Annotated in this window: 105 protein-coding genes and 1 pseudogene (2 of these 106 only partly in view); 65 read left to right on the forward strand and 41 right to left on the reverse strand. The window is 67.0% G+C overall.

What is annotated here, in order from left to right; all coding sequences use genetic code 11:
* The 3 genes from mgtE to ABZ827_RS10030 form a co-directional block, all read left to right on the forward strand.
* Window positions 1-93: the final stretch of a magnesium transporter gene (mgtE, locus tag ABZ827_RS10020; RefSeq protein WP_357235323.1), read on the forward strand. 1,272 nt of this gene lie to the left of the window's left edge; only the last 93 of its 1,365 coding nucleotides appear in the window; the start codon falls outside the window, past its left edge; it ends in the stop codon at window positions 91-93.
* A gap of 186 nt (window positions 94-279) precedes the next feature.
* On the forward strand, window positions 280-546 hold the full coding sequence (locus ABZ827_RS10025; RefSeq protein WP_357235325.1) for a hypothetical protein: 267 nt from the start codon (window positions 280-282) through the stop codon (window positions 544-546).
* Window positions 547-905: 359 nt separating this feature from the next.
* On the forward strand, window positions 906-1,877 hold the full coding sequence (locus tag ABZ827_RS10030) for an EamA family transporter (protein WP_357235328.1): 972 nt from the start codon (window positions 906-908) through the stop codon (window positions 1,875-1,877).
* Between the two features lie 199 nt (window positions 1,878-2,076).
* On the opposite strand, the gene ABZ827_RS10035 is transcribed toward ABZ827_RS10030, so the two are convergent.
* The gene (locus ABZ827_RS10035; protein ID WP_357235332.1) at window positions 2,077-2,607 is read right to left on the reverse strand and encodes an RDD family protein; all 531 of its coding nucleotides are present in this window, start codon (window positions 2,605-2,607) and stop codon (window positions 2,077-2,079) included.
* Window positions 2,597-2,794 carry a hypothetical protein gene (locus ABZ827_RS10040; RefSeq protein ID WP_357235335.1) on the reverse strand — a complete coding sequence of 66 codons (198 nt, stop codon included), beginning with the start codon at window positions 2,792-2,794 and terminating at the stop codon, window positions 2,597-2,599. The genes ABZ827_RS10035 and ABZ827_RS10040 overlap by 11 nt, the downstream gene beginning before the upstream one ends.
* A 348-nt stretch (window positions 2,795-3,142) precedes the next feature.
* Between ABZ827_RS10040 and ABZ827_RS10045 the strand changes: the two genes are divergently transcribed.
* The 4 genes from ABZ827_RS10045 (at window position 3,143) to ABZ827_RS10060 (ending at window position 6,253) form a co-directional block, all read left to right on the forward strand.
* On the forward strand, window positions 3,143-3,691 hold the full coding sequence (locus ABZ827_RS10045; RefSeq protein WP_357235338.1) for a DUF3558 domain-containing protein: 549 nt from the start codon (window positions 3,143-3,145) through the stop codon (window positions 3,689-3,691).
* A 64-nt stretch (window positions 3,692-3,755) separates the two neighbouring features.
* Window positions 3,756-4,199, forward strand: coding sequence for a hypothetical protein (locus tag ABZ827_RS10050; protein ID WP_357235341.1), 444 nt, complete (start codon window positions 3,756-3,758; stop codon window positions 4,197-4,199).
* Window positions 4,196-5,353, forward strand: a complete 1,158-nt coding sequence (locus ABZ827_RS10055; protein ID WP_357235343.1) for a hypothetical protein — start codon at window positions 4,196-4,198, stop codon at window positions 5,351-5,353. Before ABZ827_RS10050 ends, ABZ827_RS10055 begins: the two co-directional genes overlap by 4 nt.
* Before the next feature lie 126 nt (window positions 5,354-5,479).
* A complete protein-coding gene (locus tag ABZ827_RS10060; RefSeq protein WP_357235345.1) occupies window positions 5,480-6,253 on the forward strand; it encodes an ESX secretion-associated protein EspG in 774 nt (257 codons plus the stop codon).
* Between the two features lie 90 nt (window positions 6,254-6,343).
* Here ABZ827_RS10060 and ABZ827_RS10065 read toward each other — a convergent pair whose 3' ends face one another.
* The gene (locus tag ABZ827_RS10065; protein ID WP_357235348.1) at window positions 6,344-6,931 is read right to left on the reverse strand and encodes a hypothetical protein; all 588 of its coding nucleotides are present in this window, start codon (window positions 6,929-6,931) and stop codon (window positions 6,344-6,346) included.
* On the reverse strand, window positions 6,928-7,086 hold the full coding sequence (locus ABZ827_RS10070; protein WP_357235350.1) for a hypothetical protein: 159 nt from the start codon (window positions 7,084-7,086) through the stop codon (window positions 6,928-6,930). The genes ABZ827_RS10065 and ABZ827_RS10070 overlap by 4 nt, the downstream gene beginning before the upstream one ends.
* A gap of 480 nt (window positions 7,087-7,566) precedes the next feature.
* On the opposite strand from ABZ827_RS10070, the gene ABZ827_RS10075 reads away from it, so the two are divergent.
* The 6 genes from ABZ827_RS10075 to ABZ827_RS10100 all read left to right on the forward strand — a co-directional run bounded on the left by ABZ827_RS10075 (window position 7,567) and on the right by ABZ827_RS10100 (window position 13,671).
* Window positions 7,567-8,442, forward strand: coding sequence for a helix-turn-helix transcriptional regulator (locus tag ABZ827_RS10075; RefSeq protein ID WP_357235353.1), 876 nt, complete (start codon window positions 7,567-7,569; stop codon window positions 8,440-8,442).
* Window positions 8,443-8,444: 2 nt separating this feature from the next.
* Window positions 8,445-8,651, forward strand: a complete 207-nt coding sequence (locus tag ABZ827_RS10080) for a DUF397 domain-containing protein (RefSeq protein ID WP_357235912.1) — start codon at window positions 8,445-8,447, stop codon at window positions 8,649-8,651.
* 141 nt (window positions 8,652-8,792) lie between these two features.
* Entirely contained in the window at window positions 8,793-10,277 is a 1,485-nt protein-coding gene (locus ABZ827_RS10085; RefSeq protein WP_357235356.1) for a serine/threonine-protein kinase, read from the forward strand.
* Window positions 10,278-10,406: 129 nt separating this feature from the next.
* On the forward strand, window positions 10,407-12,044 hold the full coding sequence (locus ABZ827_RS10090; RefSeq protein ID WP_357235359.1) for a serine/threonine-protein kinase: 1,638 nt from the start codon (window positions 10,407-10,409) through the stop codon (window positions 12,042-12,044).
* A 19-nt stretch (window positions 12,045-12,063) separates the two neighbouring features.
* Window positions 12,064-12,582, forward strand: coding sequence for a hypothetical protein (locus ABZ827_RS10095; protein WP_357235361.1), 519 nt, complete (start codon window positions 12,064-12,066; stop codon window positions 12,580-12,582).
* Between the two features lie 333 nt (window positions 12,583-12,915).
* On the forward strand, window positions 12,916-13,671 hold the full coding sequence (locus tag ABZ827_RS10100; protein WP_357235363.1) for a hypothetical protein: 756 nt from the start codon (window positions 12,916-12,918) through the stop codon (window positions 13,669-13,671).
* 27 nt (window positions 13,672-13,698) lie between these two features.
* Here the strand turns inward: ABZ827_RS10100 and ABZ827_RS10105 are convergent, their stop codons facing one another.
* Entirely contained in the window at window positions 13,699-14,715 is a 1,017-nt protein-coding gene (locus tag ABZ827_RS10105) for an MsnO8 family LLM class oxidoreductase (RefSeq protein WP_357235367.1), read from the reverse strand.
* Between the two features lie 269 nt (window positions 14,716-14,984).
* Here ABZ827_RS10105 and ABZ827_RS10110 point away from each other — a divergent pair, with 269 nt between their 5' ends.
* Window positions 14,985-16,121, forward strand: coding sequence for a class I SAM-dependent methyltransferase (locus ABZ827_RS10110; protein WP_357235369.1), 1,137 nt, complete (start codon window positions 14,985-14,987; stop codon window positions 16,119-16,121).
* Window positions 16,122-16,353: 232 nt separating this feature from the next.
* Window positions 16,354-16,665 (forward strand): hypothetical protein, encoded by a 312-nt coding sequence (locus tag ABZ827_RS10115; protein WP_357235372.1) that lies wholly within the window; start codon window positions 16,354-16,356, stop codon window positions 16,663-16,665.
* 124 nt (window positions 16,666-16,789) lie between these two features.
* Here ABZ827_RS10115 and ABZ827_RS10120 read toward each other — a convergent pair whose 3' ends face one another.
* Window positions 16,790-18,148: a TerD family protein gene (locus ABZ827_RS10120; protein ID WP_357235374.1), complete on the reverse strand. Its 1,359-nt coding sequence runs from the start codon at window positions 18,146-18,148 to the stop codon at window positions 16,790-16,792.
* A 274-nt stretch (window positions 18,149-18,422) separates the two neighbouring features.
* On the opposite strand from ABZ827_RS10120, the gene ABZ827_RS10125 reads away from it, so the two are divergent.
* The gene (locus ABZ827_RS10125; protein ID WP_357235377.1) at window positions 18,423-18,830 is read left to right on the forward strand and encodes a YciI family protein; all 408 of its coding nucleotides are present in this window, start codon (window positions 18,423-18,425) and stop codon (window positions 18,828-18,830) included.
* 14 nt (window positions 18,831-18,844) lie between these two features.
* On the forward strand, window positions 18,845-19,999 hold the full coding sequence (locus tag ABZ827_RS10130) for a DUF6596 domain-containing protein (protein WP_357235914.1): 1,155 nt from the start codon (window positions 18,845-18,847) through the stop codon (window positions 19,997-19,999).
* Window positions 20,000-20,170: 171 nt separating this feature from the next.
* Here ABZ827_RS10130 and ABZ827_RS10135 read toward each other — a convergent pair whose 3' ends face one another.
* Entirely contained in the window at window positions 20,171-20,758 is a 588-nt protein-coding gene (locus ABZ827_RS10135) for a TIGR03086 family metal-binding protein (protein ID WP_357235380.1), read from the reverse strand.
* 62 nt (window positions 20,759-20,820) lie between these two features.
* Between ABZ827_RS10135 and ABZ827_RS10140 the strand changes: the two genes are divergently transcribed.
* On the forward strand, window positions 20,821-21,801 hold the full coding sequence (locus ABZ827_RS10140) for a YafY family protein (protein ID WP_357235382.1): 981 nt from the start codon (window positions 20,821-20,823) through the stop codon (window positions 21,799-21,801).
* 80 nt (window positions 21,802-21,881) lie between these two features.
* Here the strand turns inward: ABZ827_RS10140 and ABZ827_RS10145 are convergent, their stop codons facing one another.
* The 3 genes from ABZ827_RS10145 to ABZ827_RS10155 all read right to left on the reverse strand — a co-directional run bounded on the left by ABZ827_RS10145 (window position 21,882) and on the right by ABZ827_RS10155 (window position 25,403).
* Complete coding sequence (locus tag ABZ827_RS10145; protein ID WP_357235385.1) at window positions 21,882-23,225, reverse strand: family 1 glycosylhydrolase; 1,344 nt, start codon at window positions 23,223-23,225, stop codon at window positions 21,882-21,884.
* A gap of 157 nt (window positions 23,226-23,382) precedes the next feature.
* Window positions 23,383-24,651: a M24 family metallopeptidase gene (locus ABZ827_RS10150; protein WP_357235387.1), complete on the reverse strand. Its 1,269-nt coding sequence runs from the start codon at window positions 24,649-24,651 to the stop codon at window positions 23,383-23,385.
* Between the two features lie 14 nt (window positions 24,652-24,665).
* Window positions 24,666-25,403, reverse strand: a complete 738-nt coding sequence (locus tag ABZ827_RS10155; RefSeq protein WP_357235389.1) for an SDR family NAD(P)-dependent oxidoreductase — start codon at window positions 25,401-25,403, stop codon at window positions 24,666-24,668.
* A gap of 100 nt (window positions 25,404-25,503) precedes the next feature.
* On the opposite strand from ABZ827_RS10155, the gene ABZ827_RS10160 reads away from it, so the two are divergent.
* Both ABZ827_RS10160 and ABZ827_RS10165 read left to right on the forward strand, forming a co-directional pair.
* A complete protein-coding gene (locus tag ABZ827_RS10160) occupies window positions 25,504-26,442 on the forward strand; it encodes a helix-turn-helix transcriptional regulator (RefSeq protein WP_357235392.1) in 939 nt (312 codons plus the stop codon).
* Between the two features lie 111 nt (window positions 26,443-26,553).
* On the forward strand, window positions 26,554-27,060 hold the full coding sequence (locus tag ABZ827_RS10165; protein ID WP_357235395.1) for a nuclear transport factor 2 family protein: 507 nt from the start codon (window positions 26,554-26,556) through the stop codon (window positions 27,058-27,060).
* A 51-nt stretch (window positions 27,061-27,111) separates the two neighbouring features.
* Here the strand turns inward: ABZ827_RS10165 and ABZ827_RS10170 are convergent, their stop codons facing one another.
* The 4 genes from ABZ827_RS10170 to ABZ827_RS10185 form a co-directional block, all read right to left on the reverse strand.
* Complete coding sequence (locus ABZ827_RS10170; RefSeq protein WP_357235397.1) at window positions 27,112-27,558, reverse strand: nitroreductase family deazaflavin-dependent oxidoreductase; 447 nt, start codon at window positions 27,556-27,558, stop codon at window positions 27,112-27,114.
* 262 nt (window positions 27,559-27,820) lie between these two features.
* Complete coding sequence (nrdF, locus tag ABZ827_RS10175; protein WP_357235400.1) at window positions 27,821-28,783, reverse strand: class 1b ribonucleoside-diphosphate reductase subunit beta; 963 nt, start codon at window positions 28,781-28,783, stop codon at window positions 27,821-27,823.
* Window positions 28,784-28,969: 186 nt separating this feature from the next.
* Window positions 28,970-29,197, reverse strand: a complete 228-nt coding sequence (locus tag ABZ827_RS10180) for a hypothetical protein (protein ID WP_357235402.1) — start codon at window positions 29,195-29,197, stop codon at window positions 28,970-28,972.
* 102 nt (window positions 29,198-29,299) lie between these two features.
* Entirely contained in the window at window positions 29,300-30,283 is a 984-nt protein-coding gene (locus ABZ827_RS10185) for an ABC transporter substrate-binding protein (protein WP_357235916.1), read from the reverse strand.
* 436 nt (window positions 30,284-30,719) lie between these two features.
* Between ABZ827_RS10185 and ctaD the strand changes: the two genes are divergently transcribed.
* The 9 genes from ctaD to ABZ827_RS10230 all read left to right on the forward strand — a co-directional run bounded on the left by ctaD (window position 30,720) and on the right by ABZ827_RS10230 (window position 41,450).
* The gene (gene ctaD / locus ABZ827_RS10190) at window positions 30,720-32,459 is read left to right on the forward strand and encodes a cytochrome c oxidase subunit I (protein WP_357235404.1); all 1,740 of its coding nucleotides are present in this window, start codon (window positions 30,720-30,722) and stop codon (window positions 32,457-32,459) included.
* Between the two features lie 309 nt (window positions 32,460-32,768).
* Window positions 32,769-33,986 carry a phosphoserine phosphatase SerB gene (serB, locus tag ABZ827_RS10195; RefSeq protein ID WP_357235407.1) on the forward strand — a complete coding sequence of 406 codons (1,218 nt, stop codon included), beginning with the start codon at window positions 32,769-32,771 and terminating at the stop codon, window positions 33,984-33,986.
* A gap of 669 nt (window positions 33,987-34,655) precedes the next feature.
* Window positions 34,656-35,489 (forward strand): aminoacyl-tRNA hydrolase, encoded by an 834-nt coding sequence (locus ABZ827_RS10200; RefSeq protein WP_357235918.1) that lies wholly within the window; start codon window positions 34,656-34,658, stop codon window positions 35,487-35,489.
* Between the two features lie 38 nt (window positions 35,490-35,527).
* Complete coding sequence (locus ABZ827_RS10205) at window positions 35,528-36,361, forward strand: ABC transporter ATP-binding protein (RefSeq protein WP_357235409.1); 834 nt, start codon at window positions 35,528-35,530, stop codon at window positions 36,359-36,361.
* A gap of 53 nt (window positions 36,362-36,414) precedes the next feature.
* Window positions 36,415-36,618, forward strand: a complete 204-nt coding sequence (locus ABZ827_RS10210; protein ID WP_357235412.1) for a hypothetical protein — start codon at window positions 36,415-36,417, stop codon at window positions 36,616-36,618.
* Window positions 36,619-37,279: 661 nt separating this feature from the next.
* Complete coding sequence (locus tag ABZ827_RS10215) at window positions 37,280-38,113, forward strand: NUDIX hydrolase (protein ID WP_357235920.1); 834 nt, start codon at window positions 37,280-37,282, stop codon at window positions 38,111-38,113.
* A gap of 11 nt (window positions 38,114-38,124) precedes the next feature.
* Window positions 38,125-38,913: an enoyl-CoA hydratase-related protein gene (locus tag ABZ827_RS10220; RefSeq protein WP_357235415.1), complete on the forward strand. Its 789-nt coding sequence runs from the start codon at window positions 38,125-38,127 to the stop codon at window positions 38,911-38,913.
* A 138-nt stretch (window positions 38,914-39,051) separates the two neighbouring features.
* Entirely contained in the window at window positions 39,052-40,029 is a 978-nt protein-coding gene (locus tag ABZ827_RS10225) for a methyltransferase domain-containing protein (RefSeq protein WP_357235418.1), read from the forward strand.
* Window positions 40,029-41,450: a class I SAM-dependent methyltransferase gene (locus ABZ827_RS10230; RefSeq protein WP_357235419.1), complete on the forward strand. Its 1,422-nt coding sequence runs from the start codon at window positions 40,029-40,031 to the stop codon at window positions 41,448-41,450. Before ABZ827_RS10225 ends, ABZ827_RS10230 begins: the two co-directional genes overlap by 1 nt.
* A 123-nt stretch (window positions 41,451-41,573) precedes the next feature.
* Here ABZ827_RS10230 and ABZ827_RS10235 read toward each other — a convergent pair whose 3' ends face one another.
* The 4 genes from ABZ827_RS10235 to ABZ827_RS10250 form a co-directional block, all read right to left on the reverse strand.
* The gene (locus tag ABZ827_RS10235) at window positions 41,574-43,067 is read right to left on the reverse strand and encodes a hypothetical protein (RefSeq protein WP_357235421.1); all 1,494 of its coding nucleotides are present in this window, start codon (window positions 43,065-43,067) and stop codon (window positions 41,574-41,576) included.
* Window positions 43,064-45,118 (reverse strand): hypothetical protein, encoded by a 2,055-nt coding sequence (locus ABZ827_RS10240; RefSeq protein ID WP_357235424.1) that lies wholly within the window; start codon window positions 45,116-45,118, stop codon window positions 43,064-43,066. The genes ABZ827_RS10235 and ABZ827_RS10240 overlap by 4 nt, the downstream gene beginning before the upstream one ends.
* Window positions 45,119-45,464: 346 nt before the next feature.
* Entirely contained in the window at window positions 45,465-45,683 is a 219-nt protein-coding gene (locus ABZ827_RS10245) for a hypothetical protein (protein WP_357235427.1), read from the reverse strand.
* Between the two features lie 216 nt (window positions 45,684-45,899).
* Window positions 45,900-46,577 (reverse strand): hypothetical protein, encoded by a 678-nt coding sequence (locus tag ABZ827_RS10250; protein ID WP_357235430.1) that lies wholly within the window; start codon window positions 46,575-46,577, stop codon window positions 45,900-45,902.
* A 45-nt stretch (window positions 46,578-46,622) separates the two neighbouring features.
* Between ABZ827_RS10250 and ABZ827_RS10255 the strand changes: the two genes are divergently transcribed.
* Window positions 46,623-47,189, forward strand: a complete 567-nt coding sequence (locus ABZ827_RS10255) for a hypothetical protein (RefSeq protein WP_357235432.1) — start codon at window positions 46,623-46,625, stop codon at window positions 47,187-47,189.
* An 88-nt stretch (window positions 47,190-47,277) separates the two neighbouring features.
* A complete protein-coding gene (locus tag ABZ827_RS10260) occupies window positions 47,278-47,826 on the forward strand; it encodes a DUF1697 domain-containing protein (RefSeq protein ID WP_357235434.1) in 549 nt (182 codons plus the stop codon).
* 30 nt (window positions 47,827-47,856) lie between these two features.
* Here ABZ827_RS10260 and ABZ827_RS10265 read toward each other — a convergent pair whose 3' ends face one another.
* Window positions 47,857-48,606 (reverse strand): acyltransferase, encoded by a 750-nt coding sequence (locus ABZ827_RS10265; protein ID WP_357235437.1) that lies wholly within the window; start codon window positions 48,604-48,606, stop codon window positions 47,857-47,859.
* A 133-nt stretch (window positions 48,607-48,739) separates the two neighbouring features.
* Here ABZ827_RS10265 and ABZ827_RS10270 point away from each other — a divergent pair, with 133 nt between their 5' ends.
* On the forward strand, window positions 48,740-50,050 hold the full coding sequence (locus ABZ827_RS10270; RefSeq protein ID WP_357235439.1) for a PQQ-binding-like beta-propeller repeat protein: 1,311 nt from the start codon (window positions 48,740-48,742) through the stop codon (window positions 50,048-50,050).
* Between the two features lie 36 nt (window positions 50,051-50,086).
* On the opposite strand, the gene ABZ827_RS10275 is transcribed toward ABZ827_RS10270, so the two are convergent.
* The 3 genes from ABZ827_RS10275 to ABZ827_RS10285 are packed head-to-tail and all read right to left on the reverse strand — an operon-like array spanning window position 50,087 to window position 53,669.
* On the reverse strand, window positions 50,087-51,349 hold the full coding sequence (locus ABZ827_RS10275) for a glycosyltransferase family 4 protein (protein WP_357235442.1): 1,263 nt from the start codon (window positions 51,347-51,349) through the stop codon (window positions 50,087-50,089).
* Window positions 51,346-52,887 carry a glycoside hydrolase family 57 protein gene (locus tag ABZ827_RS10280; RefSeq protein ID WP_357235445.1) on the reverse strand — a complete coding sequence of 514 codons (1,542 nt, stop codon included), beginning with the start codon at window positions 52,885-52,887 and terminating at the stop codon, window positions 51,346-51,348. The genes ABZ827_RS10275 and ABZ827_RS10280 overlap by 4 nt, the downstream gene beginning before the upstream one ends.
* Window positions 52,884-53,669 (reverse strand): methyltransferase domain-containing protein, encoded by a 786-nt coding sequence (locus ABZ827_RS10285; RefSeq protein WP_357235448.1) that lies wholly within the window; start codon window positions 53,667-53,669, stop codon window positions 52,884-52,886. Before ABZ827_RS10285 ends, ABZ827_RS10280 begins: the two co-directional genes overlap by 4 nt.
* Before the next feature lie 194 nt (window positions 53,670-53,863).
* On the opposite strand from ABZ827_RS10285, the gene ABZ827_RS10290 reads away from it, so the two are divergent.
* From ABZ827_RS10290 to gdhA, 3 genes are all read left to right on the forward strand, one after another.
* Window positions 53,864-54,649 carry an electron transfer flavoprotein subunit beta/FixA family protein gene (locus ABZ827_RS10290; protein WP_195054856.1) on the forward strand — a complete coding sequence of 262 codons (786 nt, stop codon included), beginning with the start codon at window positions 53,864-53,866 and terminating at the stop codon, window positions 54,647-54,649.
* Between the two features lie 37 nt (window positions 54,650-54,686).
* A complete protein-coding gene (locus ABZ827_RS10295; RefSeq protein WP_357235452.1) occupies window positions 54,687-55,643 on the forward strand; it encodes an electron transfer flavoprotein subunit alpha/FixB family protein in 957 nt (318 codons plus the stop codon).
* Between the two features lie 320 nt (window positions 55,644-55,963).
* Window positions 55,964-57,313, forward strand: coding sequence for an NADP-specific glutamate dehydrogenase (gdhA, locus tag ABZ827_RS10300; RefSeq protein ID WP_357235922.1), 1,350 nt, complete (start codon window positions 55,964-55,966; stop codon window positions 57,311-57,313).
* A gap of 221 nt (window positions 57,314-57,534) precedes the next feature.
* Here gdhA and ABZ827_RS10305 read toward each other — a convergent pair whose 3' ends face one another.
* Window positions 57,535-58,125 carry a TetR/AcrR family transcriptional regulator gene (locus tag ABZ827_RS10305; RefSeq protein WP_357235455.1) on the reverse strand — a complete coding sequence of 197 codons (591 nt, stop codon included), beginning with the start codon at window positions 58,123-58,125 and terminating at the stop codon, window positions 57,535-57,537.
* 92 nt (window positions 58,126-58,217) lie between these two features.
* Here ABZ827_RS10305 and ABZ827_RS10310 point away from each other — a divergent pair, with 92 nt between their 5' ends.
* The gene (locus ABZ827_RS10310) at window positions 58,218-59,366 is read left to right on the forward strand and encodes a Gfo/Idh/MocA family oxidoreductase (RefSeq protein ID WP_357235458.1); all 1,149 of its coding nucleotides are present in this window, start codon (window positions 58,218-58,220) and stop codon (window positions 59,364-59,366) included.
* Between the two features lie 297 nt (window positions 59,367-59,663).
* Window positions 59,664-60,857 carry a Fic family protein gene (locus tag ABZ827_RS10315; protein WP_357235924.1) on the forward strand — a complete coding sequence of 398 codons (1,194 nt, stop codon included), beginning with the start codon at window positions 59,664-59,666 and terminating at the stop codon, window positions 60,855-60,857.
* 43 nt (window positions 60,858-60,900) lie between these two features.
* Here ABZ827_RS10315 and ABZ827_RS10320 read toward each other — a convergent pair whose 3' ends face one another.
* On the reverse strand, window positions 60,901-61,743 hold the full coding sequence (locus ABZ827_RS10320) for a mycofactocin-coupled SDR family oxidoreductase (protein ID WP_357235460.1): 843 nt from the start codon (window positions 61,741-61,743) through the stop codon (window positions 60,901-60,903).
* A gap of 226 nt (window positions 61,744-61,969) precedes the next feature.
* On the opposite strand from ABZ827_RS10320, the gene ABZ827_RS10325 reads away from it, so the two are divergent.
* Entirely contained in the window at window positions 61,970-62,596 is a 627-nt protein-coding gene (locus tag ABZ827_RS10325) for a TetR family transcriptional regulator (protein WP_357235463.1), read from the forward strand.
* Between the two features lie 34 nt (window positions 62,597-62,630).
* On the opposite strand, the gene ABZ827_RS10330 is transcribed toward ABZ827_RS10325, so the two are convergent.
* Window positions 62,631-64,295 (reverse strand): class I adenylate-forming enzyme family protein, encoded by a 1,665-nt coding sequence (locus ABZ827_RS10330; RefSeq protein ID WP_357235465.1) that lies wholly within the window; start codon window positions 64,293-64,295, stop codon window positions 62,631-62,633.
* Window positions 64,296-64,653: 358 nt separating this feature from the next.
* Between ABZ827_RS10330 and ABZ827_RS10335 the strand changes: the two genes are divergently transcribed.
* Together ABZ827_RS10335 and ABZ827_RS10340 are read left to right on the forward strand one after the other, a co-directional pair.
* Window positions 64,654-65,466: an IclR family transcriptional regulator gene (locus ABZ827_RS10335; protein ID WP_357235926.1), complete on the forward strand. Its 813-nt coding sequence runs from the start codon at window positions 64,654-64,656 to the stop codon at window positions 65,464-65,466.
* A 69-nt stretch (window positions 65,467-65,535) separates the two neighbouring features.
* Window positions 65,536-66,738, forward strand: a complete 1,203-nt coding sequence (locus ABZ827_RS10340; protein ID WP_357235468.1) for a lipase family protein — start codon at window positions 65,536-65,538, stop codon at window positions 66,736-66,738.
* Between the two features lie 2 nt (window positions 66,739-66,740).
* Here ABZ827_RS10340 and ABZ827_RS10345 read toward each other — a convergent pair whose 3' ends face one another.
* Both ABZ827_RS10345 and ABZ827_RS10350 read right to left on the reverse strand, forming a co-directional pair.
* Window positions 66,741-67,202 carry a DUF6640 family protein gene (locus ABZ827_RS10345; protein WP_357235470.1) on the reverse strand — a complete coding sequence of 154 codons (462 nt, stop codon included), beginning with the start codon at window positions 67,200-67,202 and terminating at the stop codon, window positions 66,741-66,743.
* A gap of 1 nt (window position 67,203) precedes the next feature.
* Window positions 67,204-67,797, reverse strand: coding sequence for a TetR/AcrR family transcriptional regulator (locus tag ABZ827_RS10350; protein WP_357235472.1), 594 nt, complete (start codon window positions 67,795-67,797; stop codon window positions 67,204-67,206).
* A 663-nt stretch (window positions 67,798-68,460) separates the two neighbouring features.
* On the opposite strand from ABZ827_RS10350, the gene ABZ827_RS10355 reads away from it, so the two are divergent.
* Window positions 68,461-68,784 (forward strand): hypothetical protein, encoded by a 324-nt coding sequence (locus tag ABZ827_RS10355; protein ID WP_357235474.1) that lies wholly within the window; start codon window positions 68,461-68,463, stop codon window positions 68,782-68,784.
* Between the two features lie 259 nt (window positions 68,785-69,043).
* Here the strand turns inward: ABZ827_RS10355 and ABZ827_RS10360 are convergent, their stop codons facing one another.
* Window positions 69,044-69,901: a LysR family transcriptional regulator gene (locus tag ABZ827_RS10360; protein ID WP_357235476.1), complete on the reverse strand. Its 858-nt coding sequence runs from the start codon at window positions 69,899-69,901 to the stop codon at window positions 69,044-69,046.
* Between the two features lie 110 nt (window positions 69,902-70,011).
* Here ABZ827_RS10360 and ABZ827_RS10365 point away from each other — a divergent pair, with 110 nt between their 5' ends.
* From ABZ827_RS10365 to ABZ827_RS10375, 3 genes are all read left to right on the forward strand, one after another.
* Window positions 70,012-71,316 carry an NAD(P)/FAD-dependent oxidoreductase gene (locus tag ABZ827_RS10365; RefSeq protein ID WP_357235479.1) on the forward strand — a complete coding sequence of 435 codons (1,305 nt, stop codon included), beginning with the start codon at window positions 70,012-70,014 and terminating at the stop codon, window positions 71,314-71,316.
* A 281-nt stretch (window positions 71,317-71,597) separates the two neighbouring features.
* Window positions 71,598-72,425 (forward strand): GNAT family N-acyltransferase, encoded by an 828-nt coding sequence (locus ABZ827_RS10370; RefSeq protein WP_357235482.1) that lies wholly within the window; start codon window positions 71,598-71,600, stop codon window positions 72,423-72,425.
* Between the two features lie 5 nt (window positions 72,426-72,430).
* Window positions 72,431-73,351 (forward strand): lysophospholipid acyltransferase family protein, encoded by a 921-nt coding sequence (locus ABZ827_RS10375; RefSeq protein ID WP_357235485.1) that lies wholly within the window; start codon window positions 72,431-72,433, stop codon window positions 73,349-73,351.
* A 107-nt stretch (window positions 73,352-73,458) separates the two neighbouring features.
* Here the strand turns inward: ABZ827_RS10375 and ABZ827_RS10380 are convergent, their stop codons facing one another.
* Window positions 73,459-74,040 carry a hypothetical protein gene (locus ABZ827_RS10380; protein WP_357235488.1) on the reverse strand — a complete coding sequence of 194 codons (582 nt, stop codon included), beginning with the start codon at window positions 74,038-74,040 and terminating at the stop codon, window positions 73,459-73,461.
* A 406-nt stretch (window positions 74,041-74,446) separates the two neighbouring features.
* On the opposite strand from ABZ827_RS10380, the gene ABZ827_RS10385 reads away from it, so the two are divergent.
* The 7 genes from ABZ827_RS10385 to ABZ827_RS10415 all read left to right on the forward strand — a co-directional run bounded on the left by ABZ827_RS10385 (window position 74,447) and on the right by ABZ827_RS10415 (window position 83,525).
* On the forward strand, window positions 74,447-75,658 hold the full coding sequence (locus tag ABZ827_RS10385; protein ID WP_357235491.1) for an acyl-CoA desaturase: 1,212 nt from the start codon (window positions 74,447-74,449) through the stop codon (window positions 75,656-75,658).
* 334 nt (window positions 75,659-75,992) lie between these two features.
* Window positions 75,993-76,151, forward strand: a complete 159-nt coding sequence (locus tag ABZ827_RS10390; RefSeq protein WP_357235492.1) for a hypothetical protein — start codon at window positions 75,993-75,995, stop codon at window positions 76,149-76,151.
* Between the two features lie 131 nt (window positions 76,152-76,282).
* Complete coding sequence (locus tag ABZ827_RS10395; RefSeq protein WP_357235495.1) at window positions 76,283-77,509, forward strand: cysteine desulfurase family protein; 1,227 nt, start codon at window positions 76,283-76,285, stop codon at window positions 77,507-77,509.
* Window positions 77,510-77,512: 3 nt separating this feature from the next.
* On the forward strand, window positions 77,513-78,613 hold the full coding sequence (gene mnmA, locus ABZ827_RS10400; RefSeq protein WP_357235497.1) for a tRNA 2-thiouridine(34) synthase MnmA: 1,101 nt from the start codon (window positions 77,513-77,515) through the stop codon (window positions 78,611-78,613).
* Window positions 78,610-79,644: a methionine synthase gene (locus ABZ827_RS10405; RefSeq protein WP_357235500.1), complete on the forward strand. Its 1,035-nt coding sequence runs from the start codon at window positions 78,610-78,612 to the stop codon at window positions 79,642-79,644. The genes mnmA and ABZ827_RS10405 overlap by 4 nt, the downstream gene beginning before the upstream one ends.
* A 162-nt stretch (window positions 79,645-79,806) precedes the next feature.
* Window positions 79,807-81,963, forward strand: a complete 2,157-nt coding sequence (ligA, locus tag ABZ827_RS10410; protein WP_357235502.1) for an NAD-dependent DNA ligase LigA — start codon at window positions 79,807-79,809, stop codon at window positions 81,961-81,963.
* 317 nt (window positions 81,964-82,280) lie between these two features.
* The gene (locus tag ABZ827_RS10415) at window positions 82,281-83,525 is read left to right on the forward strand and encodes an AAA family ATPase (protein ID WP_357235505.1); all 1,245 of its coding nucleotides are present in this window, start codon (window positions 82,281-82,283) and stop codon (window positions 83,523-83,525) included.
* Between the two features lie 24 nt (window positions 83,526-83,549).
* Here the strand turns inward: ABZ827_RS10415 and ABZ827_RS10420 are convergent, their stop codons facing one another.
* Window positions 83,550-83,783 (reverse strand): hypothetical protein, encoded by a 234-nt coding sequence (locus tag ABZ827_RS10420; RefSeq protein ID WP_357235508.1) that lies wholly within the window; start codon window positions 83,781-83,783, stop codon window positions 83,550-83,552.
* 291 nt (window positions 83,784-84,074) lie between these two features.
* Between ABZ827_RS10420 and ABZ827_RS10425 the strand changes: the two genes are divergently transcribed.
* The gene (locus tag ABZ827_RS10425) at window positions 84,075-84,410 is read left to right on the forward strand and encodes a hypothetical protein (RefSeq protein ID WP_357235511.1); all 336 of its coding nucleotides are present in this window, start codon (window positions 84,075-84,077) and stop codon (window positions 84,408-84,410) included.
* Between the two features lie 54 nt (window positions 84,411-84,464).
* Here the strand turns inward: ABZ827_RS10425 and ABZ827_RS10430 are convergent, their stop codons facing one another.
* Complete coding sequence (locus tag ABZ827_RS10430; protein WP_357235512.1) at window positions 84,465-85,115, reverse strand: amino acid-binding protein; 651 nt, start codon at window positions 85,113-85,115, stop codon at window positions 84,465-84,467.
* Window positions 85,116-85,329: 214 nt separating this feature from the next.
* On the opposite strand from ABZ827_RS10430, the gene gatC reads away from it, so the two are divergent.
* Window positions 85,330-85,629 carry an Asp-tRNA(Asn)/Glu-tRNA(Gln) amidotransferase subunit GatC gene (gatC, locus tag ABZ827_RS10435; RefSeq protein WP_357235515.1) on the forward strand — a complete coding sequence of 100 codons (300 nt, stop codon included), beginning with the start codon at window positions 85,330-85,332 and terminating at the stop codon, window positions 85,627-85,629.
* Window positions 85,630-85,699: 70 nt separating this feature from the next.
* The gene (gatA, locus tag ABZ827_RS10440) at window positions 85,700-87,175 is read left to right on the forward strand and encodes an Asp-tRNA(Asn)/Glu-tRNA(Gln) amidotransferase subunit GatA (RefSeq protein WP_357235928.1); all 1,476 of its coding nucleotides are present in this window, start codon (window positions 85,700-85,702) and stop codon (window positions 87,173-87,175) included.
* A 117-nt stretch (window positions 87,176-87,292) separates the two neighbouring features.
* Here gatA and ABZ827_RS10445 read toward each other — a convergent pair whose 3' ends face one another.
* The 4 genes from ABZ827_RS10445 to ABZ827_RS10460 all read right to left on the reverse strand — a co-directional run bounded on the left by ABZ827_RS10445 (window position 87,293) and on the right by ABZ827_RS10460 (window position 91,075).
* Window positions 87,293-87,736, reverse strand: a complete 444-nt coding sequence (locus ABZ827_RS10445; protein ID WP_357235518.1) for an SRPBCC domain-containing protein — start codon at window positions 87,734-87,736, stop codon at window positions 87,293-87,295.
* Window positions 87,737-87,767: 31 nt separating this feature from the next.
* Window positions 87,768-88,679 (reverse strand): hypothetical protein, encoded by a 912-nt coding sequence (locus ABZ827_RS10450; RefSeq protein ID WP_357235521.1) that lies wholly within the window; start codon window positions 88,677-88,679, stop codon window positions 87,768-87,770.
* 120 nt (window positions 88,680-88,799) lie between these two features.
* A complete protein-coding gene (locus tag ABZ827_RS10455) occupies window positions 88,800-90,197 on the reverse strand; it encodes an alpha/beta-hydrolase family protein (RefSeq protein ID WP_357235524.1) in 1,398 nt (465 codons plus the stop codon).
* Window positions 90,198-90,343: 146 nt separating this feature from the next.
* Window positions 90,344-91,075 (reverse strand): hypothetical protein, encoded by a 732-nt coding sequence (locus tag ABZ827_RS10460; RefSeq protein ID WP_357235527.1) that lies wholly within the window; start codon window positions 91,073-91,075, stop codon window positions 90,344-90,346.
* Between the two features lie 167 nt (window positions 91,076-91,242).
* Between ABZ827_RS10460 and ABZ827_RS10465 the strand changes: the two genes are divergently transcribed.
* From ABZ827_RS10465 to ABZ827_RS10475, 3 genes are all read left to right on the forward strand, one after another.
* The gene (locus tag ABZ827_RS10465; RefSeq protein ID WP_357235530.1) at window positions 91,243-92,487 is read left to right on the forward strand and encodes a sensor histidine kinase; all 1,245 of its coding nucleotides are present in this window, start codon (window positions 91,243-91,245) and stop codon (window positions 92,485-92,487) included.
* A 212-nt stretch (window positions 92,488-92,699) separates the two neighbouring features.
* Window positions 92,700-93,362: a response regulator transcription factor gene (locus tag ABZ827_RS10470; RefSeq protein ID WP_357235532.1), complete on the forward strand. Its 663-nt coding sequence runs from the start codon at window positions 92,700-92,702 to the stop codon at window positions 93,360-93,362.
* Between the two features lie 106 nt (window positions 93,363-93,468).
* Window positions 93,469-95,625 (forward strand): protein kinase, encoded by a 2,157-nt coding sequence (locus ABZ827_RS10475; protein WP_357235535.1) that lies wholly within the window; start codon window positions 93,469-93,471, stop codon window positions 95,623-95,625.
* Window positions 95,626-95,659: 34 nt separating this feature from the next.
* Here the strand turns inward: ABZ827_RS10475 and ABZ827_RS10480 are convergent, their stop codons facing one another.
* Window positions 95,660-96,034 (reverse strand): hypothetical protein, encoded by a 375-nt coding sequence (locus tag ABZ827_RS10480; RefSeq protein ID WP_357235537.1) that lies wholly within the window; start codon window positions 96,032-96,034, stop codon window positions 95,660-95,662.
* 124 nt (window positions 96,035-96,158) lie between these two features.
* Here ABZ827_RS10480 and ABZ827_RS10485 point away from each other — a divergent pair, with 124 nt between their 5' ends.
* From ABZ827_RS10485 to gatB, 7 genes and pseudogenes are all read left to right on the forward strand, one after another.
* On the forward strand, window positions 96,159-97,643 hold the full coding sequence (locus ABZ827_RS10485; RefSeq protein WP_357235540.1) for a histidine kinase: 1,485 nt from the start codon (window positions 96,159-96,161) through the stop codon (window positions 97,641-97,643).
* Window positions 97,644-97,678: 35 nt separating this feature from the next.
* On the forward strand, window positions 97,679-98,368 hold the full coding sequence (locus ABZ827_RS10490) for a response regulator transcription factor (RefSeq protein WP_357235543.1): 690 nt from the start codon (window positions 97,679-97,681) through the stop codon (window positions 98,366-98,368).
* Between the two features lie 67 nt (window positions 98,369-98,435).
* Window positions 98,436-99,263 (forward strand): annotated as a pseudogene (locus tag ABZ827_RS10495) (serine/threonine-protein kinase); the annotation flags it as partial.
* Between the two features lie 1,636 nt (window positions 99,264-100,899).
* Window positions 100,900-101,814, forward strand: coding sequence for a hypothetical protein (locus ABZ827_RS10500; RefSeq protein WP_357235546.1), 915 nt, complete (start codon window positions 100,900-100,902; stop codon window positions 101,812-101,814).
* A gap of 91 nt (window positions 101,815-101,905) precedes the next feature.
* Window positions 101,906-102,940 carry an ATP-dependent 6-phosphofructokinase gene (locus ABZ827_RS10505; protein ID WP_357235548.1) on the forward strand — a complete coding sequence of 345 codons (1,035 nt, stop codon included), beginning with the start codon at window positions 101,906-101,908 and terminating at the stop codon, window positions 102,938-102,940.
* Window positions 102,941-103,385: 445 nt separating this feature from the next.
* Window positions 103,386-104,768, forward strand: a complete 1,383-nt coding sequence (locus ABZ827_RS10510; protein ID WP_357235551.1) for an alpha/beta fold hydrolase — start codon at window positions 103,386-103,388, stop codon at window positions 104,766-104,768.
* 44 nt (window positions 104,769-104,812) lie between these two features.
* Window positions 104,813-106,321, forward strand: coding sequence for an Asp-tRNA(Asn)/Glu-tRNA(Gln) amidotransferase subunit GatB (gatB, locus tag ABZ827_RS10515; protein WP_357235554.1), 1,509 nt, complete (start codon window positions 104,813-104,815; stop codon window positions 106,319-106,321).
* A 58-nt stretch (window positions 106,322-106,379) separates the two neighbouring features.
* Here the strand turns inward: gatB and ABZ827_RS10520 are convergent, their stop codons facing one another.
* Both ABZ827_RS10520 and ABZ827_RS10525 read right to left on the reverse strand, forming a co-directional pair.
* The gene (locus ABZ827_RS10520) at window positions 106,380-108,002 is read right to left on the reverse strand and encodes a Na+/H+ antiporter NhaC family protein (protein WP_357235557.1); all 1,623 of its coding nucleotides are present in this window, start codon (window positions 108,000-108,002) and stop codon (window positions 106,380-106,382) included.
* 1,181 nt (window positions 108,003-109,183) lie between these two features.
* Window positions 109,184-110,296, reverse strand: a complete 1,113-nt coding sequence (locus ABZ827_RS10525) for a PQQ-dependent sugar dehydrogenase (protein ID WP_357235560.1) — start codon at window positions 110,294-110,296, stop codon at window positions 109,184-109,186.
* Between the two features lie 175 nt (window positions 110,297-110,471).
* Here ABZ827_RS10525 and ABZ827_RS10530 point away from each other — a divergent pair, with 175 nt between their 5' ends.
* Window positions 110,472-111,329, forward strand: coding sequence for a DoxX family protein (locus ABZ827_RS10530; RefSeq protein ID WP_357235563.1), 858 nt, complete (start codon window positions 110,472-110,474; stop codon window positions 111,327-111,329).
* A gap of 193 nt (window positions 111,330-111,522) precedes the next feature.
* Here the strand turns inward: ABZ827_RS10530 and ABZ827_RS10535 are convergent, their stop codons facing one another.
* The 3 genes from ABZ827_RS10535 to ilvD form a co-directional block, all read right to left on the reverse strand.
* Window positions 111,523-112,077: a dihydrofolate reductase family protein gene (locus tag ABZ827_RS10535; protein WP_357235566.1), complete on the reverse strand. Its 555-nt coding sequence runs from the start codon at window positions 112,075-112,077 to the stop codon at window positions 111,523-111,525.
* Between the two features lie 95 nt (window positions 112,078-112,172).
* Window positions 112,173-113,111, reverse strand: coding sequence for an RNA polymerase subunit sigma-70 (locus tag ABZ827_RS10540; RefSeq protein WP_357235569.1), 939 nt, complete (start codon window positions 113,109-113,111; stop codon window positions 112,173-112,175).
* Between the two features lie 95 nt (window positions 113,112-113,206).
* Window positions 113,207-114,426, reverse strand: partial view of a dihydroxy-acid dehydratase gene (gene ilvD / locus ABZ827_RS10545; RefSeq protein ID WP_357235572.1) — the 3' portion only. Its footprint extends 622 nt past the window's final position; the window shows 1,220 of its 1,842 coding nt (coding positions 623-1,842); its start codon lies off the right edge, out of view; its stop codon occupies window positions 113,207-113,209.

The raw sequence follows: 114,426 nt of genomic DNA on the forward strand, positions 1-114,426 counted from the left end.
GCCGTGGTATCGGCGCCGATGGTCACCACCCTGGTGGACGCCACTGGTCTGATCATCTACTTCACCACCGCGAAACTGGTCCTGGGGATCTGAGCAATGTCGACCTCACGGTGAGTACTCCATTCGCAGGTCGGCGACCGGCGAAATGCGAAGTGATCGTTCGGGCGAGTTGGCCGAATCCACATCGCACTCCTATTCGCCGCAGAATTTGCGGTGAATAGGGGGGGGAGTATCACCGCACGGTGTGACGTCCAGATCTGTCTCTTGCTACCTGTTCATGTGGCGCAGCGCCTGTTGATCGAGACCAATCCGGACCTGCTGGGGTTCGTTGTCGTCGACTACCCCCGGCGTTTCCGCGAGATGGTCACGGATGCCGTCGCCGCGGAAACAGCTTCAGAGCGTGCGGGTCTCGCGGACAATATGGCCCGGACTTTGCTGAGCACTGCCCGCGGCATCAAACATGAGGCAGCGACGCGGGAAGAGTTCGTCACGCGACTGGAGATCGGCATCGACCTTCTCATGCGGGCCCTCGAATCTGGCACCTGACCCGGACCCGGAAACCGAGAAGCTCCGGGCGAGTTGACAACTCGGTTAGCATCGCAGCTGCTGGAAGAGGAAGAATGTGGTCGTCGGTTGAGTGGTCTGCTCTTCGCCGGGTGAGGCCCCGGCTCTCGCTCGGCCCGCACCACATTCCGCCCGGTGCACCGCAGACACGAACACGATGAGGAGGCCGCAACCGGACCGCCGGGCCGCATACCCGGGTCATGGGTCGGCTCGACGGGTCGAATAGCGCCGATTCGGCGTTCGGGTCAGGACCTCGGGCGACCCTTTCCATTGCAACACCTGATGCCAAAACGATACCTGGCGGTCTGTTGTTAGTTGACGTAGCTACATAACATCGCGTCGTGATAGTTGCTTCGCCTCCCACGGTCAGTTCGCGCTTCACCGCCCAGGGCCGGAGCAGACAACCGCTGCCCGAGAATGTTTCCGCGCTGATGTTCGTCCTCCTGGCCATGGTCAGCGTGCAGTTCGGTTCGGCGGTAGCGAAACACCTGATCGAATCCGTCGGCTCTTTCACCGCGGCATGGCTGCGGATTCTGCTGGCCGGAACCATTGCGCTGTTCCTCTGGCGGGCATCGCTGCGCGTCGACCGGAAGGCATTGCCCTATGTAGTCGGTCTCGGAATCGCCGTCGCCGGAATGAATCTCAGCTTCTACGCGGCCATCGAACGAATCCCACTGGGCATGGCGGTCACCATCGAATTCCTCGGCCCGCTCACGGTCGGACTCCTTGCCGGACGGCGGCCGATCAATGCCGTGTGGGTGGCACTGGCCGGTGTCGGCGTGCTACTGCTCATGGATTCCGGCGGCTCCCACTCGTGGATCGGAGTCGGCCTGGCCGTGCTCTCCGGTGTCGGCTGGGGCAGCTATATCGCGTTCAGTGATCTCGTGGCCCGGCACACCACAGGTCACAGCGGGCTGGCGCTGGCAATGGGACTGGGTGCGGTGGCGGCCGTTCCGATGCTGCTGACCGGGGCCGGCAACATCACCTTCACGTGGTGGCTCCTGGTCGGAGTACTGGCGGTGGCGGCGCTCTCCTCGCTCATCCCGCATGCGGTCGAACTCAGCGCTCTGCGGCGTATGGACGCTTCGGCATTCGGGGTCCTGATGAGCCTGGAACCGGCGCTCGCGGCCGTCGTCGGCCTGGTCCTGCTCGACCAGGACCTGCAGGCGGTCCAATGGGCGGGTATCGGTCTCGTGGTGCTCGCCAGCGCGGGTGCGACACACCTGTCCAGCCGCGTTGATCCGGCACGTCGGGACAGTGAACCAACCCCGCTGTCCGTCCCCGCCACGAACGCCCTGCCCCGCAACAGATAGTCGCCGCCGACGATTGACCGCTACACAACGCGTTCGTGACGACCGCTACTCGACCAGTTGATCGAGTACGCCGAGCGCCTCGATGGCCGTGTCGTTGATGAACCCGCACGGATCGAGCGATCCGACCTCGTCCCGCCAGATCAGGTTGTCCAGGCCCCGCCTCAGGTTAAGGCGACTCCGTGGTGTGGTGAATTGCCGGTCAGCTCAGGCTGGTAACTATCTCCAGCGCGGCAAGAATTCCGATGAACCACTGTTTGATCAGCCTCCGAAGCGGCGGATACGTGCCGTCTTCCTGCCTCAGCCTGAGGCCGAAGAAGGCTTTACCGAGAGTGGTCCGGATCAGTCGCTGGATGAGTGTGCGGTGGATGAACGAAGCGGCGATACCGGCGAACACACCCGACATGACCGGATTCCACGGTGGTTCCGGGGAATGATCGAAGGTGTACCAGACTGCTGCGCCTACCGCGATATGCAACAGCATGTCCAGGAGGAAGCCAATCGTGACCAGCGTGTACCTGAGGGCCTTCGAGGAGTGGGTTGTCGCCCAACCACCCGCCATGAGGTCGTCTGTGATGTTCTCGGTGCCGGCACCGGTACTGCCGTCTGCGCGTATTTTATGTCTCCTGGGGTTCGCTGGGCGCTTGTCCAGGTTTACTGCTGAGTTCTCGGTGCCGGCTCCGGCCCCGTGAACTGCGGCGATGTTTCGGTGCTGTGTGCCGTCAGAGCGCAAGACTGAAACTCCCGTTATTCGGTAGTGGTTGCGGGAAGGTCACCGGCGCCGCCATATCGAGTACCACCCCGCGGGCATTGTCGAGTGCCCGGGTGCCGATGCTCGCCGGTCCCACATCGGCCATCGCCGTCAGCGCATCTTCGAGTATCTTCTGCGAATTACTCAGTCCGGTAAGAGTTTGCGCCAATGCGCAAATATCGCTCTGGAGCGGATTGGCCACCCCCGGCCCCCCTTCTGTTCCTGCCGAGTCGTTCGGCCGGACGATACCAGCGCTCCAGGGGCAGCCGATCTCGCCGTGCACGGCCGACCGCGCAGAGCCGCCTGATGTCCGGCCCGTCCTGGGCGTGCGAGTCCGGGTGCCGCGGCCGGTAGCTGATTGGCGTATAGGTGTGCCCGGCCCGGCCCGGGGCGGTGCGGCTGTTGCGGTGGTTTCTGAGCGCCGGTAACGTCTGAGCGAGCCGGCAGCAGGGGGCGGAGACGCCGGTCCTCCCCGGGGTCGGACGAGTGATGTCATCGGCGGTGGAGGTCGGCATTGGTGATCGCGGGGAAGCGGCGGCTGCTGATTGCGCTGGTCAGCGGGGTGGTGTTGGCGCTGACGGGGTGTGAATCGTCCACCGAGGGGGAAGCGGCCGAGTCGACTCCCGTTATGGCGCCGGATGCGCCTACCAGCTATGACCCGTGCACAGAAATCCCGCAAGCCGTGCTGGACTCGGAGAATCTCCGGAATAAGAACGACGATGACTTCAGCGGAGGCGGGGTCAAGTGGGAGGGATGTGGATGGGTGCAGCCAGATGGCTACGCAGTCGGCATCCAGACAACCAACCTCACATTGCCGATGGTGCGGGACAAGGGCTACCCCGGAACCGTTGAGTTCATCATCGGTAACCGTAAAGCGATTACTTCGCAACGGCAGAAAACTAACACCGATGCGTCATGCAACGTGAATGTTGAGATCAACGGTGGAAGCTTGGAATTCGGACTGAGTAACCCCCCATCCAATCGTAAGACCGGTCATCTCGATACGTGCGTTCTGGCTCGTGGCCTAGCCGAAAAGGTAGTCCCTGTAATTCCGGCTGGCGTGTGAATCGTGTAGGTCTGTTGTCTTGGGGAGGTAAGAAATTGTGAGTGAAGAACCTGCGCCTCGGCCGATGGCCAACTTGTTGAACGCGGCGAACGAAGGGCAGGTCTCTGTCCAGATGACGCCCGAGGAATTCATCTACCTGGACCGTGACTGTGAGACGTTCAAGTTGGCGATTCGTGATATCCAGCGTAGTGCGGAGCAGATATCGCAACAGGAAACCTGGGGCCTGGGCGAGGCCAACGACTCCTTGGTATCCGCTCGCGCGATGGTCGGGCGCTACAAGGTGAAAGCCAAAGGCGCACCGGATGGTAACGGTGTCTGGGAGATCATGGAGCAGCACTACCTGATCGTCGAGGACATCCAGAACGTCTACCGAACGATCCGCGATCGAATCATGCAAGCTGATGATGAATGGGCGGCCGCGTACAACTCGCTCAGCGCCGGCCTGCCCGAACGACCGCCTGTCGTGGTGGCCACCGGTCGTCCGCTACCTGATGGATCCACAGGATGAGCAACGTACCGGAATACGAGAACCCGATCATCGGGCTCGGCGGGGAACACCCGCTCGGTTGGGACCACGAGAAAATCAAGAATGCCTTCGACCCTTTGGTCGTCGACGATGCGAAAGCCCAGTCCGATAAGTACTGGGAGATGCGCGTGTCGTGGGAAGAGGGTGTGGAGACCTTCATCCGGTCCGTTCAAACCTCGCTCGCCCAGGCTTGGTCCGGCCCTGCCGCGGAGCAGTCCCGGCAGGCGATCAGCGATTACATCGAGAAGTATGCACGCCCGGTGACCCCCGCTCTGGAGGGGCTGTCCAACGGGGTTGCCGATGCTGTCAATGCCATTGTCGAAACGAAGAAGGGCATCGGCGACCCTTTGGATGTCACCGGCATTGACGGATTCTTCAATCGGATGATCAGCGACGACGAAGCCGAACGGCGAACGGCGACCGCTCGTACCGCGATGACTATCCACTATGTCGATCGGTTCGGTGTTCTCGACCACTCGGTTCCCGTCATTGCGATTCCGGTCGGGCCGACGACGACCACCGATATTCCCGCACCCCCGCCGGGCGGCTACAACACCGATACGGGTAACCCATCGACCACCACGTCGGGGAACCCGAACAGCACCACACCCGGCGGCGCCCCCAATGGTGAAACACCAGGGACCCCCGAGGATCCGCAAGGCGAGACTCCTGGTGACGACCAGACCGGTCAGCCCACGACCACGTCGCCCGGTGAGACCGCCACCACGCCTGCCGGCACCGAAACTCCGAGCACCACTCCCACGGTCCCGGCGAGTACTGCACCTGCCGGGGTAACCACCGGTCCCGGTTCGCCGGGCGGTACACCAGCGGGCACACCGGGAAGCCCTGGCTCTCCGGAAGCACCGGGCCCGGGCCGCACGGTTCCGGGCACTCCCGCCACCGGTCCGGGGGCCCCGACCGGTGCCGCGGCGGCCGCTGGTACAACGGCGGCGGGAACACGCGGTATGGGCGGTATGCCGATGGGCGCGGCGGGGGCCGGTCGCGGCGGTGGGCAGGACGACGAATCGAACCGTTCCGTGCCGGACTACTTGATCAATCAGGAGAACACCGACGAGCTGCTGGGTGAGATCCCGCCGACCATCGAGGGTGGTGTGATCGGCTCCAACCCCGAATAGGCTCAGTTCTTTCGGGTTCGGCCGACTACCGGCCGGTTCCCGGGTGTGTCTGTTCCGGCGCGGATACACACAGCAATTGCGCATCTGCCGGAATCGTTGTATCACATCTGATAGAGGGAACGAGAGATGTCCGAGTGGACTTGGGAACCGGATGATTTCGCGTCGCTGTGGTACAGCGACGCCTACGATCGGTTCCCCAGCCCGCTCCGCTACACCAGCCGGTTCGCGTTCAACGACGAATTCCGGGCACATCGTCTCGCGGTGCGGGAGCGCTATTCGCGGGAGGAGCGTGCGGCGATCCAGGTGGCGCTGGATACGCTGGGAAACTCGGGAATGCAGGTTGCGATATTCGGCGGCACCGTCGCGCACAAGCGCAGCACCGGGCGTGGTGATATGCGTAATTACCGGGTCGTCGGGGCCCGCACCGACGCCCATGCCGTGACATTCAGTCAGGCCGGGAACGCGGATGATTTCGGTTCGATCCAGGTGCGTTTGTTCCGTCCGGAGCATTTGGCGGCCCGCCTGGTCTCCGCGCTGCCCGGTTGCGCGCCGGGTTCCGCGGAGTCGGCGACCTTTCATCCCGATGATCTCGGGAAGCGTACGGAGCAGTTCGAAGATCGTCGCCGGACTCGTGCGCGCGACGCATACCGCCGCCTGCTCGGCCGCGAAGCCGATGGTGGAGGGTGCGCGGTCCTTCGGATCGGGCGGTACGACGCGGCCATGGATCCGGTTCGCAAATTGGAGTGGTACGACATCACCGGCGACGGCCGCTACACCGAACACCGTGGCACGCACGTGACGGTTAGACCCGCTACACCCGCCGAGTTCACCAGGCATTTCAGTACCTGGCTGGATTTCGCCTGGAACCGGTTGGAAGAGGAACGCGCCGACGCCTGGTGAGCTGCCCGGTAGCACTGGTTTCCGCTGCCCGGAATCCGACGTCGGCGCGGGAGCGTCGGCTGTTGGCCCCGTCTCGTTCAGCGACTGCGCTCACCGGGCCGAACTCGAATCCGGGCACGTAGTCCGCAGGCGCAGCAGTGCGGCATGGTTGTCGTCGTCGAGTGCGAGCGCCGCGGTCCACAGGGAAGCATCGAGGCTTTCGGGAATCCGCCAGTTCTCTGATGGGGTTGCGGGCAGCCGCAGGAGGATCGGGTCCAGGCCGGGCATTTGGCGGGGGACCACCGCCCACCACTGTCGGCCCGTCGCATCGATGGTGACCGCGGCGATGAGATCGTAGGCGGTGGGAAGCTGCTCGGCGGCGGCGCGGACCGGTGCCGGGATATGGCGGTTGCGGGGGAGGTCATCGAGTTGATCGGAGAAAACCGGGAACGTGAACCCGAAACCGAACATTCCGGGTCCGAGGATTTTGCGCAGGTACGCGGCCTTCAGATGTATCGGGTTGGGATCATCCGTGCCACGATCGCGGCCGAGATCCACCCCGACACAATCGGAGTGAACGATTTTACCGTCGAAAAGGAACCCGTACAGCATGGGCAGGAGCCCGGCGGGCATGGCGAGTAGATAGCGCGCGGTGATCTCCGCGACGGATTCGTCATCGGGATAGCGGATGGTGCTCATCCGGTGTGGCTCTCCGGTACGAGAGCCGCCCAGAACTCGTGCCGGATCGCATCCCACAGGCCGGCGTGCTCCGGGAAGCGTTCGCGCATATCCGCCAGATCCGGAATGCAGGCGCCGGTGGACAACTCCAGCGGCGAACCGGACACCAAGCGCACCTGGAGTATTCGAATGTGTTCGCGATCGTGACTCCAAGCCGCGAGCCAACCGCCGGCCTCGGTGTATCGGGTCGCCGGGGTCGCAACAGAGGGCGAGAGCCACCGGCCGCGCTCCTGATCCTCCCGTCGCTGGAATCGTCGGGGATCCCGAATCGGTGTACTGCCGGATGGAAAATGACCCGTTGCGAGCCTCGCGTGACCCTCGTGTTCATAGGTGACTGAGTGAACAGGCGCGGCATCAACGGGGGAGGGATCGGTTTGGCCGATACCGCAGATGCGGAGTAATACTCCTTTGCGCCAACGGCTTCCGTGTATCTCGGGCATGTGGTTATGTTGCTGCACGTCAGAGGCTTGGAATATCTCGACGAGGGGCCTTCGCAGGTTTGGTGTATCTGCCCAGCACGACTCTCAGGGCACGCCTACGATGATTCTCGACCTGAGAAACGCCGAGCGATTCCATTGAGAAACAGGGGAGGCGCTATGCCGAGCAAGGCGGATCTCAGCGGCACCACACTGCCGCGGCGGCAACTCGGGCGGGCGTTACGCGATGCCCGCCACGCGCTCGGGTCCACGCTGGACCAGGTAGCACGGGAGACCGAGTTCAGCCGGGCGACACTCAGCCGGATCGAGTTGGGTCAGTACGAGAAGATCAAGGTCCGGGAGGTCGAGTACCTCTGCCGTTATTACTGCTTGCCGCAGGAACGGACCGCATATCTGATGGCGATAGCGGCCGAATCGAATACCAAGGTTTGGTGGCAGAATTACCGGCACTTCGTTCACGAAGGTTTCAGTTCGTACCTCGAGCTCGAGTCGTACGCCACGGATCTCCGGTTCTTTCAACCGCTTGTCATACCAGGAGTGCTGCAAACAGCGGACTATGCCCGGGCCGTGTACCGCGCTTACGCTCCTGACGATCCGGACTCTGCGATCGACTTGCGCGTGGAAATGCGCATACAGCGGCGTACGCGACTGATGCAGCGGCGTTGGAAGGCGAGGCTCGAGTTCTTGTTGCATGAGAACGTCCTGCATACGGTGGTCGGCTCGCCGCGGATCATGGCCGCGCAGTGTCGGCACATCGCTGATATGAGCACTCAGGAAAATCTGGGCGTACGGGTGGTTCCCTTCACTGCTGGACTGCCGACGGGGGATGTAGTTCCACCATTCATCGTTCTCGACTTTCCGGACAGTGAGCCGTCCGTAGTGCACTCCGAAGGCGCAATCGGTTCGATGACCTTCGAAGATACGGCTGATGTGGAGCGATTCCGGTCGCTCTACGACTCGCTTCGGGTCGCAACCCTCGATGAGGTGTGTTCGCGTGACCGAATCAGGAAAATAGCAAGGAGATACGAGCAGTGACCATGAGTCTATCGGGTGCCCAGTGGTTCAAGTCGTCGTACAGCGGGGGAGGGGGAGATTGCGTCGAGGTTGCTTGGCTGGAACAGGGCCACGTCGGTATCCGTGACTCCAAGAACCCCACTGGACCTTCACTGATGTTCAGCCCGGCAGAATGGGCGGCTTTCACCGGCAGGATGAAGGGACGCGGGGGCCTGCGGTTTCCGCGCTGATCAGCGTATTTCGAGCCATTTCAACGAACGTGTCTTCGCGGGTCGGCTCCAGCCTCGGTGCTGTCGTGCGGATCGATGTGCCTTTGGCCTTACTGCCGTGGCCGGAGGGGCGTCCATGCGGTACCGTCGGCACGTTTACAGGTGACAGAGGGAGTTGTGATGCTGGGGGCGGGTACCACCTTTGCCGGATACCAGGTGGAAGGGGTTCTGGGCCAGGGCGGGATGGGGACCGTATATCTTGCCCGGCATCCACGCCTGCCGCGCAGTGTGGCGCTGAAACTGCTGAACCGGGAGGTATCCACCGATCCCGAATTGGTCCGGCGGTTCGAGCGAGAGGCCGATGTCGTCGCCCAGCTGGAGCATCCCGGGATCGTGGGAGTGTACGACCGTGGTGCCGATGACGGACATCTGTGGATTGCTATGCAATATATCCGCGGTACCGATGCGGCGTCGTGGAAATCCGCGGGGCAGTCGCCCGCGTCCGTGGTGCGCCTGCTCACCGAAACAGCCTCGGCGCTGGACTACGCGCACAGCCGTGGGGTTCTGCACCGCGATATCAAACCGGCCAACATTCTGATCGCCGAGGCCGACGAGTTCCGCGAAACGCACGCGATTCTCACCGATTTCGGTATTGCGCGGCTCACCGACGCAAACAATACGAAGATCACAGCCACCGGAACCTTCACCGCGACCCTCGCCTATGGGTCACCGGAACAGTTGTCCGGGGATGATGTCGACCATCGCACCGACCAGTACTCGCTGGCGTGCACGTTGTTCGCGATGCTCGCCGGACAGCCGCCGTATGCGTCGACGAACCCGGGACAGGTCGTCATGGGGCATATTGCTCAGCCGGTGCCGGAGCTGACCGGATTCCGCACCGATCTACCCATCGCCATGAACACGGTGCTGGAACGGGCAATGGCCAAGAACCGTGACGAGCGGTTCGCCACCTGCGCCGAATTCACCGCCGCAGCCCTGGCCGCGCTCGAGGGCCGGCATATCGGGGCCGATCTCGCACGTTCGGCACCGACCGCACTGAATATGCAACCCAACAGCTACGGTGCCCCCAGCTCGCGACAGCCGTATGTGGGAGCCGCACCTCAGGCCTGGGATACGCCTATCGCGCAGTCTGCCCCATATGTGGACGACATCGATGATCCTGAAGTGCTCTTCGGTCCGGCGCCGCCGAAAGGCACGGCCCTCGCCGCAGGGATCGCAACACTCGTTATCGGGCTGGTATTCACAGGGTTTTTCCTTGTTCTCCTTGCTGTGACGATCAACGACTGGGAATCGATTCATACGGACAATGACTTCGCCCTTTTTGTGCTACTGGTAATTGTTTTCATGATGCTGATGTTCCTGTGGAGCACTGCGGGTTTCATGCTGTTGGCGGGCAGAAGAGCCGGGCGAGTACTGACCATCATCTGCTCCCTCATCGGCGCAATGTTCGGTTTCGGCGCGCTCACCTTCGGTGTGGTCTCCGGCCTCACCGTTCTGCCCTGCATCGTGATGTTCGGAATTCCCGGGGTCGTGTCGGCTATCGGCCTGATCTGTGCCTCGATGCGCACGACAGGGCAGTGGGTCGCATTTCGCACTGCCGTACGCATAGATAAGTACGGGTACTGACAGCCGGGGGTTTCGACGCTGGATCGGCAGCGATTGCCCAGCCGCGCCGGATACACCGGTGCCTCGGGCATTCCTCCTCGCCGACCAGAGGTGCCGAATGGGGAGGTGCGGTAGCGTCGATGCGTTCGTATGGTGATGGAGGGAGCGGCGGTGCTGGGGGTGGGTTCGGCCTTCGCCGGATATCGGATTCAAGGGGTCCTCGGCCAGGGCGGGATGGGGACCGTGTACCTCGCCCAGCATCCGCGGTTGCCGCGCAGTGTCGCGTTGAAGCTGTTGAACCGGGAGGTGTCCACCGATCCCGAACTGACCCGTCGTTTCGAGCGGGAAGCCGATGTCATTGCCCGGTTGGAGCACCCGGGGATTGTGGGGGTGATCGATCGGGGTGCCGACGACGGGCATTTGTGGATCGCGATGGAGTACGTTCGCGGGACCGACGCCGCGTCCTGGGATGCTTCCGCGCAGCCGCCCGCGACCGTGCTCGGGCTACTGGCCGGAGTTGCCTCGGCGTTGGACTACGCGCACAGCCGTGGGGTCCTGCATCGTGATGTGAAGCCGGCCAATATCCTGATCGCCCAGGGAGATGATTTCCGGGAAGCCCGGGCGGTGATCACCGATTTCGGTATCGCCGGGGTCGTCGACTCCACCGATACCAAAATTACCGCGACGGGTACGTTCACGGCGACGCTGGCCTATGGCTCGCCCGAACAGTTGTCCGGTGCTGTGGTAGATCACCGCAGCGACCAATACTCGCTGGCTTGTACGCTTTTCGCGCTGCTGGCCGGGCAGCCGCCGTATGCGGCGACGAATCCGGGGGAGGTCGTGGTCGGCCACCTCACCAAACCCGTGCCCCGGATCACCACAGTTCGCCCCGACCTACCCACGGCCCTGGACGCCCTCCTGGAACGGGCAATGGCCAAACAACGCGAGCAGCGTTTCCCCACCTGCACCGAATTCATCGCCGCGGCCCGCGACGCGCTCGAGGGCCGGCGTATCGCCGACACAGTCGATTACGCGCGTATCGCGCCTACCGCGCACAATTCCGCACCGGTCGGATACCGGCAGGCGGCCGAGGTGAATCCTCCTCATTCGGCGTGGCCGCCGCCCAACTCCGGGCCCGGTCCGATGCAATACGGGTCGGCGGCACCGGGCCCGGGCCGAGGAAGTCCGAACGGGCCCTACGCCCGGGCTCCCCGCAGGAGATCCCCGGTTGTGCCGGCAGTGATCATCGGCTTGGTTGTGGTCCTGATCTGTGTCGCTACAGCTGTTTCCATCGTCCTGTCCGCTGCCGCGGAAGACCCCTGGGCGGAAGCGCAAACCACACAGAACGCATTTCCCGATCTCGTTCCCGAAGCAGGCCCATCCGAGCCGGGCTGGCGTGAAGTGTCCTGTCGCTCCAGCGGTATCGATTCCGGCGAAATCACATGTCACCACGCGGGCAACGAAGTGATTGTCTTCGTCATCAAGGATTTCGGGGATCAAGCGGCTGTGGAGGCCGAGCTGGGATCCGATAAATTGCACAGCAGCGGCCTGGAACCGGAAATCGAGGACGTGAACAGGCCGGCGCCCAACCCGACGCTCGATATACCGGCGAAAATGACTGTGCCGTACGAATACTCATCGGTCAGAGGCGTCGACGGCTATAACGCCTTCTTCTCTTTCCCAGCCGACCGGGATCGGTCACGTTACCTGATCATGGTCAAGGCGCCCGGCCATACTGCTGACGAGCTACTCCGGGACTGGTGGTCCCAGGCCCCACTGGGCAAGTGATATTCCAAGAGGTGGATGTATGACGGGAGAACTTCGATACCTGGATGGCACGCTGCTCAACTTCCGAGATTTCGAATTCGGGCCGGGCGGCAGCTCCAACTATCAGTGGGTCGATATCAAAGTCTTCCGGATCGTCGCCGCGCCGGACGACCCGGCACTGCTTCGGTCGCTCATCGACACCGAGCAGTTCAGGGACGGCTATATCGGGGCCGGGGTGGAGCCCGCGGGCGTCGTCCACGGTCCGTACTTTCGTGAGTACATCTCCCCGGACTCGTACACTCGGGTCTCCGCCGGGTCCGTCATGGATCTGGTGACGACGTGGGTGAACAACTGCGGCGACGTCCCGGAGTCATTGTGGGGGGCGATGAATCGGTCGGTGTTCGAACCGGTACGCAGAGCGGACAGCCTTTTCCGTCTTCGGAAGCTCGACCCTTCCGCGGTTGTCGACTACGGACCGATCCACACCGAATTCCATGAGGTTGTGACGATCGACCGAACCGAACGCATCGTCCGACTGATAGTCGCCGCCGACGATTGACCGCTACACAACTCGTTCGTGAGGACTCCTACTCGACCAGCTGATCGAGTACGCCACGCAGGGACCGGGTGTCGTCGAGTACTGATGATCGCGACGCGGTGCTGTTATCCGCCGGGTCCAGGAGCGACCAATTGAATCTCTGCCTTCGCCCGTGCAGTCGTCCATGACCCTAAGGTCACGACGCGCCGACTATGCTGGTTGCGATCGGTGTTGAACTGGGCGGAGGGGCGATGGCCATCGACTCACAAAACGCGACGCCGCCGATAGTTGATGGTTAAACCATTGCTGAGCGGGTGCGAAGGCGGTATACCCCGTGATCGTCGAGGCGACCAGGTGCTCTTTGCGTCGCCGGTGGCGTCGGACAGCGCGAACTTCCGCCCCGTCGGTGAGGTACTCGACGGGCTGGACGGGGTATTCGCGCGGGCGAAGCGACCGGGGCGTATCGATGCCTGCCCCTGCTGCCTACGCCCCGACAAGATCGAGGTGCTGCTGCGTCGGCCGCGAAAGATGTTGAGTGCCGACGATATTCGGCAGTATGCGACTGTTGCGATGCTGGGGGCGGGGTCGGCCGCGGACCTGCGGTATTTCACGCCGCGCATCCTGGAGCTGTGCCATACCGGGGAAATGGACTTTCCCGATATCGAAATCGTGTACGACCATATGCGCCGCGCGGACTGGGAATCGTGGCCCGAGGCGCCGGCCATCGTCGAGTTGATGAACGCGTTGTGGGCCGAAGTCCTCGCCCGCTACCCGGATTCCGACGATCCCGGTGTGCTCTTGTGTGCATTCGGGACAGCAACGGGCAGTGTCGTGCCGAACCTCGCGAGTTGGTCGTGTCTCGAGACCGCGGCTGCCGTGCACAGCCTCCGGGATTTCCTGTCCGATCATGTGGTGCTGCGGCACGGCACGCTTGTCCCGGACAATCCCTTCTGGGATACCGCCGGAAACGCGCACCACGAGGTGGTGCGGTGGCTCAACGGTGGCGAAGCCGGGCGCGCAGTGGACCGGATACTGGCACGCGGAACGGATGATCACGATCTGTCGCGTTCGCTTGTCGAGTCACGTGCCGTGCTTTCGGGGTGCGCCTGAGGTCTGCCTCGGTTCGGTGTGCCGGCGTCACGGCCGGGCACCGATACTTGCGTTGCTGACGAAGGTGTTCGTGGACTCGTTCCGGAGGGAGGAGAGGAACTCGTCGATACTGCTGACGTCGTCGCGATCGTAGGTGCTGACGCTCGCGAGGATTTCGGAGGCGCCTGTCCGGTCGAGCAGATCCGTGAGTGAGTTCGCTACCTGATCAGGGGTGCCTGCCACGGCCGTGTCCATCCAGGCGTGCACGGCATCGATCTTCTTCGTGCTGCCTGTGCTGTTGACCAGCCGGCGCACTTCCTCGATGGGCCGCAGCGCGCGGAACTCGCCGACATCCCGGGAATCGGCATATGCCCACGCCTCCGGTAGCAGGAGGTCGCGGGCATGTTCGGTGGTCGCCGCGACGGAGATATCGACACTCACCATGAGGTACGGATCCGGTGTGAACGGGCTGGGACGGAAGTTCCGGAAATAGGCGTCGATCCTCTCGGCGTCCCGAATGAGTGGACCCCCGATCACCGCGGGCAGCCCCAGTTCGGCGGCGAGAGACAGACCATTCCGGCCGGCGAGCAGGAAAACCGGGGGAGGTTCGACGCGGGGCCTGACCGTGATATCGGCGCGTCCGTCCAGATAGGACCGGATCTCCTCGATATCGGCCGCGTACTCGCCCGCACGCAGGACCGTCCGGCCCAATGCCCGCCGGACCGGGGCGGTGAATCCGAGCGAGCCGCCGAGGCCGATATCGACTCTGCCGGGATACAGCGCCTCCAGGAGGAGTGCCTGCTCGGCGATCACCAGTGGGCTGTGGTTGGGGACCATGATCCCGCCGGTGCCGAGGCGGATACCGCGAGTGCGCGCGCCGATCGCCGCGAGCAGCAGGGTGGGGGCCGCCCCGGCGATACCGGGGACCGCGTGATGCTCGGCAGTCCAGAACCGGTGGAAGCCGAGGTTCTCCGCGTGCACTGCTCGTTCGACGGTTGCCATCACCGCGTCGGAATCGGTTTCACCGCTGCGCGTCCGTGCACGGTCGAGCAGAGAGATACGCATGCGGTTTCCAACCTCCAGGCCGGCCGGACGATTCCCGGAACCTCACCTACCAGCGCAATTCCCCGGCCGGGTGAGTGTGTGGGATCATGGCGGTTCACGACGGAGGGAATCGACCGTGGTCATGGGCATGGTGCTGGGCGATCGGCGCCCGCGCTTCGACGCGGGAGCGCTGCGCCCTGTCCTCGTGCTGATCGACGGGTAATTCCTGCCGTACTCCTGCATCGAAGCGATGCCGACCCCAGGCACCTTCGTCTCCACAGGAGTACACCATGAGCACGATCAACTGGACCGAGAACGGATCGGCGTTCTCGGCGCGCTGGCATTCCGAGAACGCGTCGCCGGCGCCCACCCGCGTTGTGGTCGTCGACGACCGCACCACCGCGAACGCCGCTCACCGCCTGGCCCGGGCCGAGACCGGTCTGCTGTGGCGGGGTGATTTCCACAATGCCCGCCAGCTCAGCCGGGCTCTGGAACGTCGTCAGCAACGGAGTTCTCGCGCCGGGGCGGCCGGTGGGGATCCGGCGTCGCTGTTCGGCAGCCAGCGCGCGGCGCGGGCCGCGAGGGCCGAAATGCTCGGACGGCTGATGGTCGTACTGGAGCCCGGGTATTCCCTCGGGTTGCGGCGCGCGCCGGATGTGCGGCAGGCCTGCGATCACGCGTACGGTGCCGCCACCGAGGAGACGGCCGGGCGGATGTGCGTATCCCTACCCGAACTGCTCGGTGTGCTCAGCGCTTACCAGTGGCACTTGAAGGGCGTGGATATTCCCGCGCTCGACGCACGTATCCATCCGGACTACGGAGTGTTCTCGCCGGTCCGCGGTGAATACGTCGATCTCGTCGCCCGGGCGCCGATGCCGCCGGGTGTCGAGCAGCCGCTGGCATTCGATCTCGGTACGGGCACCGGGGTGCTGGCCGCGGTCCTCGCACGGCGCGGCGCTCAGGTGGTGGCCACCGATATCAATCGTCGTGCGGTAGCGTGCGCGGGCGCGAATCTGCGCCGCCTCGGCGCTGCCGCCCGGGCGCGGGTCATCGAGGCCGATCTGTGGCCGGACGGCCGAGCCGACCTGGTCGTATGCAACCCGCCCTGGCTCCCCGCCCAGCCGACCTCTGCCCTCGAACTCGGCATCTATGACCCCGGCTCCGATATGCTCCGCCGCTTCCTGAACGGTCTCCCGGACCACCTCACTCCCGGCGGAGAGGGATGGCTCGTGCTCTCCGACCTCGCCGAGCGCCTCGGCTTGCGGACCCGCGATGAACTCCTCACACACATCGCGGACGCAGGTCTCCGCGTAGCCGCCCGCTACGACACCTCGCCGCGGCATCCCCGAGCCACCGACGCTGCCGACCCGCTGCACGAAGCCCGGCGGCACGAAGTCACCTCTCTGTGGCGGTTGGTGCCGAGCTGATCAACTATGACTTCTGGCGAAGCGCAGACCACAGCAGTTGGCCGAGACCGGCACAGTTGTCCCAGTAGTGGGAAACCGATAGGGGTTATTCGTCGGCATGTAATACACACTGCGGCAATGTTTCTGGATTCGCGAACGATTCTTGTCAACTTCGATCACGTGGCGACCCCGGATACCCGCTGCTATGTTCCGCGTGGCAATCGAACGGATCAGCAGAAGGAAATAGGTAACAATGATCAAACTTGCACGAGCCGCGACACTCGCGGTGTTGGTCGGTAGTGTTCTGGCCGGGCTCGCCCCGACGGCCTCAGCTGATATGTCGAAGACCAAGGTGCTGGAAACGATCACGCTGCGGGCGAAGGCGAGTGGCGACTCCACTGCTGTGGGCACCATTCCCAAGGGCTCGATCATCATGACCGACAGTACGGGCGTGGTGAAAGGTAAGGAGTACACCGCGTGCGGTGCGACGCAGCTCGCCTGGTACGCGACCGAGTGGCAGGGCATCAAGGGCTACGTCGTCGCCTCTTGTATCCAGCTCGTGTAATCCTGCCGCGGTGATCCGGTAGGTGGGTCCACCTACCCAGGGATGCCGGTAAGAAGCGTTCGCCCGCCGGGTGGCAGGGTGCCGGCCCGGCGGGCGCAGAATTTCCCGGACTACTCGCAGCGGATCAGGACTTACCTTTGACGCTGACCCATTTGATGCCCCAGTTGTAGGCCCGGTCTACCTGCTCGTTCTGAAAACCGTTCGGCGTGAACGGGATGAAAATGCCCTCCCGGCGCACCACGAGCTCGCCGTTGATGTTCTCGATCAGGGCGAGCGCCACTCTGGTGGAGTTGATCGTGCAGCCGCCGACACTCATCTCGATAGGCGGCGAACCGACGGGATACAACGTCGCGGCGGCTTCTACGCCACGGAAATCGGAAGCACCCGAATACAGTGAGGCGAATACCAGCAGTCTGCGGAAATCGCGGGTGTGGTCGAGATTGATACTGAGGTTTTCGCCGTTCACATTCTTGCCGGACCGGTCGTCGGTATCGAGTTCCACGTAAGGCGAGCCGGTGAGCGATCCGAAGTTGCCCAGGGCGTGGACGATTCCTTTGGTCCCATCCGTCAGTTCCCACAGACAGCACAGGTCGAGGTCGAGCGCGTCGCCGCCCTTGCGTCTTCCGAAGAATCCCTTGGCGGAGGGAACGTGCCAGTTCAGATTGACCCTCATCAGGCCCGAGGTCGCACCTTGTTTTGTGAGCGAGACGGCGGGTGCCTCCTTGGTCAGCGAGATCTTGCCGAGGTGCACCGGAGCGGGCGGCGGGGGTGAGCCGGGCGAGGCAGGCTGCTGTGGATTCGGCGGCGTGTATTGCTGCGGCGGCGGTGCGTAGTGCGGGGTCGGTACCGGCGGTGTGTACTGCTGGGGCTGCGGGGTCGGTGCCAGTGGTGTGTATGGCTGGGGCGGCGGTGCGGGTGCGGGCTGCGGGGCGATATTCGGCTGCGGAGTGGGTGCCGAGGCTGGTTCGTCCACCGAGATCCCGAAATCGGTGGCCAGGCCGGCCAGACCGGAATCGTAGCCCTGGCCGACCGCGCGGAACTTCCACAGGCCTTGGCGGCGATACAGTTCACCGAGTACGAAGGCGGTTTCGGTGGTGGCACCCGTGGAGTCGAACCGAGCCACCTCGCTACCGGTGGCCGGGTCGATCAGCCGGACGTACAGGTCATGGAACTGGCCGAAGGTACCGCCGTCCGTGGAAGCGGCGATCACGATGGTGTCGATCTGCGCCTCTACCCGGTCCAGGTCCGCGGCGAGGGTGTCCAGGACGAACGGCCCCTGCTGTTTTCCTTCGTGACGCACCGCGCCGGCCGGATGGACCGGTTGATTGTAGAAGACGAAATCGTCGTCCGAACGCACCTTTCCCGAGGTCAGCAGGAGTGCGGAAGCATCCGCGTCCATCGCGCCGGAGCCTGTCCGCCAGCCCAGTTCGACCCGAACGCTGGACAACGGAACCGCGGTGTTCGCGCCTTTCACCATCGACATGTCCTCAACGTATCGAAGAGCCGGGTTTCCGCGCGCCTCGGTTGTCCGGATGTGGGCACCGCGCGGTGGCGAGCCGGAAGCCACCTGGGCTTCCGATAGTGCGTTGACCGCGAACCGGTCGTCGCGTGGGACGAACAGGAAATCGCCGGACGTCAGTTCTTCCGGCTGGGAATCGGCCTCCGAAAAAATTTCGCGTGCGGATGTCGAGAACGTCGTGACAGCTCCGTCCCAGGGGTGATCGACCGACTAGGGTCGCATCCGAAGGGAGAATGTCATGGCCAAGTACCTGCTCCTCAAGCACTATCGTGGCGCCCCGGCGGCAGTCAACGACGTGCCGATGGATCGCTGGACGCCCGCCGAGATCGAAGCGCATATGCAGTACATGCAGGACTTCGCCGACCGCCTGGAACGCAGCGGTGAATTCGTCGAGGGCCAGGCATTGGCGCCGGAGGGCGCCTGGGTCCGCTCCGGCGGCGAGGGCAAACCGCCCGTGACCGACGGTCCGTTCGCCGAGACCAAAGACCTGATCGCGGGCTGGATGATCATCGACGTCGACTCCTACGATCGTGCCGTCGAGCTGGCCGGTGAATTGTCCGCGGCGCCCGGAGCGGGCGGTGAACCGATCCACGAGTGGCTCGAGGTCCGGCCGTTCCTGACCGCCCCGCCGACCGTCACCGAGTGACGACCGCCGGCACGGTGGACGAGGCGCAGCTGCGGGACCTGATCCCCGGTGTCCTGGCGGCCCTCGTCCACCGCGGGGCGGATTTCGCGACCGCCGAGGACGCCGTCCAGGAGGCACTGATCCGGGCAGTCGAGACGTGGCCGCGGCGGCGTCCCGATGATCCCAAGGGCTGGCTGATCACCACGGCGTGGCGTTGTTTCGTAGATCTCGCCCGATCCGAGAGCGCGCGGCGCCGCCGCGAGTTACGGGTGCCCGACCAGCCACCGCCCGAACCGGTCACCTCCGAAGACGAGACGCTGCAGTTGTACTTCCTGTGCGCGCACCCGAGCCTCACACCCTCCTCGGCGGTCGCGCTGACGCTGCGGGCCGTCGGCGGCCTCACCACCCGGCAGATCGCGCAGGCCTATCTCGTACCCGAAGCGACGATGGCCCAGCGGATCAGCCGGGCCAAACGCACCGTGAGCGAGGTGCGGCTGGACCGTCCCGGCGATCTGCGTACCGTGCTGCGGGTCCTGTACCTGGTTTTCAACGAGGGGTACAGCGGCGATATCGACCTCGCCGCGGAGGCGATCCGGCTGGCCCGGCAATTGGCCGCCGGCACCCGGGAACCGGAGGTCGCGGGCCTGCTCGCCCTGTTCCTGCTGCACCACGCGCGACGCCCGGCCCGGACGCGCGCCGACGGCAGCCTCGTCCCGCTCGCCGAACAGGACCGCGGCCTCTGGCAGCGCGACCTCATCGCCGAGGGCGTTGTCGTTCTCCAGGCCGCACTGGCGCGCGACCGGCTCGGGGAATACCAGGCGCAGGCCGCGATCGCGGCGTTGCATGCCGACGCGCAGACTGCCGATGAGACCGACTGGGTGCAGATCGTCGAATGGTACGACGAGCTGGCTCGTCTCACCGACAGCCCGGTGGTGCGGCTCAACCGCGCCGTCGCCGTCGGCGCGGCGGACGGACCGCAGGCGGGCCTCGCCGCACTGGCCGAACTCGACCCGGAGCTCCCGCGCTACACCGCGTCCGCCGCCTATCTGCATGAGCAGGCGGGAGATATCGCCACGGCGGCCGATCTCTACGTGGAGGCCGCGGCGCGAGCACACAACCTCGCCGAGCGTGATCACCTCACGCTTCGGGCGGCCACTCTCCGCCAGCACCTTTCGGGCGAGGACAGCTGAGCGTCCGCGGGTCCGGGCGTGCTCCGGACGCGCGGTGACCGGCGGGCGCGGAAGGTGATTCGAAGCCAGGGGACAGGCCCGTTCGTCCCGGCGCCGACCGGATCGTGGACCCGGTCGGCGCCGATATCGAAACCTGGCCCAGCGCGGAATCCCGGTCGAGCGGCCGGCGGGTCAGCGACGCCCGTTCCACGAACGGCCGAGGAACGCGGCGAGTCGTTCGGTGGGGCCCGCATGCGCCGGTGGCTCGACCCGAATGCCGAACGGTGCGCCGGATCCACGGGACTCGTCGGTCAGCGCCCGGTCGGCGACGGCCTGGGCCTTGGCGACCAGTGCGGGGTCGGCCTCGGCATCCTGTCCGGTGGCCACGGCGAGGTCCCAGCCGTGCGCGACGGTTTCCATGAGGTAGGCGCCGACCGCGAGTCCGCCGGGAGCCGGACCCCAGGGGGCGGTGATCGTGCGGGTCAGGAGGGTGTCGTCGGCCCATCGGTCGAGTGCGGCCGTTGACCGTTTCAGATAGTCCTCGCCGGGTCGGTTCGCATCGATGGCGGTGTGGGCGGGCAGCTGCCGGGGGTCACCGCCGTCGGCGGTCGCCGCGATTTTGGCCGGGTGGCAGGAGAAGTGTTCCAGGAGCGCGCGTACGTCGAATTCCGCGCAGGGCGTCGGGTCGGCCCACTGATCGGGGCGGACCGCATCCATGAGTGTGGCCACCCACTGGTGGGCCGCGGCGAGATCTGGCCGGAAGTCCGGTATCTGTGTCATGGCATAAGTCTCGGACCGATCAGGTGACATCTGATGTCACCTTTTCGTGAGATTCTGAAGAGGTGCGTGCGGACCGGCTCCTCCAGATCGTTCAATTGCTGCGGCGGAACGGCCGGATGAGCGCCGCGGAGCTGGCCCGCCGCCTCGAAGTCACCAAACGGACCGTGCTGCGCGATATGGACGCGCTCTCGACCGCCGGTATCCCGGTGTACGCCGAACGGGGCCGCGGCGGTGGTTTCGCCCTCGTCCCGGGATTCGAACCCGATGTCGAACAGCTCACCAGCGCGGAGGCCAGGGCATTGTTCGTGGCCGGCGGCCGGGGAACCGCCGAGGCACTCGGACTCGGCGGATCGTTCCGCAGCGCATTGCACAAACTCGCTGCCGGGCTCCCCGACGACGCGCACCGGCTGGTCACGCATGTCCAGGACCGGATCCTCCTCGACGCCGGAGGCTGGCACCGCGACCCGGATACGCTCGACGCGCTGGGTGATATCCAGGCCGCGGTATTGGACGACGAACGGATCCGGATCCGCTACCAGTCGAAGGCGGCGGCCGCGCCGGGGGACCGGACCCTCGACCCGTGGGGGCTGCTCCAGGTCGGTACGACCTGGTATCTCATCGCCGCGCACCGCGGCCGTCCGCGCAGCTACCGGATCTCCAGGATCAGCGCGGTGCGCCGGTTGGGTGAGCCGAGCCGGCGGCCACCGGATACAGATCTGCAGAAAGTGTGGCAGCGAATGCGCGACGATTTCCGCCGGGCGCCGGCCACCGAGATCGTGCTGCGTATCCACCGGCCACGGTTGCCGATGGTGCTGGGATCGTTATCGGTCACCACCCTCGGTGATCCTCGGCCCGTCGCAGGTGATCCGGATGTGTTGAGCATTCCGGTCCGGAGTCTGCGTGCCGCGGCGGCCATGCTGGTGGGTTTCGGTGCCGAGGTCGATGTCATCGCCCCGGACATATTGCGCGAGAAGATCATCGAGATCGCGGAGGGCGCGCGCGAACATCACCGGGACGCCGCACGCGGTCCCGGGCCGCAATAGGTGGGGGCGCCTCACCACGCGCATCGAATGATGTTCGTGATCAGTGCTGTCTGTCCGCTGTCGACACCGGTGGGCCGGATCTAACCCGGGGCGGCGACGGGGCGTAGGCAGCTGTTCGGGGGATCGATGAGAAAACAGGGCGCCGGGGCGCGGGTGGGCCGATAGTCGCCGGGGACGCCGCCTGCCGCGATGGTTCGGGTGTACGTGGCGACAGCGTCGGTCGGCCGGCGGGTGAGGCCCGGGTCGGTGGTGGTGTCGACGGTATAGAGGCCGAACCGGGGACGGAAGCTGCCCCATTCGTAATTGTCGGTGAGACTCCAGTAGTTGTAGCCGATCACGTTGATGCCATCGGCTTTTGCGCGCTGGATCCAGTAGACAGTGTCCTGGAGATGGGCGCCACGGGTGTAGCCGTCGGCGCGTGGCCGCCCGTTGTCGGTGGCCATCCCGTTTTCGACGATGTAGAGGGGTTTGCCCGGAAAACGGTCGGCATAGTGCCGGAGGGCGAAGTAGATCCCTTCGGTGCGGATCGGGAGATCCCAGATCGCCGGTCCGGGCGGGACCGCGGATCCGATAGCGCGACCGAGGGATTCGATAACTGTTCGCGCCGGATCGTAGGCCCAGTAGTAGTCGATGCCGACATAGTCGAGGTGGGCGCCGATCCGGTCGAGGAGTTCGCCGTTGATCTGGGCCTCCGCGCCGGCGACGTAGCCGACATTGCTCGTTACCAGCGCGTTGGGCCGGACGTGGTGGATGTAGTCGTAGATACTGTTGTGCGCCTGAGCGATCCGGTCCAGCATCTGGGGCGCGTCGGCCTTGCCGCGGCCCGCTTCGTGGGAGATGTAGGTGACAGGTTCGTTCACGGCGACCCACAGCGGATCGAGGCCGGCGTACCGGTCGACGACCGAACGCATATTGGCCAGCCAGTCCTCGACGATAGTCGGGCTGCGCCAGCCGCCCCGGTCCGCGATCCAGCCCGGATACACCCAGTGGTCCAGGGTGATCATGGGCCGCATTCCCGCCCGGACAATGGCCGCGATCACCGAATCGTAGAAGCGGAAAGCCTGCTCGTCGCGAACGCCCGGAGCCGGTTGCAGGCGTGCCCATTCGATCCCGATCCGGAATACGCGCACACCCAGGTCCGCGGCCTGGCGGATATCGGATTCGTAGCGGCTGTAGAAATCGGCCGAGTTTCCCAGGCGGTCATGGCCGGGATTCGCCGCGATATAGCGAGTCCAATTGCTGTCGGGCGCATGGCCTTCGGACTGGAAACCGGAAGACGCCACACCCCACAGGAACCCGGCATCCAATCGTGGCAGACCTGCGGCGGCGGGGTGTGGTGCGGCGGCGGAGTTCGCACAGAACAAAACCGCCGAAACGAGAACGGCGAGTGAGGCTACCCAGTACCGACGGAGCCAGGGGCGCATCGCCTCAGGGTAACGCCGCGAGTACCGGCTCCACTGTGAAAACGACCGATCCTGTGGCGATGCCACGGGACGCGCCCCGCGCCGAGCTGCCGCGCGGCCGGCACGGCGCCCGGCCGGCCGCGCCGACGACCATCGTCTCGCCAGAACCGCCTGCGGTTCAGCGCCGGGTCCCCGCCGCCCGGAGGATCTGTGCCGTGTACGGGTTGAGCTCGATCGGCTCGTCCGCACCGACGATCACGGTGCCGCCGAGGTAGGCCAGGTTCCGTCCGAAGACGTAGTTGGGCTCCAGGGCAAAGGTCATCCCGGGTTCGAGTACCAGATCGCCGGAGAGGGTCGGATGGTCGGCTTCAGGTGGATAGGCCTGCGCGCCGGCCATCCGCCGACTGGCGTCCGCGGCGAAACCGCTGAGCGCGATCATCGGGTTGAGCGCGTGCAGACAAGGTCCGAACTCCCAGCCGCCCGCATCGTGAAGCGGCTCGCGGATGGCGTCGACGGCATCGCCGAAGGTCCGGCCGGGGCGCAGCGCCCGCAGGCACGCGTCGTAGGCCGCGCGGGCGACCTCGGCCGCCCGGCGCAGGTCCTCGTGCGGCTCGCCGATGGTGATCGTGGCCTGGTGCTGGGTATGGCGGCCGCCGAAATTGCCGAATACTTCGGCGGAGATGGTGTCACCGTCCCGCAGGACGCGGGGAGTTTGCGGGCGGTACCCCCACGGCGGTAGTCCCGAGGCGAGCGGGGCGGGACCTGACCAGAAATGCATGGCTGCCGGAATCGTCCCGCCCGCGTATCCCGCGGCCATACCCGCCGCGTACACCTCGTTCTCGGGAACACCCGCCGCGGCGGTATCGACCATGGCCCGCACCATGGCGTCGCCGATACTCGCCGAGTGCCGGACAACGGCGATTTCCTCGGTGCTGAGCGGCATGATGAGCCGCGACAGGGCCATGCCGACCGGTTCGAACTCCACACCGGGGAAGTCCCGCAGGATGTTGTTCCACAGCCGGTAGGGAACGATGCCCTCGGGATGCCATGGGGGATAGGCCTCCAGGCCGACCACGCCGATCGTGGCCCGCGCCAGATCCAGTTCGTCGAGCGCGGCGGCGACGGCGCGGGAATCGCGAGACGCGCGAATATTCTGCGGCGGGATCCAGATGATGTCGCCGCGCCGCGTGGATTCGAGGTGGTCCTTCGTGAACATCTCCATGGGGAACAGCACGACCGGGTCGGCGTCACGGTGGAACAGGACGGTCGTCCCGGCTCTGCCGTTGGTGAACCATGTGTCGTAAGCGAACGGGGCCGGACCGGCGTCCTCGTGCTCACCGAAGACGAGCAGCGCGTCGAGGCCCTCGCGTCGCATGAACGCGCGCGCCAGGTTCCAGCGGCGGTCACGTTCGGCCATCGAGAATTCCGGTACTGCTGTCTGTTTCATTTCGTTCACCTCGCTCACCACGGGAGGGCGCCGAGGCGGTCGCGGTACTGCCCCGTATGTCCGGGTGAGGTGGTGGCGAACTCGACGATGGCGTCGGTGCCCTCGGTGACCGTCTGGGTTCCCTGGTGGCCGTTGAGGTCGGTGGCGGTGAAACCGGGATCGGCCAGGTTGAACCGCACGTCCGGAATTCCCTTGGCGTACTGGACAGTGATCATGTTGAGGGCGGCCTTGGAGACCGGGTACATCAGATGCGGGAAGGTCGACTCCTTGCGCTCGGGGTCCGTTGTGATCGTCAGTGAACCGGCGCCGCTGGAGACCATCACCACCCGCGGGTCGTCGCCGGCGCGCAGCAGCGGCAGGAACACGCGGGTCACGCGGATCGGGCCGAGCACATTGACGCGGAACACGGGAATGAGATGCTCCGGCAAGGTCTCCTCGGGGCCGATGAGCTCTCCGGTGATTCCGGCGTTGTTGATCAGGACGTCGAGGCGATCGGTGCGATCACGGATGATCCGGGCGGCCTCGGCAACCGAATCGTCGGAGGTCACATCCAGTGGTACGAAGGTGACGTCCGCGCCGCCGCCGGTGAGCCGCTCGGCGGCTTCGCGTCCGCGGGTCTCGTCCCGTGCGCCGAGGAAGACGTGCCAGCCGAGTTCGCCGAGGCGGCGTGCCGTCTCGTAGCCCAGGCCCTTGTTGCCGCCGGTGATCAGGACGGTGGTCGTACCGGCCGGAATGCTGTGTAGTTCGCTCATGCCTTCACGATGTCCCGGTGGCGCACCGCTATCCAGGTACGTCCGAGAGGGGGAGCGGCCGTACCAGGATCCGCCGCCTCGAAAGGAGGAGGATGGACTCATGGATCGCGTCGAGCTCGCCCGCCTCCTCAAGGCCGCACGCGCACGCATCGCTCCGGAGGAGGCCGGCCTCCCGGCCGGTCCGCGCCGACGCCTAGCCGGTCTGCGCCGTGAGGAGGTGGCCCAGCTCGCCGGCCTGAGTGTCGAGTACGTGACCCGCCTGGAGCAGGGCCGCGGCCCGCAACCGTCCACCCAGGTGCTCACGGCACTGACCCGGGCCCTGCGGCTGGAACGTGACGAACGCGACCAGGTGTTCCACCTCGCCGGTAGTTCACCACCGCTGGCCGGCCGGGTCGAAATGTCGATCCGGCCGAGCGTCCTGCGACTGCTCCAACGGCTGACCGACCTGCCCGCGATAGTGCTGTCCGCCAAGGGAGACGTGCTGCTCCAGAACGAGACGGCCGTGGCGCTGCTCGGCGACCTCTGTCGTTGGCCGGTGGGACAGCGCAACCTGGTGTGGCAGCGATTCCTCGGTGTGGGTGTTACGCGCGTCGCGGTGCGCCCGGCGGAGGACGAGGTGTCGGCGCAGCAGGCGGTCGGGATGCTGCGTACCGCGCTCTCGCGATACCCGCACGACCCGGACGTACGCGCGCTGGTCGAGGAGCTGATCGCCGGCAGCGAACGATTCTGGAGCATGTGGGAGCAGGGGCGCTCCACGATGTCGCGGTCGATGCACAAGACGATCGACCACCCCGACCTCGGATGCCTCGAACTGGACTGTGACACCTTGCTGCTGCCCGATACCGATCAATCGATGATCGTCTACTCCGCCGCCGCGGGCACGCGCGAGGCGGCTGCCCTGGAAATACTGCGCGTCACCGGCACCGGACGGCGGTCCGATCCGGGATTCGAAGAGCCCGCGGCGGTCACCGGCGCGGCGCTCCCGGAAGATATTTCCGCGGCATCTCTGGCCCTGGGGCCCGTATTCGGCGGGAGATGAATTTCCGTCGCCCGATGCGGAAATCGCGCGCCGGATCGGATCGATACACTGCGCGTCGACCACCCCGCCGCCGGAATCCGGGCGGCACGAACCCTTCGACGAGGAGGCCGCATGTCGCGTGCACCGCTACCGCGAGCAGAGGAAGGCGACCTGGCGTGGCGGGTCGCGCGGCTCGAGGCGGCAGAGGCGATCAAGGCACTCAAGCACCGGTATCTGCGGGCGTGTGACGCCAAGGACCCGAAGGGGTTTCGGGAGTGCTTCGTCGCGGCGGGAGCCGTGGTCGACTACGGAGTGCTCGGGTCGTTCGATGCCGACGGTATGGCGGCGATGTTCGAGAAGATCGCGCTGCAGAAGGTGGACGGGAAGAACGTGATCCTCGATATGCATCACGGGACGCATCCCGATATCACCGTGCACGACGAGACGCACGCGTCCGGACGGTGGACGCTGAAATTCCGTCAGGTGAATCTGATCGAGAACACCGAGACGGTGATGACCGGGGAATACGACGACGAGTATGTCGTCGAGGACGGCCGGTGGAAGATCTCCGCCTGCCGGTTTCAGCAGTACTGGTCGATCACGCGGCCGGTCGACGATACTTGCAAGATCGCCCGGTAGCGTTCGGCGCGCACTGTCGGGGCCGGGGCGTGAATGGGCCTCGCCGAACCGTCAGGCGTCCTCGATCCGGAAGAGCACGCACCGGCCGGCCAATGCGGCGAACTCGTCCGGGTCGTCGCTGGTCACTACACCGGACTTGATCATGACCGGCACGCCGGTGGGAACCAGGCGCGGGTATTCCCGGAGCACCGGAACGCTGTCGGCCGCGGGGATCTCCACCAGGCGTACGGTCCGTTTGCGCCGACCGACCCTCAGTTCCGCGGTGTCGGCCGCTCGGACGTTCTTCGCCCAATCCGCACCGGGAATGCCGCACAGGACATATTCGATGCCGTTGTACTCGAACGGTGTCACCGGCGTGGTCCGGGGCTTCCCCGATTTCCGGCCCGGCACGGTGAGTAGCGACATAGGGAGAGAAACGCCGATTCGGCTGACGGCGACCATCGCCCGGTTCATCGGTTTGAGCCAGCGGGGAATTCTGACACCGTCGCTGTCCGTCATTGTGTGCTCCTCCCGATCGGGCGCCTCGCCCACGCCCTGCGACTGATGCCGAGCCGCCCGGTGCGGGCTCGCGCCATCGCAGCGTAGCGGTCCGCACCGACATCTCGGCGTTGTCCAGCCGCCCGGCTATCCGATGAACTTCAGGCGGCGCCGCGGACGGCCGGCCACGATTCGGCGATGCCGTTACGGTCGAACCGGAGCGCCGATAGCGAGCCGCTCGACGCGGGCTCGCTATCTCGCTGTCTCGGCGCCGCGGGCCGGGTCAGAAGTTCCAGTCCTCGTCCTCGGTGTTGACCGCTTTACCGATCACATAGCTCGAGCCCGACCCCGAGAAGAAGTCGTGGTTCTCGTCGGCGTTGGGGGACAGCGCCGAGAGGATGGCCGGGTTGACCTCGGTTTCGTCCTTGGGGAACAGGCCCTCGTAGCCGAGATTCATCAGCGCCTTGTTGGCGTTGTAGCGGAGGAACTTCTTCACATCCTCGGTGAGGCCGACCTCGTCGTAGAGGTCCTGGGTGTAATCGACCTCGTTGTCGTACAGCTCGAACAGCAGCTCGAAGGTGTAGTTCTTCAGCTCGTCGCGCTCGGCCTGGGTGACCTGCTCGAGTCCGCGCTGGTACTTGTAGCCGATGTAGTAACCGTGGACGGCTTCGTCGCGGATGATCAGGCGGATCATATCGGCGGTATTGGTGAGCTTGGCCCGCGACGACCAGTGCATCGGAAGGTAGAAGCCGGAATAGAACAGGAAGCTCTCCAGCAGCGTCGAGGCGACCTTGCGCTTGAGCGGATCCTCGCCGCGGTAGTACTCCAGCACGATCTCGGCCTTGCGCTGCAGATTGCGGTTCTCCTCCGACCAGCGGAAGGCGTCGTCGATCTCGCGGGTGGAGCAGAGGGTGGAGAAGATGGAGCTGTAGCTCTTGGCGTGCACCGACTCCATGAAGGCGATATTGGTGAGCACCGCTTCTTCGTGCGGGGTCAGGGCGTCGGGGATCAGGCTGACAGCACCGACCGTGCCCTGGATGGTGTCCAGCAGCGTGAGGCCGGTGAACACCCGCATGGTGAGTTGTTTCTCGTCGGGGGTGAGCGTCGCCCAGGACTGGATGTCGTTGGATACCGGGACCTTCTCCGGGAGCCAGAAGTTACCGGTGAGCCGATCCCAGACCTCGGCGTCTTTCTCGTCGGGCACCCGATTCCAGTTGATGGCCGAAACCCGATCGATGAGCTTCATGCTGCTTCCACACCCTTCCCAACGACTCCGACGACAACCTGTGAACACTGCGAACCCAGCGCGTGACGTAACACTACCCCTTGGGGGTGGAATCGCCGAGCGCTACTACAACTTGTGTTTTCCGCGTCGAATGCGCTAGGGGAGCGGGAACTTCGGCGCACTCCGATCGCAGGCGCCGAGCGTACTTCAATCGTCGGTGGGAGGTTTGTGGTGGCCGCCGGATCCGTCGTCGCCCGTTGCGGACGGCGACATCGCCAGGCCGAATGCGAGACCGAAACCGATCCCGAGACCGACCCCCACGGCGAGATTGTCCAGAACCGCCAGGCCCAGGCCGATCCCGATCGCCAGTCCGATGGCGATCCCGATACTCAGCCGGTATCCGAGTGAGCGTTCGCCGGCAGCGTTATCGCCCATACTTCGACGGTACCGGCGTAAAGGGCTCTCACCTGCGGTTATCGCATTCCGGGATGGTCTCGGATCGGTCGCGAGCGGGTATTGCCGGCCGACTCGGTGGTTCTACTCCATGACGTAGGAGTTCAAACTGTCCCGGATATCGGTGAGCAGCGCGCGCGCCGCCGTCAGTCCAGTGGTGTGCCAGAGCGCGTCGTCGACGACAAAGGTCCGGTTGTCCTCCACCGCACCCAGTGATTTCCACTCCGGCGACCGCATCACCGTTTCGCCGTGGTCCTGACCCTCCGGGCCGGCGAACATGACGTAGATCAGATCGCCCTCGGCGGCGACAGGGTCGGACTCGTCCACCGGAGCCGAGGTTTCGCGCTGTGCGGCGGGCCGCTGTGCGCCCGTATCGGCGAGGACCTGCGCCGCGAACGTTTCGCTACCCATGGTTTCGCTGCCGGTGGCGGTGAAACGGACGAGAGAAGCCTGGGTCATCGCGGCGTTGATCGATGTACCGGCATCGGCGGCCTCCGTGCGGTAGGAGTCCAGCGCCGCCTTGCCGGCACCGGCGCGTCCCATGGCCCCCGCGAACGCGTTGAACTGCTCTTCCCAGGTCTGATCGGTCCCGACCAGGACGGTGGGCGCGATATTGCTGAGCGCGGCATAGTCGGCGCGGCCGGCCGGCACCTCGCCCAGGATGAGATCCGGTTTCATCTCCGCGATGAGCGCCGGGTCGGGGTCGGTCGCGAAACCGACGCCCGGGATCTCCGTGACCCCGTAGCCCAGATAGCCGGGCTGCGCGGCGGGTCCGGGGGTCGTGGTCGCGCCCACGACCCGCTCCCACAGGCCGACCGCGCACGTCGCGTCGAGTGCGGAGGTGCTCAGTACGACGATGCGCTGGGGGTCGGAGGGGACACGGGACTCGCCGGATGCGTGCTGGACCGTCCGGGTGGGACCGGCGGCCGGATCGGGTGCCGTGGGCAGCGAACAGGCCTGCGTGGTGTCCCGTTCGACCCCCACCACGCCGGCGCCCGCGATCTTCGTGGTGGTGCGGATGATCGACGCCGAATTATCGGTCTGATTCGCGCAACCGGCGACCGTCATCGCGATAGCGGTGAGTACCACGCCCGCGAATCGGCGGGCGCGGCGCGCCCGTGCGGAAATCCGGGGATTACGCACGGCTGGGGTACGGACAGCGGAGCTCACCGGCATGCCGGGAAGGGTACATGCCCACCGTGATTCGCTGCGCGCCACCGTTGCACGCCGGCCCGCGGGCGCGGATCGCGCACCCGGCGACAGTCCGTGCCCGGAGCTCCGGCTCGCGCGTGCGCGCGGAAAAGCGGGAAAGCAGGTGGCGTGGTCGCGGCCGGTCCACGACAGGCCTGAGTACGACACAGAGTAGGACCCGTTCGCCCCGCGCTCGACGGACGGTTTACGATTCGAGAAGCGCAAGCTAACCGTTGGCTGTCCCCCGCGACGGGGCAGCGGGCAAACAGTGGAGCCTGCGGAGCGACCCTAAAGGCACCTTTCAGGAGGATCAGTGACTGCCGTAGAGCCCAAGCCAGTCCCACAGGGGGTGGAAGCGACTCGGCCATTCCCGGCGCGATTGGGGCCGAAGGGGTCGTTCATATACAAGATGGTGACCACCACGGACCCGAAGGTCCTGGGCGTCATGTATCTGACCACCTCGATGGCGTTCTTCCTCATCGGCGGCCTGATGGCCCTGATGATGCGCGGTGAGCTCGCTCGCCCCGGTCTGCAGTTCCTCTCGCCCGAGCAGTTCAACCAGCTGTTCACCATGCACGGCACCATCATGCTGCTGTTCTATGCGACCGCGATCGTGTTCGGCTTCGCCAACATCATCCTGCCGCTGCAGATCGGCGCACCCGACGTCGCCTTCCCGCGACTCAACGCCTTCAGCTACTGGCTGTACGCGTTCGGCGCCACCATGGCGACCGCCGGTTTCATCACCCCGGGCGGTGCCGCGGACTTCGGCTGGACGGCCTATGTGCCACTCACCGATATCCTGCACTCGCCGGGTGTCGGTACCGATCTGTGGATCCTGGGCCTGGCAGTTTCCGGTCTGGGCACCATCCTCGGCGGCGTGAACATGCTGACGACCGTGGTCTGCCTGCGCGCTCCGGGTATGACCATGTTCCGGATGCCGATCTTCACCTGGAATATCGCCGTCACCAGCGTCCTCGTCCTGCTGGCCTTCCCGCTGCTGACCGCCGCCCTGATGGGTCTGGCCTACGACCGCCACCTGGGCGGCCACATCTACGACCCGGGCACCGGCGGCATCCTGCTCTACCAGCACCTGTTCTGGTTCTTCGGCCATCCCGAGGTGTACATCATCGCGCTGCCGTTCTTCGGCATCGTCTCCGAAGTGTTCCCGGTGTTCAGCCGGAAACCGATCTTCGGCTACACCACCCTGGTCTACGCGACCCTGGGTATCGCGGCCCTGTCCATCGCGGTGTGGGCGCACCATATGTATGCCACCGGCGCGGTGCTGCTGCCCTACTTCTCGTTCATGACCTTCCTGATCGCGGTCCCGACCGGTGTGAAGTTCTTCAACTGGATCGGCACCATGTGGAAGGGGCAATTGACGTTCGAATCACCGATGTTGTTCTCGGTGGGCTTCCTCGTCACGTTCCTCTTCGGTGGTCTGTCGGGTGTCATCCTGGCCAGCCCGCCGCTGGACTTCCACGTCACCGACTCCTACTTCGTGGTCGCGCACTTCCACTACGTGCTCTTCGGCACGATCGTGTTCGCCACCTACGCCGGTATCTACTTCTGGTTCCCGAAGATGACCGGCCGAATGCTGGACGAACGCCTCGCGAAATGGCATTTCTGGACGACGTTCCTCGGCTTCCACCTCACCTTCCTGGTGCAGCACTGGCTGGGCGCCGAAGGTATGCCGCGCCGCTACGCGGACTACCAGGCCGGTGACGGTTTCACGACGCTGAACACGATCTCCACGATCGGTGCCTTCGTACTGGGCGCCTCGATGCTGCCGTTCCTGTGGAATGTCTTCAAGAGCTACCGCTACGGCGAGGTGGTCACGGTGGACGACCCCTGGGGTTACGGCAACTCGCTGGAATGGGCGACCACCTGCCCGCCGCCGCGGCACAATTTCTACGAACTGCCGCGGATCCGGTCGGAGCGCCCGGCGTTCGAACTGCACTATCCGCATATGGTCGAGCGGATGCGCAAGGAGGCGCACGTCGGATTCAGCGGTGGGGCGAAGCACCACCCCGAGGAGAAGCTGGTCAAGTCCTAACCGGCCTCGATCTACGCAAAACACCCGCCGGCTTGCCGGCGGGTGTTTTGCGTTGCTGCCCCGCTCGCCACCTTCGCGGTGCGGTGGGGCACGTTGGCTGGGGGTGGGCCGAAAGTACGGGGGATCCTTGCGCTTAGATTGTTGTAGGCGTGCTCTCGGATGCTCCACCTACGTGGTTCGGGGCCCGTCTCGTTCTGGAGCGACCAGAGGAAGGGAGCGCAGCGACCGCCCGGCGGGAGTGAAGAACGAGACCAAGGGGGCCCCGAACCCCGCGACGCCGGAGGCGGCGCCAAAAATACAGGAGAGGTTTTGGCCGAGACGACCGTTCTCGTCACCGTTACCGGGCCCGACCGTCCCGGTGTGACATCGGTGCTGCTGACCGCGATGTCGCGGCATCGGGTGAGCCTGCTCGATATCGAACAGGTGGTGATCCGTGGCCGGCTCACCCTGGGCGTGCTGATCAGCTGTCCGTCCGATCCCGAGGCGTTGCAGGACGAACTCGAAGAAGCGATGAACACCGTCGGTATGCAGGTCGATGTGGATGTCGACGCGGATTCCGCGCGGGCACCCGTTTCGACGCACGCCGTGGTGGTACTGGGAGCGCCGGTGACCGCGCGGGCGTTCAGCGCAGTCTCCCGGGAGCTGGCCGCACTCGGCGTCAATATCGACCTCATCCGCGGTATCGCCGACTACCCGGTGACAGGTATGGAGCTCATGGTGACAGCGCCGGCCCGCCCCGGTGACACCGACTCGCGGCTGCGGACCGCGTTGGCGGAGGTCGCGGTGACCGAGCGGATCGATATCGCCGTGGAACGGGCGGGGCTTTCCCGCCGGGCCAAACGGCTGATCGTGTTCGATGTGGACTCCACCCTGATCCAGGGCGAGGTGATCGAGATGCTGGCCGCCTACGCGGGCGTCGAGGAGCAGGTGCGGGCGGTCACCGAGGCCGCGATGCGCGGCGAGATCGACTTCGCGGAATCGCTGCGGCAGCGCGTTGCGACGCTGGCCGGGCTGGACGAATCGGTGATCGCGGAGGTCGCGGCGACGATCGAACTCACCCCCGGGGCACGCACGACGATCCGGACGTTGAAGCGGCTCGGATTCCGGTGCGGGGTCGTATCCGGCGGGTTCCGGCAGGTGATCGCCCCCCTCGCACACGAGCTCGAGCTCGACTTCGTACAGGCGAACCTGCTGGAAGTGGTCGACGGCAAACTCACGGGCCGAGTGGTCGGCCAGATAGTGGACCGCGCCTACAAGGCGACCGCGCTGCGGGAATTCGCCACGGAATCCGGGATCCCGATGGAGCAGACGGTAGCGGTCGGAGACGGCGCCAACGATATCGACATGTTGAACGCGGCAGGCCTGGGCGTCGCATTCAATGCGAAACCGGCGTTGCGTGAGGTCGCCGATACCGCGCTCTCGCACCCGTACCTGGACGCGGTCCTGTTCATCCTGGGGGTCACCCGGGACGAGGTCGAGGCCGCCGACGCCGAGGACGGCCTACTGCGCCGAGTACCGCTCGGCTGAGTTTTCGGCGCCCCCTCCGGCGTCGCGGGTTCGGGCCCCTTGGTCTCGAACCGCGGAGGCTGACACACCGGATGCCGGGAAAGGGCGCGGAGTCGCAGGTGACGATTCGCGAGCCCTGCCGACCTCGGCGCCGCCCCTGGGCGCGTTTGATCCCCTACCGCCCGTCTGCCGCATCCGACCCCCACCCCCGTTTCCCGCATGCGACCGGTCCGCCTTGGTGGTTCGGGGCCCGTCTCGTTCTGGAGCGACCAGAGCGAAGGAGCGCAGCGACTGAGCGCCGGGAGTGAAGAACGAGACCAAGGGGGCCCCGAACCCCGCGACGCCGCAGGCGGCGCCAAAAACACAGAACCTTGACGGTCCGGCTCACCTCACGCGTTGACCGCCCGGCTCACCTCACGCGTTGACCGCCCGGCTCACTTCACGCCTTGACCGTCCCGCTCACCCCACGTCCTCACGGTCCGGTTCATCCCCACGTCTTCCTCTCCAGCCCACCCACACTTTCACCATCCAGCCCACCCCACTGCTGCGTACGGGCGGTTGGGCGCGAGCCGAGTCGTTCGAGCCCCTCGCTCGACCACCCGCCCCCGCCGGGCACATTCGATCGGACCCGGGCCGCGTGAGTAGGCTGTCGTCCGGTGTTGGTCGGGTGCTGGAAGGGTTTGTGTGATGCTGCCGGATAGCGGCGCGGATGTGGCGGCCGAGGGTCGCGAACCGGATGCGGTCCCGGACCTGGCGACCGACCCCGAAATCGACTTCTTCAGCGACCCAGGGTTTTCCGAACGGCATACCGAACTCGCCGCGGGTTACGGCGGTTCGGGTGATCCCGACGATCCCGCTCAGGTCCAGGCGATGCAGATGGTGTTGCATCTGCCGAAAACCGATCCACCGGCGCGCAGCGATGTGCTCGCGGCCGCCGCCGGCGCCACGGTCGCGCTGTGCCTGGACCCGCGGGTGGGGCCCGCGGGCGAATGGGAGCAGCCGTATCTGGCGTGGAAGCGGTCGCGTATCAGGAAGGTCGCGCGCAGGGCCCGGGGCGCGCAGTGGGCGGCCGCCAATGAGGTGCCCGGGGTGACCGTCGAGAGCGGCGGGGCGCTGGTACGCGCGCTCGTTCCGGGACCGGTGGGTTCGGTCGACCCCCGCATCCGGCGGCTGCAGATCGGCGGCACCGACCTGGAATCCGACGATCCCGGGCCGGTTCCGCTGGACGTGCCGGTGTTCTGGGTGAACGCCGAACTCGGTATGACCGTCGGCAAAGCCGCGGCTCAGGTCGGGCATGCGAGCATGCTGTTCGCCGGCGCGCTGCCGGTGGAACAGGCGCGGACCTGGGCGCGGCACGGGTTCGCCTGCGCGGTCCGCGAAGCCGGACCCGAGGAGTGGGAGATGCTGCGTACGGCGGTGGCGCGCAGCACGGCGACAGCCGTTCGCGATGCCGGCTTCACCGAAGTTGCCCCCGGCTCGACGACCGTGATCGCCACCCGGCCCGCACGACTCGATCATTGGTAGCGTGCCCGGTGCCGCGATCCCGGACAGCTCGAGACAAGATGGAGGCCGTGGCGCACCCCGATCCAGATTTGCTCATCGACTTCACCAACGTTTCCATCCGCCGCAACGGGCACACTCTCGTCGGTCCCGTCACCTGGCAGGTCGAACTCGACGAACGCTGGGTGATATTGGGCCCCAACGGCGCCGGGAAAACATCGCTGCTGCAGATCGCGGCCGCCGAAACCCATCCCTCCTACGGCACCGCGCACGTATTGGGTGAACGCCTCGGGAAAACGAACGTCAGCGAACTGCGCCCGCGGATCGGTCTGTCGTCGGCGGCGCTGGCCGCCCGGATCCCGGCCGAGGAGCGGGTCGCTGATCTGGTGGTGTCGGCGGGCTACGCGGTACTCGGCCGGTGGCGCGAGCAATACGACGATATCGATACCGACCGGGCGATCGATATGCTGGAAAGCCTGGGCGCCGAACATCTTCTGGACCGCAGCTACGGCACGCTGTCGGAAGGTGAGCGCAAACGGGTGCTGATCGCGCGGGCGCTGATGACCGATCCGGAACTGCTGCTGCTCGACGAACCGGCGGCCGGTGTGGATCTGGGCGGCCGCGAGGAACTGGTGGAAAGCCTCGGAGACCTGGCAGCCGACCCCGACGCGCCCGCTCTGGTCCTGGTGACGCACCATGTCGAGGAGATCCCGCCGGGGTTCACCCACTGCATGCTGTTGAGCGAAGGCGAGATCGTCACCCAGGGTCTGCTCGGCGATGTGCTGACTGCGGAGAACCTCAGCGAGGCGTTCCGCCAGTCCATCGCTTTGGACCGCATCGACGACCGCTACTTCGCCCGCCGTAAGCGTCGCCTGGGTCGCCACCGCTCCCGCTGAGGGAATCGCCCCGGAACGGGAGACAGGAGCACCACACCGGTCACACTGAGTGCATGAGCACCATCGCATTCCGCGCCACCGCCGAGGATCGAGCTCTGGTCCGTGAACTCATGCGGGAGGGCGAGACCACCACCGACGTGTTGCGCCGGGCGCTACGAGCGCTCCATCAGGAACGCTGGGATGCACAGATGCAGGCCGATGCCGACCGGATCGAGGCCAGTGGTGAGGACCTCGGTGCCGAGCCGGATGCCTGGTGAACCGTGACCAGGAGCACCGAATCGACTCGGGGCGAGGTGGGCGAGCCGGATCGTGAAGGCCTGAGGTCAGCTGGTTTGTGAAGGTGCTGTGTTTTTTGGCGCCGCCTGCGGCGTCGCGGGTTCGGGGCCCCCTTGGTCTCGTTCTTCACTCCCGGCGCTCAGTCGCTGCGCTCCTTCGCTCTGGTCGCTCCAGAACGAGACGGGCCCCGAACCACCGAGGCGGACCGGTCGCATGCGGGGAAATGGGGTGGGGTCGGATGTGGACAGACCGCGGTAGATGGATTGAACGCGCCTGGCGGCGACGGCGAGTGCAGCGGGTCTCGGAAGGTTTCGGCCCGCGCCGAACAGCGGGCCCACCGGCGACAGCCAGATCAGCAGGCCGGGGAAGTCCCGGCCACGCGCGAAGCACGTGCCCACCGGCTGCGGCGAGTTCAGCGAGACCCCGAGAAGTTTGGCTCGTCGATACTGTCACTCCTCGAAGAATGTCCCGCACCCCCCGAAATCCCGAGATCTCCGGTCGAGGTGCACGAACCTCCAGGACCCCCGCACCCCTGGTGGCCGGTCGGTCGCGCCCGACCGCAAGAGCTAGTGTGCAGGGGTGAGTGAGACGACTGTGCCGGATTCCAGCGAGGTCCCCGAGGCCAGGGACGCATCGACGGTAATGCTGGTGCGCGACGGTGCGGAGGGCCCGGAGGTCTTCTTGCAGCGCCGGGCCGACGCCATGGACTTCGCCGCCGGTATGACCGCCTTCCCCGGTGGCCGGGTCGATCCCGTGGACGCCGAGGTCGAGATCGAATGGGCCGGCGCGTCACCGCAGTGGTGGGGGCAGCAGTTCGGGGTGTCCGAGGCACGGGCCAAGGCACTTGTCTGTGCGGCAGTGCGAGAGACATTCGAAGAGTGCGGCGTGCTGCTGGCCGGTCCCACCGCCGAGACCGTGGTCGCCGATACCGCCGGCTACCGGCAGCAGCGCGAGCGGATCGAAACACGCGATCTCACGCTGGCCGAATTCCTGGCTCAGGAGCGGCTCGTCCTGCGCGCCGACCTGTTGCGGCCGTGGGCGCGCTGGATAACCCCGACCGTGGAGCGCCGCCGCTACGACACCAATTTCTTCGTCGCGGTGCTGCCCGAGGGGCAGCTCGCCGACGGTGCGACCTCGGAAACCGATCTGGTCACGTGGTCCACCCCCGCCGCCGCGCTGGCGACCTGGAAAACCGGTGAGCATGTGCTGCTGCCCCCGACCTGGTCGCAGCTGACCTCGCTGAGCGCCTATTCGAGTACCGCGGAGATCCTGGCCGCCGAACCGGTTATCGAGCCGATCCAGCCCGTATTCGGTGAAGTGGACGGTAAGAAACTGCTGCAGTTCCCGGACAATATGCGCTACTTCGCCGAGCTACCGGATCCGTCCCGGCTGCGGGGTTCGAAGGGGATGCGCGATACGGACCCGTCGCTGCTGGGTGGATCCGGGCCCGGCGGCGGCGGTTCGGGCGCCCGGTAGCGTATCGGCCCATGGCCGAATTCGTATCCCTGTCCCGGCTCGAGCCCGACCACGCGGGCGGTTCCGGCCGCGGTGTGGCGGTGCTGCGGATCGCCCGGCCGCCGCTGAATCTGCTCAGCACCCAGCTGGTCCGGGAGATCGCCGAGGCCGCCGCCGGTTGCGGTGCCGATCCGGCGATCGCGGCACTGGTTGTCTACGGTGACGAGCGGGTTTTCTGCGCGGGTGACGATCTGGCCGAACTCGCCGAACTGCCGGCCGAGCAGGCCGCGGCGATGGCAGCCGATCTGCAGACCGCGCTCGGTTGTCTGGCGCGGATTCCGCAACCGACGGTCGCGGCGATCAGCGGGTACGCGCTCGGTGCCGGGCTGGAACTCGCGCTGGGCGCCGACCGGCGGATCATCGGTGACAATGTGAAGCTCGGTTTTCCGCAGATCGGGACCGGGCTCATCCCACTGGCCGGTATCCGGCGGCTTTCGCTGCTGATCGGTCCCGGCGCCGCCCGGGATCTCGTCTACACCGGGCGTTTCGTCGAACCGGACGAGGCGGCGCGGCTCGGTCTGGTCGATCAGGTGGTCGCACCCGACGATGTACTCGATTCCGCGATCGCCTGGGCCCGGCAGTTCGTCACCGGCCCGGCGCAGGCGCTGGCGGCGGCCAAGGCGGTGTTCGCGGCCGGACCGGACGGTGACGAACGGGCCCGCGCCGAATGGGCCCGGCTGTTCACCACCGCTGATCAGCGCATCGGAACCCGGTCCCAGCTGCGCGACGGCCCGGGGTTCGCCGAGTTCACGGGTGCCTGACGAGCCCTGGACAACGCCGGCCCCATCGGGGGTGTCAGGCGTGTGAAAAGTAAGGAGAGGCGTACCTCGGCCCGCGGTCCGGTCGCGCGCGGACGGCGGATGGGATCCGCCGGGTAGCACCCATTAGGCTTTCCGACCATGACGGTACGCCCCGACGACCCCGCACCACATCCGCACGCGACCGCCGCGGAGGTCGAAGCAGCATTCGAGGACACCAAGCTCGCCCAGGTGCTCTATCACGACTGGGAAGCCGAGACCTACGACGACAAATGGTCGATCTCCTATGACGAACGCTGTATCGATTACGCCCGCGGCCGGTTCGACGCCGCCGTCGGCGACGTGGAGCTGCCGTACGACCGGGCCCTGGAACTGGGCTGCGGAACCGGGTTCTTCCTGCTGAATCTGATGCAGTCCGGTATCGCGAAGAGCGGTTCGGTGACCGATCTGTCGCCCGGCATGGTGAAGGTCGCGCTGCGCAACGCCGAGAATCTGGGCCTCGATGTGGACGGCCGGGTCGCGGACGCGGAAACTATCCCCTACGACGACGACACCTTCGACCTGGTGGTCGGGCACGCGGTACTGCATCACATCCCGGATGTGGAGCAGTCGCTGCGGGAATGCCTGCGGGTGCTCAAGCCGGGCGGCCGGTTCGTCTTCGCCGGTGAGCCCACCACGATCGGCAACCTCTACGCCCGCAACCTGGGCAATATCACCTGGAAGGCCACCACCGCGATCACCAAGCTCCCGTTCCTGCGGGATTGGCGCCGCCCCCAGGAGGAACTGGACGAATCGTCGCGTGCCGCCGCCCTGGAGGCCGTGGTCGACCTGCACACCTTCGATCCCACCCAGCTCGAGGATATCGCCCGCGCCGCGGGTGCGATCGAGGTCGCCGCGAAGACCGAGGAGTTCGCCGCGGCCCTTTGGGGCTGGCCGGTGCGTACCTTCGAGGCCGCGGTGCCGGACGAGAAACTCACCTTCGGCTACCGGATGGCGATGTACCGGGCCTGGCTCCGGTTGAGCTGGCTGGACGAGAACGTGATGAGCCGCGTGGTCCCGCGCCAGTTCTTCTACAACGCCATGATCACCGGAGTGAAACCGGCCGCCGCCGGCACGTAGTGGGATACGGCTTCAGCGCGGCCGATATCGCCTACCTCGGTTCGGCGCCGGGTGCGGCCGCGCTGGCCGAGGTCGCCGAGCTGGACCTGACGCCGGCCTCGCAGTTGCGCGATGTCGCCGCGGTCCGGCGTGCCCACGGGGACCGGGCGCCCGCCCTGATCGAAACCGTGCGCCTGCGCCGCCGGGCAGCCGCCAAACTGTCCGGCGCCCACGACTGGCTGTTCACCGACGACGCGCTACAGCAGGCCACCCCGACCCTGGTGGCCCGGCACCGCGCCCACAGACTGGCGGGACGCGATGTACACGACGTGACCTGCTCGATCGGTGCTGAGCTTGTCGAGCTGGCCCGGTTCTGTCCTCACGTCATCGGCAGCGACCTGGACGCGATCAGACTCCTCATGGCGCAGCACAACCTGGCCCACCCACATCCGGAACCCACCGAACCCGCAGCAGCGCCCCCCGTGGCCGAGTTCGGATCCGTCACCCCGCCGCCAGAAAAGACCAGCGCGCCCCCGAGCTCCGAGTGGCATTCACTCCCCGGTGCCGAAGGACCGGCATCCGAGGTCGGGGCCCGCCCCGGCTCTGCAGCGACGGAGCGAGGGAGCGCAGCGACCGAGCGCAGGAGTGAAGAGCCGGGGTTAATAGGGCCCCGACCCCGCGACGCCGGAGGCGGCGCCAAAAACACAGCACAGCTCGTCCGGGCGGATGCGCTGGTGCCGATCACCGCAGGGACGGTGATCGTCGCGGACCCGGCCCGCCGCGCGGGCGGTAAACGCACATATGACCCGGCCGCGCTGCAACCGCCGCTACCCGACCTGCTCGCCGCCTACCCCGGTCGGGACCTGGTCGTGAAGTGTGCTCCCGGCCTGGATTTCGATCGGCTCGGCTGGACCGGTGAGGTCGAGGTCGTATCGCTGGACGGGGCGGTCCGCGAAGCATGCCTGTGGTCGGCGGGGCTGCGTGAACCGGGCGTTACCCGGCGGGCCACGGTTCTCACGGGCGCCGGTGCGGTCACCACCCTCACCGACGCCGAATCCGACGAGATCCCGGAGCGGGCACCGGGGGAGTGGATCGTCGACCCGGACGGTGCGGTCGTCCGCGCGGGGCTCGTCCGTCACTATGCGGCTCGCCACGGTCTGTGGCAGCTCGACCCCCGGATCGCCTACCTCACCGGCGACCGCCTGCCCGACGGTGTGCGTGGGTTCCGGATCATCGATCGGTTCGAATTCCGGGAGAAGATACTGCGGACCGAACTCCGGCGCCGGGATTGTGGTGCTCTGGAGATCCTGGTCCGCGGTGTGGACACCGATCCGGATGTACTGCGCCGCCGGCTGAAGCCCACCGGTTCTCAGCCCTACACGCTGGTGGTCACCCGAATCGGCCGTGCCGCAACCGCCTTCCTGTGCCGTGCTTCCCGGTGACCCGACTCCGATGCCCGGTCGACCGTGCCCATCGGTGTAGAACGACAGTCCGCGGCAGACCGGAGGAGCGTCTCGTGCGGAGCCAGTACCGACAGCGTCCACCACGGCTGCACGGGCGGCCGCTCAACACCTGCTGTCCTCGCCCCCTTTGACATATTCCAGCTCGGCGTTCGGGGCTTTGAGTACGAGGATGGGTTTATGGACCGGCAGTCCGTTCGCGGCCGGGTCGAAATCGAGTTTGCCGCTGGCTCCGCAGAACCCGTACACCCCGTGCAGTCGATTGAATTTCTGCCACACCATTTCCGAGGTGACGTCGGTGTCCGTGGCCGTATTGCCCAGCCGGATCGCCTTGACCGCTGTCACCACGGCGTCGTATTCCATGGCGGCGGCGAAATCGTTCGGAGGGTCGCTGGAGAAGTTTCTGTAGCAGACTTCTTCCGGCGCACAGTCGTCCGTGAACATGGCGAGGGATTCTCGGTGGAACCAGTCCGGGTGCTGTTGCCAGACATCCTGGTGTACCAGCCCGGTGTAATGAACCGACACCTTGCTGTCCTGCGCTCCCTGGATGAGGTCTTCGGTGAGAGGCCAGTACGGCATATCGTCACCGGTGAACACCCTGATCGGGGTCTCTCGGCATACGCTGTCGCGCTGGGTGAGCTGAGTCAGGAAAGGAAGGGCGTCGTCGGCTCGGCCCGCGAAATAGATGGTGTCCGGGGGGTTCTGGCAGATACCGTCCACGAGGAGGCCGAATGTGTTGGGCAAATCTTCGTACTCGGAATCGTAGTGCTCGGTGGGGAGGAAACGTTCCCGATCCTCGATCGCGGCCTCGAAGCCTTCGGCAAGGCTGCTACCGTAGCGGTCTCTCGGATTATCGTCACGGACGATCAGGATTCGATCTTCGCTTTTGTTCAGGAATTCGGCGGTGGCCTGCCCGTGCTCGGTGGCGGGTGGCGAAATCTGCAGGAATCCGCCCTCTTTCGGCCGATCGTCACCGGTCGTGAGGGTGGAGCCGATGACCGGCATCCCCAGCTCGTGAAGCCTGTCGATGGCCGCGAATGCCTCTTCGACGCTGAAGGATATCCCTGTGACCGCGACGATTTTATCGTCCTTGCGCTTCTCCTCGATCTTCTCGACCGCGGTCTTCCATTCGCCGAAGTCGCTTCCGGGATTCGCCAGCAGTAGCCTGACCTTGGGATTTCCTCCCCAATAGTCGTGTTTGTTGGCCGCGAGCTGTGCCAGGTGCGCGCCTTCGAGCCGATGCCGGATTCCCGAGATCGTCCCGATGCCTTCGCCGTTGTCGCCCACCGTCATCGGCGTCAGCAAGACCACGCTCACGTACGGGGCGTCGCCGGCTTCTACGGCGCGGTTCTCGGCGAGAATGCTCTGCTGGATCTTCTCGATCTCGTCGATTCCCGAGTTGAAAGAAGAGCTTCCGTCGGTGACACCGACGCATTCGTTCCCCTGTCCGCTCTGGTCGATGCCGTCCCCACGGCAGTCACGGAAGAGCGGGGGCACCCAGATCGCCGCGCCGACGGCCAATACGATCACCACGATCGCGGCGGGGATCCACCACCATTTCCGGTAGCCGGGTGGTGGGGGTTGGATCAGGGTGCTCATCGATATCTCTCCGCCCGTTCGTAGAGCAGCAGTGCCCCGCGACCGAGACCGCGGGCCAATTGCCGGAACTCGTTCTCGATAGTGCGATCCAGGGTTCGCTGGGGGTCGCCGAGGGGGTCGTTGGAAATCCAGAGTGCGGCGATCAACCAGGCCAGTTCGTGTTCGGGTTCGAGGCCGTTGTCCCGGACTATCGCCTCGACCTGTTCGTACGGGGTGCCTTCGCTGTCCGGACGGCGGGGTGCGGAGGTGATCAAGTCGAGATCGGACAGCCAGCTGGCGGCCGCGGCCCGGGTGAACTCGACGTGGCCGGGTTCGAACGGCCGGCCCAGGTATTCGATGGCGTCGCCGAGCCGGCCGAGTGCGAGATCGTGATATACGGCCTCGATCTCGTCGCCTGCGTCGCCCTCGTCGAAATTACGCCGGAAGAGATCGCGGCAGAGGGTATGGGTGGCGTCCCAGTCCCGCGGGTCGCCGGGTTCGCGCTCGGCGAGTTCGCACAGCAGGATGCGGCGCAGCCAGATATCGAGCGCCATCTCCGGGTCGTCACCCTCGAGGGTCCGGAGCCACAATCGGTTGCGTAGTTCCTGCAACAGCGCTTCGCCGTCGGGTACGGCGGAATCCAGGACTTCGGGGAAGTACAGGGTCTCCACAGTGCGGCCCGCGGCGGCGGTTGCCAGATCGCGCATACGCTCGGTTTCCAGGAAATCGCCCAGCAGCCGCTCGCGGGCTCGCTCCAGGACGGTTCCGGGATCCGCGAGCGGTTCGAGGAGCTGATCGTGCGCAGTGCCCACAGACGTGGTCAGCACCGTGCGCGCGCCGGCGAGCGGGTCGTCGTCACCGGCGTGGCACAGCGCGGCGATGACGTCGGTGGTCGCGGCGGCGTTCCCGCCGGTGAGAGCCCGGACGAATTCGGCGACCCGGGGGACGGAGCGCATCCGCTGTTCGGCCGCGATATCCCCCGTGCTCTGGACACTCAAACAGCTCAGATCCAGCAGATACCACGGATACCAGGAGGCGGCCGGGTTCTCGGTGAGTGCCCAGTCGGTGGCGATATCGTGCGGGGTGCGCGGTGCCGGCCATTCGATACCACCGGTCCGGTGTTCGGGTTCGCGCCGTTCGGTATCGTCGCTGAACCGGTGCAGACCCGGCCGGTGCCAGCATTCGCTCCACGCCGGGAGCCATTGTGCGGTGGCCGCCACGACCACCAGCGGATCGGGTTCGGAACCGTCGCGTCGTCGCGCCTCCCGCAGAGTGCGCAGGAACATCCGGCCCGACGGTGTATGCGCATTGTCCAGTAGCACGACGGAATTGAGGGTCCGCCCCGACCCGCGCATCCCGCTGTAGGCCTGGCGCAGATCGTGCAGGAACGCCAAACCGAAGATCGCGTCGGCCTCGGCGCGTGCCTCTTCGTCCCCGTGCGACCATTTGGCGAGGTCGATGAGCATATCCGCGCGCTGGATCTGGTCACCGGTGAGGCGGGGGCCACGACTTATCCGACGCCGGATGTTCAGCCGGTTGAGACTCTGCAGCACGGTTTCCACGGCCATACCCACCCAGGGCGACAGGCCCTCGGGTACCTGCCCCGCGGCGTCGAGGATATCGGTGACACCTTTGCTGCGGGCTTCCATCGGCTGGGCGCTGGACACCACGGTGCGCAGGTTCTGCAATGCCGCACGACGATTGGCATCCTGCATATGCAAGGTGCTGCCCACCGCTACCAGGCACAACCACAGCTGCGGAAAAGCCATCCGGCCGAATTGCGGCCGACGCCGGCCGAGTTCGAATGCGAGTTCACCGAAAACTTCCCGGGGGGCCCGCTCGCCCTGACCCAGATCGATATGGGCGAGCGGGAGTTTCGCACAGCGCTGCGCCAGCGCCTGCAGCAGAACGGTTTTCCCGCTGCCGGGTGGTCCCACGGCCACCACTGCCGGTAGCAGCCGGCTCCGGCCCTCCGGTCGCTGCACCAACTGCTCGATCAAGAACCCGGTAATCGGTTCCAGACCATGCAGTTTCGGGCCTTCCACAGGTATCGCCCCTCCCGGCTCTGTCATCGATCTCCGGCATATCGATTCCCGGCACCGCGGGCGTGCCCCGGACGGCCGCCGCGAGACGAATGAACCGGTCGAAGATGTCGATCAGTAGAACCATCGTAGGCTCTGGTGCGCGCGTGAACATGTGGATGGTCCGATCAGCGGTACCACTCGGACGAATCTCGGTAGATTCTGCTGCCGGTCTCGGTGGGAAAGCGAAATGTGAAACGGGGAAATACGTTTCATCGTGCGTGGTGGGCGTGCGCCGCGTCGGGTGCCGAGTATTAAGGCGATGATCCGGAAACAGGCCCGGGGAGGAGTTACCCGGGCCTGCTACCGATGGTGAATTTCTCGGGTCGGGTCGTGTTCAGCTTCCCGATACCGAGGCCGACAACGACGACAACAAGCAGAGCGGACTCGGCGGGTACTGCATGGTGCACACGACACCGATATCCGCGGGCACCTGCTGCTCGACGGCCGGCCGGGGCTGTGGTTCGAGCGGTAGCGCGGATGATGTGGCAGCGGTGGCGACCGGGGCCGTCAGCAGCGCCGCTACGACCAAACCGGCTCGGAGAACGTCACGCATGGGCAATTCCTTCCTGAACGGGGGATCCCGTTCGGGAAGGGTAAATCGTCGCGGGGGCCGGGCACAGCCCCGTTTAGTCCTGCCCATGGTTTCGTGGGCGCGGCCTATAGGGTGTTTGTCCGGTACGAGGGACAGGACAGGTTTCGAAAGGGTGGTCGCAGTCCGAAGGCACTTCCCCGGCCGGTTCCGTAGCGGACGAGATACCGCGGCGTGGACTCACCTGGCAGTGTGGGATCGCGAGCGTGCACCGTGACCGGCCGCTTGAACGAGGTATGGCGGCGCGCCGTGTCGGCTGTCGATGGCGTTGTTCCCCGGATGGCTCAGCTGCTCCATCGGGATATCGGCGGTGTCGCCGAGATCACCGGCGATGCTGCCCGGCTGTCGCGCGATGCCGAGAAAAGCGGGGTATCGAGGATCCGGGCAGTGGACAGAGGCGCTGCGGATATCACCACGAAAATGCAGCGATACACCGAGCGCGCGCCGATTTTCTCGGCCGGGCGGCCACGGTTCGAGGCGATCGACAACAAGGCCGAAGAGATATTCGGGCACACTGCGCGAATCGCACGCTACGATCCCCCCGGTGGGGGACAGATCTGGTATAGCGCTCAGCGGCATGTACGTGATCCCCGCGATGGTCAATACCCTCTGATCAGAAGAGCTGTCCATATCTTCGCGCACAACTCGGACCGGCGGGCCAAGACAGCCTTGAACGAAGCGATCGATATTCGCGACGCCGACGTACGGAATCTCAATCTGGAAGACGCGATTCGAAAAGGGGACCACTGGCATATCAAAGCTCTGGCGGTCCACCACAGGATCATCGGCAAGCGGGGTGATATATCCCCGGCTGAATTCGTGATGATCTGGGATCGGGAGCGGGAACCCCTGCACCATCTCTACTCGTGCCTGAACCAGGTGAGGCATTACCAGCGAGACGGTTTGTCCGAGCAGGAAATAGTCGCGAATCTGAAGAATTGGCTGCCCACGGAGGTGGCGCGCCTGCGTGAGGCCGGCGAGTGGCCGCAGCCCGGCGGCCCGCAGAGCCTGACCTTCGGCGATTTCCGGTCCTGGCATCGAGAGTATCTCGGTGAACCCTTCGATCCGGGCGCACCTGTCGAAAATATGCTGAATCCGAATCTGATGGATGCCGGCAACCCGGTGAACGCGATCGTGCGATACCGAGTGGACCTGCGCGAATCTTCGATACTGGACGATATAGACGCCGAATACGACCGCGGTTCGGATGTCATTGCCGGCTACGGCAGCAGCCACTACACGGCTCAGAAGGAACACCTGGACGAGAAGTACGGGGAGCCCGTGATTTATCGGCACGGCCAGTTGAGCGGAGATCTGCTCCTGGGCGGTGGACGGTTGACCGAGGCAGATATCCGGGCCGGCATAGAGAAGGTGGAAGGGCGGATCGCCGGGTCGGACGATCCGATCGTTCAACAGCTGTGGTCGGAGGAACTGGCCGCGTTGCGTTACGAGTCCGGACGACGGTATTGACCACAGCTCGCACCGTGTTCCGGGGATGCCCGTTGGTGCCGGGTGTTCCTCGGCCCCGGTGTCGGCCGTCCGCGCTACTGTCCCCTCCATGACGATGTATGCGGCGCTGCTACGTGGGATCATGCCCAGCAATCCGAACATGAGCAACGAGAAGCTGCGCGGCGTGTTCACCGGGCTCGGTTTCGGATCGGTGGCGTCGGTACTGGCGAGCGGCAATATCGTGTTCGCCGCGGAGTCCACTTCCAGCGCCGAACTCGAGGATCGTATCCAGGAGGCGCTGAACGCGGAACTCGGAATTCCGGGCGGAACGATTATCCGCGATCACGCGGAACTCCGTGCGCTGCTCGACCGCGACCCTTTCGCCGGTTACACACACGGCCGAGAAACCTACCTGACCGCGACTTTCTTCAAGGATGCGGCGCATCCCCGGGTCGAATTGCCCACCGAGTCCGATCCGCTCACGAAGGTTGTCGGTTACGACGCCGAAGCCCGGGCCTTCCTGTCCATCAGCGATAACTCCACGCCGAGAACCCCGAACTTCATGGCCTGGCTGGACCGGAACTACGGTAAGGACATCACCACGCGCACATGGCTCACCGTGCAGCGGATCGTGAAGAAGATGGAGTCGGTGAAGTAGGTCCGCTGGGCACCAGCGGCTCCGGCCGGTTCACGCGTCCTGCGCGACCCCGTTCTTCTTACGCTCGATATCGGCGAGCGCGGCCTCCCGAGCCGCGCGTTCGGCGGCGCCGGCCTCCCAGGTCGATTTCCGGTTCTTCACCACCCGGGCGGGCGCCCCGACCGCGATACTGAAATCCGGTATCTCGCCCTTCACCACGGCATGCGCGCCCAGTACGCAACCCCGTCCGACCCGGGTTTCGCGCAGTACGGTGACCTTGGCGGCGATCCAGGTATCCGGGCCGATCCGCACCGGGCTCTTCACAATGCCCTGATCCTTGATCGGCATGGTGATGTCGTCCATCCGGTGGTCGAAGTCGGTGATGTAGCACCAGTCCGCGACCAGCGTGGATTCCCCGATCTCGATATCGAGGTAGGTGTTGACCACGTTGTCCTTGCCGAACACCACCTTGTCGCCGATGCGCAGCGACCCCTCGTGGCAGCGGACGGCGTTACCGTCACCGATATGGACCCAGCGGCCGATCTCGAGCCGGCCGAGCCCGGGGGTCGCGTGGATTTCCACTCGTTTGCCGAGGAAGACCATGCCGCGCAGGATCACGTGCGGGTTGGCCAGCCGGAATTTGAGCAGGCGGTAGTAGCGCACCAGGTACCAGGGCGTATAGGCCCGGTTGGCCAGGACCCAGCGCAGTGAATCGCGGGTGAGGAAACGGGCCTGCCTGGGATCCCGTCGCCGGGAACCCTGCCATCGTGTGCGCAACGGTGCGCCCCACATGCTCGTCACGACATCTCTCCTCGTATCCCGTGGCCACTACGCTGGACAGCCTACTTTCGAGCTCCGCGGGCCCGGCCTATACCCTTCCGTTAATCTCACACACAGGTGCCCGGGGAGACTGGACGACGGAGGAGACCAGCAGGTGCGTATCGGCGGCGGCGTACGGACCGTGTCCTGGCTCGCGGTGGTTCTCGCGGCGGTGGGTGTGCTCACCGCGTGCGGTACCGATGTGGACGACATCACGGTCGGACGGGGGCTGGGCTGGCCCGCGGCGGGACACGAGGCCCGCAACAGTGGAAACACCCAGGTCACCGGGTCCCGGGACTTGAGTCTGCGGTGGTCCCGGCCGGTCGGTGGTCCGACCTCCCAGCCGTTGACGGTGGGGTCGGAGGGGCAGATCTTCCTCACCGCCCGCACCGATGTGGACTGCGAGATCTTCTCGTACCAGATGCGCACGGGTCGTAAGCGTTTCTGCAATCCGCTGGGCCCCCATTCGATCTACTCGCCCACGCTGCTCGACGGCGCGAGCAACGTCTATGTGGGCTTGGACAGTGCGGTGGAATCGGCGAATCAGCTCGGTCAGCCGCGCTGGCGGACCCCGGTCGCCGGGGTGCCGACCGGAATGCAGTTCACCGGCGACGGGCATGTCCTGGTGATCACGCAGTCGGGTCAGCTGGATGTGCTGGAACGGCAGACCGGTAAACGGATGGTCCCCACCCAGCAGCTGCTGCCGCGCCCCGATTTCCTGCAGAGCCCGAACCAGGACTGGCCGCCGGCCGGGGCCGGCCTCGAGGACTGCCGGACCGGTGGTCCGGACTGCGCGGTCGCCACGATCGCCGCGATGGACCTCGACTCGGGCCGGATCTACGCGACGGTGCGCAAACCCGGCGAATCCGATGCCTCGCTGGTCGCGCTGCGCTATGCCGACGGCAAGGTCGAGCAGGAGTGGAGCAGTAAAATCCTGGTCGACGGCAGCGCCACCGACCCCGCTCTCTCCGCGGACGGCGCGACGATCTATATCGGCGACAACAGCAAACGTCTGCTGGCGGTGAACACCGTCGACGGTAAGCCGAAATGGGAGGCGCACCTGGACTGGGAGCCGCGCCGGGGTATCTCGGTCTCCGATGACGGCCTGATCCTGCCCGCGGGTGACGACGGCTATCTGATGGCTCTCCGTGATACCGGAATCAGCTACGAAAGGGTCTGGGAGCGTAAGGATCTCGCCTTGCGTGGGGCTCCCGTGCAATCGGCCGGCGGCACCGGATATGTCACCGCCGCCATCGGCGAGGGCCTGAATCTGATCACGTTCGACACCGCGACCGGCGCGACCCTGGACTCCGATGTGCTCCCCGGCGCGGAGGGCACCACGACCGGGACCGCTGTGGGCTCCGAGGGCGAGGTCGTGGTCGCGACCCGGCTCGGCGAGATCTTCGCGTTCCGCGAGAAGGCCTGACCCCGTAGTCCCCGGGCCGGCTGGCCCCCGTCGTGCTCAGACCGGCTGGCCGGGATCGCGTTCGGGAAGCGGGCGGCGGTCGATCTCGGGCCGGCCGAGGGGGGTGCGAACGCGGCGTTTGGCCCCCGAGTAGACCCCCGCGGTTTCCGCGGCGACCACATCCCAGGCGAAATCTTCGGTGAGCCGTTCCCGGGCGGCGCGGGCGCGCTGCTGGGCGGCGGCCGGATCGTCGAGTACAGCGATCGCCGCTTCCACCAGTCCGTGCACATCCGCGGGTTCGAACGAGGCCCCGGTGATCCCGTCGATCACGGCCTCACCGAGCCCGCCCGCGGTCGAGGTGACCAGCGGTGTCCCGGCGGCGGCCGCTTCCAGCGCGACGATCCCGAACGGTTCGTAGCGGCTCGGCAGCACGATGGCGTCCGCGCCGTGCAGCCAGCCCAGGAGCTCGGCGTGATCCAGCTGACCCGCGAAATGCACCGCGCGGGCCACCCGGTGGGTACGGGCACGTTCGCGCAGCCATTCGAATTGGGTCCCGACCCCGGCGATGGTGAGTGTGGTCCCGGGGTGGGCGCGGCGGATCCGGGGGAGCGCGGCTATCGCGTCCTGGATCCCTTTCTCGTATTCGAGCCGCCCCACGTAGAGCAGTCGCGGCGGCCCGCTGCGTGGCGGCCGGGCGCGAAAGCTCCAGGCCCCCACGTCGATTCCGTTGCGGATCACATGCACCGGGACCCGGTCGGGGCGGTAGAGGCGCTCGACCTCGTCCTGCATGGACGCCGAGCAGGTGATGAGCGCGTCCGATTCGTTGGCCAGCCACCATTCGACCGAATGCACCTGCCGGTTGACCCGGCCCGCGACCCAGCCGCTGTGCCGCCCGGCCTCGGTGGCGTGAATGGTCGACACCAGCGGGACGTCGTAGTACTCGGCCAGGGTGATCGCCGGATGCGCTACCAGCCAATCGTGCGCGTGCACGACATCGGGAGTCCAGCCCTCGCCGATACCGGGCTTGTCCAGGGCGGTACCGGCGCGCACCATCGCATGCCCCATGGCCAGGGTCCAGGCGAGCATATCCTCGCCGAAATCGAACGCCGGCGGATCCTCGGCGACCGCGACCACCAGAACGCCCTCGGCGACGAACGAATGTGTGGGATGGGTGGCCGGGCTGGTACCGGTGGGGCGCCGCGACAGCACCACCACTTCGTGTCCGGCCGCAGCCAGTGAGGTGGCCAGGTGGTGGACATGTCTGCCCAGCCCGCCGACGACCACCGGTGGGTACTCCCACGACACCATCAAGATCTTCATCGCGGTCCTTCTGCTGGGGTGACGCGTAGCCTACGCGCGTCCAGGGCCGGGAACATCCCGTCGGCCACAGCCCATCCTGCCGCCAGATCCCGGGCCCGATCGAGTTGTCCGGCGCCCACGGCACCCGCGATCTCCCGGACGGCGTGGGCATGCTGGTGCGCGCGGTCCCGCGCGTAACCGGCGGCGGAGTCCTTGCTGACCATGAACGCCCAATCGCTGGACACTGTGAGGATCGCTTCGCGGAGGAGCTGATCGGCGACCGGATCGCGGCCGGTGGGCGCGGCGGCGCGCATCTTCGCGGTCGTATCGAGCGCGAGCCGGACGATATCGTCGTTCAGTTCCACCAGGTCACGCACCTGATCGCCGGCCCAGACCCGCCAGTCCTTGCCCGACCCCCACGACGAATCGGACAGCGGAACCGGATCGCCGACGAACCCGCGTTCTCGGGCATCGGCGAGCGTTCCGACGGAGACCCCCGCTTCCGGGAGCGCGCGCAGCACCTGGGCCAGCCATTGCGGACCCTCGTGCCACCAATGCCCGTACAGCTCGGTATCGAAGGCCGCGACCACCAGGGCGGGACGCCCGATCCGCTCGGATTCGGTGATGAGCCGCTCGCGTACGGTCGCGACGAAATCCGCCACATCCCGTTCGACCTGTGCCGCGGCCAGTTCGGGGTCGTAGGGCGCCTTGTCCGGGCCGGCCACCGTTTTCCCGGTGACCCGGGCGGGTTTGAGTCCGGTGGCGTGGTCGTAGTGGTGGAAGTCCCGGTACGCGCCGTTGCCGGGGTAGCCGGATTTCGGCGACCACACCCGATAGCTGACGTTGAGATCGCGCCCGAAGGCCACCACCGGGGAGTCCCGCACCGGCCGTCCGAGGCTGGTATCGCCGCGCAGGGCGGGGCCGTCGACCATGAAATGCGTCACACCGGCGGCGGCGTAGCCGTTTTCCATCCCGGGTGTGAACCCGCATTCCGGTGCCCAGAGCCCCGTCGGGGTATGCCCCCAGCGCAGGCGCGCGTCGGTGAGGCCCTCGCGCAGCTGGAAGTCCCGGAGTCGTTCGTCCAGCAGTGGCTGGAAGGGGTGTGCCAGGGGGCCGCCGAGTAGTTCGATGGCGTCCGCGTCGAGCAGTTGCCGCCAGACCGGCGCGGCTCCGTGCTGCCAGTTCTGCTCGAATTCGGCGAGAGCCGCGGCCGCGAGCCGATGTTCGTGACGGCCGAGCGCGGGGTTGCCGGCCATGGCGGCCTCGTCCGCGCGCAACTGCCAGTTGCCCAGCCAGTGGTGCATACCCGCCAGTGAGTGCGGACCGTCCAATTGTGCTGCGAGAACAGGAGTTATCCCGAGAGTCAGCAGATGTGAACGGCCCTCCGCCGCGAGGGTGCGCAGTACCTCGACCACGGGCAGATACGACGCCGCCCAGGACTGGTACAGCCATTCCTCACCGACCGGCCAGCGGCCGTGATGGGCCAGCCAGGGCAGGTGCGAGTGCAGGACGAGGGTGAACTGTCCCGGTACGGCGTCACCAGTGTTGTTGCCGCTCACGGTTTCACCGCTCGGGCGACCAGGTCGAGGCTGGCATCGATATCGCCGGGGGTCAGCGTGAAATCGTCGACGGTGATACCTGCGACATCGGCGGTGAGTTCGGCGGGCCACGGTTCACCGGCCAGGGCCCGCTCGATCTGCGCGTCGATAAAGGAGCCGCCGTGTTTTTCGTCCAGGGCTCGCAGGCTCGGGCCGTGATGGACGCCGGTCATCAGCTCCACCCGGAAACCGGCTTCTTCGAGCAGTGCGGTCAGTTCGGCGGCGTTGAGTTCGCGGGTGTGGAACGGGTTCAGCGGGGTGTCGCGGCCGGGGGAGAAGGTGATCCGGTTGGGGGTGCTGATGAGCAGTTCGCCGCCCGGGCGCAGCACCCGCAGGCATTCGCGCAGGAACTGCACCTGATCCCAAAGATGTTCGATCACTTGGAAATTCACCACGGTGTCCACCACGTCGCCGGGCAGCGGGAGGGCGGCCAGATTGCCGCGGATCATCCGCACGCGCGGGTACCGCGCGCGTACGTGTGCCGCGGCGCCGCGGTCGTAGTCCAGTCCGACCACCGCCGTCGCGACCCCGGCGATCATATTCGCGCCGTATCCTTCGCCCGATCCCGCTTCGAGGACCACTTTGCCCGCGCAGCGCGACAGCAGCCGGTCGTAGACGATCTCGTGCCGCCGGAACCAGTAGTTCTCTTCCGCGATACCCGGCACCGTCCGCTCACCGGTCAACGGCAGCGGCTCCAGTACGTCATGGGCAGCCGGTGCGGCGGGAATCACAGCCTCGCTCATTGCGACGAGGTTACTGGTACTGCCCGGTACACGGGTTGCCAGGGAGCCCCGGATGAGGCCTTGCACATAAGTTACCCACGAGTAACTTAACGTAGGGTAATGTCTCGGCCTGAGCTACTCACATGGACGTACGGCCGCTGGAGATCGTGCGACCGCCAATACAGGTAACCAGAACAGGAGGTCGACGAAGACCGATGCCGAATATCGTCGTACTCATCAAGCAGGTGCCCGATACCTGGTCCGAGCGCAAGCTGACCGACGGTGACTTCACCCTCGACCGTGAAGCCGCCGACGCGGTGCTCGACGAGATCAACGAGCGCGCCGTAGAGGAAGCCCTCCTGATCAAGGAGGCGCAGGGTGGTGAGGTCACCGTGCTGGCCGCCGGTCCCGACCGGGCCACCGAGGCCATCCGCAAGGCGCTGTCCATGGGCGCCGACAAGGCCATCCACATCAACGATCCGGCCATCCACGGCTCCGATACGGTGCAGACCGCATGGGTTCTGGCCGGTGCGCTGGGTCAGGTGGAGGGCGTCGAACTGGTGATCGCCGGTAACGAGGCCACCGACGGCCGCTCGGGCGCTGTCCCGGCCGTTATCGCCGAGTACCTGGGCATCCCGCAGCTCACGCATCTGCGCAAGCTGACCGTCGACGGCGAGAAGATCACCGGCGAGCGCGAAACCGACGAGGGCGTGTTCAAGCTGGAGGCGACGCTGCCGGCCATCGTCAGCGTCACCGAGAAGATCAACGAGCCGCGCTTCCCCTCCTTCAAGGGCATCATGGCCGCCAAGAAGAAGGAAGTTCAGACCTTCACTCTGGAAGACCTGGGCATCGACCCGTCGACCGTGGGTGTCGCCAACGCGGGCACCGCGGTCACCGCGTCCACCCCGAAGCCGCCGCGCACCGCGGGCGAGAAGATCACCGACGAGGGCGACGGCGGCACCAAGATCGCCCAGTACCTGGTCGGCCAGAAGATCATCTGAGACCCGCACCCGCAGCAACTTCTAGGAGAAGAGACAAATGGCAGAAGTACTTGTGCTCGTCGAGCACGCCGACGGTGCGGTCAAGAAGGTCAGCACCGAACTGCTGAGCGCCGCCGCCACCCTGGGCGAGCCGTCGGCCGTGGTGCTGGGTGCGCCCGGCACCGCCGACAAACTGGCCGACGCGCTGGCTGCCGCCGGCGCCGCCAAGATCTACATCGCCGAATCCGATGATGTGGAGAACTACCTGATCACCCCCAAGGTCGACGTGCTGGCCGGCCTGGTCGAATCCGCCTCCCCGGCGGCTGTCCTGGTCGCGGCGAGCGCCGAGGGTAAAGAGGTCTCCGGCCGGCTGGCCGCCCGGATCGGGTCCGGCCTGCTGGTCGACGTCATCGGCGTGAACGCCGACGGCTCGGCCCTGCACAGCATCTTCGGTGGCGCCTTCACCGTCGACGCCAAGGCCACCGGCGATGTCCCGGTGATCTCGGTGCGCCCGGGTTCGATCGAGGCCACTGCCTCGGCCGGCGCCGGCGAGAAGGTGACCGTCGAGGTCCCGGCGCAGGAAGAAGGCGTCGTCAAGGTCACCAGCCGCGAGCCCGTTGTGGCCGGTGACCGTCCGGAACTCACCGAGGCGAATATCGTCGTCTCCGGTGGCCGCGGTGTCGGCTCGTCCGATAACTTCTCCGTGGTCGAGGCGCTGGCGGATTCGCTCGGCGCGGCCGTCGGCGCCTCGCGTGCCGCGGTCGACTCCGGCTACTACCCGGGCCAGTTCCAGGTCGGCCAGACCGGTAAGACGGTCTCCCCGCAGCTGTATGTCGCCCTCGGTATCTCGGGCGCGATCCAGCACCGGGCCGGTATGCAGACCTCGAAGACCATCATCGCGGTCAACAAGGACGAAGAGGCGCCGATCTTCGAGATCGCCGATTACGGCATCGTCGGCGACCTGTTCAATGTCGCCCCGCAGCTGACCGATGAGGTCAAGAAGCACAAGGGCTGAGCGCCCGTCGCTCTGTCCCGTCACTGTCGTGACGACGCCCGGCCGGGTATATCCGGCCGGGCGTTTGCGTTTCGGGTGGGAGCACAACCCGCCGAGGCGACCGGATCGGAACCGGATGACCGGACACATGTGGCGCAAATTACCCGGCACAGATCCGAGCCGGCGCAGTGTGTGGGCAGGTGGCAGGAGCAATCGGGCCGATGGTTAGGCTCACAACGGTGACCTTGCGGCGGTGAGCTCGTGTCCGGATGCGAATGCTCGAACACGGCCCGGTGGTCGATCAGCGCTCGGTCATCGACGATGAGGAGGTACCGGATTCCATGCCCGTTCTGCACGAGGAGCTACAGGAGATCTACGACGAGGTGCTGCTCCGCAATGCGGGGGAGACCGAGTTCCATCAGGCCGTGCACGAAGTGCTGGACAGTCTCGCCCCGGTAGTGGCCAAACATCCCGCCTACACCGATGCGGCCGTGATCCGGCGCCTGTGTGAGCCGGAGCGGCAGATCATCTTCCGGGTGGCCTGGGTGGACGACTCCGGTCAGGTGCAGATCAACCGTGGATTCCGGGTGGAGTTCAATTCCGCGCTCGGACCTTACAAGGGCGGGCTGCGCTTCCACCCGACGGTGAACGTCGGGATCGTGAAATTCCTGGGATTCGAGCAGAGCTTCAAGAATTCGCTGACCGGTATGCCGATCGGCGGGGGCAAAGGCGGATCCGATTTCGACCCGAAGGGCCGGTCCGACGCGGAGGTGATGCGCTTCTGCCAGGCATTCATGACCGAGCTCTACCGGCATATCGGCGAACACACCGATGTCCCGGCCGGTGATATCGGGGTCGGCGGACGGGAAATCGGCTACCTGTTCGGACAGTACAAGCGCATCACCAACCGCTTCGAATCCGGTGTACTCACGGGCAAGGGAATCGCCTGGGGCGGATCGCAGGTCCGCACCGAGGCCACCGGTTACGGCGTCGTCTTCTTCGTGGACGAGCTGCTGCGAACCCGGGGCGAGGGCTTCGACGGTAAGAAAGTGGTTGTTTCCGGCTCCGGAAATGTTGCGCTCTACGCCATCGAGAAGGTGCAGCAACTCGGGGGTACCGTGGTCGCCTGTTCCGACTCCGGCGGCTATATCGCCGATTCGGCGGGTATCGACTTCGAGCTGCTCAAGGAGGTCAAGGAACAGCGCCGGGCCCGGATCTCGTGCTATGCCGACGAGCGCGGTCCTTCGGCCCGGTTCGTCGACAACGGTTCGGTCTGGGATGCGCCGTGCGATATCGCGCTGCCCTGCGCGACACAGAACGAACTCAACGGCCGGGATGCGGCCACGCTGGTGCGCAACGGTTGCACGGTGGTCGCCGAAGGGGCGAATATGCCCTGCACCCCGGAGGCGGTGCGGGTTTTCGGTGACGCCGGGGTCGCGTTCGCGCCGGGCAAGGCCGCCAATGCGGGCGGTGTCGCAACCAGTGCCCTGGAGATGCAGCAGAACGCGTCCCGCGATTCGTGGTCGTTCGAGTACACCGAGCAACGGCTGGCCGAGATCATGCGCGGTGTGCACGACCGCACCCTCGCCACCGCGGCCGAATACGGTTCGCCCGGAAACTATGTCGTCGGGGCGAATATCGCCGGATTCATCCAGGTCGCCGACGCGATGCTCGCGCTCGGTGTCATCTGAATCGCGCGTCACCTGCCGATAGCGTGGCGCCGGGGCCCGCGCTATCGCAGGGGGTGACGGCTGCGTCGCCCTGTTTCAGGCGCTGTTCGCCGCGCCTGCCCCGGCGTCGATCGGGAAGACCATTCCGGTCAGGTGGGCGCTCGCTTCGAACCCTGTGGGTCGCGGCAGAAGAGTGCGTCTTCGGCTGATCCGCCAGCTCCCGTCGCTCGGTAGGCGAGGGCTCAGCGTCGGGACTCGAGTCCGTCGAGCACGATGCGCAAATTTCGGATCCACTGGTCCGGTGCGGCTTGCAGGCCGATGGTATGCGGCTGCGTCGCGACTCCCGCGAGCGCGAAAGCGACGTCACACCAGGTGATGTCCTCGCGCATGGCCCCTGCCTGCTGTGTGCGGTCGATGAGGCGGCGCAGACTGTCCCCGAGCTCGGTGATGGTGTCGCCGAGATCGCAGGATCCCGCACCGCCCAGAGCGTCGTTGACGCCGCAGCTCTCGGCCCGCAGCCGGACGTAGACGGTGGCGAACTCGGTGAACCCGTGCCATGGGTCCGGATCGGCGAGGGCTCGGTCGGCGGCGGTCCTGGCCTCGCCGAGGACCTCCTCCAGCACGGCTTTCAGTAGCGCGTCGAGGGACGGGATCCGGCGGTAGAAGGTTCCCTTGCCGACACCGGCGCGCTGTGCGATCTCTCGAGCGGTGACGCTTACACCGATATCCGCGATCGCGGAGCGGGCGGCGGTGATGAGGCGTTCGAGATTGCGGCGGGCGTCCGCTCGCGGAGTGTCTGATGCCTCGGACAACAGCCGGTCGACAGCGCTCATGCGTGGCATATTAGCAAAGTGGACCTCTGTGGTCCGTTTTCCTATACTTCATAAACGGACCTTTCGGGTCCGCTTGATGATGGGAGTAGTGGATGTCGGACAGGACTCGCGTTGGGATCATCGGTGCGAGCCCGGAGCGGGGGTGGGCCTCTCGGGCGCATATCCCGGCGTTACGGGCATTGCCGGAATTCGAGCTCACCGCCGTGGGAACCAGCCGGCGCGAAAGCGCGGAGCAAGCCGCGCGGGTATTCGGGGCCGCATATGCGTTCAGCGATGCACGGGCTCTGGCCGAGCATCCGGAGGTCGATCTGGTGGTGATCACGGTGAAGGTGCCCGCGCATGCGGAGTTGATCGGAATAGCGATCGCGGCAGGGAAGCATGTCTACTCGGAATGGCCACTGACTCGGACAACCGCTGAGGCCGAGGAGTTGGTAGAGCTGACCGTGAATTCGGGCCGGCATCACGTTGTCGGGCTGCAGGCGCGGTTCTCGCGCGCGGTCGAGCATGCGCGCACGCTCCTCTCGGAAGGCTATGTGGGGAATGTGGTATCGGCCACGGTGTATTCGGCGCGGGGTAAGGGAGTGGGCGGGCGGATTCCGGAGTGGGCGGCCTACACCGTCGACATCGACAACGGCGCGGGCCTGTTGGAGGTCGTGGGTGGGCATACGCTCGACCCGGTCGAGTACCTGTTGGGCGATATCGCTGAACTGTCCGCTGATCTCGCAATACGCCACCCGCACACCATCATCGCGGAAACACAAGAGACGATTCGGGTCACCAGCCCTGATCACCTGCTGCTGAGCGGCGTAGCGGAAGGAGGCGTGGTGGTCTCTGTGCACATGCACGACGCGAAACTCACCGACGGCCGCACGCGCATCGAGATCTCCGGCACTGAAGGCGATCTCGCTCTCGTCTCCGACGGGCCATCGGGTGCGGGTGGGATTCAGATGAGCGATCTGCGGCTGCTCGGTTCGCGCGGTGCAGGGGGTACCTGGCAGGACCTCACCGGACCGGGCGCGAAATCCGCGGACGAGCTACCGACGGAATCCCGTCATGTCGCAGCGCTCTACTCGCAACTGGCGGTGGATCTGCGCACGGGTGAGCAGACAATCCCGAGTTTCGAGACCGGCCTGCACATGCACCGTCTGCTCGACGCCATCCGCAGATCCGCCGAAACCGGAACACGGGTCCAGACCGACAGCAACCCGTCAATCCGGTTGACGCCGGGCGCCGACGCGTGAATTTCTCCCGGACGCTCCTCAGCCGCCTGTCCTGAGCCCCAGTAGGCCACTGCCCAGAAGTAGGAGGTCAGGCGGGCGAGTTGGTCGGCCGGATGATCCGGCCGGGCGTACTCGTATCTTTCCTTTCGCGATACTGAATCGGTCCGTGGTGTCGTTTGAGCGGTATTTTTGACAGGGGCTGGCTATTTAGTGTTGTTTAGATGGTTTTCATGACACTGAACTGCTCTATAGTGTCATTTACCCTCCCCAAACGACACTATGGATGCTTCAGTGTCGTTTTTTCGCCGAAAGGACAGGATGGACTGGCCGACGCATCGCTCCGAGGACCGGCCGTGGGCTTCCCGAAGCCGACAGGGTTCCCGGGCGGACCGCACCCTGAACAGCATCACGGTGTCCATCCCGCCCAGGATCGCCGGAATCGAATACAACACGATCGGTGCGGTAGATCGTGCGCACGAGGCAGCGGTGATAGCGGTGGCCCGGCTCGAAGCGAGTTTCGGTGAGCATATGGCACCGCTGGCCGACTTCTTGTTGCGCAGTGAGTCGGTCGCCTCGTCGAAAATTGAGCATATCGACGCCGGATGGCGGGCATTCGGCAAGGCGGTGGCAGGCGGGAAAGCCAGCGACGAGGCGAAATCACAACTCGCAGCCGTCCGCGCGCTGATCGCCATGGTCGACGCCGCGGGTTCCGGGCCGATCACCCTGGAGACCTTGCTCACCGCGCACCAGCTGCTCATGGCCACCGACTACTACACGGCCCGCGATTCCGGGCAGCTACGGACCGTGCAGAACTGGATCGGTGGCAGCGACTTCACGCCCGCCGGCGCCGGACACGTGCCGCCCCCTCCGGAGATGGTGCCGGAATTGATGCGTGACCTCGTGGAATTCGTCAACCGGTCCGATCTACCGATCATTGCGCAAGCCGCATTGGCCCATGCGCAATTCGAATCCATCCACCCGTTCACGGACGGTAACGGTCGCATCGGACGCGCTCTGATCAGCGCGATTCTGCGTCGGCGTGGGCTGACCGCGCGTGTGACCGTCCCCCTGGCATCAGCGATGCTGGCCGATACCTCCCGCTATTTCGCGCATCTGGACGCATATCGAGAAGGCCGAGCCGGCCAATTTGTCGAGTACGTAGCACGTGCGGCCATCGATTCCAGCGAGGCAGCGCAGGAATCCGCGCGCGCTCTGGCGGAGCTACCCGCGCGCTGGCGTGCGCTCGCGCGGCCACGCGCGAATTCAGCCGACGAGGTACTGATCGGCACACTTCTCGACAAGCCGATCCTCAACTTCGACGGTGCCCAGAAAATTACCGGCACCGCCGAATCCAGCACGTACAAGGCCATGGCCAGGTTGACAGAGGCGGGCGTTCTCGAGGTCCTGTCTGCTTCGAATCGCAACCGGATCTGGGCGGCTCCGGACGTTCTTGCAGAACTGGATGCACTGAGCGCGTCGATCGGGAAGCGGACGACCGAACACCTTCGATAACGGTTGTGGGCGCTCCGTCTGAACCGAACCGACAGCTGGGGTCTCAGGCGCTGTTCGCCGCGCCTGCCCCGGCGTCGATCGGGAAAACCATTCCGGTGAGGTGGGCGCTCTCTTCGGCGGCGAGGAAGAGGACGATTCGTGAGACCTGTTCCGGTTCGATCGCGGCAATGGGCAGCAGATGGGTTTTCGCGGCGAGGACAGGGGCGACATCTTCCCAGGTGGGGTTCTCGAGGTCGGGCCGGAACTTGCGGTACATGGAGTCGTTCATGACCATCGGGGTCGCGATATTGCCGGGGGCTATCGAGTTGACCGTGATGCCGTGTGGGGCGAGTTCCACCGCGGCGGCCTTGGTCAGGCCGATTACGCCCCATTTCGACGCGACATAGGCGGACATCGCCGGGCTCGCGGTCCGGCCCATCATCGACGAGGTGGTGATGATCCGCCCGTAGCCCCGGGCGGTCATGCCCGGAGCGACCGCGGTCAGGGTGTTGAAAACTCCGGTGAGATTACTGGCGATCACTTCCTCCCAGAGTTCGGCGGTATGGCCACCGAGCATCGAGATACCCGTGACGCCCGCGTTCGCTACCGCGATATCGACGGACCCCAGCTCCTGCTCGGCGCGCTGGACGAGGGCGTGCACGGCGGCTTTGTCGGCGGTGTCGGCTTTGACGCTCAGGCACCGCCGTCCGAGGGCTTCGATCATTGCTGCGGTTTCTGCGAGATCGGTCTCGGAAGCAAGGGGGTAGTCGAGTGCGTCGCTGTCTTCGCAGCGATCGCATATCACGATATCCGCGCCGCGTTCGGCGAAAGCCAGGGCATGTGAGCGACCCTGGCCACGCGCCCCACCGGTCACCAATGCGACCCTGCCGTGGAATTCCTGCGACATCTTCTCCCTTTCGTAGGCACGACCGACCCGGACGGCCGACGCCGATCCGCGCGATCGGCGTCCACGCTAGGAGCCGGACGATCGCCATCGGGCCAGGTTCTCACTGGTCGAGAGTGCGGGCAGGGGTGCGGGCGCGGATCTCACTCAACGGAATGATGCTGTCTCCGGATGGGGAACCTGGCAGCATTGGGCGAACTGGGAGAGGCGGACGAGGGGAAGGAATGCGATGCCGAGAATCGCCGAAGCGCGCGATGCCGCGGCACCGAGTTCCACCGAGCAGCATGCCCGGGTCGGGCGGATACTCGAGGCCGCCGCGGAACTCGCGGCCGAGAACGAACTCGAACGAGTCCAGATGAACGAGGTGGCGAAATCGGCGGGTGTCGCGGTCGCGACACTGTACCGCTATTTTCCGTCGAAAACTCATCTGTTCGTGGCGGTCATGCTGGATCAGATCGATCGGATGCGGGAGAAGTTCGCGCGTAGAACACGTCCGGAGTCGAGCGCCAGGGACGCGGTCCACGATACGTTGCTGCAGGTGGTCCGGGCGCTGCTGCGCCGGCCTCTGCTCTCGGCCGCGATGATCCAGTCCAACAGCATGGCCAAGGCGGCTGCCGTCCCGGATACGGCCCGGGTCGACCGGAATTTCCGGCAACTGCTCTACGACGCGGCCGGGATCGAACGGGTGACGGAGCGCGATGCCGCGCTGCTGCGATTACTGGTCCATTCGGTGTTCGGCATCATCCAGTCCTGCCTCAACGGACGGATAACCGTTCCCGACGCGGAGTCGGACCTGCGTGAGCTGTGCGATCTGCTGCTCGCGGAATGGCCGGACTCCTTCACTCCGGCAGGCTGACGGACGTCCGGCCGGTGGCGCTGCGGGGTGAACGTCAGATGGTCAGTCCTCGCCGGATCACCTTGCCGGTCGCATTGCGGGGCAGGTCCGTCGTGGTGATCCGCCAGTGGGTCGGCACCTTGAAATAGGACAGTCGCTCGGCGGCGTATTCCCGCAGGTCCCGGTCGGTGACCGTCGCATCGGGTTTCCGGACGACCACCGCTCCCACCTCCTGGCCCAGATCCGGGTGCGCTACGCCGATCACGGCGCATTCGCGCACCGCGGGATGTTCGTCGAGGCACTGTTCGATCTCGGTGGGGTAGATGTTCTCGCCGCCGCGCAGGATCAGATCGGAACGGCGACCGGTCAGCCGCAGCGCGCCGTTCTCCAGGACGCCGAAATCGCCGGTGCGCAACCAGCGGTCGGGCGTGATGGCGGCGGCGGTCGCCGCCTCGTCCTCCCAGTACCCGAGCATGACGAACGGGCTGCGCACGCAGACTTCCCCCTCGACCCCGGCCGGTACGGATTCGCCGAACGGATCCCGTATCTCCAGGTTCACGGTGAGGATCGGCCGGCCGAGGGAGCCGGGGTCGCGTGCCAGATCGGCCGGTGTCGCGACCGCGATCGCCGTACTGCACTCGGTGAGGCCGTAGCTGTCGACCAGCGCGTCGCGGGCGAACGGGAACCTTTCCCGGAGCCGGTCTTTCAAGGCGATCGACGACGGGGCGGAGGCCAGCGCGAACCCGTTGAGCGACGACACATCGTATTTCTCGATATCGCCGTGCTCGAGCAGCCGTGACGCCATCGTCGGCACCGCACCCCAGTTGGTGACCCGCTCCCGTTCGATGAGGCTCAGTGCGGTGTTCGCCTCGAAGGCGCCCTGGTACATCACCACCGCGCTACCCGTGGCGAGTCGCGGTACGACCAGGTTGTGCAGGCTGGCGATATGGAACAGGGGTGAGGTCAGCAGATATCGCAGCGGGCTCGGATCGGTATCGGCGTAGGTATGGCCGGCGAGTTCGGTCGCGAAGGCATCCGAGAAGCGGTGGTAGTCGACGACGGCCAGGAGGTTGCGGTGCGAATGCAGTGCACCTTTGGGCCGGCCGCTGGTCCCGCTGGTGTAGAGGATGACCGAGGGATCGTCCTCTTCGATATCGGCGTGGGGTAGTTCGGCGCCGGAGTTCGCGGCGATGAGCCGGGGCAGATCCGTCTCGACGGTGAGCACGGTGATATCGGAGGTGTCGATATCGGTCAGCAGGGCGGCGCGTTTCGCGTCGACGATCAATACGGAAGGCCGGCAGTGCTGTAGCCCGTACTCGATCTCGCGCGGTACCCACCAGCTGTTGAGTCCGACGCTGATGGCGCCCAGACATTGGGTCGCCCAGAAGGCGATAACCCATTCGGGGCAGTTGGCCGCCAGGATCGCGACGCGATCGCCCTCGGCCACCCCGAAATTCTCGCGCAGCGCGGTCGACAGGGCGGCGACCGAGTCGAGGTGCCGCGCATACGAGATGCGGCGGTCGGCGGTCACGAGGTAGTCGCGCGCACCCCAGGCGCGCGAGGCGGCCACCAGTTCGCCGACCGTACGGGCCCGGTGGCGCATCACCGGTATCGGTGTGCCGAGGACGTCTTCGACGGCGATCTCGAATCGGCCACCGGGACCCGTCAGCCGCGTCGCGATCTCGGTCAGGCGCGGCTGGGCGTCGGCAGGTGTCGTCATGGTGGCCGGCCTCTCTTTCGGCGTGCGTATCGGCTGGCAACTTCTCACGGCCGGCCGAGCCGCTGACCGGTCATTATCACTCAGCGGGACCACACTTATCCCGTGTTCGGGCGGGCGGTGTGGATGCGCTTGCGGAGCGCGCACCGGAACCCGGGCGAGTCGAAGTGGTCCCGCCGGGTGAACCATCTCCTCATTTCCGCTCCGCGGTGGGCGCGCGGTGCTACGGTGATACGAGAATGAATTTCAGTTCTTGCCGTGTATAGGCGGTTGAGCAGCGTATATGGAGAAATCAGTGGATATCATTGATTCGGGAAACGTCCCCACTGCGCACAGCCGGACGCCGGACGCGCCGACGTCGATGATCGAGCGGATGACCCGGATCCTCGATGCGTTCGACGGTCAGCAGGCGCGCATATCGCTCGAAGAGATCGCTTACCGCGCGCAGTTGCCCCGCTCGACCGTCTACCGCATCCTGCATCAGCTGGTGCGGTCCGAATGGGTCGAGCACACAGCGTTCGGATATGCCCTGGGCCGCCGCGCGGCCGGCCTGGGCGGCGGCGAGCACGCCCGGATCCGGGCGGCGGCGGCCCCGCTGCTCCACGAACTGCATCTGCGGACGGACCTGGTGGTACACCTGACGGTGCTCGACGGTGGCGACAGCCTGTACCTCGACAAGATCGGCGGGTCCTTCGCCACGCGGCTGCCCTCCCGGGTGGGCGGTCGCGCCCCGGCGTACTCCACCGCCGGCGGGAAAGCCGTTCTGGCGTGGCTGGAGCCGGAGATGATCGACGGTCTCTACGGCCGGCCGTTGCGCCGGTGCACCGACCGCACGATCGCCGAACCGGCCGATCTGCACCGCGAACTCAACCGGATCCGGCTCCGCTGCGGGCTCGCTTTCGAGCGTGGTGAATCGGTGAACGGAGTCGCCTGCGCCGGTGCCGCGGTGCGCGGTCCCGAGGGGCCGGTCGCCGCTGTGTCCCTGTGCGGGGACGCGCGTACCACTCGACTCGATACGGTCGCGCCGCTGGTGGCCGGCGCGGTCCGGGAGATATCCCGCACGTTGTTTCCCGAACCCCGGATCAGTCTCGGCATCCGAAGAAAAACGAGCCGGCCGGAGCAGGGCTGGTTGTCCGGCTCCGCCGAACGGCTGATGTCCGCAGAGGCGGGGTAACGCCCCGAATCACCCGCCCCGGTGCCACTGCCCATATCGAATCAATGCCCGTGCTCGATCGGAGAATTCATGATGCCCGCTGTTCGCCGCCCAGGCGCCCGGAATTGGTACGCAGCGGTAGTACTCGCCACCTCCGTGCTGCTCACCGCCGGGTGTGGTGACACCGCCCCGGCCGAACACGCCGCGCCGGGCACGCTGGTCACCGCGACACCGATCCCGGCGGATCCGGGCTCGGACCTGCCGGAGCCCGGGTCGATCCGGCACGAGCGCATTACCTATCTGTCGGAATCCGCTGCCGGACAGCCGATACTGGTTTCCGGAACAGTATCCGTGCCGGCCGGCGACCCGCCCGAGGGAGGTTGGCCGGTCATCAGCTGGGCGCACGGCACCACCGGCGTGGGTGATGCCTGCGCACCCTCGGCGGACAGTGCGGGCGGACCCGCGCACGATTACCTCGCCGCCACCGACCCCGTGCTCGCCCGGTGGGTGGAGAACGGATACGCGGTGGTCGCCACAGACTACGAAGGGCTGGGCACCCCGGGCGGCCATCCGTACATGAACGGTGTCAGTGCCGCACACACCGTCACCGATATCGTCCGTGCCGCACGCGAATTCGACCCCCGGATCGGTGAGAAATGGGTGGTGGCGGGGCACAGTCAGGGTGGGCACGCGGCCCTTTTTACCGCAGCCGACGCCGCGCGGCGCGCGCCGGAACTCGACCTCCTCGGCGCCGTGGCCTACGCGCCGGGGAGCCGCACCAGCGATACCGCCGCCTATATGGCGACCGGTGGCCCCGGAGTACGTGCGGCGATGCCGTTCCTGCCGGTACTGCTGCTGGGCGCCGAGGCCGCCGCCCCGGCGCTGGTGGCCGACGCGATGATCAGCGACGCCGCACGACCGCTACTCGGCGCCGCCCGCACGGGATGTATGGATCAGATCAGAGCGGTAGCGGCCACGGTCCCGGCCGCCGATCTGTTCGCCCCCGGTGCGGATACCGCCGCCCTCGCCGGGTACTTCGCGGGCCAAGAGCCGGATAGCCTCACCCTGACCGTTCCGGCCATGATTGCCCAGGGCACCGCGGACGCTCTCGTCGCGGAGCCGATTACGAAGCGGATCGCCGAATCGCTGTGTGCCGGCGGTTCGCCGGTGGACTACCGGACGTACGAGGGCGCCGACCACCGCGCTGTCCTGCGGGTCGCGGGTGACGATGTCGACGCCTTCATCGGCGCCCTGTTCGCCGGACAGCGTCCCGGCACAGGGGGCGGGACCTGAGCTCAATTGTCTGGTCGGCCTGTGTGTTCGGGGCGGGCGGAAAACAGTGCGGCGACGAGCAGCAGTGCCAGCAGAACCGCGGCCAGCAGCATCTGGGGGTGTAGGCCGATGATCGACTCGTTGTCGAATCCGGGGTCCTGTATCGCGATGCCGGGGAACAGCATCGCACCGAACAAGCCCAGCCAGGGCGTGGCCAGGATCGCGCATGCTGTCCATATCCGGGTCCGTGTGCCGCCCTCACGTCGTATCAGAAGTACGAGCGCGAGCGCACCGAGCAGAATCGACATCACGATGTACTGGGCATCGTGAAATTTCGCGTGCGGCGGCCACGCGTCGTTGCGCAGGTGCTGGACCGCGCTCGCCGGGATGACGAAATCGGCCAGCAGCGCGCCGAATATCGTGATGAGTGCGACCGCTACGGCGATTACACGCGGGACGGAAAGTTCTCCGGTCGGCCGAGTCATATCACGAGATTCCTTGCCGGTGTGTGGGTTCCGTGGAGTGGCAGCGCAGGAAGGCGTCGACGATATCGTGCACGTAGTCGAGGTCGAAGGTCCGGTTGGCGACCAGTCGCCGGAAGAACAGCGGGCCGTGCAGCTGATCGAGGGCGAGGTCGATATCGAGCTCCGCCGGCAGTTCGGCGCGGGCGACGGCATCGGCCAGGATCGCGCGCGCCACCTGCGTGCCGGCGCGGTACAGCGCCTCCTTGACTTCCGCGAGCTTCGGGTCGACAGCGGCCCTTTCGATCATCACGCGCATCCCCTGTTCACTGGCCGGTTCGTGCAGCATCGCGCGGGTTCCGGCCAATGCGGTCCGCAGGTCGGCGCGCAGATCGCCGGTCGGCTCAGGCCGTGCCAGGGTGATGTGCCAGGTCAGCGTGGCACGGACCAGATCCGCCGGCTCCGGCCAGAGCCGGTAGAGCGTGGCCCGGCTGATCCCGCTGTGCGCGGCGACGGTGCCGTGAGTCAGGCCGGCCAATCCCCGCTCGATCAACAGCTCTCGGGCCGATGCCAGAGCGGTGTCGCGACTGCGCACCGTTCGCGGATCCGGCGGTCGCACCGCACCTCCTATGAGACAGTTTGTTTCAAAGTTACGAGACAAACTGTATCGAACTTTGGTCGATAGGGGAAGAGGCGCGGGCTCGGCGCCGGCGCCGCCGCGGATACCACCGAGGCTTGCTCTGCGCTGGGGCGGATCCGCGGTGGCGGGAGCTGTGCCGGGAGGTGGCGCGAACTCCGGTGTGCCGGAATCCGTGGACGGAACCTGCCGCTGCGCGCTTCCGGTCTCCGTCCTGCCCGGGACCGGCGTTGCGCTGTCCGGCGATACCGGCATCGGCTCCGGCCAACTCTGCCGGAGCTCGGGCGTGGGCGGCGCTTTCCGAGGGCCGGCCCCGAAGCTGCGCCAGACATCGCACAGATAGCCGGGCAGATCGCGATACATAGCGCCCATCGAGCCGGTGTGCTGTGCGGGCATCCGCAGATCAGCCAGTTGCGCGGGACAGCCGCCGTTGCCGATATCGGTGGTGGCCTCCGCACCGGCGGCCGCGCTTGCGCCGAGACCGCGTATCCCCCGAAGGCCCGGCCGAGCGCACCGCTGGCGAATGCTCCGCCCTCGGCCCAGGTGAAACCGAAAATACCCACGAGGCCGGTCGGCGCCGATGGTAACCGATACGAGCATTGAAGGGAGATCGGCGCAGGGTTTGAAGAAACCCATACTGGAGGAATGACGCGGGATGTAATGCAGGCACGGCCGTCGTGGCGGGGGACCGGGAACCCGAAATTCCCGCTGGTTGCCGAGGTGGCCGGGCAGTGGTGGGTATTGCGTCTGAACAGCTTCCCGGACCACAGCATGTGGACCCTGTTCGTCGCCGGTGCTGTCCGCGGCGACCTCACGACAGTGCCCGCCAACTGGGGAAAGCTCGATATCCGGGCGGCGCCGCCGCTGGAACCCGGCATCGTTGCCGCCGTGCTGACGCCGATCGAGAACTTTGTCGCGTACGGCAGTGAAGTCGGGCAGCCCTGCGACGATCCGTTCTGCTGCGGTTGAACCGTGGAAGGCCGCCGGTTCCCAGCTGACTCCCAGCTCGGTACGCAGCTGGGCCACAGGGAACGGAACTAACCTCACAAAAGACCACCGTCGGACGACGGTGCCCGAGACAACCCGGGATGTGGTCCCTCGCCACTCGGGTTCACGGTGGCACGCCGCGCCGAACCGGTGCTGCCACCCGCCCCGGCGGCCACTGCCCGGCCGCCGGGGCACATAACGTCCGGATGGCGGACAGATGTGTCCGGTAGCGAGGCTGCGCTCAGTGTTCGCGCAACCCGTCCAGCAGGGTGGTGAGGATGGGAGTGCGGCGGGTGTCGGCGCGGATGACCGCGGAGACCGGGATGCGAAGACGCTGGTCGGCCAGGGCGAGGGTGGCGATACCTTCGGTGGAACTGTTGGCGTAGAGCGCGGTCCACGCGTCGGGGTGGTTGATCAGTTCCATGGTGGCCGTGTGGTCGGGGGGAATGGGTGGTCCGTAGGTGGGGCCGACGGGGAGATCGGCGAAGGCGGCGCGGATGACATTGTGGATCAGTACCTGCTCGGATTCCGGGGGGAGGAGCAGGGGGTAGTCGCTGAGTTCGGCGAGGGTGACATCGGTGCGGCCGGCGAGGGGGTGTGCGGGGGCGGTGGCGAGAGTGAGGTCCTCTACCCAGAGCTGTTCCACGATCAGGCCCGCCTGTTGCACACTGCCGCGGATCAGTGCCAGATCGCAGTCTCCGTCGGATACGGCGGCGATGCGTTGCCGGAAGGGTTTGATGACGAATTCGATCTCCGCGCCGGGATGGGTTTCGCGGGCGCCGGCGATAGCCGATAGCGATCGTGTGGCGAAGGACATATTCGCGGTGAGGCGGACCCGGGGGCCGGTGGTGCGAATAGAAGCCCTGATCGCCGATTCCAGACCTAGCATCTGCTTCGCCAGCGGTAGTAGCCTTGTGCTCGCGTCGGTGGGGACGACCGATCGGGTCGAGCGTTCGAAGAGCTGGACGCCCAGGTCGTGCTCGAGCCGGGCGATCTGATGACTGATCGCCGACTGTGAGATGAAGCACCGGGCGGCGGCCCGGCTGAAGCTGAGCTCCTCGCACACCGCGACGAAGTACGTGAGCTGGCGAAGTTCCATCTCAACCCCATTCATGACGAGTCCAGATAAGAGTCATCTCAATTATGCGCCCTGAACCCTGAAATATCTGCGTTCTGGATGACGGTTAGTCATGAGTGAAGGAGGTCGTCATGCAGAACGTCACGGAAACCGGTGCAGGCGTCGAGTACGCGGACGTCGTGGTCATCGGATCGGGTTTCGGTGGGCTCGCCGCCGCCAAGCAGTTGGCGAAGGCGGGTGTCGATTATGTCCTGATCTCGAGCACGCCGGAACATCTCTTCCAGCCACTGCTGTACCAGGTCGCCACCGGGGTGTTGGCGTCCGACGAGATCGCGCCCCCGATAGCGAACATCCTGCGCCGGCACAAGGAGGCGGATGTGCGGCTGGGGCAGGTCACCGATATCGAGCCGGATGCCGCGATCCTCACCTATCAGACCCCCGACGGCGCCCGGCGGATCCGCTACGGGTCGCTGATCGCCGCGACCGGGGCCAGCCAGTCGTATTTCGGACGGGACGATTTCGCCGATAAGACCTATTCGCTGAAGACCATCGACGACGCGAGGCTGCTGCGTGCCCAGATCCAGCGGGTGTTCACCGAAGCCGCAGACGCGGACGAGGAAACCCGGCAGCGGATGCTGTCGTTCGTGGTGGTCGGCGCCGGGGCGACCGGTGTCGAGGTGGCCGGGCAGTTGAAGGAACTGGCCAAGCGGTACTACCACCAGGACGTATCGGTGACGCTGGTGGAAGGTGCGGGCGCGGTGCTACCGCCGTTCGGCGGCGGGCTGTCGGAGTACGCGAAGAAAACGCTGACCCGCAGCGGTATCGAGGTGCTGCTGGGCACCTTCGTCACCGATATCGAGGACGGCGAGGTCACGGTCAAGGACAAAGACGGTGAGCAGCGGCAGATCGCGGCCGAGACGATCGTATGGTCGGCCGGTGTGCAGGCCGGTGGCTTCGCGAAACTGCTGGCCGAGGCCACCGGTTGCGAAACCGACCGCGCCGGGCGGCTGCTGATCAACCCTGATCTGACCGTCGGCGGCTACGCCGATATCTACGCGATCGGGGATATGACCTCGCTCAACGGATATCCGGGACAGTCGCCGGTTGCGATGCAGGAAGGGCGGCACGCCGCCGATATCATCAGCCGCGATAAGCACCCCGGAACACCGTTCGTGTACTGGGACAAAGGCAGCATGGCGGTGATCAGCCGGTTCAGCGCGGTGACGAAGCTGAACGACAAGATCACCTTCCGTGGGGTGTTCGCCTGGTTCATCTGGCTGGCCGTGCACCTGTTCTACCTGGTGGGATTCCGGAACCGCTTCGCCGCGGTCCTGTCGTGGCTGGTGGCGTTCATCGGTACCGGGCGGCCCGGGTTCCAGGAGGTGGACCGCCGGCATCTGGAACGGGTGCGCGAACCCGAACGCTTCGTCGCCTGATGGGTGCGCCGGCGGCCCGCGCGCGGCCGCGGCGGAGATACGCGTAGCACCGTGGCCGGACCCGGTCGACCGGGTTCCGCCGCGGCGCCTACGCTTCCCGGACGCCGGCGAATGACAGGTTGCGGCTGTCCCAACTCCGGTGCCGTATCCGGTGTTCGCGCGAACGGGCGGATACTGCCCGGTGAACGCCCGGTGTGATCTACATCTCGTTAACCGAACCGGCATACCCGCGACACTTCGCGGACGCCCCGGCGCAGTGTCGAACTGGCCTCCTTGGCCTCATGGCTATTACGTCCGTGCTGACAGCGCCGGCTCGCCCGGCCGGTCACGAGGATCACCGGTCCCGCTACGCACTGATCGTCTCCTCCGATACCGACCATCGCATAGCGGCACAGCGCCTGCGGTACAACGTTTTCGCCGGCGAGCCCGGTTTCGATATCCCCGACGCCGGTACCGGGCTGGACGCGGACAGATTCGACGACCACTGCGATCACATGCTGGTGCGCGATGAGATCTCCGGCGAATTCGTGGGCTGCTACCGGATGCTGCCACCGGACAGGGTCGCGGCGGCCGGCGGTTACTACACGGCCACCGAATTCGATCTGACGCGACTGGACCCGGCGGGAATGCGGGTCGTGGAGATGGGGCGGGCCTGTGTGGTGCCCGAGCATCGCAACGGTTCGGTGCTCACCCTCATGTGGGCGGGAATCCTGCACTACATCCAGCTCACCGGATACGACTGGGTGATGGGCTGCGCGTCGGTGCCGATGCGCAACCGTCCGGACGAGCCGGCCGGCGTCAATGTGCGTGGGGTGCGTGACTTCCTGCTCGCCAAACACGCATGCTCACCGGAGAAGCGAGTCCGGCCGTACCGGCCCGTGGTGGTGGACGGTGTCGAGCTCGACGATCTGCCCGCTCCCGCCCGCCCGAAACTGCCGCCGCTGCTCAACGGCTACCTGCGGCTGGGCGCGGAGATCTGCGGGGAACCGGCGCACGACCCGGATTTCGCCGTCGCCGATTTCGTGGTCCTGCTGGGGCTGGACACGATCAACACGCGATACCTGGACCGGTTACGCGGCGCGGCCGCGAACTTCGACGGCGGGCGGTGAGGCGGATGCCGGGGAAAACGCGGGAACGGGAAGTCGCGGAGGCAGCCTTACCGCAGCACTCGTGGATGCCGGCCAGCCCGTGCGGGCCCGGGTGCGTACAGCGCAGCGCCGAAGTCGGGGTGCTGCGGGCGGGATTCCGGGCCGCGGGTGCGTTGTCGGTGCTTGCCGCCTATCCGTTCGCGCATGTGGTCACGCCGCCGTCGCGCCGTTCGGGTGTGCAGCGGCAATTCGCGGGAATGCTGTTGCGCAGCTGCGGTATTCGACTGCGGGTGGTGGATCGGCGGGAAGAGCCGGGCCGCCCGCGGTTCGCGGAACCAGGGGCCGGTGTTCTGGTCGCCTGCGGACATATCGGGTGGGCCGACATCATTGTCCTGGCCTCCGTGCAGCCGCTCGCTTTCGTGGCGCGAGCGGATCTCATCGAATGGCCGCTGCTGGGACGGCTGGCCCGGATCATGCGGGTCATCCCGATAGAACGGGAGCGATTGCGCCGCCTGCCGGACGTGGTGGATCAGGTGGGTCAGCGGCTGACCGCCGGTGAGCGGATCGGTTTCTTCCCGGAGGGCACCACCTGGTGCGGCCGGGCCTACGGGAAACTACGTCCGGCGATATTCCAGGCCGCGGTGGATACGGCGACTCCGGTGCAGCCGGTGCGGCTGCGTTATCTGGACAGGCACGGCCATCGGTCGACCGTGCCGGGTTTCGTGGGTGACGATACGTTGATCGGTTCGGTGATCCGGGTGCTGCGGGCGCGGGGCCTGACGGCGGAGGTCGTTCTCGCCCCGGTGGAGCCGGCGGGGGACGACCGGATGGATCTGGCCCGGCGTTGTGAACGGGCGGTCCGCGCGGAGGATCTTTCCGATGCCGCGCATGCGGTGCTCGCCGCGGCAGGCCGGCAATTGCGGGAGGCGGTTGCCGCATCCGCCTGAACGGATGTGGGTTTCGGCCGGGCCTGAGCCACGAGCCCGGCCGATTTGACTGTCTGATGTCTCGCTTTCGAATGCGCCGTTAATGAACGGCAACATGGTTAGCGGGCTCAGAACGCGCTGCCGGTGCCGGGAAGGCCGGCGAGGGAGGGGATACCGGGCAGCGGCAGCGGCGGCAGGAACGGCAGTTGCACCTGTGGCATCGGCACCAGGGCGGGCGGGGCCGGCGGAATGTACGGGTTGGGTACGTTCCAGGTCTGGTTCGGGGTGCTGCCGCTGTGGTTCTCGCGATCCCAATCAACCGGGGTGTCGTAGTCGCGGTTACGGTTGCCGCTGTACCCCTCGTGTGATTCGCGATTGTTGCCACCGCTGTTGAACTCGTCCTCCCAGCCGTCATAGTTCTGCCGGTTGTGATCGCGATATCCATACTGCCCGTTGTCGTCCCAGCCGAATCCGTTATCGCCGACGCCGTGGTTTCCGTAGCCGTTGCCGTCACGGTCGTCAGCGCCGGAGCCGTAGCTGTCGTCGTTGTCGAAGCCGCTGGAATCGTGGGAATCACCGATCGGGGCCGCGGTGACCGGAGTGGCGAGAGCGGGGCCGGCGCTGACTGCCAGCGGCGCCAGGGCGATGGCCGCGACGGCGGCGATCCGGGCGGCGAGGCGGCGGGTGCGAGGTGCGGGATTTCGGTTCATGGCTGGGGTCCTCACTCGTCACGCCCCGGGGTGGGCTGATGGGGCGGTAGCGCTGACTGGAACGCTTCATTGATACAACCGATACCGTACCGCTAAATAACGGCACATTCAACAGGTCTGCGTAAGCGGGCTGAACTCCTACGCTCCGCGCTGTATCCGTCCGGGGTGCCTGCGGGGACGGACCCGGGAAAGACGGCTACGGTGGTCAGGAACAGGTCGAGCAAGCTGTTCTGCTCTTCGAATCAACAGACGCCTCAACCGGGCGTGCCGGGAGATGTCGCCGTCGACAGTCCTCCAGTTCGGTCGCGGCTTCAGAATCCACACCGCTGATCACTGTCATCGGTGTTCCACGACGGTTCCGGATCCGGAACCGGGGCGACTACCCAGGAATGTGGGGCAGAAGAGTATGGCGATCACCCAGGTGGCGGTGTACGCGCACCTGAGCGCCGCCGAGGTCGAGGCGCTCGGGCAGGAACTGGCCGAGATCCGGCAGGACGAGCTGGACCGGCTCGGGGCCCGCGACGCACGGTATATCCGCCGCACGATCGCGTTTCAGCGGACGCTCGACGCGGCGTCGCGGGTGACGATCGGGTTCAGCCGCCGGAGTACCGGCTGGATCGCCGGAACCAGTGGCTTGGCGCTGGCGAAGGTCATCGAGAACATGGAGATCGGCCACAATGTCAGCCACGGCCAGTGGGACTGGATGAACGATCCGGAAATCCACTCCACATCATGGGAGTGGGATATGGCCGGGCTCTCCGCACAGTGGCGGCACGCCCACAACTACCGGCACCACGTATTCACCAATGTTCTGGGGATGGACGACGATATCGGGTTCGGCGTCATGCGGGTGACACGCGACGAACGCTGGCGACCCGGTCACCTCTTGCAGCCGCTACGAAATCTGCTGCTCGCAGCCACTTTCGAATGGGGGATCGCGTCGCAGGGCTGGTACCTCGAACGGAAGTTCGGACGCGCCCCGGCAGGCGGGGCCGGCTCCGTCCGGTCGCTGGTGGCGAAAATCGCCCGGCAGGTGGGCAAGGACTACGTACTGTTCCCGGCACTGAGTGGCCGCCGCTGGCGCCGCACGCTGACCGCGAACGCCGTCGCCAACCTGGTCCGCAATATCTGGGCCTATGTGGTGATCTCCTGCGGTCATTTCCCCGACGGCGCGGAAAAGTTCGCGCCTTCGGTCATCGAGAACGAGACCCGGGCGCAGTGGTACCTGCGGCAGATGCTGGGCACCGCGAACTTCGACGCCGGGCCGCTACTCGCCTTCCTCAGCGGCCATCTCTCCCATCAGATCGAACACCACCTTTTTCCCGATCTGCCCAGTAACCGATATCCGCAGATCGCCGTGCGGGTCCGGGCCGTCTGCGAAAAATACGATCTGCCGTACACAACGGGGTCGCTGCTGCGCCAGCACCTGCTCAGCCTGCGGACGATCCACAAGCTGGCGCTCCCGGACAGTCTGCTGACCGCGACATCCGACGACGCACCGGAAACAGCGTCCGAGCGTAAATTCGACGGTCCGGCACGGGTCGGCAAGGCCGTGCCGGTGGGTGGTCTGCTGACCGCACTCCGACTGCGCAGAGAATCTCCGCGGAGTAGCGCGTAGGGTGGATATGGCCGTGTACGCCGTGCACCATCCGGCGCGGGCCGCGAATCCCGGGTCACGCGCAATCCGGTCCGCTCGGGCCGAGTCAGGAGTATCGATCACAGCACCGGATCCGATCGGGGACCCAGGCGCTGTTCAAGACGCTCGTTCCGGACCTCCGGTGCAAAACCGGACCGGCGCCGGACCCTGTCGGCGGAATCGCCGAGCCGGGCGTTTTGGCCGCGGCAGGCCCGAACCGCAGATCCTGCGGGACCCTCGCTGACGGACGATACGCGTCCGCGATCACCACGCACGCGCGTGAGCTGCGAAAACCATCTACGACCGGAGTATCGATATGCACGAGAACAATCCCAGTCTGTTCAGTCACACCCCCGCCGAGCCCGAGAGCTATCCGGCCTCCGGCATCGCGCACCAGCCGGTGTTCTCCAGCGCCGTGGCCGAGAACGGGACGGGTGCAGACGCGACACCCGAAGACGGCGCCGAACGGCCGTAGCCGGTCGATTCCCCGGCGGAGTCCGGGGAATATCGTCGGACGGACGGATGTTCGTCGAGGGTGGGAATCCTGGAGCACGGCAGGATGCCCGGAAGATGTGCAGGTCAACGGTGGGATAAGCTTTGTCGGTCATGAAGTCGGCTTTCCCGGGTGCGGTCAACGGTGTGCCCACGACGGTTTACCTCGATCACGCGGCGACCACACCGATGCTGCCCGCCGCCATCGAGGCGATGAACGCTGTCTTCGGGCAGGTGGGGAACGCGTCCTCGCTGCACGGATCGGGCCGGACGGCCCGGCGGCAACTGGAGGAGGCGCGCGAATCGATCGCCGCGGACCTGGGGGCCCGGCCGTCGGAAGTCATCCTCACCTCCGGGGGCACCGAAAGCGATAATCTCGCGATCAAGGGCATCTACTGGGCCCGGCGGGACGCCGACCCGCGATGTCGCCGGATCCTGGCCGGTGCCGCCGAGCATCATGCGGTGCTGGACGCCGTGGAATGGCTGGAACGGCACGAGGGCGCGCAGGTCACCTGGTTGCCGGTGGATGCCGACGGGATCGTCTCGCCCGAGACATTGCGCGCCGAACTGGCCGACGACCCCGACGAGGTCGCCCTGGTGACCGTGATGTGGGCCAACAACGAGGTCGGTGCGGTCCAGCCGATTCAGGAGCTGGCATCGCTGGCGCGTGCGGCCGGTGTGCCGATGCACAGCGACGCGGTGCAGGCCGCGGCGCAGCTGCCCATCGATTTCGGAGCCAGCGGCCTGGCCGCGGCGAGTTTCGCCGGTCATAAACTGGGCGGCCCGCACAGTGTGGGCGTATTGCTGCTGGGGCGGCAGGTCGGATGTGTTCCGCTGCTGCACGGCGGTGGGCACGAGCGGGACCTCCGATCCGGCACCTCCGATGTGGCCTCGGCGGTCGGGCTGGCCGCGGCGCTGCGCCAGACCGTGGTGGAAATGGAATTCCGGGCAAAGGAATTGACCGAGTTGCGGGACGAACTGATCGCCGGTGTGCGGCAGGCCGTCCCGGACGCGGTGCTCAACGGTCCGCACGACGACCGCCGGTTACCGGGTAACGCGCATTTCACCTTTCCGGGGTGCGAAGGGGATTCGCTGCTCATGCTGCTGGACGCGGCGGGTGTCGAATGTTCGACCGGTTCGGCGTGTACTGCCGGGGTCGCCTCGCCGAGTCATGTCCTGATCGCCATGGGGGTCGGTTCCCGGGAAGCGCGCGGTTCGCTGCGGTTTTCCCTTGGACACACCTCGCGGCGATCCGATATCAATGCCCTGCTGGAAGTGTTACCGCAAGTGGTGGAACGAGCCAGGGCCGCGGGCCTGGCCGGTGCGAGAGGAGGTGCGTAGCGTATGCGCGTACTCGCCGCGATGAGTGGTGGAGTCGATTCCGCGGTGGCGGCGGCACGGGCCGTCGACGCCGGACACGAGGTGGTCGGGGTGCATCTGGCGCTGTCGTCCGCGCCCGGCACGTTGCGCACCGGGTCGCGTGGCTGCTGCTCCAAGGAGGATGCGGGTGACGCCCGCCGGGCCGCGGATGTGCTGGGGATCCCTTTCTACGTCTGGGATTTCGCGGACCGGTTCAAAGAAGACGTGATCGACGATTTCGTCGCCGCCTATGCCGCGGGCGAAACGCCGAACCCGTGCCTGCGATGCAACGAGAAGATCAAGTTCTCCGCGCTGGCCGACCGGGCGGTGGCCCTCGGCTTCGACGCGGTGGTCACCGGGCACTACGCCCGGCTCGCCGACGGCGTGCTGCGCCGGGCCGTGGACGCGGACAAGGACCAGTCTTATGTGCTCGCAGTGCTGACCGCGGAGCAGTTGCGGCGGGCGATGTTCCCGGTGGGCGACACCCCCAAACCGGAGATCCGGGCCGAGGCCGCCGAGCGGGGCCTGGCCGTGGCGAACAAGCCGGACAGCCACGACATCTGCTTCATTCCCTCCGGTGACACGCAGGCGTTTCTGGGCGCGAAGATCGGTATCCGGCCGGGTGCGATCGTCGATCCCGAGGGTGCCGAGCTGGGCCGGCACGACGGTGTGCACGGGTTCACCATCGGCCAGCGCAAGGGGCTCGGCCTGCCCGGTCCCGGACCGGACGGGAAACCGCGCTACGTCACCGAGATCGATCCGGATTCCGGAACCGTGCACGTGGGTCCGGCCGACGACCTGCAGGTGTGGTCCATCGAAGCCGATCGTGCCGTATGGACCAGCGGATCGGCGCCCGAGGGCCCCGTCGACTGTGTTGTCCAGGTACGGGCGCACGGTGGTATGGCTCCCGCCACCGCGGAGGCAGTGGGCGACGGGATGCTGGTGCGGTTGCACGAACCGCTCAGTGGTGTCGCGCGCGGTCAGGCGGCCGTGCTCTACCGGCCGGACGCCGCGGGTGACGCGGTGCTCGGCAGCGGGACGATCGCCGCCACCGCGCGTACGGCACCGGCCGGCGCGCCCCGATGACCCCAGCCGATTTCCCGGTAGGGGTGGCGACGGGGGTCGGATCGTGGCCGGGGACCGATCCGCGGGAGGCCGCCGCGGTGATCGTCGGTGAACTGCCCGGGCTACCGCATCTGGTGGAACTGCCGGCGCGGGGCGTGGGCGCGGATACCGTCGGGCGGGTCTCGGCACTGCTGGTCGATATGCGTTTCGACACCACACCGCGCGGCTACCGGCTGGCCGCCCGGCCGGGAGCGGTATCGCGGCGGGCACACGATCTGCTGCGCACCGACCTGGACGCACTGCAGGAAGCCTGGGAGAACGCCGGGCTGCGCGGGTCCGGTCGCATGGTGAAGGTGCAGGCCGCCGGCCCGCTGACGCTGGCGGCGCAGGTGGAGCTGCCGGGCGGACACCGGGTGCTCACCGATCGGGGTGCCGTGCGCGATCTGGCGGATTCGCTGGCCGAGGGGCTGGCGGCGCATATCGCCGAGGTCGGGGCCCGGCTCGAGGCCGAGGTCGTACTGCAGCTGGACGAACCATCCCTGGCCGATGTGCTGAACGGGTCGCTCCGCGGTGCGAGTGTGCTCAATACGGTCGCCGCTGTGCCCGAACCGGAAGCCCTGTCCATCCTCGACGCGGTCCTGGCACCGCAGCGGGTGCCGACGCTGGTGCACACCTGCGCGGACCGGCCGCCGCTGGGCTTCCTGGGCAGGTCCCGGGCCGACGCGCTCGGTTTCGATCTCGCGACACTCTCCGGTACAGCCGGGCTCGACGCGGTGGGTGAGGCTCTCGACCGGGGCAAGATCCTCGTACTGGGTATGGTGCCCACCGCCCGGCCCGGTAAGCCGGTGGCCTGGCGTGACATCGCCGAATCAGGCGTACGTCTCATGGACCGGCTGGGCTTTCCCCGGGCCGACCTGGCTCACCGGGTGACAGTGAGCCCCGCCTGTGGACTGGCCGGCGCACCGGTGGCCTGGGCCCGGGATGCGCTGCGCCTGGCCTCCGACACCGCGCAGGCCTTCGTTCGCGATCCGGAATCGCTCGTCCCGCAATAACAGTCGGCGGTGCGGACCGGCTGAGAGTGATCGTGGTGCGGCCCGGCGGTCCGTGCCCGCCGGGCCGCGCGAAACGATCGGCTACCTCGATCCGGCGGAACAGGCGGCGACGTGCGTTTATGGTGACCCGTAGTGTCGGTGGCCTGGACTAATCTGCCTGATGTGAGTGAGACCGGAAACCCCATCGAACGGGATACCGCCACCGGCGAAACCGCGCCCGCACCGGCCGCCGGGGAAGAACGGACGCACTGGCAGGAACTCGCCGATACGGTGCGCGAACATCAATTCCGGTACTACGTCCGCGACGCCCCGATCATCTCCGACGGCGAATTCGACCGGTTGTTCCAGCAGTTGCTGGCGCTGGAGGAGAAGTACCCCGATCTGCGGACACCCGATTCGCCGACCCAGCTGGTGGGCGGCGGGTTCGCCACCGATTTCACCGCGGTCGATCATCTCGAGCGGATGCTCTCGCTGGACAACGCGTTCTCCGAGGCGGATATGCGGGCGTGGGCGGCGCGGGTCGAGGAGGAGACCGGGCCGGATCTGCACTATCTGTGCGAGGTGAAGATCGACGGGGTGGCGCTGAACCTCGTCTATCGCAACGGGAAGCTGGCCCGTGGAGCCACCCGCGGCGACGGGCGAACGGGTGAGGACGTCACACTGAACGCCCGGACCATCGAGGACATACCGGGCGAACTCACCGGCACGGCGGAATTCCCGATCCCCGAACTACTGGAAGTTCGTGGCGAGGTGTATTTCCGGCTCGAGGATTTCGAAACGCTCAATGCGGCGATCGTGGCGGAAGGCAAGGCGCCGTACGCGAATCCGCGCAATACCGCCGCCGGTTCGCTGCGGCAGAAGGATCCGGCGGTCACCGCCCGGCGGCGGCTCCGGATGATCTGCCACGGGTTGGGGCGCACCGAGGGCTTCACTCCCGCGTCCCAGCACGAGGCCTACCGGGCGCTGGCGGCCTGGGGTCTGCCGGTTTCGGCGCATACCGAACTGGTCAGCGGTATCGGCGCGGTGCTGGACCGGGTCGCGTACTGGGCGGAGCACCGGCACGATATCGAGCACGAGATCGACGGCCTGGTGGTGAAGGTCGACGAACTGCTGTTGCAGCGCCGGCTCGGTTCCACTTCGCGGGCGCCGCGCTGGGCGATCGCCTACAAATACCCGCCCGAGGAAGCCACCACGAAACTGCGCGATATCGCGGTGAATGTCGGGCGGACGGGCCGTGTCACACCTTTCGCGGTGATGGAACCGGTGGTCATCGCCGGATCCACGGTGTCGATGGCGACCCTGCACAACGCGGCCGAGGTGGTGCGCAAGGGGGTCCTGATCGGGGATACCGTCACCATCCGGAAAGCGGGCGATGTGATCCCGGAGGTGCTGGGGCCGGTGGTGGACGCCCGCTCCGGGGACGAGCGCGAATTCGTGATGCCGACGCACTGCCCGGAATGCGGGACCGAGCTCGCCTACGAAAAAGAAGGCGACGCCGATATCCGCTGCCCCAACCAGCGAACCTGCCCCGCCCAGCTGCGTGAGCGGGTTTTCCACGTGGCCGGTCGCGGTGCCTTCGATATCGAGGCACTGGGGTACGAGGCGGCGATCGCGCTGCTGAATTCGGGTGCGATCACCGACGAGGGTGATCTGTTCGATCTCGACGCCGAGCGCCTGCGGAACGTGAGGCTGTTCGTGAACAAGAACGGCAGCCTCTCGGCGAACGGCCACCGATTACTCGACAACCTCGCCGCCGCCGAGGACGTGCCGCTGTGGCGGGTGCTGGTCGCACTGTCCATCCGGCATGTCGGGCCCACGGCGGCGCGGGCACTGGCCGCCGAGTTCGGCAGCCTGGAGCGGATCGAACAGGCCTCGCTGGAAGAACTCGCCGGAGCCGAAGGTGTCGGGCCGACCATCGCCACGGCGGTCGCGGAATGGTTCACCGTCGATTGGCATCGCGCCATCGTGGACAAATGGCGGGCGGCCGGGGTCCGGATGGCCGACGAACGCGACGAGTCGATTCCACGCAACCTCGAGGGCCTGTCGATCGTGGTCACCGGATCGTTGCAGGGGTATTCCCGGGACGGCGCCAAGGAAGCGATCCTGCAGCGCGGTGGGAAGGCCGCCGGATCGGTGTCGAAGAAGACGGCCTTCGTGGTGATCGGCGATTCCCCCGGTTCCAAAGCTGCCAAGGCCGAGGAACTCGGTGTCCCGATCCTCGACGAGGACGGTTTTCGTACGCTGCTCGAATCCGGTCCGGATGCGGTGCGGATGCCGGACGACACCAGCCCGGAAGCGGATACCGCGGGGGGCTGGTGAGTCCGGCGTCCTTCCCCGGATATCACCGCACGGCGGTCAGCTCATGCCGAAGTCCAGTCCGAATGTGACGCGGAGCCATTTCAGGAACAGGTCGAGGCCGGCGCCGAAATCGAGTCCGAACGAACCCATTGGTCTCACCTCCCTCCGGCGGTCGAAACATCTACCGTCCCCCGCACCCATATATCGCAGGTCAGAACGCTTCTGCTACAGGTATGACCGGATGCCTGCGACCCGTGACGCATCGACGATCACCCGCCGGTACACGCCGTGCCGATCCGGCACTGCGTGGTCCGGGGACAGCACGGCAGGATGGTGGGATGCTGCGCAGTTTTCGGGTGTCCAACCACAAATCGCTGGCCGACCTACAGGAACTGCGGTTGACCCGCGGCAATGCGCCGGTGGCGGTGCCGGTGACCGCGGTGCACGGCGGCCCGGCGGCCGGTAAATCGAATCTGGTCGACGCACTGGGGCATATGCGCGACGCGGTCCTGCGCTCGGTGACCGGCTGGGACCCCTACGCCGGACCCGAGCGGTCCCCGCATCTCGGCCACACCGGGCGTCCCTCCGAATTCGAGGTGGTATTCGTCGCGGAGGAAACCCCGTACACATACGGGTTCCGGTTGGATGCCGCCGAGATCGCGGCCGAATGGCTCTACAGTCACCCGCGTTCGCGGAAACGGATCGTTTTCGAACGTGAGGGTGAGGCGGTGCGGGTCGGGCCGATGTTCGAGGCCGCCCGGTTCGGGATCACCGCGCTGATACCGCTGGTGCGCCCCAACGCGCTGCTGTTGAGCCTGGCCGGGCAGATGTACGCCGAGGCGCTGGTGCCCGCCTACCGCTGGTTCGAAACCATGCTCGAGGTGCTGCGCGGTACCGGCGATATCGAATCGACCGAGCGCCGGGTGGGTTCGCATCTGTCACGGTCCACCGAGAACGCGGCCCGGTTGCTGACTCTGCTGCAATCCGCCGACCTCGGGATCACGGACCTGCTCATCGCGCAGAACGATCCCGGCTACGCCGATTACCTGCGCGACCTCGATGCCGATATCTCCGCGCTGACCGAACAGACCGATCGGGCGGCCGGTTCCCCCGCCTACGCGGCGCAGCTGGAACAGGACAGCGGGCTGACACCGGCGCAGCTGGCGCGCGAGCTGACCAATATGCGCAATGCCCGAGATGCGCTGTACACGCGAATGGTCGCCCGGCGCGGGGTCGGGCTGCGCCTGGTGCATACCGGTGTGGAACCGGTTTTCACGCTGGCCGAGGAATCATCGGCGACCCTGGCGCTGCTGCGGCTGCTCCCGGTGGTGCTCGACGCGCTCGACGCGGGACGAGTGCTCGTGGTGGACGATATCGGCGCGCAACTGACCGTCGAGGAGGCCGACCGCCTGGTGCAGCTGTTCCAGAATCCGGAAACCAACACTCGCGGTGCGCAATTGGTGTACAGCACCGGCGATCGTGCCCTCGTCGACCGCGGGAACGGTCGCTCGGCACGAACCCGCACCGGTGTCTGGACCGTCCGGCGGTCCGGTTCCGGCGCCAGCACACTCACGGTGTTCTGAGGAGCCGGCCGCCGGAATTCCGGTCTACGTACTGGGTTCCGGCAGTGTGCAGCCCATTTTCGGGTTGAGGCCCACGTAGTTGAGTGGCCCGGCGATGATGTTGACGGCCAGTGTCGCGATATGGGAGCAGTGGGTCGGTGGTTCGTTCAGGTAGCCGCGCTGCCAGGTGGCGAGTAGGCCCGCCACGAACCACACGAGGATCAGGAGGCTGACTATCCTGCTGCCGGTGGCACCTGTCCGGATCGATGAGTTCGGCATGTCGATCGTTTCCTTCCACATCCGATAACACCGGAATACCCCGTGGCGGCTGCCTGATGCGCGGAGGCAGCCGGTCTCGCACAAATCATGGTTTCCCGGGGGTGCGGCCGATCTTTCGTCGCCACAGCGGGTTTCATTCGGGCAATCCGCCGTTCGGGTCCGCGCCTCGGCACACGATGCCGGACAGGGTGTGCGACTTCGGGTCGGCGGCGCGGTATCGCGGGGCCGGGCCGGAGGTACGCAGCGCGTGCATTGCGGAGTTCGGGCGGCGGGTGCGCATAGCATGGAGGAGTGCTGGAATTCGCGATGCTGGCGATCATGGTGGCCGCACTGGTGGGAATGCTGGTCCTGGTCTTCCGTGGACGGCGCGGTACCGCGCTGCCCCAGGACGCGGAGGTCGGATCGCTGTACCTCACCGGGGTGAGCCCGCGGCCGGAGGCGATGGGCGAGCAGTTCGTCACCATCACCGGCAATCTCTCCGGCCCGTCCGAACCGGGGACCGTGGTGTACGGACGCCTGGTCTGGGATGCCGCCTACTGGCCGGCCATCGGCGACACTCTCACCGTCGCCTATCCGCCCGGCAAACCGGACAGGTGGCGGATCATCGAGCCGGGCACCGGGAAATAGCGGTCGAATCGGATCGCGCCGGGCCCTGGAACGGTGAGGTTCCGGCGCCGGGGGTCAGCCCAGGACGGTGGCCACGATTCCGGCGAGATAGCCGAGGCGCGCGATCTCCGACGGCCGGAAATCGGGTCCGCCGGGACGGCCGAGCAGCAGCGCCTTACTGGACGGGCCCAGCGGCGCGGCGGCCAGTTTGGTATCCATATCGCGCCAGATCTCGGGCACCCAGTCCGCCTCGGCGTCGAGGGCGGTCGGTTTCTGCAAGGGCATCCAGGGCACCGAACCGGCCTGGGTCTGCGGTGCGCTCTGACTGCCGACCACCCGGTAGCCGCCCTGCGCTCCGATATCGAGCACGGTGCTCCAGCCGACCCGCAGCACCCGGGGAATACCGTCGACCAGCACCTGTAACCGGTCGTCGCGCGCATTGGCCACGTTATCGATGAGTTCGAGTTCGCGGTGGGTGTCGAGCACGCCCGAATAGGGACGGATCGAATCGACGCGCACATCGCCGAGTGATTCCGCGGCGGTGATGAGGGTATCGGGAAGGGCGCCCGGGGCGATCTCGACCACCAGGTCGTCGACCGCGAATCCGGCGCCGCGCTCGACCACGTCCAGCGAGAGGATATCGGCGCCGACGGTGCCGAGCGCCACTGCTAGTGATCCGAGACTTCCCGGACGATCCGGAAGTTGCACGCGGAGCAGATATGACACGTGCGTTTCCCTTTCCTTCAGCGGCCGAGGCTATCAACGGATACCCGGTCTGCCCATCCTTACACCCATTACGGAAGGTTCTCGACTCGAATTGTGCGCTCCGACCGCCCGGCACAGGTAGTGGAGGCCTCGCGACCGTCCCCGATCGGCGGCACCATTAGGCTGTTCGGTGCTCGTGATCTGTAATCCGAACTATCGCCGAAAGGGGTTCGCGGTGACCGCCATCTCCCGCGACGAGGTCGCGCACCTCGCCCGGCTGTCCAGGCTCGCCCTGTCCGAGGCCGAACTCGATCAGTTCGCCGGACAGCTGGATTCGATCCTCAGCCATGTGCAGACCATCTCCGAGGTTGCCGCCGCCGACGTTCCGGCCACCGCGTCGCCCGATCCGGTGACGAATGTGACCCGCGCCGACGAGGTGCGGCCCGGGCTCAGCCCCGATCAGGCGCTGTCCGGCGCACCCGCCAGCGAAGAGCAGCGGTTCCTGGTTCCGCAGATTCTGGGAGAGGGCGAATGAGCGAGTCAGGCCCGAAGAGGCAGCGCAGCATAACCACGGAGGGCCCTCGTCCATGAGCAATCGAGACAGCATGAGCGCCGAATTGACCGAGCTCGGCGCGGCCGAGCTCGCCGGCAAGATCCACGGCCGGGAAGTGTCCTCGGTGGAGGTGACCCGGGCGCATCTGGACCGGATCGCCGAGGTCGACGGTGAATACCACGCCTTCCTGCACGTCGCCGGCGAGCAGGCGCTGGCCGCCGCGGCCGAGGTCGATGCCGCGATCGGCGCCGGGAACGCTCCCGCGTCGCCGCTGGCCGGGGTGCCGCTGGCGCTCAAGGACGTGTTCACCACGACCGATATGCCCACCACGTGCGCGTCGAAAATTCTCGAAGGCTGGGTGGCGCCGTACGACGCGACGCTGACCAGCCGGTTGCGTGCCGCCGGTATCCCGATTCTGGGCAAAACCAATATGGACGAATTCGCGATGGGATCGTCCACCGAGAACTCCGCCTACGGGCCGACCAAGAATCCGTGGGACACCGGGCGCATCCCCGGTGGCTCCGGTGGCGGTTCGGCGGCGGCCCTGGCCTCCTACCAGGCGCCGCTGGCGATCGGCACCGATACCGGCGGGTCGATCCGGCAACCGGCCGCGGTCACCGCGACCGTCGGAACCAAGCCCACCTACGGCACCGTCTCGCGGTACGGACTGGTCGCGTGCGCGTCCTCACTCGATCAGGGTGGTCCGTGCGCGCGGACGGTGCTGGATACCGCGCTGCTGCACGAGGTGATCGCCGGGCACGATCCGCGTGATTCCACCTCCCGGGATGTGCCGGTCCCGGCTGTGGTCGAGGCCGCCCGGAAGGGCGCGGCCGGTGATCTGCGCGGTGTGAAGATCGGAGTGGTCAAGGAACTGCATTCCGACAGCTACCAGCAGGGTGTGCTCGCCTCCTTCGACGCCGCTGTGGGAGTGCTGAAGGATCTCGGCGCGGAAGTGGTGGAGGTGTCCTGCCCGCACTTCGAGTACGCGCTGCCCTCGTACTACCTGATCCTGCCCAGTGAGGTCTCGTCCAACCTGGCCCGATTCGACGCCATGCGTTACGGGTTGCGGGTCGACGACGACGGTAACCACAGTGCCGAACAGGTCATGGCCGCCACCCGGGCCGCCGGGTTCGGTCCGGAGGTCAAACGGCGCATCATGCTCGGCACGTACGCGCTGTCCGCCGGGTACTACGACGCCTACTACGGGCAGGCGCTGAAGGTGCGCACGCTGATCGCGCGCGATTTCGAGAAGGCCTACGAACAGGTCGATGTGCTCATCTCGCCGACCAGCCCGTTCACCCCGTGGAAGCTGGGCGAGAAGGTCGACGATCCACTGGCGATGTACCTGTCGGACCTGTGCACGCTGCCCACCAACCTGGCCGGTCATCCGGCGATGTCGGTACCGTCCGGCCTCAGCCGCGACGACGGGATGCCGGTGGGTCTGCAGATCATGGCGCCCGCGCTGGCCGACGACCGGCTGTACCGGGTCGGCGCGGCCTACGAGGCAGCGCGTGGCGCGATCGTCTGAGGCGCGGTAGCGGACCACGGAATGTGGTCACGGGCGGTGATCCGGGGACGGGTCACCGCCCGTGGTGTATCGAGGTGACCTCCGCGCGGCTGCCGGTGGCGGCCGGCGACCGTCGACTCAGGCCGCGTGCCGGCGTTCGGCTTCGCGTTCCACAGCGGTGGTCATACCGGGAAAGCCGCGGCGGAATCCACGGCCGAACAGCAGACCGACCAGCGGCGCCAGCCAGCCGGCGAGTTCGAAATGCGATTCGTAGCGAGTGCGGTCACCGGCGAGCGGGGTCAGCGTATGGAGGCGCTTGCTGCGCAGTGCGCCCAGCGGGAGCGATTTCATGGAGTAGCCGAATTCCCGGCCGGGTGTGACGCTGCGGATCCATTCGCGCATCGGGATCGGCCGGGGCGCCAGCTGCTGGACCCGCATATCGATCGGCGCGCCGACGGTCAGTTCCGCCCGGCAGCGACTGATGAACGGATTCCAGTCGCCGTACCGGTCGAAATCGGTCAGCACCGCCCATACGACATCGGCAGGGGCGTCCACTTCGACCACATCGTCCACAACAAGCACGTCCCCAAATTAGAACGTGTTACAGGTAGGGTCAACTGGTGGTTCGGCCCGGCGATTTACCTGCCCCCGGTAGTAACGGGATATGCGGTAGCGGGGGCGCCTCCACTGGTAACCGCACCAGGCCGGGCACGACCCGCCACGGGCGCCGGGCGCTGTACATCGGAGCCGCAATATCGCCGGGACGTACCGGTAGGCGGAGTCGATCGCCGGCGCCGGTAACCGCCGAGCGGCGGACGCGCCGGTGCAACCGCCGGATACCGAACGCCAGCCCGGCAACCGCCGCCAATCCGAGAGCGGCCGCGCGCAGCAGCCACGGCTGGGTCGGGTGCTCGGTGGCGGCCTGGGTCGCCGCCTGTGTGAAGGTCTCCACCACCGGGACCCCGTAGTGCTGGCGGCGGGAATTCAGCTCCACCGCGGTCGCCGCGATCCCGGCGAAGGTTTCACAGCGGGTCCGGACCATCGGCTCGGCGTGCGCGTCGCAGGCCTGGTGCAGCCGCACACCGAGGGTCTGATCCAATGCCCGCCGGGCCCACGGACCCAGCGGGGCGCCGGTGCGGTCGGCGTAACGGAGTAGGTCGTACCCCAGGTCGTGGGCCATACAGGCGGTATCGAATTCCGGCGGCAGCTCGACCGGCGACGAGCAGTTGCCGTCCGGCGCCACGAGCAGGCCCTGCCGGACGACGGGCTCATAGCCGGAGTAGCTCGCGAAATCACGCGGTATCACCGATTCGGCGGAGATACCCGGGCCCCCCGAGGTCAGATCCACCACCGCCAGCCCGGCGGGACCCGAGACCGAACCGTCGAAACCGACGGCCTCGGACGCGGGTGCCGACACCAGCGGGATCGCCAGACTCAGCAGCGCGGCACCGGCGAGCGCGGGCGGCGAAATCCGCCGGAACCAGCGCCGCTTCCGGCGCGGGTGGTCGTTACTGGGTGAAGCCATGGTGGGACACCTTAAACACAGTTCCTGTGCGTGGCCGAACGGAGCTCTCAGCCTCGGGATGCCTCCGAACTCGCGGCGTCTGCCCGCATCCGGCTGGCAAACTATCGCGGCAAGGGTCCGCTATGCATCGTTGTCCGCGCACGCGGGCAGGTCGGTGCCTTGATCGATGCCGTACCGATGACCATGGCCGGGCGCTGTGCCGAGCGCGCCGATCAGATCCGCGGTGGTCTGTATGAAACTCGCCACGGGCAGCCAGCCAGGGGTCGGGGCGTCGCGGCGGGTCGCGGTCAGGTCGGGTGGGCGCCACAGTAGATCGAGTGACCAGTGCACCACCGGGTCGGAGGTATTGGCCAATACTGCCGACCGGGCCCCGGGCGGCGGACCACCGCCGCCGGGAAGCCCCGCCCACAGTACCGAGCACACCCGGCGGTTCTGGTCACCAGCTCCGGCGAATAGTTCGCTACCACCGAGCGCGCCCAAACTCTGCCCGTACACATACAACCGCGGCGGATGCGGCAGTGTCGCCGTATGTTCCTCGATGGCGGCCAGCAGCGCCCGGGCGGACGCGGTCGCGGAATCCCGGCCGAGGACGAAGGTCGCCCAACTGGGCAGGTTCGAATACTGCAGCGCGACCACCGCGACATCGGAACCGAACCGGGTATCGAAACCGCGCAGTGCGTGCGCGTCGACCCACCCGGAACCGGTAGGTACGGCCACCACCAGATGTGAGCGGTCGAAACCACCGGCGCGGTCGAGTTCCCGGACAGCCAGTGCGGCCCGGGCCGCGAGATCGGGCGCGGATCGCAGGCCGACGTAGACCCGCACCGCCGCGGACGGGCCGGTCGTGACGAACCGCTGCCCCTCCCGGCCGAGGGAAGTCCAGGTCACCATCGAATCGGTGCTACCGGATCGGGTCACCGCCGCCGGCCGGACCAGGGCAGTGTCGGCGGAATGACCCTGACTGCTCGATCCGCCGAAGGCGGGGACCCCGAGAAGGGCCACCGGGAGGGCGGCGACCACCGCCATCACCAACCCCCGCGCCCAGCCGATCCGCCGCGACAACCGGCCGATCCCGGACCTCGCGGTTACCAGAGTCACGGTGAGCAGTACGGTGCCGACCGCCCAGGAGAACCAGTACGCGGGTCCTGTCCGCGCGACCTCCATCGAGTCGCGCAGCGTGTTCTGCCATTCGGCCGCATGCGCTGCCGCACCGGCAATGCCGATCGCCGCGGCGGCGAAAACCGGACGTCGCCGATCGGGTGCCGGACCCGCGGGCCCGCCCGGAGTCCGGGTGCCGGATGCCGTACCACCGGCGTTCGGCTTGCCGAGCCTGCCGGTGGATACCGGACGCGGTCGGTCCGGCACCGGATCGTCGCGGCGTAGGTGGCGTAGGCCGATCCGGGCGAGCCGCGCGATGCCGAGAAGCGCGACCACCAGCAGCGAGGTGAGCGCGACCTGCGCGGCGGCGGAGCGGGGGAGCAGGCCCGGGGTGAGCGACAGTATCGTGCCGGTACCCACCGCCAGGGTGGTGCCGACCGGGGGCCACCGGTGTGGCAGACGAGTGTGGGCAGCCCGGAACCTGCGAAACCAGGACCGTACCGGCCGGGTATACGAGTGCGGCGCGGGCGCGTTGCTGAGGTGTCTGTGGACCCGTGGCGTCGGTTTCATGCGAATCTCCGGCGTGGTGAGGCCGGCGCGTACCGGGGTCGCGGGACTCTGCGGTAAACGGTGCCGAGTGCGAGCCCGCCGGCGGCGACAGCGCGCCCGACCAGCAGGGCCGCGAACGCGGCGAGCGCCAGGGCAGACAGCCGGGGCAACCAGGTGCCCGCCGCCTCGGCGAGCGAAAAGTGCTCGACCACCGGGACGCCGTAATGCTGGCGGCGTGAGTTGAGGTCGACCGCCACCGCCGCGACCTCGGCCATGGCGGCGCAGCGGGTGCGGGCCAGTGGGCCGGGACGGTGCGTACACGCGGCGCGCATCCGGCCGGCGAGCGCGCGGTCCAGGTCCCGGCGGGCCCACTGGCCCAGCGGGAGACCGCTGTGCTGGGCGTAGCGCAGCAGGTCGTAGCCGAGGTCGTGGGCTTTGCAGGCGGTATCGAATTCCACCGGCAGCGGGACCGGAGACGAACACGAACCGTGCGGGGCGATCAGCATGCCGTCGATCCGTGCCGGGCGGTATCCGGTGATATCAGCGAAATCGTCCGGCAGTCGCGGCGTGGTCACCTGGTCCGGCGAGGTCAGCGCGTGGACGGCGGACGCGGCCGGAGTGCGAGTGGGACCGGCAGCGTCGGCCGTAGGCGCCGGCAGCAGCGATACCGCCGCGGCGACCCCCGCGACCGCGAGCACCGCGTGGTACAGCCGTCCTCGGTGGCGCGCGGCAGTGTTCGAGACAAGCATGACCTGGACGCTATGAATCGATACCGGTCGCGGCCGTCCCGCTCGGGAGGGGTTTCCGGTGCAGGTCTGGGCGGCGAGCCCGGCCCGGCACTAGTCCGGGTGTACCGGTCGGAATTCACCCCACGGTATGAGGTGCGCACAGGCGGCGGGTTCGTAGTGTCGAAGCCATGATGGAGCACAGTGCCGCGCAACCGGCAGTGAAGTCACCGGGCTTCTGGGGCCGGCTCGCCCGCCTGCGCCTGCGGTGGTGGGTCGACGGGGCCACTGTCCTGGTCACGGTGGTGCTGTTCGCTGTGGCATGGCCCACCCTGTTCATAACCCACCAGGTGCCGTGGTCGATCGCCCCGCTCGTCGCGGCCTTCGCCGCGCTGCCGGTACTGCTGATCCGCGTGAACGCGCCGCTGGGCTGGGCAGTTTCGGCGGGTTCGGCACTGCTCATCGCCCTGGCGGTACCGAACGAGCCCGGTGAGGCCCTGCCGTTCCAGGTGGTGCATATCGTCGCCCTCTATTTCTTGGTCTTCGCGGTGGCGCTGCGGTCGCCGCCGCAGTTGACGGCGGTGGTGTGGGCGGCGACCTCGCTGCTGCTGGGTGCCGCACTGTCCACCGAGGGCGTCGGCGCCGACCCGTGGGCCTGGCCGGTGTCGCTGGGCGCGACGGTGTTCATCGGGCTGCTGTTGCGGTCGCTGGTCCGTTCACGGTCGGAGTTGAACCGGCAGACCGAACTCAGCGAGCTGGAGCGCGCCCGCCGCACCATCCTGGAGGAGAAGGCCCGGATCGCACGCGACCTGCACGATGTGGTCGCACACCACATGTCACTGGTCGTGGTGCAGGCCCAGACCGCGCCCTACCGGGTGAGTGATGTGAACGACGCGGCGCGCGCGGAATTCGAATCGATCGGTGCCACCGCGCGCGAAGCCCTGAACGAGATCCGCGGCCTGCTCGGGGTTTTGCGCAGCGACGGTCAACTCGCCGAGCACGCCCCCCAACCCACCGCGGCCGACTTGGAAGCGCTGTTCGTCGGCGCAGCCCGCGCCGGTGTGGATCTCACCTGGTCGGTCGAGGGCACCCTCACGCTGATACCGGATACCGTCGGTTCGGCCCTGTACCGAATCGTCCAGGAATCCCTGGCCAACGTGGGCAGGCACGCCCCGGGCGCCGCGGTCCGCGTCACCATCGATTGCGCGGAATCCCTCGAACTCACCGTGGTCAACGGCCCCGGAACCGGCCCGGCCCCAACCGGTATCGGCGGCCTCGGTATCGCCGGAATGCAGGCCCGCGCCCTTGCCGTCGGCGGCCGCCTGACCGCGGAACCGACCCCCGACGGCGGCTTCCGCGTCAACGCCCGCCTACCCCACCAGACTCCCACAGACCTCCCCTTGACCACACCCCCCGAACAGAGCACCCCCGCCTGATCGTCCCCAGCATCCGTGCGTCCACACGCGACCCCACCCCCGTTCCCGGCATGCGGCCGGTGCACCTTGGTGGTTCGGGGCCCGTCTCGTTCTGGAGCGACCAGAGCGAAGGAGCGCAGCGACTGAGTGCCGGGAGTGAAGAACGAGACCAAGGGGGCCCCGAACCCCGCGACGCCGGAGGCGGCGCCATATACACAGTTAAGCTGACCCCCGTGGCAATAACCGTGTTGATCGCCGACGATCAGGCCATGGTCCGGCAGGGATTCGGCGCCCTGCTGGCCGCGCAGCCCGATATCAGTGTCGTCGGTGACGCCCCCGATGGGAAAGTGGCCGTCGCCGAGGCCGCGCGGTTGCGGCCCGATGTCGTGCTGATGGACGTTCGTATGCCGGAGATGAACGGTCTCGATGCCGCTCGCTCGATTCTGGCCGCCGGCTTCGATCCCCCAGTGCGCGTGCTCATGCTGACCACTTTCGATATCGACGATTACGTCTACGAGGCGCTCGGCGCCGGGGCCAGCGGCTTCCTGCTCAAAGACGCTCCCGCCGAGGAACTGGTTCGCGCCGTGCGTGTGGTCGCCGCCGGCGAGGCCTTGCTCGCACCGACCGTGACCCGGCGGTTGATCGCCGAGGTGACCACGCGGCGGTCCGCGCGGCGTACCCCCGCTCCCGCGCTGGGCGCGCTGACTCCCCGGGAGCGGGAAATTCTGGAACTGCTCGCTCGTGGAATGTCCAATACCGAGATCGCCGAAGCCCTGTTCATTGCCGAGCAGACAGTGAAAACGCATGTGTCGAAGGTCTTCACCAAATTGGATCTGCGTGATCGCGCGCAGGCAGTGGTGCTGGCCTACGAATCCGGTTTGGTCACACCCGGCTGAACGGATCATCAGGTTTCCATGGACCGCTCGAATTACCGTTGTCACGGCGGAACCGGCGTCGTGGGCCCGGTAGGCTCACGAATCTGTCAGTCACCCGAAGGGGGTCGTGTTGCTCAACAGCGGTGACGTGTTCGCCGGGTTCACCATCGAGCGATCACTCGGTGAGGGCGGAATGGGCGCCGTGTATCTGGCCCGGCATCCCCGGCTCGGGAAGCTGACCGCGCTCAAACTGCTCAAACCGGAACTCTTCGCCGATGCCGCGATCCGGACCCGTTTCGAGCGGGAGGCCGATCTGGCCGCGGCGCTCGACCATCCGGGCATTGTCACCGTTTACGACCGCGGGGCCGAGGGCGAGCATCTGTGGATGTGCATGCAGTACGTCGACGGTGCCGACGCGGGAACCGTCAATTCTCTTGCGCTGCCGCCGGAAAAGGCGGTGCAGATCATCAGTGGCGTCGCCGACGCTCTCGACTACGCGCACGGAAGGGGCGTTCTGCACCGCGATGTGAAACCGTCCAATATCTTGCTCGCCCGCGCCAATACCGGTCAGGGTGAGCGGGTATTCCTCACCGATTTCGGGTTGGCCCGGTTGCGTGCGGAAACGGTCCGGTTGACGCAGACCGGGATGTTCACCGCGACGCTCGCGTTCGCTTCTCCGGAGCAGATGACCGGCGGCGATATGGACGGCCGTTCGGACCAGTATTCGCTGGCTTGTGCGCTGTATTGGCTGCTCACGGGTATGGCGCCGTTCGATTCGCCCAATCCCGCCGATATCATCCACGGAAATCTGCAATTGGCACCGCCGCCGCTGGCGGTCAAACGACGGGGTCTGCCGCCGGGATTGGATCCGGTGCTGGCCAAGGCCATGGCCAAACAGCCCGGGCATCGGTACCGCACGTGTGTCGAATTCGCGGCGGCCGCCGAGCAAGCACTCACCGCACCGTCGCCGCCCTACCCGCAGGCGGCGGAACAGACGGGGCCCGGCACCGGGTATTCCGGTACGGCGGCGGGATTTCCCGCCGCACAACCCGTACCACCCCCCGCGGTGCCGCCCGGCGGGGTAGGCGGCCCGGCACCGGGTTATCCGGTCGAGGGGCGGTATCCGGGAGCCGTCGCACCGGGCACCCCACCCCAGCCCGCGAGCGCCCAGCCTGTATCGCCGGGGACACCGCCCGTTCCGCCGGGGGCCCGGGCAGGCGGTCCGGCTGTGGATCAGACCGGCGGCAATGCCGTTGTGCGGCCCGGCGGAACCGTTCTACCCGGCGAGATCGATCAGACCGGGGCCCAGCCCACCGTCGCGATCACCCGACCTGCCCCGCCCACCGGCCGTCCCGGCCCGGCGGTCGAGCAGACCGGCGGGTTCGCCGCGATACCCGTGGGTGTCGAGCACACCGGTGGTATTCCGGTCCAGCCTCGGGCCGATCCCGAAACCGGCGCCGGTCCACCGACCGGCACCGGCTACCCGGCCGAATCCCCGGAGACCACCGGCCGCGGAACCACCGGCCGGCACGGAATCTACCCGCCCGGCCCGCAGCCCTACGCTGCGCCGGCACCCCCGGGTGTGTACGCCGCTCCGGTGCGGCGCAGCCGTGCGCCGTGGATCGCGGTGGCGATCCTGGTGCCGTTCATTGTGATCGCGGTGGTCGTGGCAGCCGCGCTGGCGCTACTGAATACCAGCGGATCCGATTCCGAGAGTGCACCGGCGGCGCAGACCTCGACCCTGGAGAACGAAACCTCCGCTCCCGGTGCGACCGATTCCGGCGAGGAACCCGGTGACCGAACCCGGCGCCTGTTCCCGACTCTGCTTCCGCAGGGATCCCAACGCGACGGGCGCGGATATCAGAATTCGCGCTGCAGCCGGTACGAGCCCGGCGACCGGATACCGGTTCTGCCGGGCGTGCCGGTATTCGACGATGTGCTGGAATCCCAGCCCTGGGAGGCGATCTGGGATTGCCGCCAGACCCAGTTGCAGCCGACCCGGAAGGATTACACGGTCATCACCTACCCGGATGCCGAGGCTGTCCGGGAGGTGATCGCCGCCGTGCCCCAGCACGATTCGGTATCCGGCGGTAAAGATGGCGAACCGTACACCGCGCATATCTGGGGGGATCCCGGCGACCGCGGCCGAGTCGCGGTGAATATGCTGGTCGCCTTCGGTTCCGGGGTGGATTCACCGCGCAGTAATTCGCTGTTGTTCGTCCGCGATTCGGGTCCGGCGGCGCGTCAGAACATCGAACAGTGGTGGGCCGACGCCCCGCTGTGAACCGCCGGGCAGTTCCGTCCCGTACGGGAGTGGTTCACCCGACCAGCACCCGCGACGCCGTCCGGGCGTCGAGCACCGCGCGCAAGGCGGGCTGTTCCGCCGCCAGCTCGAGATAGGCCTCGTCCACGGTGATACCCCGGGCCGAGTGCAACTCCAGTTTGGCGTCCAGATGAATGTTCCATCGGTAGCGCAGTGCCGCAAGTACCCCGTGCGGTCCGCCGAACAGGCGGTCGAGGTGCGGGATATCGTCGAACAGGTCGGCTCGGGCGGGATCGGTGGCCGCCCGGTCGAGAACGGTGTGCAGGATCTCGGTGCGAAGGTGCTGCTCTGTCCAGGACATGGTCCGTGCCCTTTCGGTCGGGGGCCTGGTGTTCGCCGCCCGGTCGGGTGCGGCGTCGTCGGGTTTCACGCTACGGATCGGACTCCCGCGTTTCGTCGTGCCGCGGGCGTGAATCGATCTCCTACCGGAGTGGGAGCGCGGGCCCGGCCGTGGGAGGATGCCGGGCCGGTACCCGGCTGATTACCCTGGGTATATGCCCGAGAGCCATCTCACATCCGGCGCCGCGGTGGATGACCACACGCGGGGGGAACCCGGTGCCGGCTCGGGGCCCGGGGCATCGGCCACGGTGGGCGCGGTGCCGACCGGGAACGGCTCCGTGGCCGCCTACCGGCGGCAAGCTGCGCCCGGTGGCGGGTTGTCACGGGTGTGGCGACCGGCAGGGGAATGGGTCGCGCGCCGCACACCGCGGATAACGCTGCACCCCCTGCGGGAACTCCCGTTCGACTATCCGCCCAAGGTCGTGCTGTCCGCCGATCTGGCGCTGCTGGTCCTGGGAGTGGTGTCCTGCCTGCAGCGCCACGAGTACTTCCCGACGGTGCTGCCACTGCTGGCGCTGGTGCTCCTGTTCGTCTCGGTACCGTCCTACATTCTGTTCGGGATCGTGCCCAAACCGCTGGCGCTGAGCGCCACGACGATGGCAGCCACGGCCCTGTTTCTCGCTCAGCCGGTGGACGCCGATTTCGCGCCGTTCGTACTGATGGTGGTGACCGCTGAGATTGCGGCGATAGCCCCGAAACGAGTGAGTATCCCGCTGGCGCTGCTCGCGGCCGCCGAACTGGTGGCTTTCGCCGTCCTGCTCCAGGTGCTGTGGCAGAACGACGTGCTGCGCACCGGCGTCCCGATGTACGCACTGGGGATTCTGCTGGGCTGGCTGGTCGGGGTGATGTTGCAGTATCAGCGCCTGTTCCTCTATCAGGAACGCGAGAACCAGAACGCCCGGGCCGCGCAGGCCGCGACCACCGAGCGCAACCGGATCGCCCGCGAAGTGCACGATGTGATCGCCCATTCGCTCACGGTGACGCTGCTACATGTCACCGCCGCCCGGCACGCGCTGACAACCGATCGCGATGTGGACGAGGCCGTGGATGCCCTGGCCGACGCCGAACGCCTGGGTCGCCAGGCCATGGCCGATATCCGGCGCACGGTGGGCCTGCTGGATTCGGGCCCGGCCGCGGCCGGGCCGGAGCCGGGCGCCGACGATATCCCCACCCTGATCGACGACTTCGTCAACGCGGGGCTGAGCGTGCGCCGGCGGGTCACCGGTGATCCGGCCCGGGTTTCCGCGGCGGTCGGTCTCGCGCTGTACCGGATCTGCCAGGAATCGCTGGCCAATATCGCCAAACACGCACCGGGCGCGGAGGTGGAGTTCGCTATGGAAGTGGGGGCACGCTCGGTGATCGTGCGGGTCCGCAACACCTTGCCCGCCGGGGCGGCTCCGCGGGCGGGGCACGGTACCGGTGTCGCGGGGATGCGGCAGCGGGCGGAAGGCCTCGGCGGCCGGATCCATGTCGGACCCGAGGCCGGTGGGTGGATCGTGCGCGCCGAGTTCCCGCTGCACGACCGGCCGGCGGATACGAACGGCCCCGTCGCCCGGGCCGACAGCGGACTTTGCCCGCTGTCGAACTTGATCGCGGATACGCACCCCCGGCGCCCCGGCCCGCGATATGACGCCGGATGATCGTGGATCCGGCCGCCGAAGCACAGGAGCAGACGATGACCAGGGCTGATAGCGACCCCGACACCCTCGAGGTCCTGATCGTCGACGATCAGGAACTGGTGCGCGGCGGGCTGCGCCGCATCCTGCGCCGCCGCGACGGGTTCCGGATCAGCGAATGCGCCGACGGTGACGAGGTCGTGGCCGCCGTCGCGGCGCAGACCCCGGATATCGTGCTCATGGATCTGCGGATGAAACGTGTCGGCGGGATCGACGCCACCCGGCTGCTGCGGGCCCGCGCCGACGAACCCCCGGTACTGGTCCTCACCACCTTCGACGACGACCAGTTGCTGTCCGGTGCCCTGCGCGCCGGCGCGGCCGGATTCCTGCTGAAGGATTCGCCCGCCGAGGATCTGATCCGGGCCGTTCGCACCGTCGCGGCGGGCGGCGCCTGGCTCGATCCCGGCGTCACCGGCCGAGTCCTGTCGACCTACCGCACCTCGGCCGCGGCCGCCCCTGTCGCGCCGCCCACCGGCGGTGATCTGACCAGCCGTGAATACGAGGTTCTGGCGTTGATCGGCCGCGGCCGGGCCAACAGTGAGATAGCCCACGCCCTCGGAATCTCGGAGGTCACCGTGAAATCCCATGTGGGCCATATCTTCGGCAAACTGGGACTGCGGGACCGCGCGGCGGCGATCGTGTACGCGTTTGACCACGGTGTGGTTTCCCCGGGACAATCCGAGGTTTGACGGGCAGCCCGGCCGCCATTCCGCGATCGGGTCGATACGGCGCCCGCGACGTGGAGAGGATGAACGGGTGCAGGCGCCAGGTTCCGAGGTCGGTAGGCGGTTCGGTCCCTACGAACTGCGCTCTTTGCTGGGCAAAGGCGGTATGGGCGAGGTCTACGAGGCCTACGACACCGTCAAGGACAGGGTGGTCGCGCTCAAACTGCTCGCCGGCGATCTGGTCGGCGATCCGGAATATCAGATCCGGTTCCGTCGCGAATCGCAGGCCGCGGCCCGGCTGGCCGAACCGCATATCATCCCCATCCACGACTGGGGCGTTATCGAGGGCCGCCTGTTCATCGATATGCGGCTGGTGCCCGGGACCGATCTGCGGTCGATCCTGCGGACCGGTGGGCCGCTGAGCCCGCAACGCGCGGTCGCCGTGATCGAGCAGATCGCCGCCGCCCTGGACGCCGCCCATGCCGACGGGCTGGTGCACCGCGATGTGAAACCCGCGAACATCCTGGTCACCGACGCCGATTTCGCCTATCTCGCCGATTTCGGTATCGCCCATCACGAGGGTGATACCGGGGTGACGCAGGCCGGTGTCGCCGTGGGGTCCTACACGTATATGGCGCCGGAGCGGTTCGATCGCGCACCGGTCACCCCCCGGGCCGATATCTACTCACTGGCGTGCGTGCTGCACGAATGCCTCACCGGCGCCGAGCCGTTCGAGGCGACGAGTATCGGCATGCTGATCCGCGCGCATCTCGCCGATCCGCCGCCCCGGGCAAGCGTTCAGCGAACCGGGTTACCGGCCGCGTTCGACGATGTGATCGCATGCGGTATGGCCAAGGATCCGCACGAGCGTTTCGTTACCGCAGGAGCACTCGCCGTTGCCGCCCGTGACGCGTTGAACTCACCGGCGCATCCGCCGCGGCAGCCGGGAGCCGAACCCGCGCCCCCGTCCGGCGAATTCCCCGCAACCCCGGTGTCTCCCATCGACTCGTCGCCGCCGACCGGTGGTATACCCACCCTCGTGGTCCGGATGCCGCAGCGCGACGACGACGGGTCGATGGATCAAACCACCATGTTGCCCGCGATCATCCCCGGTGACCCCACTTCGGTCCGCGCGACCGAATTCCAGTTCACCCCACTCACATCCGACGAGCCGCCACACACATCCGACGAGCCGCCCGCCTCCGCGGCGACCGGTATCCGTCCGTTCCCCGACGCCCACCTGTTCCAGAGCGAGCAGCTACACCCGGAAGCGGACCCCGCGCAGCACCCGGACTCGGCGCCCGCGACCGGTGGTATGCCGGTCGCCGATTTCTACCCGCCCGATCAGACGACCCGTATCTACGGGCAGGGTCTCGGTTACTCCGCGCCGGATGCCGGGGAATCCACCCGTGTCTTCCAGACGCGGGAACCGGACCCGGCGCCCACCGAGAACGCCGGCGAGGAAACCACCCGCGCATACGGTCCGGACGATCGCGCCTACCGGCCGGGTGAGCACGGGTACCGAGCGGACGAGTACGGCTACGGTGCGGATCGGTACGGCTACGGCCCCGACCGGCAGGGGTACGACTCGGACGAGCAGGGATCCGACGCGGACCCGCAAGGACCCGGTGCGGGCGGGCACGGCTATCCGCCGGACGAGGATGCCCGGCCGTCCAGCGGCGCCTGGTGGACAGCCGAGAGGACGGACGGATACGAGGACCCGCAACCCTCTCCATCGGCACACCCCGGCCCCGGCGGCCTGTTCGGCTACGGCGGCTCTGGTTCGGGTCCCGATTCGGCCGATCCGCCGCACGACTCGTACGCCGCCGCTTACCAGGCCGGCTACCGCGACAGCTACGTCGCGAACGCGTCTCGGTCCGATGCGCCGGAGAACGAGGACCGGCGGTCCCGGCTCGTCCCGATAATGGCCGGCGCCGGTGTTTTCCTGCTCGTCGTGCTGGCCGCGGTGCTGGGTTTCCAGTTTCTCGGCTCCGGCGAGGAATCGTCACCCAGCGCCGCCGATTCCACCGGCGCCGCCGCCACCACCACCGCCGCGGCACGGACCAGCACCTCGTCCACGACTACCTCGCCCACCGCCACATCGTCCGCGACCACGACCGCGCCGGCCCGATTGCCGGCGGGTGCGCAACGCTGCTCGGCCACGTCGAATCCGAGCGGCCCGTACGGTTCGGCCGCTGTCGGTACCTCGGTGACCAGCTGCGAATTCGCCGAAGCGGTCCGGCAGGCGTATCTGGATCCCGGAGTGGTCTCGGCCGAGGGCGACCCGGTGTCCGTCGAGGCCACCAGCCCGGTGACCGGCCAGGCCTACACCTTGGAATGCGTCGCCGAGAACGATCTGGTCACCTGCAGCGGCGGTAACAACGCTGTCGTCTATCTGTACTGACCGGCTCGCGGCGCGGGCTGTACCGGGCCGCCGGCGCGGGCCGGCACTGCGCACAGTTCGCGGGCCGATCCCGGCCGGGCTAAGGTCGCCGATGGAGTACGGTCTTTCGACCGGGTAGGAACCAGCGGGACTGTGGGAGATCGCGAACGTCATGCGCAGAGTTGTGTCGACCGAGACGAAACGGGAACTCTCCCCGGCCCGGCGCTTGGTCGCCCTGCTCGGCTGCCTCGCTGTCGCGGCCGTTGTCGCCGCGTGCGGATCGGATACCCAACCGCGTACGGTTTCCACCTCGGTAACCCCGGCCGCGGCGGCCGGCGCGCCGGGCGGGGAGGTGTCGATCACCATCCCCGGGACGCTGGCCGCGGACTTCGCCGAATTGGAACGGTCGGAGAAGGGCCCACTCGGATTGGCGATCATGCCGGTCGGCGGGGAGAGATCCGTCGGGCTAGGTAAATTGACCACCGGCCCGGCCTGGTCGACGATGAAGGTTCCGCTGGTCGTCGCCGCCGAACGCAAGAACCCGGGTGGGCAGAGCTACGCCACGTCGGCCGCGATCACCGCCTCGGACAATTCCGCCGCCGACAGCCTCTGGTCGGGGCTCGGTTCCCCGCGTGAGGCGGCGCTGTCGGTGCAGGCGGTGCTGCGCGAGGGCGGTGACAATGCGACCGTTGTCCAGGAGAAACGCAGCCGGTCGGAGTACTCCTCGTTCGGCCAGTCCGATTGGTCGCTCGCCGATCAGGTACGTTTCGCTTCCAAGCTGCCCTGTCTGCCCGGTTCGGAACGGGCGGTCGAGCTCATGGGGTCGGTGAGCGCGAACCAGCAGTGGGGTCTGGGTTCGGTTTTCGGCACGGCCCAATTCAAGGGCGGCTGGGGCCCGAACCCGGACGGCGCGTATCTGGTGCGCCAGTTCGGGCTGGTCCCGGTCGCCGGCGGCACGATCGCGGTCGCGATTGCGGCACAACCGGATTCGGGTACTTTCGCCGACGGTATGGATCTTCTCGACAAGATGGCCGGCCTCATCTCGCGGCATCTGGGCGAATTCACCGGCGGTTCCTGCCCGGCGTGATACCGGCTTGCGGCACGGCCGCGCCCGGCGTTACCCGACATTCACGGGGCCGAAGCGGCGCGGAGGGCCGGAAGCGGGCAAGATGGGCGCCATGCGCATCGGAATCCTGACCGGCGGTGGGGACTGTCCGGGACTGAACGCGGTGATCCGTGCCGTGGTCCGCACCGCGAACGGCCGCTACGGCGACGCCGTCGTGGGCTTCGAGGACGGCTGGCGCGGGTTACTCGAGGACCGCAAGATCCGCATCCAGAACGACGACCGCACCGATCGCCTGCTCGCCAAGGGCGGCACGATGCTGGGTACCGCCCGCACCAACCCGGATGTGCTGCGCGAAGGCCTGGGCCGGATCCGGCAGACCCTCGACGACAACGGGATCGAAGCGCTCATCCCGATCGGCGGGGAAGGCACCCTGACGGCCGCGAGCTGGCTGTCCGAGGAAGGTGTCCCGGTCGTCGGCGTTCCGAAAACCATCGACAACGATATCGATTGCACCGATGTGACCTTCGGTCACGATACCGCGCTGTCCATTGCCACCGAGGCCATCGACCGGTTGCACACCACCGCGGAATCCCATCAGCGGGTGATGCTCATCGAGGTGATGGGCCGGCACGCAGGCTGGATCGCGGTCCACGCCGGGATGGCGGCGGGGGCGCACCTGACCCTGGTCCCGGAACAGCCGTTCGATGTGACCGAGGTCTGCGCACTGATCAAAAGCCGTTTCCAGCGCGGCGACAAACATTTCATCTGTGTGGTCGCCGAAGGCGCGCATCCCGCCCCCGATTCCGGGTTCACGTTGCGGGAAGGCGGTGTCGACGAATTCGGGCACGAGCGATTCACCGGCGTCGCCCAGCAGCTCGGCCTGGAGATCGAACGCCGGATCGGCAAAGAGGTCCGCACCACCGTGCTCGGGCACGTCCAGCGCGGCGGCAGCCCGTCCCCGTACGACCGGGTCCTGGCGACCCGCTTCGGCCTGCACGCCGCCGAAGCCGTCCACGCCGGCCACTTCGGTCAAATGGTGGCACTGCGCGGCACCGAGATCGGGCTCGTCCCCCTACACGAGGCAACCAAACAACTGAAACGGGTCCCCCTCGACCGCTACCAGGAAGCACAGGCCTTCTTCGGCTGACCGCCCATCCCACTACTCCGCCCGCCGGCCCACCCAGTACGAGAACGACTCTGCCGCACGCAACCTTGCCCCGTTTGTACATCCGTATGTGGACCTCTCCGGGTGGGGCCCGCCCGGTTCTGGAGCGACGGAGCGGGGGAGCGAAGCGGAGGAGCGCAGGAGTGAAGAACCGGGTCAACAGGGCCCCACCCTCGAGCCGCGGAGCGGCTCCAATAAACACAGCGCGCCCTTTCACGGAACGTCTACCTCCCCGCCTCTTCACGGAAGGTCTACCTCCCGCCCCTCCACGGAAGGCTGCCCCGAGACCGGAGTCAACAGTGCCCCGACCCACGTCGTCGAAGCGGCACCCCGGATTCGGGCTCGGTCGAAAGGATCCCGGCAATAGGACCCCGACCCGCGCCGCCGAAGACAGCGCCGAAGATGCAGCGGCGGATACAGTCGCACCATGCGCCATCGCAGGGGAGCGTTGCCGGTAGCTGTTGTGTGGTTGCTCGTCTCGATGCTCGTCGGCTGTGCGGACCAGTCGGTCGACGATCGGGTGGGCGGCCAGTGGCACGGGGCCATCGATGTGCCCGGGGCGCCCGTGCGAGTCGGGGTGGAATTCACCGGACGGTACAGCGGTGTCATCGATATTCCCGCACAGCAGCTGAACCGGATTCCGCTGAGCGATGTGGTGGCCGAACCCGATCAGGTGGAGTTCGATGTTCCGGATGTCCCCGGCGACGCCCGGTTCGCCGGCCGGCTGGACGAGTCCGCCGGCGCCATCGTCGGGGATTTCAGTCAGGCCGGTCAGACCTTCGGACTCACCCTGAACCGGCAGCAGGTCCCGCCACCCGCTCGCCCCCAGGAACCGAAACAGCCGTATCCGTATATCGCCGAGGATGTTTCGTACCGGAACGGTGATCTCACGATCGCGGGCACACTCACCCGACCCGATACCACCGCCCCGGTGCCCGCTGTCGTACTCGTCACCGGCAGTGGTCCGCAGGACCGCAACGAGGAGATCGCCGGGCACCGTCCGTTCCTGCTACTCGCCGATACCCTCACCCGCGCTGGATACGCGGTACTGCGCACCGACGACCGCGGAGTGGGCGGTACCGGCGGCAACCTGAACCAATCGAATTACGCCGATCTGTCCGCCGATATCGAGGCCGGTCTCCGCTATCTGCGCGGCCGCCCCGAAATCGACCCGGCGCGGATCGGCCTGCTGGGGCACAGCGAGGGCGGGTTCCTCGCCCCACTGGTCGCCTCCCGGCCCGAGAACGAGATCGCGTTCGTGATCGCGATGGCCGGGCCCGCGATCACGGGCACCGATATCGTCCTCGACCAGAGCACCCGGGGTTTCACCATGGCCGGTGCGACGCCGGAGCAGGTCGACGCCCACCGCGCCTTCCTCACCGATTGGACCGCCGCGCTGCGCGCCGGCCGGCTCACCAAAGCCGATCGGTTAGCGGAAACCTACAACCGTTCACTACCCGCCGATCTGCGTGCTGTCAGTGAGCCGCTGACCACCCAGAACACCCCGTATATGGCCGCGCTGGTCTCCTACGATCCGGCGCCGGCGCTGGCGGCGCTCCGGATGCCCGTGCTGGCGTTCTTCGGGTCGAAGGACGCCCAGGTGGTCGCGGAGCAGAACGTGGACCCGATGCGGGCACTGCTCGCGGAGAAGCCGGACCGGACAGTCCGGGTGTTCGACGGACTGAACCATCTCATGCAGCCCGCCTACACCGGCCTGCCCAGCGAATACGAATCCATCGAGACCACCATCGACCCGATGGTTCTCGATACCGTCACCGGTTGGGCAGGTGAACGGTTTCCGGCCACCTGAGGTGACCGCCGGGCCGGTACACCTGCACGCTTAGACTGTGGTCCATGAGCGCACCCACCGTCGAACTCATGGATTACGCCGATGTCGTGACCCGGTACGAGCCGGTGCTGGGCATGGAGGTCCATGTCGAGCTGTCCACCGCGACCAAGATGTTCTGCGGTTGCCCGACCACATTCGGTGCCGACCCCAACACCCAGGTCTGCCCGGTCTGCCTGGGGCTGCCCGGATCGCTTCCGGTGGTCAACCAGCAGGCGGTCGAGTCGGCGGTGCGGATCGGGCTGGCCCTCAACTGTTCCATCACCCCGTGGGGCCGGTTCGCGCGCAAGAACTACTTCTACCCCGATCAGCCGAAGAACTACCAGATCAGCCAGTACGACGAGCCCATCGCCACCGGCGGCTACCTGGAGGTTCCGCTCGACGACGGCACCACCTTCCGGGTCGAGATCGAACGCGCCCATATGGAGGAGGACACCGGAAAATCGGTGCATGTCGGCGGTGCCACCGGCCGGATCCACGGCGCCAGCCATTCGCTGCTCGATTACAACCGGGCCGGGGTGCCGCTGATCGAGATCGTCACCAAACCGATCACAGGTGCCGGTGACCGGGCGCCGGAGGTGGCGCGCGCGTATGTGACGGCCCTGCGGGATCTGCTGAAATCGCTGAATGTATCCGATGTCCGGATGGAACACGGTTCGCTGCGCTGCGATGCCAACGTTTCGCTCATGCCGGTCGGCGCGGATGTTTTCGGCACCCGCACCGAAACCAAGAACGTGAACTCGCTCAAGAGTGTCGAGGTCGCCGTCCGGTTCGAAATGCGCCGCCAGGCAGCGGTTCTCGCGACCGGCGGGGAGATCATCCAGGAGACCCGCCACTTCCACGAGTCGGACGGCTCCACCTCGCCGGGCCGCCGCAAGGAAACCGCCGAGGACTACCGGTATTTCCCCGAACCGGATCTGGAACCGGTCGCCCCCGCGGCGGACTGGGTGGACGAACTGCGCGGCACCATCCCCGAGTACCCGTGGCTGCGGCGCGGGCGTATCCAATCGGATTGGGGTGTATCCGACGAGGTCATGCGCGATCTGGTGAACGCGGGCGCCCTGGACCTCATCATCGCCACGGTCGACGCGGGCGCCCCGTCCAAGGAAGCCCGCTCCTGGTGGGTCGCCTACCTCACGGAGAAGGCGAATGAACGCGGTGTCGCGCTCGAGGACCTGCCGATCACTCCGGCCCAGGTGGCCGAGGTGATCGCCCTGGTCGAGGCCAAAACGGTGAACAACAAGGTCGCCAAGCAGGTCGTCGACCTGGTGCTGGACGGCGGAGGCGATCCGGGCGCGATCGTCGAGAGCAAGGGCCTGGGCATGGTGAGCGATGACAGCGCGCTGCAGGCCGAGGTGGACAAGGCGTTGGCCGCCAACCCGGATATCGCCGACAAGATCCGTTCGGGCAAGGTCCAGGCCGCGGGCAAGATCGTCGGGGATGTCATGAAGGCCACCCGCGGCCAGGCCGACGCTGCCCGGGTCCGGGAACTGGTACTGGCCGCCTGCGGCGCCTGATCGACGTCGCAGGCGGCCGGCGCGGGTTGGGCCGCTGTTCAGTTTTCCGGTAGAGCCTTCACAGAACAGCGAAGGCAATGCCGGTGGATGTCAGGGCGGCGAGCCCGGCCGCGCCCAGGGCGAGGGGCAGCTGGGTTCGCACGTGGTCCATGACATCGCCACCGCAGGCAAGGGCGGACATGATCGTCGTATCCGAGATCGGGGAGCACTGGTCGCCGAATACCGCGCCGCCGACGACAGCCCCGAAGCACAGGTGCATGAAGGTCGGGCTGGAGTCGATGGCGTAGGCGAGCGGCATCGCGATCGGGAAGACGACCGCGAAGGTGCCCCAGGACGATCCGATCGAGAACGCCACAGCCATGCAGATCGCCATGAGGATGGCGGGCAACAGCGGGTCCACCACAAGGTGCGAGGTGGTTTCGACAATGTAGTTCGCGGTGCCGAGCTGTTTGGACACGAATCCGAGCGTGACCGCCAAGGCCAGGACCAGCGCACCGACGGTGACACCCTTGCAGCCGTCCACGAAACCGTCGATGGCCTCACCGAGCGGGAGTCCCTTGACCAGTGCCAGCACAATCGCGACGATCACTGCCAGGCCGAACCCCTGCGCGATCAGTACCTCGCCGGTCAGAACGTAGGAGCCGATCACGACGGCGAGCAGGACGCCCATGGGCAGCGCGAAATCGATCACGCCGGGCGAGTAGTCCTTCGGCAGCTTCAGGGTGACCAGCTCGTCGGAGGTGATCGGTTTCGCGGTCGGCGCATTCAGCTGTCCGGTGGTGCGCGCCCGGTGCATCGCCTTCCTCATGGCACCGCCGACCCAGGGCAGCTTTCCCCAGGCGAACAGCAGTGTCGCCAGGAGCGCGAAGATCGCGTAGAAGTTGAACGGGATCGAGCTCATGAAGAACGCGACGCCGTCGTCCTCGGTGAGGAAAAGCGGCGTGGTCCCCACGACCAAGCCTCCGACGTACAGCGGCCAGGCATTGAACGGAAGTACGGTCGCGACCGGGGAAGCGGTGGAGTCGACGATATAGGTCAGCTCTTCTTTCGACACCTTGTGCTTATCGGTGAGCGGGCGCACGGTGGTGCCGGCGAGGATCGTCGAAATCGTGCCGCCCTGGTGGAACAGCACTCCCACCAGCCATCCGAAGATCCGGGCGCTGACCGGTCCGCGGACCAGCGTGCGACCCGCCAGTTCGGCGAATGCCTGGGCGCCGCCGGTGCGGGTCCACAGGCCGATCAGTCCGCCCAGCGCCCACAGGTAGACGAGCAGGATCGTCGCGAACGAGACGGTGCCCAGCGCCGGGAGCATGAAACCGTCGACGACGTTGTACTCCGCGCTGACGACGCCGCCGGTGATGACGCCCAGGAACAGGGCGGCGACCACGTTCTTGGTGGCGAAGACCACTGCCAGTGTGACCAGCGCGGGCAGCACACTGAACACGCCCACGTGCTCGCCTTCGCCGGGAACTCGTCCGGGAGAGAGGAATCCGAGCGCGATCAAACCGATCGCCAAGGCTACCACCCCGAGGATCGTGCGTGAGTTGCCCATCCGGGAGGTATCGAAGAGTTTCTTCGGGCCGGTGGGTGCGGCGGGGGTATTCGCGGCGCCTGTGGGCGGACCGGAATCGCGGCTGGGTTTTCCGACTTCGGGTGTTGCACTTGTTTTGATCGTGGACATGGCGACCTTCCGATGAGACCCGGAGGCGCTCGCGCTCCGGGATGCGCGCCGTATTCGAACGGACCGGCGTGCGGTCCGTATAGGTGTTGACGTTCGAGCGCTGTCCCGCGGGGCATGGTGTGTAAGCGTCGATTCGGCTCGGTACCGATCGAGGTTTGCGGCGGTGCCGTCGCGGTGGTGTGACGGAGCTCTGGTTGCGCGACGCTGTCGGTCCTTCCCGTGATTAATGCGCCGCTATATAACGGTACGATACTTTGGGGGTATGAGTGGGGCCTGCTATTGGTCTTCTCATTCACGGGAAGTGTTGTTGTGCTTGATGTTTAGGCATCATGGCCGGGTGTTGTGCGCCGCGGATGTCCTAAGAAGGAGTACCGAGCCGTTATATGACGGCACGATAACTGGTGATGCAGGGTATGCCGGGCCTGATCCGGGCAGGCGGTGGCGGTTCCACCTCAGTGGGGCGCAGTAAGGAGACCGCCGACGACTACTGATGCTTTCCTCTTGTCACAACCGTCGACGACGGAGTTCCGGGCGGGTGTAGACGGGCTGGCGGTAGCAGGATCAAACGCGCCTGACGGCGGTGGTTCGGCCGAGCGGTGGGGGTCGAAGGGGTGAGCGCGGATCTTGCGGGTCAAGGTTGGCGCACTATGGGGGTGGGCTGTGTTTTGGTGAGCTGGACCGTGAAGGTGGGAAGCGGGGCAGTTGGTGAAGGTGCTGTGTTTTTTGCGCCGCCTGCGGCGTCGCGGGGTTCGGGGCCCCCTTGGTCTCGTTCTTCACTCCCGGCGGTCGGTCGCTGCGCTCCCTCCCTCTGGTCGCTCCAGAACGAGACGGGCCCCGAACCACCAAGGCTGACCGGCCGCATGCGGGAAACGGGGGCGGGGTGGATGTGGACCGGCCGGCGGTAGGGAAAACGAAACGCGCCTGGCGGCGGCGGGTGGGGGCGGCGTGGTGGTGGAGGGGAGGGGGTGCGGATCTTGCGGGCTCAGGTTGGCGCACCGTGGGGGCTGTGTTTTCGGTGCGCTGGTGCGCGTGGGCCGGGGCTCCCTTGGTGTCGGGGTTTCACTCGCCGCTCGGTCGCTGCGCGCCTCGTGCAGATCCGAGAGGGGCCCCGAACCACCGAGGCTGACCGGCCGCATGCGAGGAGCGGGGGTGAAGTCCGCATGCGGGCCGGTGGCTACCTTCTAGTCGGGGCCGCCGCCACCACCGGCGGACGGTGGCGGGATCCGGACGACGCGGTCGTCGTTGGGGGTGGGCTGGCCGCCGTCGGATTTGTTGGCGGTGGAAACCCAGATGGTGCCGTCCATGGCGGGGGTGGCGCCGAGCAGGCGGCCGTATTTGTTGGCGAGAAAGACGCTCGGGGGTGAGGTGACCGCGAAGGTTGTGGGGTCGGGGGCGGCCATGGCGAGGGCTTTGGCGTCGGTCAGGGAGATCGCCACGCCCTCGGGGGTGACGGCGCAGCCGGCGACGCCCGGCCTGTCGGGCCAGGTCCATGCGGTGGTGGCGACGCCGTCGGGGCCGATCCGCTGGAGGCGGTCCAGGGCGGGGGTGCGGTCGGTGATCCAGATCTGGTCGCCGCCGAGGCAGATATCGCCGGCCGAGCCGATTCCGGATACCGCGACCTCGGTGGGGGCGTTCCCGTTGGTGGTCGGGTTGTTCACGCGCAGCAGTTTGCCCGCGGTACCGGCCGGGTCCTGTGCGGCCGCGGGATCGCCGGCATTGCCGGTGAGTACCAGCATTTGATCCGGCGACGCCCATTCGATGGCGCCGCGATTACCGGTGGCGCCCTTCGGGATTCCCGTCAGAACAGGTTTCGGCGGGCCGCCGCCCTCGGCGACGCGCACCACCCGGTTATCGCTCGGTGTGGTGACGTAGGCGTAGAGGAGCCCGTCCTCGTGATAGGTGGGGGAGACACTGATATCGCTCAATCCGCCGTCTCCGGCCGGATCGACGTCGACGCGGGCGATCTCGACCGGGGGCTGTTCCGGCGTCACCTTCAGGATGCGCCCGGTGCGGCGCTCGGCGACCAGTGCGTAGCCGCCCATCTCCACCAGTCCGCCGGTGGTGTCCAGGCAGCTGACCACCACGGCCGGGTCGGGGTCGATACACGGTCCGCTCGGGCGGGTGGTCGACGGTTCGCTCTGCTTCGGTTTCGTCGGTTCGAGTTCCGCCGCGTCCAGTGTCGGTTCCTCGGTGAACGGACTGGACGCGGAATCATCGAATCGCGCGCACCCGCCGAGCAACAACCCCGCGAGTACGAGCCCCACCGTCACGCGCCGTGCGCCAACCGACCTCATAACGTCCCAACGTAGTGGAAATGTCTCCGCCCGTGCCGCCATGCCCCCGCCGAACGAAGCGCCCGCCCGGTCCGGAGGCCACGGTGTGAACGCGACACCGGCCGGTCGCGCGATGGCTCGGACACGCCGTTGTTTCAGAGAGGTGCGCAGCCCGTTGTCGGCCTACTGTTGAGGTGTGAGTGCCAAGGCGAGAAACGGGTCCGGACCCTCGGCGGGGCCCGGGAATCTGTCTACCGCGGAACAGCGCGCGGTGTCGACAACCGCGGGCGGGGTGCACAGCCCTTACGATTCACCGACCGGCCAGTTCCCCAGAGTGGCCATGACCAAGGAGATACCGGCGATGGCATCGGTCGGCTCGGGTGACAAACCCGGCGAAACCCCCGGTCCGGTCGGCCCCGGAGGCACGGGGACCGACGACAGCACCTACACCTACGCGAGTATTCCGCCCTCGGGTACCCAGCCCACGGGCGAGCTGCGCCGCCGGAACGGAGACGGCCGGCGCGGCACCCTCGATTTCGGTCTGTTCATCCTGCGCCTCGTAGTGGGCGGCACATTCCTGTATCACGGCCTGCAGAAATTGGCCGGCTGGTTCGACGGTCCGGGCCTGGACGGAACCAAGGAGATGATGGAGAAGGGCGGATGGGATCACCCGTCCGTCGCCGCGGCGATGCTCACCGCCGGTGAGGTGGGTGGCGGTGCCCTGCTGATCCTGGGCCTGGCCACCCCGCTGGCCGCCGGCGCGGTGCTCGCGGTGATCCTGGACGCCTGGATGTGGAAGCAGGGGATGATCCCGGATTTCCAGTACTCCACAGGTGATACCGCGGTCGAAATGGACACCATTCTGGCCGGCGGCGCCATCGCCATTATTTTCACCGGTCCGGGCCGCTGGGCGCTGGACCGCGGCCGCACCTGGGCCACTCGCCCCGGCGCCGGTTCCGTCGTGGTTCTCGTCCTGGCGTTCGCTGCCGCGATACTCACCTACTGGTATCTGCAGGACGGTAATCCGCTCACCGGTATCGGTCCGTTCGATTGATCGACAAGGGTCACCTGGAGGCGCGGTCTCGATAAGTGCCGCCCCGATATGAGGCGGCGCCTGCTCGAATACGAGCGGGCGCCGCCTTTGTTGTCCCAGGCCGGTCAAGGTACGCGCCGGACGACGCCCTTGCCGGAGGAGATCGCCATCGACGCGTCCGTGCGCCGGGCGATGGTGATCCGCCGAGCTCCGCTCAGGAGGCCGGCGTGCCGATCAGGAGTACGCCCGGCCCGACCTGGTCGGTGCTGATCACATCGAGTCGGGAGCCGTCCGGGAAGAGGCGCCGTCCGGCGCCCGTCGCGCTGGGGAAAATGAGCAGCCGGTACTCGTCGACCGCTCCCGCGTCACGGAACAGATCGACGAGCGAGCCGCTACCGATGATGGCGATGTCACGCTCGGCCGCGGTCTTCCGTGCCCATTCGTACACGTCGTCGGTGACCACGCGCGAATTCTGCCACCGCCCGAGGTCGACTCCCGAGCGGGTCGCGACCGCCTTATCGGCAGCATTGAGCGCCTGCGCGAACGGGTCGTCGCGTCCTGGCCACAGCGCCGAGAAGTGCTGCCATGTGTTGCGACCGAAGAGGAACACGCCGGTCTGCAGAATCGGGCCGTAGGCGAACTTGTCTCCAGCGACGGAGTGGCGTCCGTGCCGGAACGCCCATCCTCCGAACGAGGTGCCGTCGGATCCATCGGGGTCTTCGACGACGCCGTCGAGGGTGATGAACTGGGCGACGATTATGCGTCCCATGATGGTGCTCCCTGGTGTCGGTTGCCGGGCGCGTACCGATCGCGCCACCCGGCAGGAAAATGGTTCACCAGGTTTACGGATGGGCGGCGTCGAACTCATCGGTCCTCGTCGCGACTCCTCTCGAAGAGATCGAAAAGCCGCGGGTCCTGGTAGACGAGGACATGTCCGATCAGCGCGCCCGCCGGGTCCGCGTCGAACAGTTGCACCGTATGTGGCACCGGTCCGGCATCGGTGCGGAGGAAGAGCAAGATGCCGAACTGGCCGTTGGCGGTAACGGGTCGCGTCTCCCACTGCGTGCCGCGTCGATCGAAGAGCGTCGACATAAATGCAGCGTATGTTTCGCGCCCGATCGACCACTGCGGCACGGGCGGCATCTCGAACACCACATCGTCTGCGACGAGGGTAACCAACGTGCCGACATCTCCCTGCTCGATCGCCCGGGCGTATCGCCGCACTGTCTCGAGCCGCAACGGAGCGTGGCGGGAAACCCCGCCACGCACTGCTGTACGAGCACGCTGCAGTGCGGAGTTCGCAGCGGGCACAGTCGTCTCGAGGACAGCCGCGGTCTCGTTCGCCGAGTACCCGAGCACGTCGCGCAGGATGAACACGCCCCGCTGCCGCGGTGGCAAGGCCTGCAACACCGCCGTGACGGCGAGACGAACGGTGTCGGCCCGGACTGCCGACCCCTCGGGTTCCGAGTCTTCCCACCGGTCCGTCGGAGCCGGCATCAACCAGGGCACGTCGAACGCGGGGACCAGAGGCGCCCCGACCTCCATACCGGGTTCACGCAGATCCCGCGGCAGCGGCCTGCGGGGCGCCTCGCGCAGCCGGTCGAAGCAGATATTGCGTGCGATACGGAAAACCCACGTCGACAGTGTCCCCACGCGAGGATCGAACGAGTCCCGGGCTTTCCACGCTCGCTCCATTGTGTCCTGTACTGCGTCTTCGGCATCGAACGGCGAGCCGAGCAGTTGATAGCAGAACGTCTTCAGTCCACGACGCAACGCCTCGAGCTCATTCGCGCGTACAGCCACGATCCGAAGATATCCCGGTCCGCGCACCCTCCGACAGACGGGAAGGCGTCCCACTCGAACTCGGGTGGGACGCCTTCCGTATCTCCGGGGCTCGATCAGGGCACGTGCCGGACCGCACCCTTGTCGGCGGACGTGGCCAGGGCCGCGTAGGCGCGCAGGGCGGTAGTGACCGGGCGTTCCCGGTTCACCGGCTGCCACGGCCGTTCCCGGGTCTCCATCTTGGCGCGGCGTTCCGCCAGGACCGCATCGTCGACCAGTACCTCGAGGGCGCGGGTGGAGACATCGATCCGGATCCGGTCGCCGTTCTCCACCAGGCCGATGACACCGCCGCTGGCCGCCTCGGGCGAGATATGCCCGATCGACAGCCCGGAGGTGCCGCCGGAGAACCGGCCGTCGGTGATCAGCGCGCACACTTTGCCCAGGCCCGCACCCTTCAGGAACGCGGTCGGATGCAGCATCTCCTGCATCCCGGGTCCACCGGCCGGGCCCTCGTAGCGCACCACGAGCACATCGCCCGGCTGGATCTTCTTGCCGAGGATCACCGAGACCGCTTCTTCCTGGGATTCCACCACCACGGCCGGGCCTTCGAAGGAGAACAGTTCCTCGTCGATACCCGCGGTTTTGAGGACCGCGCCGTCCACGGCGATATTCCCGCGCAGCACCACCAGACCGCCCTCGGCCGTGTAGGAGTGTTCGATATCGCGGATACAGCCGCCCGCGGCGTCGGTGTCCAGTGACGACCAGCGGTTGTCGGTGGAGAACGGTTCGGTGGTGCGCACGCCGCCGGGGGCCGCGTGGAACAGTTCCAGCGCCTCTTCGGACGCCTTACCCGAGCGGATATCCCAGGTGTCCAGCCATTCGTCCACGGACGGGCTGTGCACAGTGGTCACATCGGTTTCCAGCAGCCCGGCGCGGCGCAGTTCACCGAGGATCGCCGGGATACCGCCGGCGCGGTGCACATCCTCCATGTGATAGTCGGAGTTCGGCGCCACCTTCGACAGGGTCGGCACCTTCCGGCTGATCTCTTCGATGGTGTGCAGGTCGAAGTCGATCTCGCCCTCCTGCGCGGCGGCCAGGGTGTGCAGGACGGTGTTGGTCGATCCGCCCATCGCCACATCCAGGGCCATCGCGTTGCGGAATGCCTTCTCGTTCGCGACATTGCGCGGCAGCACCGACTCGTCGTCCTCGCGGTACCAGCGGTTCGCGATATCGATTATCACCCGCCCGGCCCGCTCGAACAGCGCACGCCGCGCCGCGTGCGTGGCCAGCGTGGAGCCGTTACCCGGCAGTGCCAGACCCAGCGCCTCGGTGAGGC

This window comes from Nocardia sp. NPDC019395 (assembly GCF_040632335.1).
Classification (GTDB): Bacteria; Actinomycetota; Actinomycetes; order Mycobacteriales; family Mycobacteriaceae; genus Nocardia.

Excerpts from the sequence above, each read along its gene's own strand:
- ABZ827_RS10050 (WP_357235341.1), top strand. The coding sequence starts at position 3,756 with ATGGCCAACTTGTTGAACGCGGCGAACGAAGGGCAGGTCTCTGTCCAG.
- ABZ827_RS10055 (WP_357235343.1), top strand. The coding sequence starts at position 4,196 with ATGAGCAACGTACCGGAATACGAGAACCCGATCATCGGGCTCGGCGGG.
- ABZ827_RS10060 (WP_357235345.1), top strand. The coding sequence starts at position 5,480 with ATGTCCGAGTGGACTTGGGAACCGGATGATTTCGCGTCGCTGTGGTAC.
- ABZ827_RS10065 (WP_357235348.1), bottom strand. The coding sequence starts at position 6,931 with ATGAGCACCATCCGCTATCCCGATGACGAATCCGTCGCGGAGATCACC.
- ABZ827_RS10075 (WP_357235353.1), top strand. The coding sequence starts at position 7,567 with ATGCCGAGCAAGGCGGATCTCAGCGGCACCACACTGCCGCGGCGGCAA.
- ABZ827_RS10080 (WP_357235912.1), top strand. The coding sequence starts at position 8,445 with ATGAGTCTATCGGGTGCCCAGTGGTTCAAGTCGTCGTACAGCGGGGGA.
- ABZ827_RS10090 (WP_357235359.1), top strand. The coding sequence starts at position 10,407 with ATGGTGATGGAGGGAGCGGCGGTGCTGGGGGTGGGTTCGGCCTTCGCC.
- ABZ827_RS10095 (WP_357235361.1), top strand. The coding sequence starts at position 12,064 with ATGACGGGAGAACTTCGATACCTGGATGGCACGCTGCTCAACTTCCGA.
- ABZ827_RS10105 (WP_357235367.1), bottom strand. The coding sequence starts at position 14,715 with ATGCGTATCTCTCTGCTCGACCGTGCACGGACGCGCAGCGGTGAAACC.
- ABZ827_RS10110 (WP_357235369.1), top strand. The coding sequence starts at position 14,985 with ATGAGCACGATCAACTGGACCGAGAACGGATCGGCGTTCTCGGCGCGC.
- ABZ827_RS10115 (WP_357235372.1), top strand. The coding sequence starts at position 16,354 with ATGATCAAACTTGCACGAGCCGCGACACTCGCGGTGTTGGTCGGTAGT.
- ABZ827_RS10120 (WP_357235374.1), bottom strand. The coding sequence starts at position 18,148 with ATGTCGATGGTGAAAGGCGCGAACACCGCGGTTCCGTTGTCCAGCGTT.
- ABZ827_RS10125 (WP_357235377.1), top strand. The coding sequence starts at position 18,423 with ATGGCCAAGTACCTGCTCCTCAAGCACTATCGTGGCGCCCCGGCGGCA.
- ABZ827_RS10135 (WP_357235380.1), bottom strand. The coding sequence starts at position 20,758 with ATGACACAGATACCGGACTTCCGGCCAGATCTCGCCGCGGCCCACCAG.
- ABZ827_RS10145 (WP_357235385.1), bottom strand. The coding sequence starts at position 23,225 with ATGCGCCCCTGGCTCCGTCGGTACTGGGTAGCCTCACTCGCCGTTCTC.
- ABZ827_RS10150 (WP_357235387.1), bottom strand. The coding sequence starts at position 24,651 with ATGAAACAGACAGCAGTACCGGAATTCTCGATGGCCGAACGTGACCGC.
- ABZ827_RS10155 (WP_357235389.1), bottom strand. The coding sequence starts at position 25,403 with ATGAGCGAACTACACAGCATTCCGGCCGGTACGACCACCGTCCTGATC.
- ABZ827_RS10160 (WP_357235392.1), top strand. The coding sequence starts at position 25,504 with ATGGATCGCGTCGAGCTCGCCCGCCTCCTCAAGGCCGCACGCGCACGC.
- ABZ827_RS10165 (WP_357235395.1), top strand. The coding sequence starts at position 26,554 with ATGTCGCGTGCACCGCTACCGCGAGCAGAGGAAGGCGACCTGGCGTGG.
- ABZ827_RS10170 (WP_357235397.1), bottom strand. The coding sequence starts at position 27,558 with ATGACGGACAGCGACGGTGTCAGAATTCCCCGCTGGCTCAAACCGATG.
- nrdF (WP_357235400.1), bottom strand. The coding sequence starts at position 28,783 with ATGAAGCTCATCGATCGGGTTTCGGCCATCAACTGGAATCGGGTGCCC.
- ABZ827_RS10180 (WP_357235402.1), bottom strand. The coding sequence starts at position 29,197 with ATGGGCGATAACGCTGCCGGCGAACGCTCACTCGGATACCGGCTGAGT.
- ABZ827_RS10185 (WP_357235916.1), bottom strand. The coding sequence starts at position 30,283 with ATGACGGTCGCCGGTTGCGCGAATCAGACCGATAATTCGGCGTCGATC.
- ABZ827_RS10205 (WP_357235409.1), top strand. The coding sequence starts at position 35,528 with ATGGAGGCCGTGGCGCACCCCGATCCAGATTTGCTCATCGACTTCACC.
- ABZ827_RS10210 (WP_357235412.1), top strand. The coding sequence starts at position 36,415 with ATGAGCACCATCGCATTCCGCGCCACCGCCGAGGATCGAGCTCTGGTC.
- ABZ827_RS10215 (WP_357235920.1), top strand. The coding sequence starts at position 37,280 with ATGCTGGTGCGCGACGGTGCGGAGGGCCCGGAGGTCTTCTTGCAGCGC.
- ABZ827_RS10220 (WP_357235415.1), top strand. The coding sequence starts at position 38,125 with ATGGCCGAATTCGTATCCCTGTCCCGGCTCGAGCCCGACCACGCGGGC.
- ABZ827_RS10225 (WP_357235418.1), top strand. The coding sequence starts at position 39,052 with ATGACGGTACGCCCCGACGACCCCGCACCACATCCGCACGCGACCGCC.
- ABZ827_RS10235 (WP_357235421.1), bottom strand. The coding sequence starts at position 43,067 with ATGAGCACCCTGATCCAACCCCCACCACCCGGCTACCGGAAATGGTGG.
- ABZ827_RS10240 (WP_357235424.1), bottom strand. The coding sequence starts at position 45,118 with ATGACAGAGCCGGGAGGGGCGATACCTGTGGAAGGCCCGAAACTGCAT.
- ABZ827_RS10245 (WP_357235427.1), bottom strand. The coding sequence starts at position 45,683 with ATGCGTGACGTTCTCCGAGCCGGTTTGGTCGTAGCGGCGCTGCTGACG.
- ABZ827_RS10250 (WP_357235430.1), bottom strand. The coding sequence starts at position 46,577 with ATGGTGCAGGGGTTCCCGCTCCCGATCCCAGATCATCACGAATTCAGC.
- ABZ827_RS10260 (WP_357235434.1), top strand. The coding sequence starts at position 47,278 with ATGACGATGTATGCGGCGCTGCTACGTGGGATCATGCCCAGCAATCCG.
- ABZ827_RS10275 (WP_357235442.1), bottom strand. The coding sequence starts at position 51,349 with ATGAAGATCTTGATGGTGTCGTGGGAGTACCCACCGGTGGTCGTCGGC.
- ABZ827_RS10285 (WP_357235448.1), bottom strand. The coding sequence starts at position 53,669 with ATGAGCGAGGCTGTGATTCCCGCCGCACCGGCTGCCCATGACGTACTG.
- ABZ827_RS10290 (WP_195054856.1), top strand. The coding sequence starts at position 53,864 with ATGCCGAATATCGTCGTACTCATCAAGCAGGTGCCCGATACCTGGTCC.
- ABZ827_RS10295 (WP_357235452.1), top strand. The coding sequence starts at position 54,687 with ATGGCAGAAGTACTTGTGCTCGTCGAGCACGCCGACGGTGCGGTCAAG.
- gdhA (WP_357235922.1), top strand. The coding sequence starts at position 55,964 with ATGCCCGTTCTGCACGAGGAGCTACAGGAGATCTACGACGAGGTGCTG.
- ABZ827_RS10305 (WP_357235455.1), bottom strand. The coding sequence starts at position 58,125 with ATGAGCGCTGTCGACCGGCTGTTGTCCGAGGCATCAGACACTCCGCGA.
- ABZ827_RS10310 (WP_357235458.1), top strand. The coding sequence starts at position 58,218 with ATGTCGGACAGGACTCGCGTTGGGATCATCGGTGCGAGCCCGGAGCGG.
- ABZ827_RS10315 (WP_357235924.1), top strand. The coding sequence starts at position 59,664 with ATGGACTGGCCGACGCATCGCTCCGAGGACCGGCCGTGGGCTTCCCGA.
- ABZ827_RS10320 (WP_357235460.1), bottom strand. The coding sequence starts at position 61,743 with ATGTCGCAGGAATTCCACGGCAGGGTCGCATTGGTGACCGGTGGGGCG.
- ABZ827_RS10325 (WP_357235463.1), top strand. The coding sequence starts at position 61,970 with ATGCCGAGAATCGCCGAAGCGCGCGATGCCGCGGCACCGAGTTCCACC.
- ABZ827_RS10330 (WP_357235465.1), bottom strand. The coding sequence starts at position 64,295 with ATGACGACACCTGCCGACGCCCAGCCGCGCCTGACCGAGATCGCGACG.
- ABZ827_RS10335 (WP_357235926.1), top strand. The coding sequence starts at position 64,654 with ATGATCGAGCGGATGACCCGGATCCTCGATGCGTTCGACGGTCAGCAG.
- ABZ827_RS10340 (WP_357235468.1), top strand. The coding sequence starts at position 65,536 with ATGATGCCCGCTGTTCGCCGCCCAGGCGCCCGGAATTGGTACGCAGCG.
- ABZ827_RS10345 (WP_357235470.1), bottom strand. The coding sequence starts at position 67,202 with ATGACTCGGCCGACCGGAGAACTTTCCGTCCCGCGTGTAATCGCCGTA.
- ABZ827_RS10355 (WP_357235474.1), top strand. The coding sequence starts at position 68,461 with ATGACGCGGGATGTAATGCAGGCACGGCCGTCGTGGCGGGGGACCGGG.
- ABZ827_RS10360 (WP_357235476.1), bottom strand. The coding sequence starts at position 69,901 with ATGGAACTTCGCCAGCTCACGTACTTCGTCGCGGTGTGCGAGGAGCTC.
- ABZ827_RS10365 (WP_357235479.1), top strand. The coding sequence starts at position 70,012 with ATGCAGAACGTCACGGAAACCGGTGCAGGCGTCGAGTACGCGGACGTC.
- ABZ827_RS10370 (WP_357235482.1), top strand. The coding sequence starts at position 71,598 with ATGGCTATTACGTCCGTGCTGACAGCGCCGGCTCGCCCGGCCGGTCAC.
- ABZ827_RS10375 (WP_357235485.1), top strand. The coding sequence starts at position 72,431 with ATGCCGGGGAAAACGCGGGAACGGGAAGTCGCGGAGGCAGCCTTACCG.
- ABZ827_RS10380 (WP_357235488.1), bottom strand. The coding sequence starts at position 74,040 with ATGAACCGAAATCCCGCACCTCGCACCCGCCGCCTCGCCGCCCGGATC.
- ABZ827_RS10385 (WP_357235491.1), top strand. The coding sequence starts at position 74,447 with ATGGCGATCACCCAGGTGGCGGTGTACGCGCACCTGAGCGCCGCCGAG.
- ABZ827_RS10390 (WP_357235492.1), top strand. The coding sequence starts at position 75,993 with ATGCACGAGAACAATCCCAGTCTGTTCAGTCACACCCCCGCCGAGCCC.
- ABZ827_RS10395 (WP_357235495.1), top strand. The coding sequence starts at position 76,283 with ATGAAGTCGGCTTTCCCGGGTGCGGTCAACGGTGTGCCCACGACGGTT.
- mnmA (WP_357235497.1), top strand. The coding sequence starts at position 77,513 with ATGCGCGTACTCGCCGCGATGAGTGGTGGAGTCGATTCCGCGGTGGCG.
- ABZ827_RS10405 (WP_357235500.1), top strand. The coding sequence starts at position 78,610 with ATGACCCCAGCCGATTTCCCGGTAGGGGTGGCGACGGGGGTCGGATCG.
- ABZ827_RS10415 (WP_357235505.1), top strand. The coding sequence starts at position 82,281 with ATGCTGCGCAGTTTTCGGGTGTCCAACCACAAATCGCTGGCCGACCTA.
- ABZ827_RS10420 (WP_357235508.1), bottom strand. The coding sequence starts at position 83,783 with ATGCCGAACTCATCGATCCGGACAGGTGCCACCGGCAGCAGGATAGTC.
- gatA (WP_357235928.1), top strand. The coding sequence starts at position 85,700 with ATGAGCGCCGAATTGACCGAGCTCGGCGCGGCCGAGCTCGCCGGCAAG.
- ABZ827_RS10450 (WP_357235521.1), bottom strand. The coding sequence starts at position 88,679 with ATGGCTTCACCCAGTAACGACCACCCGCGCCGGAAGCGGCGCTGGTTC.
- ABZ827_RS10460 (WP_357235527.1), bottom strand. The coding sequence starts at position 91,075 with ATGCTTGTCTCGAACACTGCCGCGCGCCACCGAGGACGGCTGTACCAC.
- ABZ827_RS10465 (WP_357235530.1), top strand. The coding sequence starts at position 91,243 with ATGATGGAGCACAGTGCCGCGCAACCGGCAGTGAAGTCACCGGGCTTC.
- ABZ827_RS10485 (WP_357235540.1), top strand. The coding sequence starts at position 96,159 with ATGCCCGAGAGCCATCTCACATCCGGCGCCGCGGTGGATGACCACACG.
- ABZ827_RS10490 (WP_357235543.1), top strand. The coding sequence starts at position 97,679 with ATGACCAGGGCTGATAGCGACCCCGACACCCTCGAGGTCCTGATCGTC.
- ABZ827_RS10500 (WP_357235546.1), top strand. The coding sequence starts at position 100,900 with ATGCGCAGAGTTGTGTCGACCGAGACGAAACGGGAACTCTCCCCGGCC.
- ABZ827_RS10505 (WP_357235548.1), top strand. The coding sequence starts at position 101,906 with ATGCGCATCGGAATCCTGACCGGCGGTGGGGACTGTCCGGGACTGAAC.
- ABZ827_RS10510 (WP_357235551.1), top strand. The coding sequence starts at position 103,386 with ATGCGCCATCGCAGGGGAGCGTTGCCGGTAGCTGTTGTGTGGTTGCTC.
- gatB (WP_357235554.1), top strand. The coding sequence starts at position 104,813 with ATGAGCGCACCCACCGTCGAACTCATGGATTACGCCGATGTCGTGACC.
- ABZ827_RS10520 (WP_357235557.1), bottom strand. The coding sequence starts at position 108,002 with ATGTCCACGATCAAAACAAGTGCAACACCCGAAGTCGGAAAACCCAGC.
- ABZ827_RS10525 (WP_357235560.1), bottom strand. The coding sequence starts at position 110,296 with ATGAGGTCGGTTGGCGCACGGCGCGTGACGGTGGGGCTCGTACTCGCG.
- ABZ827_RS10535 (WP_357235566.1), bottom strand. The coding sequence starts at position 112,077 with ATGGGACGCATAATCGTCGCCCAGTTCATCACCCTCGACGGCGTCGTC.